This window comes from Streptosporangium fragile, from assembly GCF_039534445.1.
Lineage (GTDB): Bacteria > Actinomycetota > Actinomycetes > Streptosporangiales > Streptosporangiaceae > Streptosporangium > Streptosporangium fragile.
Window position 1 is genome coordinate 1 of record NZ_BAAAVI010000036.1, and the last position, 85,917, is coordinate 85,917.

Consider the following 85,917-nt stretch of genomic DNA (forward strand, 5'->3'; position numbering starts at 1 on the left):
GCGCAGAGTCCCCGGCGTCGAAGCGCGTCTTCGGCGGAGACGCCGGGGAGTCCACGGAACCGAGCGGCCGTGTGCGCCACCGGTGCGATCGCCGCACCGGTGGCGTTTCCATGCTCGCGTCGAACGGTGAGAAGCACGCCGGCCGGCGGGAAACACCGAGAATCAGCCGTCCGGCAAGACCGTGGTCGCGGTCAGTCGTGGTTGCCCGGCGGACAGAGCGGACTGCACAGCACATCGACCCAGACGTCGGCGACCGGCGCGGTGACCCGCTCGGCGACGTCGGCCGGGATCGCGCCGCCCATGACGTCGTCCCAGATCATGCGTACGGCGGCGGCCAGCGTGACAATGCGGGTGCCGCACCCCGCGCAGACGCGCACGTCGCCGTGCGTGTCCAGGATGGACAGCGGGCCGCTCACCGGGATCTCCACTCCGCGCAGACGAACCAGACGGTCTTGCCCTCCGGCGCGGGCTCGACGCCCCACCGGTCGGCATAGGCCGCGACGATCGCCAGCCCGCGCCCGCGCTCCTCGTCCGGACCGGCCGCGAGGAGAGTCGGCCACGCGGCGCCGCGGTCGGTCACCTCACCGCGTACGCTCCGCCCGCGCCGGGACAGCGAGAAGGTCACCGGCGACTTCGCGTGCACGACCGCGTTCGTCACCACCTCCGAGACGACCGTGGCCACATCGTCGGCCAGGGCGGGCAGGCCCCACGCGGCAAGGACCTCCCGCGCGAGCCGGCGCGCGGTGCCGACCGTCTCGGGGTCGGCGGGCAGTTCCCAGCACGCCTCCCAAGTGTCATCGCTTATGGGGGGCGGGGGGATGGGGTTAGGGTTCTTCATAGGTCAGGGAGCTCCGAGTTCCTGATCCAGTCCTCGGGCGGGTGGTTGCGTCACCCACCCGAGGACGCCGGGGGTTGTCACCGCTCGCCGACTACTCGTCTTCCTCGTCGAGCAGGTATGAGCACATTGATCAGTGGCATCCGCAGCGAAAGCGGAGACGTGATGCTTACCGTCGCCGCTCCCCCACTGGACAAACCGGCCTGGAACTTCCCAGCCTGACCGCCATATCGACTTTCAGTGCCATAACGCCCACTCTCCGTAGCCGGAGCGGCTAGCCTCATGATGCCTTCGATCACCCTTAAATGGCAATACCTAAAATTGGCAATACCCATAGATGTGTTATGTGCGAATTGCCCCGATAAACGAAAAGAGAGGAATTACAGGTGGCATATAGCCCCACGGTCAGGAGAAGGCGCCTGTCCAACGCTTTACGCCAGTTCCGCGAGACCGCAGGTCTCGACTCCAAAGAGGCCGCACGACGACTCGGATGGCAGCCCAGCAAAGTGACCCGGATCGAACGGGATGAGTGGCGGCGTCCGACCATCAACGACGTCATGGATCTGCTCGACGTCTATGGCGTGACGGACGAGACCAGGCGACAGGCCATCATCGCCCTGGCACGGGAGAGCCGTCGGCGTGGATGGTGGGAGGAAGAATTCAAGGACATCCTGGGTGGAGCACTCGTCGGCTTGGAATGGGAGGCCTCGGAGATCCAGACCTTCGAGGCGATGCTGATCCCCGGCCTGCTCCAGACCGCCGACTACGCCAGGGCGGTCTTCAAAGGCGGACGGGTGATGGAGAGGGGCGATATCGAACGCCTCACCGAGGCGCGCCTGGCCCGCCAGCGGATTCTGGATCGCGAGGACCCGCCCAGCTTCTGGGCCGTGATCGACGAGGCCGCGCTCCGCAAGCAGGTCGGAGGCCCCGCCGTGATGCGTGACCAACTCCACCACCTGTGCCGGATGGCTGAACGCCGAAACGTCGGCATTCAGGTGCTCCCGGATGCGGTCGGCGCACACACCTCGATGACCGGCGGATTCACGATCCTCGACTATCAGGCGCCCGAGGACCCGAGCATCATCCATGTGGAGGTCGGCGCGGCCGGTGATCTTTTTCTGGAGAAGCCGGGAGACGTGGCCCACTACCGGAAAAGCTACGGCTACCTCCGCGCGTCCGCACTGAGCGCGGATGCGTCGGTGACGTACATTGAAAACCTGGCCGAACACCTTAAATAAGGGCGGAAACTATGGAACCCATCCGATCCGGTCTTGTATGGCACAAATCCTCCCTCAGCTCGGCAGAAGGACAGAACTGTGTCGAGGTCGCGGCACTCCCCGGCGGCGGCCGGGCCGTACGGGATTCCAAGGACCCCGGCGGACCCGTCCTGACGTTCACCCCGGACGAATGGCACGCGTTCATCCGAAGCGTCAAGGATGGTGCGTTCGGCTGACGGCCTCACATCATGAGAGGGCGGCCCCGGCAGCCACCAAGCCAGGGCCCCACCTCTACGACCAGCCCGGCTGCCATCACTCCCCTCTCATCAAGCAACCGCCTGTACGGCGTGGGGTAGACAGAGCCAGAACCCTGGTACGCGCCGGACATCAGAATCCTTGGTCCAAGCGGTGGATACGGCTCGCCGCAGGATCCATCAAAATGATCGACGGATTGTGAGGCACCGATGGACCTGGCCGACGCCGAATGGCGCAAGAGCACACTCAGCCAGGGTGGCGGCAACAACTGCGTGGAAGTCGCCCGGAACCTTCCCGGCATCGTCGCGGTACGCGACTCGAAGGCTCCTGACGGGCCAAGTCTGATTTTCACCCGCATGGAGTGGTCCACCTTCGTCGAAGGTATAAAGAGTGGCGGGTTCGACCAGTAGAAAACTCACCGAGGGCGAAAATCATGGACCTTGCTCAGCCCAATCTCACCTGGCGGAAGAGTTCCTGTTCCGGCTCGGGTGACAACTGTGTCGAGGTCGCGGCGCTCCCCGGTGGTGGCCGGGCCGTACGGGACTCCAAGGACCTCGACGGGCCCGTCCTGACGTTCACCCCGGACGAATGGCACGCGTTCATCCGAAGCGTCAAGAACGGCGCGTTCGGCTGACCGACCCACGCGATACGGGCACCGCTGCGGCGAGCCGCTGCGCCAGGGCTTCCATCTCGGCGAGCAGCCCGGCCGGCGGTGAGCACAATCGACAGCGGCTTTGGCCCTGCTCACAGGTCAGGTCAACGCCGGTGAGTTAAGGAATCTGCGGGGGTGGGAGGCGTTCTCATTCGCATCGGGTGCTGTTTGACCTGGCACGAGTTGGCGCGATTCGGGATCCGTCATTCCGTTCTCGCGAGGAGAGAACGGCACCTACACCGGAGCCTTCACCATCCTCTCCTTCATCCATGAGACCGACCCCGATGTCGCCTTCGCCGATTCCGTCGCCGGCAGCATCTTCATGGACGACGCCCGCGACCCACTCTGTGCCAGGCTCAAGTGGGACATGCAGCAAGGAAGTTCCCAGTGTGGCATGAGTAGGGCGAGACCCGGAGCAGCTCCGCCAGGCCGCAGCCGGGGAGAATACCGAGCAGTAGCCGTCCACCGTGCCGAACGCCCTCACCCGTCTCAGGTGAGGGCGTTCATGTTTCGCGGCGTGGTGGGCGGGCCGTGCCAGGTCAGCCGAGGATTCGGCGTAGGCAGTTGCCCAGAATGACGACGGTGGCCTTCTGGGCATCGGTGAGATGACCCATATAGGCATGCTCGGCAACCTTGCGCGAGGAGTCCACGAGATCACTCTCCAGCCCGTGCAGGACCACCTCAGCCGCGCGTAGACGGAGAGCGTCTTGCGGGCGGGAGCTGCACCGCAGATCGTCGCGCAGCGCCCAGATGTGGCGGCGTGCCCGGATCCGTTGGCCGGCGGTGTCGGCGTCCTCGTTGGAGAGGACGGCCAGGGCCTCCTCCACCGAGGGATGACCCAACTCGGAGCCCTGGACGACTGACCGGACCAACAGGTAACGGATCCGGGGAATCGCCGTCAGGGATGGATCGCGCACGATCGCGCTGATCTCTGGGTCTTGCAGTATCGGGTGGTCACGGTACTGCTCGGGGACGATGTCGTCGGAGAGTGGGGATGCGACGAGCAGGCGGATGTGGCTAGTGTCCAAGAGCCACTCTTCGGTGAGACGCTCGCCCGTGATGCGCTCGGCAAGAACCAAGGCTGCGGCCTGGCGGGCCAGGCGGTCGTTATCTCCGGCCGCGACCATGATCGACGCCGCATCCGCGATAGGGAGGGCGGCAAGGTCCTCACCGGACTCGGCACCCAGGTTGTGGGCGATGACCGGCGCACCGGCTGCGGCGTAGGACAGCAGGTCGGCGTTAGGGCCGTTGAGCAGGACACTCACCGCCCTGCCTTCCGCCGCGAGCACTCGAAGGACCTCCGGCCTGGTCCCCTCGGCCCCGTTGGGCTCGACCACAAGGGTCCACCGGCCGACCTCGCCGGCAACCAGCACGGGCAGCACGCCGGGGATGTCGGCGTCGTATTGCTCGATCTGAGCGTCTTCGACGTTCATGGCCTCCCCCGAGTCGGGATCAGCGCCGAACGCCCGCACCACCGCGCCGAAGTCCGGCAGATCCGACCAGGTCAGGCAGGTGGAACCCTCGGCGAACCAGGCCGAAACGAGCTCACCGTAATGAGCGAAGTCATTCTGCAGCATGCGCCATTGTCCAGCAGAAGACGGAGCTGGCGGGCGATTGCAGAAAGCGCCCGCCAGCTACGCGTCAGCCTTTACCGGGAAGGCTGGCCGCTGTAGGTCTTCACATAGAAGGTGTCTCCGGGAAGGACCCGGTATCACTGCCAGAAAGTGTTCTGTGACGCTCCTCCTGCGGTGTTCGATTTCTCCGTGATCAGCTTGATCGAGGGCCCTGTCCGACGAAGGGCTGCTCACCCGGGGACTTCGCGCCGTGACCACCCACCACATGATCTTGCATTGGAATCGGCTCGGCCTTCCCTACCAAGCTCAGGCAAACATGGCGTTGGCCGCGAAAGAAGTCATATTCGGCGACTGACCGGTGCACCCCGCCCGCCTCCGCTCCTCCTCGTCAGACAACCGCCCATACGTCGCGGGGTGGGCGAATCTGGAACTCGGGATACGCGCCGAGCGTCAGACTCCTTCGTCTTTCCGAGTGGCGGGTACGGCGCGCGCTGCGGGGTGGCGGGGGCCGTGGCCCGGGGGCGGGGTGAGCGGCGAGACGTAGTTCTCACCGTCGACGAGCGGGGTGGCCAGGCTGACGCCGGCCGGGGCCATGCGGTCGTACTCGGCCAGGACGAGGTCCTTGGTGCGGTACGTGCCGTACTTGGTGATCTCGTTGTTCTTGAGGCCGCCCGAGTCGGACTGGAAGGTCTCCAGGATGTAGTCCACGTCGGGGCGGTCGATGCCGTAGAGGTGAAAGAAGTAGGCGTCCAGCTCGGCGCGGATCTGGGCGCGGCGGGCCTCATCCCACCGGAAGGGGGCACCGGAGTCGCCCAGGTCACGGGCGAGTCCGGCCATGTCGTAAGCGGTGTAGACGAGCTCCAGGACGCGGGGCGTGATGAAGGGAGTGTGCGGCCCCAGCATCAGGGGGGTGGGGACGGGAAGCTGCTTGAGGGTGATCCGCGTGAGGTGGATGCCGCCAACCTTCTGCCGCGCAACGTAGTCATAGACCAGAGAGCTCTGCGCCGCGATGAGAGCCGTGGCCAAGTCGGAGCCGACGAACGGCAGCATCAGGGGGAACGTGTAGCTGATCGCCGCGCGTGGTAGGAAACCGGCAATGGCCGTGCGCTCGTCGGTAGAGCGGCAGACGTCCCGGCATCCTGTGAGCCAGTCCTTGTACCAGCCAAGTTCCTCCAGACGCCGGGCGACACCCGGAACCTTCACCTCTTTTCTGTTGCGGACGGTTGGGATCAACCCATTCTCCGCGATCCAGTAGCGCGGATCGGCCACAGCCGCGGGATCCTGCTTCTCGGAGAGGGAAAGACGGCGGCGATCCTCGTTCCCCGTGCCGAAGTAGGAATTCCAGCGATGGTCGTAGAGATGGGCCATCTTGCCTTCGTAGACAGGGAGCATCCGCTCCTCGCCCCGAACGAAGACGTTCCCGTATAGGAGCCAACCGTCGGCGTCCAACTCCTCGCGGGTGCGGAACAAGTCGGAGTCATCGGTCATGTTGAAGTGGTTCTTGAAGACAACGCTCCAGTGGTTGCCCCCCTGCCGCTTCTCATTCCACAGCACCGGGATACGGCGATAGATAGCGGCGGTGAGGTCGGCGTCGCGTCGGCTGCGGAAAATGGGCAAGGTACCGGTGTTGGGGTTGATAAGTGCGATCTCTTCCGGACTGAGCGCGAAAACGCGGTCGGCGTCGTCGAGGTCAACGGTGTCTTCGAGGAAAAAGGCGAACTTCGCCGCCGGTTCGCGCAGGTCCCGGCCGGTCAGCGAGAGCAGGCAGAACTTGTAGCTGGAGTGCACGCCGACGAACAGCGGCTTGCGGTTCTCGAAGTCGTACAGGGAGGCGATGGCGCCGCGCCGGGTGAGGTCGCTGAAGAGGTGCTGTGCCCCCGCGCCTGTCGCGATGGCCGTCGGGATGATGCACCCGAAGCGGCCCCTGGGCGCGACGATGGCCGCGAAACGCTCGGCGAAGAGCTGGTCGGTCTGGAGTGAGTTGACGCCCTTGACCGTGAGCCCTTTGCCGCACAGGGGGAACACTCCCGAACCGCCCGCGAAGAGGAACGTCGACTTCACCTTGCGGCGTTCGGTCCAGTAGTGCTCGCCCGCCTTCGTGTTCTCCTTCGCCCACTCGGCGATCCGAGTCCGTCGCGCCAATCCGGAGATCGCGGCGATCGACGGCTCGACGACGCTGAAGTACTTCTTGTCCTCGAAGTCGACCTTGTCCCAGGGCGGGTTGCCCAGCACGCAGGAGAAGCCGCCCGCCCAGCCGGTGGCCGGGTCCACGTCCGCGCCGGTGTCGCCGTCCGGGACCACGAAGACGTCGGGGAAGGCCAGGTGCCAGTGGAAGAAGCGGTACTGGTCGCGGAGCCGCACGATCTCTTTGCGGGTCTCCTCCGAGGCGGCCGCGGCCCGCGGGTCCTGGAGGGCGCGGAAGACCTTCTCGGTGATCGCGGGCGGCGCGTCCTTGGTCTTGTGCCACATGAACGCCGCGCACCAGGCGTCGGCCACGGACACGGCGTGGGCGTACGCGGCGGAGGTCTCCCACGTGCGATAGTCGGCGGCCTGGTCGTGAACCTCCGCGAGCGTGTCGGACGGGGCGGCGGCGATGCGGCGCAGTTCGACGGCGAAGGCGGTGTTGGCCACCTTCGTCTCCGTGGCCACGTCGAACAGCGTTTCCTGTCCCCCGCGTTCCTTGTCGTTCTGGTTCTCCAGGAACTTCGCGAATCCGGTGTCGTCCCCCTCGACCGGCTTGAACGCCTTGTTCGGGATGCCGCCGCGCATCAGCGTGGGTGTCGCCCCGATCAGCGCGTTGCCGTGTTTGATGTGCGCGTCGAGGAACCCGAGCGGCTTGCCCGGCTCCAGGGCCTCCAGCCAGAGCGAGACCTTGGCCAGCTCGACGGCCATCGGGTTGAGGTCGACGCCGTACACGCAGCGGGCGATGACCTCGTGCAGGGCGTGGCGGACCGCGTCGAGGGTGGGTTCCGGGTTGCGTTCCCGTACGGCGGCGACGCGCTTGGCGATCCGGCGGGCGGCGGCGACGAGGAAGTGGCCGGAGCCGCAGGCCGGGTCGCAGACGGTGAGGGACAGCAGTTCGGCGACGATGCTCTCGGCCGGGTCGGGCTCGCCCGCGGCCGACGCCTTCCGCTCACCGCGCTCGACCGCGTCGTCGATGACCGGGTCGAGGGTGGAGTCGAGCAGGGTCTCGATGAGGGAGCTCGGCGTGTAGTACGAGCCGGTCTTCTTGCGGTCGTTGCCGAGGCGGTTGACCAGTTCGAAGGTGCTGTCGACGGCGCTGTGCTTGGGGACGAGTTCGAGGAGCGACTCGTAGATGGAGCCGAGCTCCTCCGAGCCCATGTTGCGGTAGTCCACCTGGCGCCAGCGGGCCGAGTTCACGTCGCGGACGCGGGAGAGGTGGCGTACGGCCTCCAGCAGGTAGGCGTTGGAGAGGGACAGGCCGCGCAGCGGGGCGTCGGCCCCGGTGTCGTCGAAGAGGCCGCCGAGGCCCGGCAGGCCCAGTTTCCGGTGGCCTTTCTCGTTGCCGAGCGCGTCGAGGACGATCCGCAGGGACTGGTAGAGGTCGGTGTGCGCGGTGCCCCGGCGGCGGTTCGCCTGGCGGCGTAATCGGGCGGAGGAGAAGTAGGTCGCGTACCTCCGGCGGGCCTCCTCGTCGGCGTGGGGGTGGTGTAACGCGTCCCGGTCCTCGGCGACGAAGAGGAAGATCAGCCGGTAGGCGAGGCGGAGCAGCGCGGCGTGGAAGGCGTCCACGTCCAGGTTCTTGCGGAGGTTCGCGTTGGCGGGGTGCTTGAGGAAGCCGGTGCCGAGCGTGGTGATGGCCTTCTGGACCCCGTCGCGGTGGTGGTCCAGCGCCCGGGTGCCGGAGTCGATCGCCTCGATGCGCCACTTCTCCAGCCAGCACGCCGACGGTGCCGCGTCCTCCGCCACGTCGAAGCGCGTGACGTGCAGCACCCGGTACAGCAGGACGAACTCGCTGAACAGCTCGCCGTCGAAGATGGCCTCCAGGTCGAACTCGACGTACGAGGCGGTGGCGAGCGCGCTGGAGTCACGTAACAGGCGCAGCCGGCGGCCGTTGGTGAGGACGCCCCACAGGTGGGCCTCGGCGCGGTTGAGGCACTCCTGGACGAGGGACTGCGGCGGGATCGTGCCCGCGCCACCGGGACGCCTGTCCAGGGCGGCGTTCCACGCGGCCAGGTGCACGGGGACGTGGTTCCAGCGGTGGCTGATCGGGAAGGTCTTGCCGCCGTCGTCGGAGGCGATGCCCGTCGCCCCGATCGCCGTCAGGCGGCCGAAGCCGAGCTCGGCGAAGAGGGGTTCGAGCCACTGTGTGATCGCGAGGCCGGTGGGGTCGGCCGGGGTCTCGGCCTCCGGGGCGGCGGGGAGCTTCTCCCGTAGTTCCTTCCAGACCGACTTGAGGTAGTCCCAGTGGCGCTCGGCGTCGTCGCGTACCGAACGCGAGCCGACGACGCGGTAGTCGGCGGGCAGTGAGCCCTTGACGTCCTTGCCCTCGGAGATGCGGACCAGCATGTCGGCGGGGAGGAGACCGCCGACGGTGTGGACGGCGGAGAAGACCTGGTTGCGGGTGACGGCGGACATCAGGCGGCTCCTCCGGCGGCGGGGGCCGCGGTGGAGGCGGCGGCGTCGGACACGGGCAGGTAGACGTAGACGCCGAGGACGTCGGCGGGTTTCTGCGTGACGACCTCCAGCCCGCGGACGATCTCGCCGGAGGCGCTGCGGACCCGGCGGTGGGAGTCGAGGAGTTCCAGGCGGAGCTGCTCGCCGTACTCCTCCAGGTGGGTGGCGACGGCGGGCAGCCCGCCGAGGACGCGGCCCATGGTGCGCTCGCCGAACGCGGGGTCGGTGTTCTCGTCGGCGGTGGCGTCGAGCAGCGTCAGGGCGTCCTCCGCGGGCAGCCACTCGGCGTTCGCGGGCGAGCCCCGGAAGGCGAGGAGGCGGGCGTCCTCGGCGACGAGCTGACGCTCACCCACCCGGGAGGGCAGGGTGAGGTGGAAGCGGTAGCGGACCAGGAGCAGCGTGGTGCGGGTGCCGACGGCCCTGGTGCGGACCACTCCGCAGCGGCGGGCCGGGCGGCGACGGGTAGCCCGGTCGCCGGGCTCCCCGCCGTCGGGTTGATTTTCGAGGGCGGCGTTGAGGACGTAACCGGCGAGCGCGCCGACCACCGGGTCGGTGCGGACCAGGGCGGCTTCCCCGCGCGCCACCGCCGCCGTCGTACGGAACGGGATCGGGCGGCCCGGGTCGACGGCGCCGCCTCCGGCGACGGGGGCGAGGCTGTCGCGGAGCCCGGCGGGGGTGCCGCTCACGTCCGCGGTGAAGTCTCCCGTGCCGCCCGTGTCGTCGCGCAGGACCCCGTCGAGGGCGGTCAGGGCGTGCCGGACGAAGTCCCGGATCTCCCCCGCCCGGCCCAGGGCGTCGCGGATCGCGGCGACCTCGCGGGCGACCTCCTCGGGGTGGATGGAGCGCTGGGCGAAGCGGGAGCGGGACGTCTTCTCGCGTTCCGCGGCGGAGTTCCACTCCGCCTCCAGCGCGGCGGCCTTCTCGTCGATCGCCCTGAGCTCCTCAAGGCCGAAGAGAGCGTCCTGCCCGCGGTGGACCTCCCGCTCACGGCGCCGGTTGCGCATCAGCAGCCATTCGACGATCGCGTCGGTCACCCCGGAGGAGGCCGCGTCGGGGACGGAGACGGAGATGCCCAGGTCCTTGCGGATCTGGCGGTGCTTCTCGATGAGGACTTCGAGGACCTTGCCGTCGATGCCGTTGTCCTCGCCGTACAGGGTGATGACCTTGACGATGTCCCTCTTCTGGCCGTATCGGTCGACGCGGCCCTCGCGCTGGTCGTGGCGGGTGGGGTTCCAGGCGAGGTCGTAGTGGACGACGGCGTCGAAGTGGTGCTGGAGGTTGACGCCCTCGGAGAGGCAGTCGGTGGCGACCAGGACGCGGCGGGCGGCGGGGTCGTCGCCCGCCTCGTCGGCGAGTTCCTCGATGCGCTGCAGGCGCTGCTGCGGGGAGAGGGTCCCGGTAACGGCGCGCACGACGGTCTTCCTGCCGAGCTTGCCGTCCAGGTGCTCGGCGACGTACTCGGCGGTCGGGATGTAGCGGCAGAAGACGATCGGGTGGTAGCCGTCGGCGAGCAGCGCCTTGAGGTGCTTGGTCAGCGCCGCCAGCTTCAGGTCCGCGGCCGTCCCCTCCAGCCGGGTCGCCCGGTCGGCCAGTTCCGCGAGCCGCGCGCCCGCCTCGCCGGTCTCCGCGCCGGGGGCGACGTCGAGGCCTTCCAGGGTGTCGCTGTCGGCGGAGTCGCTGGTCAGGGGGGCACCGAGCTTGTCGGCTTCCTCGGCGGTGGCGGCCGTCGCGGCGGCCGAGCGGGTGCGCAGTGTCTGGGCGGCGGCGCGCGGTGAGGAGACCAGGGAGCGCAGGAGCGCGATCGCCGACCACCAGGCGATCCGCGCCTCGCGCTTGCCCCGGTCACCGGCGGCGGTCACCCGCTCGCCCGCGTAGGCGATGGCGTCGTCGAGGAGGGCCCGGTAGGCCGGGGAGAGCCTGTAGGTCTCGTCCTTGAAATGCCGGTCCGAGGGAAACGTGGTCTCCTCGGCGAGGCCGTTGTCGGCCAGGCCGTCGTTCACGGTGAGGAACTGGCGCACGTCGGCCCGCTTGCGGTGCACGAAGTGCGCGGCGAGGAGCTTGCGGCCCTCCTCCGAGGCGAGGTCGACCTTCGTGAGCTCCGGCCTGACCAGGCCCAAAAGGTTGCGGAAGGCGCTCTCCTTGCCGCTGTGCGGGGTCGCCGTCACCAGGAGCAGGTGACGGCCGGGGTCGGCGGCGACGCGTTGGAGGAGCTCGTAGCGCAACTGGTTCTGCACGGAGCTGTTCTCGTCGGCGGCGACGCAGGTGTGGGCCTCGTCGACGATGACCAGGTCGGGGCAGTGCTTGACGAAGTCGTCGCGGTGACGGGTGGACTTGATGAAGTCCGTGGAGACCACGACGTGCGGGTGCCTGTCGAACAGGGACTGGCCCAGGTCGAGCCCGCGCTCCAGTTTGGAGACCGTGGAGGCCAGGACCAGCTCGGCGTCGATGCCGAACTTGGTGCGTAACTCCTCCTGCCACTGCTCGGCCAGCGCGGGCGAGCAGAGCACGGCGAGACCGCGCGCGCTCCCCTGGGCGAGGAGCTCGCTCGCGATCAGGCCGGCCTCGACGGTCTTGCCGATGCCGACGTCGTCGGAGATCAGCATCCGTACGGTCTTCTGACGCAACGCCATCATCAGCGGGACAAGCTGGTAGGCGCGGGGCTCGACGGCGATCCCGGCGAGTGAGCGGAAGGGGCCGGCGCCGGAGCGGAAGCCGATACGCAGCGCCGAGCGGAACAGGCCGGCGGCGCGGTGGTTGCCGAGGTCGGCGGGTGACGGGGGCGCGAACTCGGCGCTCCTGACCTCCTCGAAGGCCGGGAAGACGGCCGCGATGTCGTCGTCCGCGCCTCCCAGGGGGCGCAGGACGAGCATGTCGGAGGCGCTCTCGGGCAGTACGACCCAGTCGCGGCCGCGGACGGAGACCAGGGAACCGGTGGCGTGGGAAGTCGTCATCGGGGGGAGTGAGTCCTTGGGTAGTCGTCGGTGTGGTCTTCCGGATCAGATGCCCGCGCCGGACCCGAAGTAGCGCTTGAACTGCTCCGCGACGGTGGCCCAGTCACCGTCGTACGGGAAGCGGACCACGTCCCAGCCCTTGTCGAACAGCCGCTCCTCCGCCTCGGCGTCACGCTCGGCGACGGCGGCGTGGTCGTGGACGGGCCCGTCGACGAAGACCGCGACGTTGACGCCGGGCAGCCGGTAGACGTAGTCGGGCCGGGCGAGCGCCTCGGTGACGAAGGTCTGCGCCTCGTCGGGCAGGCGCAGGCCGCGCTCCTTGAGCCAGGCGATGAGCCTGCCCTCCAGTGCGGTGTCCGACTGCGCGGTCAGGCGCGCCAGCTGCTCCGAACGGGTCTCGCCCCGGCCGGTCGTCCGCGCCTGCGCGCCCGCGAAGCGCAGCAGCAGGTCACGCACCGAGTGACGGTCGATGGATCCGTGGTCGAGCTGGTTGCCGTAGGTGAGCAGGCACTCGTAGCAGCCCAGGGCGCAGGGCCGGTCGGGGTGCGGGCCGCCCAGGTCCGTGCCGTCGGTGTCGAAGTGGCAGATGGACAGGGCTTCGGCGGCGGCGCGGGCCAGCGCCCCGGGCTCGGACTGCATCAGGCGCAGGACACCGGCGCCGCCCTCGGCCGCCTCCGTGAACAGCATCCGGTCGCGGGGGCCGTCGTCCGGCGGGAGCAGCTCGCCGGTCAGCTCCGAGTCCTCCAGTTCGAAGGCGGCCTCGATGCCGCGTTCCAGCGCGTACATGAGCGAGAGCGCGACCGGCCTCGGCAGCGGCTCGTCCAGTTTCAGCACCAGGATGTTGCGGCGGTCCTCGACGTAGGGGATGACGCGCTTCTTGCGGCGTTTCTCGTTGCCGTCGGCGTCGATGACGGGCATCTCGCTGGAGTCGCCGGAGGCCTCACCGGCGTCGCGCTCAGTCATCCAGCGGCCGTCGGCGGGGTCGAGCCAGAAACCGTCCGGTTCGTCCGGCTTGGCGCGCACGCGGCCCATGTTGGTGATGCGGACGGTCGCCGAGTCGCCGTACGAGACGGTGGCGAGCCTGCCGCCGAGGTCGGAGACGAGGGCGTCCCGGCGGCCGGGGCGCAGCCCGTGGTCCTGGAAGCGGTAGGAGGTCACGAGCCGGAAGCCCGCCTTGCGGCGCTCCTCCTCGTCGGAGGAGATCCGCTCGCGGCGCTTGGTGTAGACGGTGTGCAGCTGGAGCAGCCCGTGCGTGGTCGCGCGCAGGGGCTCGTCGCACATCTGGCAGCGGTCGTCACGGTCACGGGTGTCGTGGTGGTAGCCGCAGCCGGTGCATCGCTGGGCGTCGGTGGTGACGACGTCACCTGTCGTGTCCGGCGGCAGCTGGATGCGCGTGACCTGGTAGCGGGCGCCCTCGTGGTAGATGAGGGCGCCGGGCCCGAACTCGCGGATCGCGAGGAACCGGGGACGCTGGAGGTAGTCTCCGTCGCCGAACCTGCGCCCGGTCGTGGGGATGTACGCGGCGAGCGGCAGCCGCGGGAAGGAGTACCCGGGCAGGAAACCCTCACTGGCCAGGTAGCGGTACGGGTTGAAGTCGGACAGCACCGACTTGCTGTCCACGCTCTCGTTCTTGAGGAGGTTGAGCTGGGTCTCGGCCTCCCGGCGGCGGCCGACGGCGATCTTGCGGTCGCGCTCGGAGAGCGTGTGGTCCAGGACCCGCCGGTTCTGCTCGGCCTGGTCGGCGAGGGCGGCCCGGAACAGCCCGCGCCAGCGGTCGAACGACCGGTCGAACACCTCGGGAGCGGCACGGACCTTCTCCTCGATCCACCCGTCGTGCCACCAGGTGGTCTCCGCGAAGTCGGCCAGCAACCCGCCGAAGACCTGGCGGGCGGCGGCCACGGCGCGGGCCTGGGCGCCGGGGTCGCGCGAGCCCGCGGCGATGTCGTCGAGCAGCGGGAGAGCGGGATCGGGGCGACGCGCGTCCTCGGCGTATCCGATGTCGATGACCCCGGGGATGGCGCGCCCCAGTTTGAGCCCGGTCTCGGCGAGCCAGACGGCCTGGACGTGGGAGCGGACGAGGTCCTCGTTGGCGAGGTCGAGACGCGGCGGTGCGACGGCTCCGGCGACCATGCGTTCGGAGCGGCGGAAGTAGTACTGGTCGTGACTGTTGCCGGTGGCGCAGTAGGTGGTGACGAGCGCGGGCTGCCCCGACCGGCCGGCGCGCCCGCTGCGCTGCGCGTAGTTGGCCGGGGTCGGCGGCACGTTGCGCATCATGACGGCGTTGAGCTCGGAGATGTCGACGCCCAACTCCATGGTCGGCGAGCAGTAGAGCAGCTTCAGGTCGGCGCTGCGGAAGGCGTCCTCACGTCTCTCCCGCTCCTCGGGAGCGACCTGGGCGGTGTGCTCGCGGGCGGCGAGGCCGCCGAGGGCGCCGGCCGCGCCCCGGTAGAGGTCGCGGAAGAAGGCGTTGACGCGGGGGCCGTCGCCGCTGGGGTAGGTGCGGGTCAGCGGGTCGTGCGTGCCGGTCTCGCCCGTTCCGGCACGCCAGATGAGGGCCGCGGCCGAGATGCGGTAACCGGTGACGGCCGGGCCCGCCGGGCGCCGGAAGCGGCCCGCGCGCTGCGGGGCCGCGGCGATCTCCTGTACCAGTCCCGCTTTGGCGAGCACCTCCAGAAGTTCCACGATGATCTGCTGGGCGTCGTCGACCGGCAGGTCCTTGCCGAAGTGCACGCGCCGCAGGTACTTGCCGAACTTGCCGCGCCCGGACAGGAACAGGCCGGAGCGGTCCAGGCCGGGCCTGGACCCCTGCGGGTAGGCGGTGCCGACTCTGGGGCGGTCGCTCGCGGAGAGCACCCAGGGGTCGACGAGGCGTTCCTCGCTGGCGCGCTGGAGGGTGTCGAAGTCCTCCCGGAAGTGCTGCACGTCGATGGCGAGGGCGCGGCGCAGCTCGTCCAGCAGCACCCGCATGATCTCCGCGCGCCGGCCGGGCTCGGCGGCACGCAGCTTCCGGTGGGTTCCGGACCAGCGGTCCTCCTTCGCGGCGAGCCACTCCAGGTCCTCATAATCGATCTTCAGCAGACCCGTCTGCTCCAGGTTGGGCATGGTGATGCGCCAGCCGCGTTCGAGGTCCAGGTAGAGGCGGAAGGCGATGACGTCCCGCAGGGTCTTGGCGGCGTTGCGCGCCAGCGAAGGAGGCAGGTCTTCGGTGCGCGCGTACTCGGCCGGTTCCAGACCCAGCGCGCCGGCGACGCGGGCGGCGAGTTCCTCGTGGCGGATGCCGTCCTCCCCCGCCTCGACGGCCGCCCGGTACAGGGCGCCGCGCAGCTGGGTGATCTGCACGAAGTCATTGAAATGACCGGCCTGCAGGGAGGCGTCCTGCCGGTTGTCGACGAAGGTGAGGAGCTTGCGGGCCTCCTTCTTGAGCGCCTCGGCGGGCGCCTCCTTGAGGGAGCGGACGATGGAGGCGGAGACGAGGGAAGTCGCCGAGGAGCGCCCCTCCTGGTCGAGTCGTGCCAGTTTGGCGAAGTCCTTGCCTCTGACCTGCTCGTAACTGACCCCGCAGTGCAGGCAGAACAGGAACGGCGAGGGGATGAAGGCGGCCCTCAGCTCACCCCGGCCCTCGACCCCGTACGGGTCGACGGTGACGGCACTGGGCAGCCGCACCCGGTAGGAGGTGCGGACGACCTCCTGTCCCCTGTCGTCGATCTCCAGCCACGACTCGGGCAGGCGGCGGTCGGCGATGGCCTCCTCGGGCGTGCGCGGCCAGGGCCGGTCGGAGTCGATGTACAGGTAGCCGTCCCCGGCTCGGCCGCCGGTGGCGGCGGTGTCCGGGCGTGGGCCGTAGACGGCTCTGCCGTCCTTCTCCGTGCGCCACACGGTCAGGTACTCCTGACCGCACTCCCGGCAGAAGGCCAGCGGGAGCAGGATCTTGCCGTCCGAACCGGGCTGGACGAGCTGGTAGTCGCGCGTCAGGTGGCGGGTCGGCTTGTCCTCAAGGGTGACGTAGACGGTGTCTCCCTTGGAGAGGAACTGGTGCAGCCGGAAGGCGAACAGGGGGCGCTCGGTGACCGGGTGCCTGGCCTCCGAACCGGCCTTGAGAGTGCGGCGGATCGCTTCCGCGCACACGTCCTCGGTCAGCCCGCTGTCCCGGGCGAGCTCGGCGGCCGCTTCCTCGATCTTGGCGGGTCGCTGCCGGACCAGGCGCCCCGCCTCGTCCGTGGCGAGACCGAAGCGCGTCTCGATCCAGCGGGCGAGGGGGTCCCGCACCAGGTCGGTGTAGGCGCGCGGCGCCCCCGGGGCCCGGAGCCGCGCGGCCGGCACCGTGTCGGGGGCCTCGCCGGTGGCACGCACGAGCGTCTCACCGATGACGTTCCCGGAGCTCACCTCGGCGCCGAAGAGGGTGGTGGCGACACGGGCGACGACCTCCCGCCGGTCCTCGGCGGTGCCCTCGCTGGACATGGTGGCGGAGGTGCCGACGCACTGCAGGTGCTCGGCCTGGCAGGCCTCGCGCACCCGGCGGATGAGCAGGGCCACGTCCGCGCCCTGACGGCCGCGGTAGGTGTGCAGCTCGTCGAAGACGAGGAACTCCAGCCCCTTCGCCATCCTGATGAGGGAGCGCCGGTCATCCGGACGCGTGAGCATCAGCTCCAGCATCACGTAGTTGGTGAGCAGGATGTCCGGCGGGTTGTCGCGGATCTCCTTGCGCCGTTCGTCATCCTCCTGACCGGTGTAGCGGGCGTAGGTGACCGGCTCGCGGCCGGGACCGTAGCCGTCCTGCAGATACTTCTTGAGCTCCTTGACCTGGCTGTTGGCCAGGGCGTTCATCGGATAGACGATGATCGCGCGGACCCGCTTGCGTGCCTTGGGGCCCTCCCGCTCGCGGTCCTTCAGCACCCTGTCGACGATCGGCACGATGTAGGAGAGGGACTTGCCCGAGCCGGTGCCGGTGGTGAGGACGTAGGAGGCACCGGACCGGGCGGTGTCGATCGCCTCACGCTGATGCCGGTGGAGCGTGAGCGGGCGGCCGTCGCACACCGTGCCGTCCTTGGTCTTGCCCGCCTGGAAGATGCGCGCGCACTCCGGGTGCAGCACCCCTTCGTTCGCGAGCTCCAGGACGGTGCCGCCCGAGGCGAAGAACGGGTTCAACGACAGCCAGGGGTCGGGCCACTGGGATTTGGCGTCCAGGTCGTTCTCGACGAAGGCCGCGATCCGGTCGTCGCGGATGATCGTGCCGCCCTCGGTGAACGAGCGGTAGTCCTCGATGAGCTTGCGGTGCACGCCGAAGACGTCCATACCGGATGCGGCCTGCCGAGGCCCCGGGGTGTTCACGGGGTCGGTGGATGGCTTGGGAGTGCGGCTCTCGGCACGCACGGTCGTGAGGTGGCGTACGGGATCGAAGCCGTCCCAGCCGGGGACGTGCCCCTCGCCTTCGGCGAACGGCAGGAGGGCCTCCCGGACGGCGACCGCGTCGGCGGGCCGGTCGGCCGGGTCCTTGGCGAGCAGCCGCTCGACGAGTCTCACCAGATCCTCGGGGACGTCCGAGCGGAGTAATCGTACGGGGGGCGCCGGTTCGGTGAGGTGCTTCTGCCCGAGCTCGTGCGCGGACTCACTGTGGAACGGTGGAACCCCGGTGAGGAGTTCGAACAGCATGCACCCGAGGGCGTACAGGTCGGCCGCCTGGGTCACCGCCGAGGCGAGGAACTGCTCGGGTGCCATGTAGCGGGCGGTGCCGACCGTGACACCCGTGCTCGTCACCTTGCCGTTCTCGATGTCGTCGGCGATCCTGCCCATGCCGAAATCGAGGACCTTGACCACGCCTCCACGCAGCAGCATCACGTTGGAGGGCTTGAGATCGCGGTGAACGACACCGGCGGTGTGCGCCGCAGACAGACCGTTCGCGATCTGCGCGCCCAGCGCCGCGACCCAGGCGATGGGCAGTTGCGGATGCTCGTTCACCAGGTCTCGCAGGGTTTCCCCGTCCAGAAACTCCATGGCGAGGTAGGGCAGGCCGGTGTCGTCCACACCGCCGTCGATGGTGCGGGGGAGGTTGGGATGGTCGAGCCTGCGCATGATGCGCACCTCGCGGTCGAACCGCTGGACCGCCTTGACGTCGGCATGCGAGGTGACGCTCGCACCGGAGCGGCTGCGCAGGATCAGCTTCACCGCGACCACGCGGTCCTTGGCGTCGTCGACCGCCCACAGATCCTCGGCGCGGTGAACCTCCCCCATGTTGCCCTTGCCGATGGCTCCCAGGAGACGGAACCGGTTCGCCACCCGGCCCAGGTTCACAGGCACTCCTCGTTCTCCCCACGGTCGGGGCTGGGAACGGACCCCAGCGGCAATCGACACACTCTCATGCCGTAGTTAGATAGATCACCACTATCTTCAGCAGAGTACACGTTCACCGGAAAATGGGACGCGCATTTCGCGTTGACATGGTTAACAGATATCCGCCGCTCCCCGCAGCCGGTCGCCCCCGGAACCGGAATGGATGAGCGGGCCCGCAGAGAGGGGAGGCGCTCGGGACGGCGACGGTGAAACCCTGCGGATGGGCGCATGCCTGTCAATCAGCGCCCCGGCAGGCTGGAGTTACGCCCGACGCGATGATTGTTATGAACCCGGAGCCATCCTCGGCGGGCCCTCACCGGGTCTCGCCGGGCGGGAACGAGCCCGGCGCGGGACGTCGGCCAGGTGGCCGGGCCGCCCTGCCGTCCCGACCTTCCCGATTGACGATCCACAGCCGGGGTCTGCCGCCCGCCCGCCCGCCGGCCTGCGTGATTCTCGGATCAGCCCCGCACATGCGCCTCACATGTTCTCGGCGCCGGCTCTGATGGCTTCGCGGATACGGAAGTAGGTGCCGCAGCGGCAGATGTTGCGGAGGCCGTCGAGGTCGGCGTCGGTGATTTCGCGGCCTTCGGCGGCGGCACGGCGGACCAGCGCCACGGCGGCCATGATCTGGCCGGGCTGGCAGTAGCCGCACTGGACGACGTCGTGGTCGAGCCATGCCTGCTGCATGGGGTGCAGGTCCTTGCCGACCTTGGCCGGAAGTCCTTCGATGGTGGTGACTTCGTCGGTCGGCTGGAGATCTTTGACGGGGATCGCGCAGGGGTTGACCGCTTTACCGTTGAGGTGGCTGGTGCACGCCTTGCAGACGTTGATGCCGCAGCCGTACTTCGGTCCGGTGATGCCGAGAACGTCGCGCAGCACCCACAGCAGGCGCACGTCGCCGGCGACGTTGACGGTGACCTGCTCGCCGTTGACGCGAAAAGTGTGCTCGGGCACTCAGTTCTCCTTGTTTCAACGGGCGTGGTTCAGGCCGTCGGTCGGGGATGGAGGAATGGGCGGAATAGTCGGTTTGGGAGTGAAGGAGAGCGTGCCGTGGTTGATCGGGAAGCTGGTGGGCATCGTTCCGGTCGCGCGGCCGTACGCGCAGGCGACCGCGGCCATCGACGCGGCGACGCCCAGTTCCCCGGCACCGCCGGGCTTCTCGGAGGCGCTGGGCATGACGATGATCTGGAGTTCGGGCGGGGTGTTCCACTGCCGGGTGTAGAAGTAGTTGTCCCAGCTCGCTTCCAGGAAGTATCCATCGCGCAGATGCAGACTGGAGGTCAGGGCCAGCGCGATGCCATCCATGATGCAGCCCATCATCTGCGCTTCCAGACCCCGCGGGTTGACGGCAAGGCCGACGTCCACGGCGAACACCACCTTGGTGACACGTGGTCCGGTCACACCGTCGCGGATGGGGCGGTTGACGGTTTCGGGCCGGCAGTCGATCTCCACCAGCGCGGCGCTGACGGACTTGTACTCGGCGTGGAACGCGATGCCCTGCGCGGTGTCGGCCGGCATCGGCCGCCCCCAGTTGCCGGCCTCGGCCACCTTCGCCAACACCGCCCGGGAGCGATCATCGCGGAGAAAGTCGTGCCGGAACCGGTAGGGGTCCTTGCCCATCCTCGCGGCGAGCCGGTCGACGATGAGCTCCCGGGCGCAGGTGACGTCGGGCGAGTAGACGTTGCGCATGCTGCCGGTGTTGAAGCCCTTGTCCGTTTCGCTGAGCAGCCGGCTGCTCACCCCGAAGTCGTAGGACATCGCCTGACTGAGCTGGAAGAACGTTTCGGAGAAGCCGATGTCGCCCACCGGGAGCCGCGCGGCCATGGCGGTGATGATCTCGCCGAGCCCGTGGCCGAGGTCCGTGGAGACGCTGGTGTGCCGCTGCTTGTAGCTCAGCACGGTGTCGCCGGCGTAGGCGACGCGTACCCGCGAGGTGGCCATCGAGTGGGTGCGGCCCTGGCGGGAGTCGTCGGCGCGGTGCCACATGAGCTTGACGGGTTTGCCGATCCGCTGGGACACCTCGGCGGCTTCCAGCGCGGCGTCGAAGAACAGCTTGCGCCCGAAGGAACCACCGCCTTCGGTGACGTGCACGGTGACCCTGCCGAGCGGCAGCCCGAGCTTGGCGGCGATGGTCTGCTTGGCGACGATCGGTGACTTCAGCGCCGACCAGATCTCGGCGCGGTCGGCCCGTACGTCGGCGATCGCGCAGTTGGGTTCCAGCGCGCTGTTGCTGCGGAAGTAGAAGGTGAACTTGCCTTCGACGGTCGGGGTCGGCGGCCTCAACCCGAGCGGCAGTTCCGCGGCTTCCAGCTCCCGGAGCACGGTCTCGTCGGATTTTCCCTCCGCGCTACCGGGTTTCCAGGAGACCCGCAGGGCGCGTACGGCGTCGATGCACTGGCCGAAGGTCTCGGCGCGCACCGCCACCCCGGTGGAGATCACCACGACGTCGGTGACGCCCGGCATGGTGCGGACCTCGGCGAGGTTGGCCACCGAGCCGACTTTGCCGTTGATGGTCGGCGGGCGGCACACCATCGTCGGCTTCGCGTCCGGGACGTCGAGGTCCATCGCGAACTTCTTGCGCCCGGTCACCGCCTCCAGCGCGTCGATCCGGTTGTGCGGTCTGCCGATGACGGTGAAGCTCTCACGCGACGTGAGCTCCACGGAGACCTGCCGGGTCCGCATGCTCGCGGCCTTCTCGGCGAGCGCGCCGATGTCGATGCCGCCGCCGGAGCGATCGGTGATCACCCCGGCCTTCAGCGTCAGGTCGGTGACCGCCGAGCCGAGTTCGGTCGCCGCGGCCGCCAACAACCGGAGCCGGGCGATGGCGGCGGCGACCCGGATCGGGATGTAGGTCGCGATGGTCGTGTTCGACCCGCCGGTGAGCTGGTTGAACAGCAGCTCCGGCCGGGCATCGGCCAGCGTGACCCGCACCCGTTCCAGCGGCACGGCCATCTCCTCGGCGATCAACATGGCCGTCGAGGTGGTGATGCCCTGCCCCACCTCGGCCCGCGGCAGCGCGAACGACACCGTGCCGTCCCGGTTGACCTCGACCGAGATCAGGCCCGAGGTCGGCAGCGCCGCCGCGGTCATCATGTCGTTGAGGTCGAGCAGTTCCGTGAGTTCCGGCGAAGGCAGCCGGGCATCGGCCGCCGGCGTCGGCCTGAGTTCGGCCGCGGCCACCAGGGTCGGAGCCGCCAGCACGTACCCGAGGAACCGGCGCCGCCCGATGGCCTCGGCCGGCCCGTCACCATTCGATCCCGTCATCATCCGGCTCAGCCGGGACGGTTGGTCGTGGGGATTTCGATCTTGGTCTCCTTGCCCTTGGTGAGATAGAACAGGATGTATTTCCGCGCGGCTTCGTCGAGGACCCAGGCAGCCTCGGGGACCAGCGGCAGCGGAACGAGGCCCTCGCGGAATCTCACCAATGCCGGCCAGGCGGTGGGGATCACCCGGTCCCACACCGGCTCGCGCTTGATGCCGTCCCAATCGGCCACCTCGTCGCCGACCAGGTACCGGGCGAGCGCGTTGCACAGGGGCCGGCTGATACTGCCGGGACTGGTCTGCTCGGCAAGCTGGCCCAGCAGGATGTCGGTCAGTTTCACACCCTCGGGTGTCGGTCCCATGTTCCGGGGCAGGACCTGGTCGGACTGGGCGTTGGCCGCGTCCCAGGTGGCGGGGATGTACTCGTCCCTGATGCCGAGCATGTGCGCGGTCACCTGCCACACGTGCAGGTACGCCTCCGACTCGGCGGCGCTGATCGGGACCTTCCACTCGAGCATCTTGCGCATGGCGTAGGTCGGCAGGGTGTGCCAGGTGACCAGCATGTCTTCCTGACTGATCGGGATGCCGCCGGTCCAGTGGGGAGATTTCTGCAGCAGGTGTCGTACCGCCGCGTGCACCAGCCGGGTCTTCACGGCCTCGACCACACACGAGCCGCCGGGCCGGTACGCGTTCAGGGCCCCGACGGCGAATCCCAGGATGCTTGTCTTGGCGACGCGATCTTCCATGTCCGCGCCGCCCTTGGAGTAGTAGACGGAGCGGGCCTCGTTGGGGATGGCGGTGGCCAGCATGCCGCCGCCCACGCCGTTGAGCAGATTGAGGTACAGCCCTCTGGACTTGTTGAACTCGGCCGCGGTGTTCAGCTTGCCGTGGTCCGCCCACGACGGCAGCCGACGTGCCTTCTCCATGAACGACCGCAGATCCTCCGGCAGCCCCTGGGGTAAGGGCTGATCATTACGGTTCCAGTCCCACAGCAGACGGTTGACCTCGGGCACGGCGCCGCGATCGAGCAGCGAGGCGACCAACGGGTCGGCCTCCTCGTCCCACACCCACCGCGGGTCGGCGCCGGCGCCGGAACCCGCGACCGAACCGCTCGACGCCCAGGTCCAGGCCATCAGGGAGCGCGCCTGGGCCGGGGGCGCCATCCCCAGTGCTCCGAGCGCGCCCAAAGCCCCGCCTGAGATCAACATCTTGCGCCTGCTCAACTCCGTCATGTCCTGAACTCCTCCCTGAGTCCTATAAGCCCGTAGCGGTGCCCCGGCCTGCGGAACGGCAGGCCGGAGCCGGAGTCTTTCCTCCACCCGCGGGGTCATCGGTCCGCCCCGGACAGTCCTGATCAGGACGGGCGGTTGGTATCCGGAATCTCGATGCTGATCGGCCGCGCTTCGGACAGGAAGAGCAGGGCTGCTTTGCGAAGGAACTCGTCGAAGAGCCAGTAGGCCTCCGGCGCCAGCGGGAATGGAAGCAGGCCTTCGCGGACGGCGATGAAGGGCCCCCAGGCCACTTTGAGGAGCGGGTCCCAGATCGGCTCCCTGGGGATCTTCAGCCATGTGGCGATCTGATCGCCGAGCAGGAAGCGCGTGAACGCGCCGAGTATGGGCTTGCTGAGGATACCGCCATCGACCGAGGAGCCGAGGTTGAGGAGGATGTCGGCCAGCTTGACGCCCTCGGTCGTCGGAGCCAGCACCGGGTCCAGGACCTGCTCGGCCTGGGTATTGGCCTCGGCCCACGACGCGGGGATGTACTCCTCCTTGACGCCGAGCATGTACGCGCCCAGTTGCCACGAGTGCAGGAAGGCCTCGGACTCGGCGGCGGGGATCGGCACCTTCCACGCGGTCAGCTTCTGCATGACGGTCGTGGGCAGGCTGTGCCAGGTGACCATCATGTCTCGCTGGCTGATCGGAATCTCTTCCTCGGCGACCTCCGACCAGTGCGGGGACTGCGGCAGCAGGTGTCGCACCGCCGCGTGCACCAGCCGGGTCTTGACGCAGGTCACGATCATTTCGCCATCGGGCTGATAGGCATTCCGCGACCCGATGTCGTACCCGAGTTTGGCCGTCTTGGAGATGCGGTCCTTCATGTCCGCGCCGCCCTGGGAGTAGTAGACCGCGAGCGCCTCCTTGGGGATGACCGTGCTCATCATGCCGCTGGCCAGCCCGTACAACACGCCGAGGTAGGGCCCCCGCTTCTTGTTGAACTCGACCGCGGTGGCCAGTTTGCGCCGGTCGGCCCACGATGGCAGTTGACGGGCTCGCTCCATGAAGTCCCGCAGGTCCGCCGGCAGCCCGGCCGGCAACGGCTGACCGTTCTTGGTCCAGGTCCGCAGCAGCTCGTTGACCCTGGGCACATCACCCCGGTCGAGCAGCGAGGCGACCAACGGGTCGGCCTCCGCGTCCCACACCCACCGCGGGTCGACGCCTGCCCCGGTGCCCACCACCGAGCCCTTGGCCGACCACGTCCACGGTACGTGCGCCCGCGCGGGTGCCGCGACGCCCAGCGCACCGAGTGCGCCCAACGCCCCGCCCGCTTTCAACACGTTGCGCCTGCTGAGTTCACCCATGCCTTCGCTCCTCCTTCTCGACGAGGCCGGGAGCACCTTCTGATACGATGAAACGCGTTATGGATCTGCGTATCATCAATAACAGCACACCGTGACGGTCATCACAAGGCCCATCGCGTGACTGTTGGCGACTGAGGCAGAATCAGTCATAGGAGGTGATCGTGGAACCTGCGCTGTCCGTTCTCATGGCGCCGTCGGGCTCGGAGTCGTTGCTGGAGCGCGCGTACATTGATGCCGTCGAACGGGTCGACGACATGGACGAGACCCGTGCGCGCATACTCGATGCGGCGTATGAGCAGTTCCGCCGGATGGGTATCCGTCGGTCCACCATGGAGGACGTGGCCCGACGGGCCGGGGTCTCGCGGATCACGGTCTACCGGCGGTTCGCCACGAAGGACGCGCTGGTCGAACACCTGGTACGTCGAGAGTTCCGCCGATACTTCGACCAGTTCCTCATCGACATAGAACACGCCGACACCGCCGCCGACCGGGTGGTTCTGGGCTTCGTGAGCTCCTTGCGGGCCATCCGGCGCAACCCGCTGATCGGCGGTCTGATCACCGCGGAACCGGACCTGCTCGTACCCTCCATGATCAACGACGGGGGCCGAACCCTCGCCACCGTGCGGCAGTTCGTCGCGGGCCAGCTCCGCCGCGAGCAACGCGCGGGCAACGTGTCGAGCGACCTGGACACCGACCTCGCGGCCGAACTGATGGTCCGGATCTCCGCCTCCTTCCTGGCGATCCCCAGTCACGTCATCGACCTCGACGACGACGAGCAACTGGCCGCGGTGGCCCGGCAGTTCCTCGTGCCCATGCTGGAACCGACCGGCTCCCCGGACTGACCGCCGAGAAGAGCGAATCGTGGAGCAGCGGCTGCTCGCGAAGGCCGCGGGCATCGTCAAGCTCACCCGGCCGACAAGCGCGCGTAAGAATTCAACGGCAACCTGACCGGTAGCGGCGTGTTGCGGTATGCCGCCGTTACCGTCGCGTCCTGTCGACGACGCGCGAATCCGGGTTCCGGCACGAACTCCGTGGTCCCGGCCCGGCATCGTCGAGTCGTCCGGCCACGGCCGGCAGGCACAACCGCAGGCGTTTGGGCTCGTAGCGGCGGGCCGGTCCGTTCGGGGCGAGCATCTGCATCCAGGCCAGGAGTTCACAGGCCGGCGCGACGAGTTCGCACCAGATCTGGTTCTGGGCTTCTGACAGTCTCAAGGAAACGCACCATCCTGCTCCGGGCGAAGCCACCGGATCCATGGCGCTGTCAGCAAGGGTGTAAGCACAGGGCTCCCGCCGGTGACCCGCGGGAGCCTCTGGCATGGAGCCATCCACGCAGAATTGACCCCTTACCCCCTTCATTACGAGTGAGGACACGACCGTCCAGGACCGTCCACAGCCGTCTTCCCGGCCCGGTCGGGCGGGCTCTACAGGGTTCCTCAGCCCATGCTCGTCCGGGGCCGTCCAGACCCGTTGTCAGCATCCGCGTTAGCAAGATCCGCGGCTCACGCCGTCTCGGCCTCCGGGCCGGTCACCGGTTTGCGAGGAGAATCTCCATCGCCTGAAGCACGTCCATGACGACGTGGTCCGCCTCGGGCTCTTCGCCGGACCACGTCCCCGGTCGATCCAGATGGTACGGAGGCCGGCGGCCCATCCCCCGCCGATGTCAGCAACGAGGTGGTCACCGACCGTCCATCCCCCATCGGCAAAAGCCATGCCGCATCGCTCGGCGGCGATCTCGAACAGGCCGATGTCGGGCTTGCGGATGCCTTCGAGCCCGGAGAGTGCATAAGCGTCAACGGCTTCGGCCAGTCCTGTCTGCTGGATCTTGCCGAGCTGGTTGTCCGCCGTCTCGTTAGCGCGGTGATCTTTTCGGTAGAGCCCTCTACGCTCCTCGGCTGTGAAAAGAGAAGGAACTCCTGCGGTGGAAACCACGCAGATGGATCTCCAAGTGCACTACAGCCAGGCATACCTCGTCGACGCTGATGACGAGTGTTATCCAGACGGCATGTTGGACGACTCTCCGACTCACCCTGTTGGAATCATCCGAGTGGAGAAGGGCAATGCCTTCCTGATCACCGGCCTTCACACGGGAACGGTGAGTTTCACGGTAGCTGTAGCCGATCAGGACCCAGGCGCCGACCTTGAGGGCTATGAGGACGTAGTAGAGATCAGCTTCGAGTCGCCATCAGGCCACGTCTCGCTGTATGAGTGGGGAGGTGGAGGCGTCCACGGAATTCCCCCGTTGTCCGTTGGCCCCGGGACCTACCGCTTCCGGTATCACGCATATGGAATGGACGCCGCCCGCGAAGCAGACACTTTTGATGTGGTGATTGATCGCTACCTTCTCCGAATTTGGCCAGCACCACACCGTGATCCCGTCGTACTCAAGTCCACCGGCTCATATTTCCAATATTGGCTGAGCGCCGGATGATCCGTTAAGGCCGGCGAGGAAGGAATCGGGCGACACTGTCAGCTTGGGAAGCGGTCACTGATCTTCGTGCGCCGACCTGCGGAATCATAGGTCCTGCCAGGGGCGGTGCGACTCCCCGCTGTTCCCCGTGATTCACCATGATCGCCCGCTGCATCTGGCACGAATCCGGCACGACGATCATGGGGTCAACCAGTACGGATGCACCTGAGATTCGGCCTCTCGGTCTCGTGCCCAGTGGCCCCGGCCCCCTCGGCCTGTGCACCCCTCCGCGCCCTCCGAGACGGTGGGCCGGGCTGACGAAGGAGGCCCGGACCTTCGATCGCCGTCAACCGGTTCGGTGATCAGCCACAGCGCGATCGCGACCTGTACGGGCGTGGTGGCCGACCCATGGCTAGGGCCAGATCAGGCCCTGGTCGGTCCAGATGACGCCCTTGTTGCGGCACAGGCAGAAGGGGTGGCCGATCGGATCGGTGTAGACCCGCCAGCCGTAGCCGTCGGGGCCGATGAAGTCCTGCTGCAGCGTCGCACCGAGGTCGAGGACGCGGCGCTGCTCGGACTCGATCTCGTCCACTTCGAAGTCGAGGTGGAACTGCTTGGGGTGCTCGCTGTCGGGCCACTGCGGAGCGCGGTAGTCGTCCACCCGGATGAAGGCCAGCTCGACCTCGCCGAACTTGATGCCGGCCCAGTCCTCGTGGCTGCCTTCCTTGATCGGACGGCCCGTCACCTCAGAGTAGAAGGCCGCCAGCTTCATCGTGTCCGGGCAGTCGATGATGAAATCGGTGAGTCGCAGCATCCCACGATCTTGTCACAAGATCTTTAATACAGGCCTTACCGTCAATCGGATCGACTTCCTCCGGAAAACCCTCACGGTAGATCGTCAGATCGTCCAAGGTGGGTTATTCGACACTCCGAAGACCAAAGCATCGGCCCCAACCATCCCGCTCCCGGAGACGGTCATCAATGCTCCGGCTCAGCACCTGGCCGATTATCCAGCCAAGGATCACGAAGTGACGTGGGTAGATGGCCGTAAGGAAGTGGTCCGGCTGGTCTTCACCTCGTCACGGGGAAACTCGCTACGGCGCAGCACCTTCAACCCCGCATGGCACCGTGCAGCAGGCACCTGTGATCTCCCTGACGGGGCAAGCTTCCATGCTCTTCGGCACACTTACGCCTCACTGCTGATCGCCCGGAACGCCTCCCCCAAGGTGGTCCAGGTCCGGGTGGGGCTTGCATCCATCGCAGAGACGATGGACACCTATGGTCACCTCTACCCCGAGTCGGAAGAGGTGACCCGAGCCGCGATCGATGACGCGCTCAGCGTTGACAAGGACGCATCCGTTGACAAATTGATGACACAAGAGCAGTCCGCTTGATCCACTAAGGACTGTTCGCGCAGGTAGATGCCATGTGGGGCGGACGAGTCGGCCTGTAGGCCGGGTTCTGTCCTTCGCGGGTGCGAAGGGGCGACCATCCATCTAGGACCGGCGTTGCCGCCGGTCTCAAGCGGTCTACCCGCGCGGCTCGGGCGGGCAGCCCTCGAACGCCGCGCGCGGGACGCTCCGGGGAGCGTCCCTTCTTGACCTTGCTCCGGGTGGGGTTTACCGAGCCGCCCACGTCACCGTGGGCGCTGGTGGTCTCTTACACCACCGTTTCACCCTTACCTCCCTTGCGGGAGGCGGTCTGTTCTCTGTGGCACTGTCCCGCGGGTCACCCCGGGTCGGCGTTACCGACCACCCTGCCCTGTGGAGCCCGGACCTTCCTCGGCGGGTCTCGAAGAGACCCGACGCGGCCGCCCGGCCGGCTCGTCCGCCGTGTCCCCCAGCTTAACGGCTCCCAAGTGGGATCCAACCGAGCGGCAAGTGCTCTGCCCTCAAATATGGATCAGAGGGACGGGGGACACGGTCCCGTACCTCCACGGACCGACCGCGAGCCTCCGCGCCGCCGACCGGCGGACGCGGGCGCCCGTAAGGGGGGCGGACACGCTTCTCGCGGACGGTTCCGTCATCGACGTCGGGCCGCCGGTTCAGCGCAGGTGCGAGGTGTCGTTGAACGCCTTCACCACCGCGGGGCCGTCGGCGTAGTACTCGATCAGGGACAGAGCTGACAGGTCGAGATGCATGCGGTACAGCGCGTCCAGGGGAGCGAGGAGCGCGAACCGGAGCAGCATCTTGATCGGCGTGACGTGGGAGACGATCAGCACCCGCTTCCCCTCGTAGCGCTCGAGCAGCAGATCCCTGGTCGCCTGGACCCGCCGCGCCGCCTCCCCGAAACTCTCCCCACCCGGCGGCGCGGCGGACGGGTCCGCCAGCCACGCGGCGAGCTCGTCCGGCCAGCGGCGCTGGATCTCGGTGAACGTGTGGCCTTCCCACTGGCCGAAGTCGGTCTCCCTGAGCCCTTCCTCGACGACCACCTCGAGACCGGTCCGGGCCGCGACGGCCTCGGCGGTGGCACGGGCGCGCTTGAGCGGCGAGCTGACGATCGCCTGGATGCCGTACGGGTCTCCCGCGAGCCGGGCGGCGGCGGCCTGGGCCTGGGCGACGCCGTTGGGCGTGAGCTCCGGATCGCCGAGCCCGGAGAACCTGCGCTCGACGGAGAGCGGGGTCTCGCCGTGCCGGAGCAGGTACAGCGAGGTCGCGACGGCGGTGGGCGCGCGCCAGCCGGTGCCGGTGCGGGTGGCGGTGGCGCTTGCCGACCGCCCGTGCGGCTCGGCGGTGTCGCTCCCGGGGCCGGTGCCGGCTCCCACCCCCGCGCCGGTCCCGATATCGGTCGTCCCGGGATCGGCCCCGGCCTCCGCGCCGGTGCCGAGGTCTCCGGGGTCGAAGAGGAGGAGGTCCTCCGCGGGAACCCCGCCGCCGGTGCGGGTCGCGGCCACGCCGCCGCCCTCCACGCCGGAGACACCCGGCGCGCGGGAGACACCCGGCGTGCCCGAAGGGCCAGGTGATCCGCCCGCGGCGCCGGCGAGGCGCCAGGGCAGGCCCTTGGCCGCGGCGTCCATGGCCTCGTTGGCCAGGCGGTCGGCGTCCTTGTTCAGCTCCCGGGGGATCCACTTCCAGGTGACGCGCAGGCGCCGGGCGAGCGCGGCGGCCTGGAGGGCCAGTGGACGCAGACCCTCATTCTTGATCTTCCAGCGGCCCGCCATCTGCTCGATGACCAGCTTGGAGTCCATCCGGACCTCGACCGCCGCGCCGTCGCCCGCGAGCGCGATGAGCGCGTCGAGACCCGCGATCAGCCCGCGGTACTCGGCGACGTTGTTGGTCTGGGTCCCGATGGCCTCGGCGGTCTCGACGAGGATCTGGCCGTCCGCCGCGTCCCTGACGACGGCGCCGTAGCCGGCGGGTCCGGGATTGCCCCGGGACCCGCCGTCGGCCTCGACGATGTAGGAGGTCACAGGCCGGACTCTGCGGTACGGACCAGGATCCGGCGGCACTCCTCGCAGCGGACGACCTCGTCGTGCGCGGTCGCCTTGATCCGGTTGATCTCCGCGATGGACAGGCTCGTGCGGCAGCCCAGGCAGCGGCTGCCCTGGAGCATCGCGGCGCCCACGCCGAACTGCTCCCTGAGCTTCTCGTAGAGGCCGAGCAGGTCGGCCGGGATCTCTCCGGCGACCTCGGCCCGCCTGACCTGGACCTCTCCCCGCTCCTTGTCGATCTCGGCGAAGGCGGCGTCCCTGACGTCCTCGGCGGCGCCGCGGGCGGCGGCGAGCTCGTCACGCTCGGCCGCGAGCCTGGTCACCTGCGCGTCGGCCGCCTCGCGCCGCTCCATGATCTCCAGCACGACCTCCTCCAGGTCGCTCTGACGGCGGTGCAGGGAGGCGATCTCGGACTGGAGGCTGGCCAGGTCCTTCGGCGAGGACACCTGGCCCGCGTCGAGGCGCTTCTGGTCGCGCTCGGCGCGGACCCGGACCGCGTCGACGTCACCCTCGGCCTTGGCCTGCTCACGGGCGAGGTCACCGGCCTCGGTCTCGGCGGCGATCACCTGGGTCGCGACACGGGCCAGGCGGGTGGAGAGATCGTCGATCTGGGCCAGTTCTGGCAGGGTGCGGCGGCGGTGGGCCAGCCGGTCGAGGGCGGAGTCGAGTTCGGCCAGGTCAAGCAGACGCTTCTGGGCCGCCGGGGCTGCTTTCACGTGAAATCCTCGCACTTTGCTGTTGTGTTCCAGGCGTCCGTGACCGTCTCGGATACGCGCGTCTCAACAGTAATCCCCCTGGCGGCCGACGCGGACGTCAGGCGCCGCGCCGCGTCGGCCAGCCAGGGCCACTCGGTGGCCCAGTGGGCCGCGTCGATCAGGGCGGGGCCGCCGGCCTCCACGAACTCGCTCGCCGGGTGGTGCCGCAGGTCCGCGGTGAGGAAGACGTCCACCCCGGCGGCGCGGGCCGCGCCGAGCAGGGAGTCGCCGGCTCCGCCGCTGACCGCGACCCGCCGGATCGGGCGGTCGGGGTCCCCGGCGACCCGCAGGCCGCCCGCGGTGGCGGGCAGCCCGTCCGCGGCCCGCCGGGCGAACTCGGCGAGGGGGACGGGTTCGGGCAGCGAGCCGATCCGGCCCAGGCCGCGCCGGGGATCGTCCGCGGCCGGCTGGAGCGGGACGAGCGGCCCGGTCAGGCCCACGGCGCGGGCGAGCGCGTCGGAGACGCCGGGGTCGGCGACGTCGGCGTTGGTGTGGGCGGTGAAGAGCCCCACGTCGTTCTTGATGAGCGTGTGGACCAGGCGGCCCTTGAAGGTGGTCGCCGCGACGCTCGTGGTGCCGCGCAGGTAGAGCGGGTGGTGGGTCACGATCAGGTCGGCGCCCCAGTCGAGGGCCTCGTCGGCGACGGCGGCCACGGGGTCGACCGCGAACAGGATCTTGCGTACCTCCGCGGAGGGGTCTCCGCAGACGAGCCCGACCGCGTCCCACGACTCCGCCCACCGGGGGTCGTAGAGGGATTCGAGCTCTTGGACGACGTCGGCAAGGGTTGGCACGTGCGCAGACTACCGGCCTATTCCCCGGTGCAGGCGAATCGCTTAATGTAAGTGAACACTGACCTGAAGAAGGGCCGCGCATGAGTCCGACTGTCGCGATCATCGGTGCCGGGTTCGGCGGGTTGTGCATGGCCATCCAGTTACAGAGGGCCGGCGTCGACTCGTACACGATCTTCGAGGCGGGGGCCGGTGTCGGCGGCACCTGGCGCGACAACACCTATCCCGGCGCGGGGTGCGACATCCCCTCACACCTGTACTCCTTCTCCTTCGAGAAGTACTCCAGCTGGACCCGCCGCTATCCGGGGCAGCAGGAGATCCTGCGCTACCTGGAGATGTGCGCCGACAAGTACGGCCTGCGGCCGAAGATCCGGCTGAACACCGCGGTCACCGGTGCCGCCTTCGACGAGGCGCTGGGCAGGTGGCGGGTCCGCACCGCCGCCGGGGAGGAGCTGTTCGACGTCGTGGTGTCGGCGGTGGGCCAGCTCAGCCGGCCACAGCTGCCCGACATTCCCGGGATGTCATCTTTCCTGGGTCCGGCCTTCCATTCCGCCCGCTGGGACCACTCCGCGGACCTGACCGGCCGGCGTGTGGCCGTGATCGGGAGCGGCTCGTCGGCGGCGCAGCTCATTCCCCGGGTGGCCGAGGCGGCCGGGCACCTGGACGTCTTCCAGCGCACCCCCAACTGGGTGATCCCCAAGCCGGACGCGACCTTCGGCCCCGCGCTGCGTACCGCCTTCCGCTACGTTCCGTTCCTGCAGCGCGGTTACCGCGAGTGGATCCACCGGTACGTCGAGGCCACCCTCTACCCGGCCCTCGCGGGCGGCTGGAGCGCCGAAGCGCTGCGCAGGCACGCCCTGGACCACCTGCGCGCGCAGGTGCCCGACCCGGCGCTGCGCGCCAAGCTGACCCCCTCCTATCCGATCGGCTGCAAGCGGGTCGTCATCGACAGCGAGTTCTACCCCGCGCTGACCCGGCCGGACGTGGACGTCGTCACCGACCGGATCACCCGGATCGTCCCCGGCGGGGTGGAGACCGCCGCCGGCCTCCGCGAGGCGGACGTGATCGTCTACGCGACCGGTTTCCAGACCTCCGACCCGCTGGCGCCGGTGGAGGTCACCGGGAGGGGAGGGCGGCGCCTGGCCGAGGCCTGGCGGGAGGGGGCCGAGGCGTACCTCGGCATCGCGGTGCCGGGCTTCCCGAACCTGTTCCTGCTGTACGGCCCCAACACCAACCTCGGCCACAACTCGATCATCTTCATGATCGAGTGTCAGGTGCGCTACGTCCTCGGCTGCCTGGCGCACATCGCGGCACGCGGGCCGATGGAGGTGCGGCCGGAGGCGATGGCCGCCTGGCGGCGCAACCTCGACCGGGCCATGGCGGACATGGTCTGGCAGGCGGGCTGCACGAGCTGGTACAAGAACGCGGCCGGTCGGGTGACCAACAACTGGCCGGCGACCGCGACCCTCTACCGCCGCATCACCCGGGCCCCGCGCCCGGCCGCCTTCCGCTTCGCACGCTGACCCGGCGCGAGGCAGGGCGACCCGGCACAAGGAACTCCAACCGGCGCGAGGCGAGCCAACCCGGCACAAGGCGCTCCGACCCGGAGCGAAGTCAGCGGCGGACGTACGGGCCCGGCAGCCGATACGGTCGTGCCGAACGAGAGCCGTCCGCGCAGAAGGGCCTTGCCGTGTCCGCCGATCTCCACCGCGACGCCGTGGTCGCCGATACCCACAACGACCTGCTGATGGCCGTCAGCGCCCGACCGCCCCGGCGATGGGCGTCGTTCTTCCGTGAGCGGTGGCTGCCCCAACTGCGTGAGGGCGGGGTGGACCTGCAGGTGCTGCCGGTCTTCATCGACGACCAGTACCGGCCGGAGGGCGCGCTCCGGCAGACCCTGCGCATGATCGAGTGCGCGCACACGCTGGCCGAGGGCAACGCCGACGCCGTCCGGCTGTGCCTGGACGGCGCGCAGATCGACCAGGCCCTCGCCGAGGGGAGGATCGCCTTGGTCCTGGCCCTGGAGAGCATGCCGGGGCTGGACGCCTCGGTGGAGCTGCTGCCCACGCTGCACCGGCTGGGGGTGCGGGTCGCCTCGATCGCCCACTGGGGCCGCACCCCGCTGGCCGACGGCAGCGGCGAGGACGCCACCGGCAGCAGGCTCACCGAGGCCGGGGTGGAGGCGGTCCGCGCGATGGAGCGGCTCGGCATGATCTTCGACATCTCCCACCTGGGCGCCTCCGGGGTGGCGCACGTGCTGGAGCTGGCGACCCGCCCGGTGATGGCGACCCACTCCTCGGCCCGTGCCCTGCGCGACCACCACCGCAACCTCACCGACGAGCAGATCCGGGGCGTCGCCGCGACCGGCGGCGTGGTGTGCGTCAACTTCGTGCCGGCCTTCCTGTCGGAGGACCCGGCCGAGCACACCGTGGACCGCCTCGTGGACCACATCGAGCACATTGTGAGCGTCGGCGGGATCGACCACGTGGGGCTGGGCCCGGACTTCATCCGCGAGGTCATGCACGACGTGACCCCGCCGTGCTGCGAGGACCGCTACAGCGGCGTCGACGTCTACGCCACCCTGCCAGGGCTGGCCGGGCCGAGCGGACTGCCGCTGGTCACCGAGGCCCTGCTCAAGCACGGTTTCGCCGACGACGAGATCGTGAAGATCATCGGCGGCAACGTGCACCGGCTGTTCCGCGCCGAGCTGGGCAGGCCCGCCGGGGCGGCCGTGGGCGAACCGGCCGGGGCCGCCGTGGACGCACCTGCCGGGGCGGCCGTGGGCGCACCCGTCGGGGCCGCCGTGGGCGGGTCCGCCGAGGTGGCCGCCGGGTAGACCCCGGCTCCGGCGCCGCGGTGACCCCGGGGACGGGGTTCGTGAGCGGGCTCCGGGCCCCGGGGTGATCGCCCCGGGGCCCGCCGCGAGACGGATCCCCGCACCGGACGACCATCACAGGACCCGCCGCGAGACGGATCCCCGCACCGGACGATCACCACAGGACCCGCCGCGAGACGGATCCCCGCACCGGGCGACGGCCGCTCAGCGGGCCAGGTACTCCTGCCGGACCCGGGAACGGGAGAGCTTCCCGGTGGGGGTGCGGGGCAGCTCGTCGCGGAACTCGACGACCCTGGGGTGCTTGAAGCGGGCCAGGCGCGGACCCAGGTGCTCCAGCAGTTCCTCCCGGGACGGCCGGGTGCCGGGCGAGGGCTGGACGAGCGCCACCACGGTGTGGCCCCATTCCTCGTCCGGCACCCCGATCACGGCGACGTCGGCCACCGCCGGGTGCTCCAGCAGCGCCGCCTCGATCTCGGCGGGGTAGATGTTGACCCCGCCGGAGACGATCAGGTCGGTGCGCCGGTCGCAGAGGAACAGGTAGCCGTCCTCGTCCAGGTAGCCGATGTCGCCGGGGGCGTACCACTCGCCGCGCATGCTGGCGGCGGTCTTGGCCGGGTCCTTGCGGTACTCGAAGCCGCCGAGGTTCGACGCGACGTAGATCATGCCGGGCTCGCCCGGGGGGAGCTCCTTGCCGTCCTCGTCGAGGATCCTCGCCTGGAAGGTCGGGGCCGGGCGGCCGACCGTGCCGGGGCGTTCCAGCCACTCGCCCGGTTTGACGGCGAAGGCGATGGTCGACTCCGTGGAGCCGTAGTACTCGTACAGGACCGGGCCCCACCAGTCCATGATCGCTTTTTTGACGGCCACCGGGCAGGCGGCGGCGGTGTGGATCACCTGCTGGAGCGACGAGACGTCGTACCGCCCGCGGACCTCCTCCGGCAGCCGCAGCAGCCGGTGGAACATGGTGGGGACCATCATGGCGTTGGTCACCCGGTACCTGTCGATCAGCTCCAGGACGGTCTCCGGCTCGAACTTCGACGCGATCACGAGGGTGTGCCCGAGGTGGAGGGCGAACATGGTGTGGGCGCACGGCGAGGAGTGGTACATCGGCGAGGTGACCAGGTGGACACCGTCACCGGGCCGCAGGTCGCAGACCTCCCCGAGGAACCAGGTGTAGAGCGGGACGGTCTCCTCCGGTGTGCTGTCGGACAGCGGCCGCTGCACGCCCTTGGGGAACCCGGTGGTACCGGAGGTGTACCACATGACGGCCCCGCTCGACCGGTCGTCCGGCGCGGTCTCCGGCTGCCCCTCGGCCAGTTCGGCCACGCCGCCGAGCGCGCCCTCGACGGCGTGGGACGGGTCGGCGACGACGAGCCCGGCGTCGCAGTCGGTCACGATGTAGTCGATCTCGGCGGCCGTCAGGTGCCAGTTGATCGGCACGTAGTACAGCCCGATCTGCCCGGTGGCCATCAGCATGACCACCGCGTCGACGCCGTTGGGCAGTACTCCCGCGACCACGTCGCCCCGGCCGAGACCGCGTTCCCGCAGGCCGTGCGAGACCCGGTTGACCGTGGCGAGCAGTTCGCCGTAGGTCGTGACGGTTCCGTCGGTGTCGACGACCGCGCGGCGGCCGGGGTCGGCCTCGGCGATCCGGTAGAAGCCCGGTAGCCCACTGATGTCGGCCATGCGATCCTCCTCTAGAGCTCCAGCAGGTCGGCGAGGCGGGCCCGGTGCACCCGGGGCGGGCCGAGGAGCACCTCATCGGTTTTGGCGCGTTTGTAGTAGAGATGGGCGTCGTGCTCCCAGGTGAAACCGATTCCACCGTGGAGCAGCAGGTGGTCGCGGGCCACCTCGAAGCAGGCCCGGCCGACGTAGGCCTGGGCGAGCGCGGCGGCGGCCGGTAGCTCCTCCGGCGCCTCGTCGGCGGCCCAGGCCGCGTGGCGGACGATCGACTCGGCCTGCTCCAGCTTGCAGTGCATGTCGGCGAGCTTGTGCTTGACGCCCTGGTAGGAGCCGATGAGGCGGCCGAAGGTCACCCTGATCTTGGCGTAGGCGACGATGGCGTCCAGGGAGGCCCGCAGCACGCCGAGTTGCTCGGCGGCCACCGCGACCGCGAACAGGTCTCTGGCCCGTGCCACGGCCGTCTCGGACGAGGCGATCTCCTCCCCCGAGCCCAGGTCCACCCGCGCCTGCCTGCGGGTGATGTCGAGGGTGGTCAGCGGGGTGCGGGCGCCGCCCCGGACGGCCAGGACCCGCGGGCCGTCGATCGCCAGGACCAGGTCGGCCTCGGCGCCGTTGAGGGCGCGGTCGCCGTCGAGCGCGACGGTGGCCACCGTTGTCCCGGCGGCGATGTCGGGCAGCAGTTCCTTCTCGCCCACCTCGGTCAGCAGGATCGTGGCGAGCGTGGTGGCCAGGAACGGCCCGGGGAGCAGCGCCGCGCCGGTCTCCTCCAGCACGACGGCGAGCTCGGCGTGGCCGGCGCCGGCGCCGCCGTGCTCCTGGGGGACGACGAGACCGGCGAGCCCGAGTTCGCCGTTGAGCCGCCGGTAGACCTCGGGGTCGTAGCCGGTCTCCGACTCGGCTGCCCGCCGGACCGCGGGCAGCGGTGAGACCGATGCGAGGAAGGAGCGGACCGCGTCGCGCAGCTCCTGCTGTTCCCGAGTGAGCACGAGTTTCATGGGGGTGCCCTTTCTCCGGGGCGTCATCCGTTCGCCCTCAGGTCCTTGAACGGCACGTTCTTGTCCGTGCGCGGTTCGGGCGGCAGATTCAGCACCCGGTCACCGACGATGTTGCGCATGATCTCGTTGGTGCCGCCGCCGAGCGCCATGGCGGGGGCGAGCGCGAGGGCTTCGGCCGGCCCTCCGCCGCCCTCCTCGTACGCGACCGCCTCCGGACCGGCCAGCGAGGTGGCCAGGTCGGCCTGGAACATGGTCAGCTCGGCCAGCAGCAGCTTGGCCGCGCTGCCCCGGGCGCCGGGGAAGATCCCCGCCTTGGTCTCCTGGGCGAGCCGCTGGTTGAACAGGGCGAGCGCGCGGGAGCGGATGTAGAGCTCGACGAGCTGGTCCCGGACCACGGGGTCGGCGGTGTCGACGCGGTGGCGCAGCGCCTCGAAGGCGACCGGGTTGTCCTTCTGGCCCCCCATGCCGACGCCGCTGGAGATGGACAGGCGTTCGTGCAGGAGGGTGGTGACGGCGCAGCTCCAGCCGTCGTTGACCCGGCCGATCAGGTTCTCGTCGGGGATGTGCACGTCGTCGAAGAAGATCTCGTTGAAGTGGGCGCGGCCGGTCATGTCCCGGAGCGGGCGGACGGTCACGCCGGGCGCGTGCATGTCGACGACGAACATCGACAGGCCCTTGTGCTTGGGCACGTCCACGTCGGTGCGGGCGAGCAGCAGACCCCAGTCGGCGTGCTGGGCGACCGAGGTCCAGACCTTCTGGCCGGTGACCGTCCAGCCGCCCTCGACGCGCGTCGCCCGGGTCTGCAGGGCGGCGACGTCGCTGCCCGCGCCGGGCTCGGAGAAGAGCTGGCACCAGATCTCCTCGCCGCGCAGCAGCGGCCGGAGGTGGCGGGTCTTCTGCTCGGGGCTGCCGAGGTCGACCAGGGTCGGGCCGCACATGCCCAGCCCGATGGAGAAGACGTAGGTCGGCAGCGTGTAGTGCCGGGCCTCCTCGGCGAAGGCCCGCTCCTCGGCCTGGGTCAGCCCCTGGCCGCCCCATTCCTTCGGCCAGGTGATGCCCGAATAGCCCGCGTCGTACATGCGTGCCATGAACGCCTTGGCGGCGGCGACGCCTCCGGTGTCCGGGGCGCCCTCAGCCGCGGCGACCGGGGCGTTGGTCTCCAGCCAGGCTCGGGCCCGCCGGCGGTATTCCTGAAGATCCATGTCGACTCCCATCAGTGCTCACTTACTCTAACCAGCGCACGATCAGGCGTACAGAGCAAAGCTCTACAGGGGAAGGTGAAGCGATCTTTGCTGCCGCTTGGCCATGAATGACCAGGAAAAGGCAATTAATCCGCCTGGGGTGATCGTCCGTGCCGGGGGAGTGAAGTGTTCAGGCGGAACGCGTGGCCGGTGAGACTTCGGCTGACGCTGGTCGCGGTGGCGACTGCCGTCGCGTCCGGCATCGCGCTCAGCACGGTGGCGACCGCCGCCCTGTACGGCCTGGCGGACCGTTTCACGACGGAGGAGGCGGCGAGTTCCACACTGGAGATCGTCCACACCGCGCAGGGGCGGCTGCCTCCCGTCCTCCCGGCGGGCAGGACCGACGGCATCCAGGTGCTGGACACGCGCGGGCAGATCATCGCGGCGACCCCGAACCTGCGCGGTGCCCCGCGGATCGCCAACTTCGTCCCCTCGGGGACCGCCGTCAGGGAGGATCGCAGGCTCTGCGACGTCCCCCGGTTCCCCGGCAGGTGCATGGAGATCATCGCCTTCCGGATCTCCGAGCCGGGAGGCGACCGGGTCGTCTACGCCGCCGACGAACCGGTCCCCTGGTACGTGCACCCGGGCCTGTTCGCCTTCATCGTCGGCGCCTCCCTGATCACCGTGGTGCTCTCGGGAATCGGCGCCCACCGGACGGTGACCGAGGCGCTCGAACCGGTGAAGGAGATCAGGGGGAAGCTGGAGGAGATCACCGCGACCGACCTGGGCCGCCGGGTGCCGGTGCCGGACGCCCGGGACGAGATCAGGCAACTGGCCGAGACGATCAACCAGACGCTTGACCGGCTGGAGGCGGCGGCGGAGCAGCAGCGCAGGTTCGCCTCCGACGCCTCGCACGACCTGCGCAGCCCGCTGACGGCGATGCGCGCCCAGGTGGAGGAGGCGCTGCACTACCCCGAGGACGTCGACTGGAAGCCGAAGGCTCACGAGATGCTCACCAGCCTGGACCGGCTCCAGGCGATCGTCGCGGACCTGCTGATGCTCGCCAGGCTCGACTCCGGGGTACCCGCCGCCAGGGAGCGCATCGACCTCGGCGCGATGATCGGCGAGGAGCTGGACCGCCGCAGGCGCGGGGTGGAGGTGATCAGGGAGCTCAAGCCCGGGGTGACGGTGACCGGCGACCGGCTCCGGCTGGCGCGGTTGCTGACGAACCTGATGGACAACGCCGAGCGGCACGCCGTCTCGCAGATCAGGGTGAGAGTGGGCGAGGAGGACGGCACGGCCGTGCTGGAGGTGCTCGACGACGGCGCCGGGATCGCGCCGGAGCACCGGGAGGTGATCTTCCAGCGGTTCACCCGGCTGGACGCCGCGCGCAACCGTGACGCCGGGGGGACCGGGCTGGGACTGCCGATCGCCAGGGAGGTCGCCGAGACCCACGGCGGCACCCTGAAGGTCGAGGACAGCCCACGCGGCGCGCGATTCGTCTTGCGCCTCCCCCGCACCGACTAACGCGACCTTTACCCGCTAATGTTCTTTTGTGGCACGGGGATTTGGGCGATTACGTCGCGAAGATCTACTCCGGACCGCCTGTGACGTCATCGCGGCCCAGGGATTCGGGCACACCCGTACCGCGGACATCGCCCAGGCCGCCGGGGTCAGCCAGGCGCTGCTCTTCTACCACTTCGAGACCAAGGAGAAGCTGTTCGCCGAGGCGTTCTCCTACGCCGCGCGGCTCGACCTGGAGGCACTCGCCAGGGTGGAGGGGGCGGACGGCTCCCCGCTCGACCGATTACAGGCCCTGCTCAGGCTCTACTCCCCCGCCGGCAAGTCCAAGTCGTGGGCCCTGTGGATCGACGCCTGGGCGGAGTCGATGCGCAACGCCGAACTGGAGGAGACGTCGCGCAGGATCGGCCTGCGATGGCGGCAGGCGCTGCGCGCGGTCATCGACGACGGCGTCGGGACGGGACTGTTCGCCTGCGACGACCCCGACGGCGCCACCTGGCGGATCATCTCTCTCCTCGACGGGCTGTCCACCCAGATGACCGTGCACCGGCGGATGCTGAGCCGGGCGCGCATGGCCGAACTGGTCCGCGCGGCTACCGCGAGGGAGCTGGGCCTCTCCCCCACCGACCTGGTCTGAACGCCTCCCGGGGCAGCACGACCAGGAGCACGGCCAGGGCGGTCAGCCCCCCGCCCAGGAAGACGCCCGCGGTGAGCGGCTCGCCGTGGACGACGACGGCCAGGGCGGTCACCCAGAGCGGCTGGGTCGACAGGATCACCGCGGCGGGCACCGGCGGGACGTGGACCTGGCCGTAGGAGCGGGCCAGGAAGCCCAGGGCGCAGGCCACGATCGACAGGTGACCGAGAACCGCCCAGTCGACCGGCGTCTCGGGCAGCGTGAGACCGTCCGGCACGGCGAGCAGCCCGGTCATGACCGCGATGGTGCCGAGCTGGATCACGGTGACCGCGTAGGCGTCCCGCCGCGCCCCGGCGGACGCGCCGAGCACCAGGGTGTGGACCGCGTACAACACCGCCGACAGCAGGGTGACGGCCAGCGCGGACAGGGAGACGGCGCCCCCCGTCCCCCGCGACAGGGCGAAGACCGCCATCGCGAACAGCGCCAGCGCCGCCGCGGCCCAGACCCGGCCGGAGACCCTGGTGCCGAGCAGGGCCAGCCCGAGAACGGGCGTGATCACCACGTACGAGCCGACCGCGAACCCCGACACCGACGAGGGCAGGTCGTGCAGGGCCACCGCCTGCGCGGTCTGGCCGACGCCGAACAGCAGGCCCAGCACCAGGCCGGCCCGCCAGGTGTCCTCGGTCAGCCCGCGCAGGCAGCGGGGGCGGAGCGCCAGCAGGACGAGCGCGGCGACGCCGTACCTCTCGGCCAGGAGATCGGCCACCGGCATGCGGGCGATCAGGTCCTTCATCAGCGGGAACGCCGACCCCCACGCGGCGCTGACGAACAACAGGAGCACAGCTCCCAGGAGGGGACGGGGCGCTACCAGTGCCATCTTAAAAGGATTTCATCACGTGGAGCGATTGAGACGTCACGGAGCGAACGGGGGGTGGATCGCATACAACGCTGAGTGAAGGACGTCACACCGGCGCGAGGGACCTCATACCTCCACGGACCTTTCCGGCTTATTGGATTCTTCGTACAATTAGCGGGCAGGCCATCCGAGGGAGTGCAGCGATGACACCCGCTCCAGAGACCACCGCAGCCAGAGAGAGCGACCTGCAGGTCGCCGAGAGAAGTGCCTACGAGGCGGTCATCGAGCGCCTCTCCAAGGCGTCCGTCGACAAGCACTGGGAGCCCTACGTCGACATCCCGTGGGACGATCCCGAGTTCCTCGTCCGCCAGGACGACCCGCGCTGGGAACTGCCCGGCGTCGACAAGCTGGGCGGCCATCCGTGGTACCTGGCCCGGCCGCCCGAGGTCCGCGCCCGGATCGGGCTGTGGCGGGTGGCGACCGCCATGAAGATCGGACTGCAGTTCGAGAACCTGCTCAAACGCGGCCTGCTGAACTACGCCTACCGGCTGCCGAACGGCTCACCCGAGTTCCGCTACGTCTACCACGAGACCATCGAAGAGGGACATCACGGGATGATGTTCCAGGAGTTCGTCAACCGCACGAAGCTCCCGATCAGTGGGATGCCCGGCCCGCTGAGCCTGCTCGCGCAGGTCACCCCGTGGATTCCGCTGATCTCGACCGAGTTGTTCTTCATCTTCGTGCTCGGCGGCGAGGACCCGATCGACCACGTGCAGCGCAAGGCGCTCAGGTCAGGTCAGATCCGGCACCCGCTGGAGGAGACCATCATGCGGATCCACATCGCGGAGGAGGCCAGGCACATCTCCTTCGCCCGGCACTACCTCCGCCGCCGGGTACCGCGGATGCCCCGCCACCGCCGCTTCGTCCTGGGCCTGGTCGCACCGGTCGTCCTGGGCATCATGGCGCGGATCATGCTGGCGCCCCCGGGCCCGATGATCAGGGCGTTCGGCATCCCCGGCGACGTGGTCCGGGAGGTGTACACCGACAACCCCGAGGCGGCCGCGGAGATCCGCGACTCGGTCGGCAAGACCCGCGAGCTCTGCGCCGAGCTCGGCATGACGAACCGCCTGCAGCGCGGGGTCTGGAAGGCGATGGGGATCTGGGCACCGCCGGAGCCGAGACCCCCGGCCCGTCCGGGCTCCGCGAAGGGGGCCACGGCGGCTGCCGGGAAAGATCCCACGACGGATCGCGGGAAGGGGGTCGCGGCAGACTCCGGGAGGGACGCCGCGACGGACCCCGGGAAGGGAGCCGCAGTGGCCCCCGGGAGGGACGCCGCGACGGCTCCCGCGACGGACGGGGAGGCGGGGGCGTGAGGACGGCGATCGTGACGGGCGGCGCGTCCGGCATCGGCCGGGCCGTCTCCCGCGAGCTCAGCCGGCGCGGCGCGCACGTCGTGGTCGCGGACCTGGACGGCGCCGGAGCCGAGCGGACGGCCAAGGAGTTCGGCTGCTCGGCCGCGACGCTGGACGTCACCCACGCGGAGGCCGTGCGGGAACTGGTCGAGCGGGTCGCCGCCGAGCGGGGGCGGCTCGACGCCGTCTTCAACAACGCGGGCATCGCGGTCGGCGGCACCGCCGACGAGCTCACCCTCGACCACTGGAACCGCACGATCGACGTGAACCTGCGCGGGGTGGTCCACGGGGTCCACGCGGCTTACCCGATCATGAAACGGCAGGGTTCCGGGCACATCGTGAACACCGCGTCCCTGGCGGGGCTGGTCCCCGCGCCCCTGATGGCGCCCTACACCGCGACCAAGCACGCGGTGGTGGGGCTCTCGCTCGCGCTGCGCGCCGAGGCCGCCGCGTACGGCGTGAAGGTGAGCGTGGTCTGCCCGGGTTTCACCGACACCCCGCTGCTGGACCACGCCAACCCCGGTCTGCCGCAGACCGCCGTGGGCAGCGGCGCCCGTGAGTCGGCGACCAGGACGATGGGCCGCCTCTACTCGGTCGACGCCCTGGCCGACGACATCCTGCGGGGCCTGGCCCGCAACCGGGCCCTCATCGTCGCCCCGGCCTCGGGCCGTCTGGCCTGGCGGGGCGCCCGTCTCTCGCCGGCGGCGGCGGTCCGGGTGGCCTCCCTCGCCGTCCGCCGCCTGCGCGGCCGGTGAGCGACATCGCACACGCGTGAGACGCGGCTCCGGACAGCCGGAAGCCCCGCACCCGGGCGGCCGGACCCGGAGTGCGAGGCTCCCTGCTTCTTTCCTTTGTTCTTCCCCTGTGCGGGGGTGGGTTCCACCGGTCACTTGCTTCTGGAACCGCGCCCCGCCCACCGGCCGATCAACCGTTGCCGATGTTGACGTTGCCGCCGGTGACCTTGCTTCTCTTGACGTCACCGTTGACGTTGACACTGTTGTCGATGGTGCTGTCCTTGATGACGATCTTCTTCTTGGTCTTGGCGCCGTGATGTCTCCAGCCGTGGTCCCAGTGGTCCCAGTGGGCGACCCCCGTCAACGAGGCCGAGAATGACTGGACGGACGCGGCGGCCACGTCGCTCATGGTGCCGGCACTGGCCGACTGGGCCGACATCGCCGCGGGGGCGAGAGCGGAGGCGGCGATCGCGGTGCCGGCGAGGACCTTCTTGAAAGTGATCATTTGAAGTACTCCATGTCATGTCTGGTGTGTAGTACCTGGCGTATGGCGCCTGACGTGTGGTGCCTGAATCCATGTGTAGGCGATAGCGGTTGAAAATCCCCTTCGTTCCACTTACAGGGACTTTCAGATCAAATAACCCATATGCCGGGATTGCCGTGGCAGCCGATGAAAGGCAGAGGTTCCCGGCCACGCGCATTGACGCGGGAAAACACGCTTGACAGTGGTCGACGATCACGTCGGAGGGCTCCGCGGAGCCCTCCGCCCGGCGACGGCCCCCAAGAGTCTGCGACCGGCCGGGGGCAAGGGCGGTGAGGCCCCGCGCCGATTGACGACGCGCCCGCGTGTCTCCGCATGTTCACGCGTCCCCGGCTCTGCCCGCGACGCCGCACGCCGGCATCCGGACAGCCGAAAGCCCTGCACCCGGGCCATCAGGCCCGGAGTGCGAGGCTTCTGCTTCTCCCCGGTACGGAGCGGACTCCGATGGCGACCGGCCCGGGACCACGTCCCGCCCACCGGCCGATCAACGATTGCCGATGCCGGCCCTTCCGCCGCCGACCCGGCTGTTCTTGGCGTTGCGAACGTTGACGCTGTTGTCGATGGTGCTGTTCTTGATGATGATCACCTTGTTGACCACCTTCTTGAACACCTTGCCGCCCCTCTTCACGGGGACTTTCTTCCCGCAGGGAGGCGTCGTCAAGGACGCGGAGGGCGCCTGGACGGAAGCGACAGGCACGTCACTCAGGGTGGCGGCACCGGCGGACTGGGCCGACATCGCCGCGGGAGCGAGAGCGGAGACCGCGATCGCGATGGTGACGAGAGCGTTCTTGAAAGTGATCATCAGAGGTGACTCCGTTTTCGCCTGGGTGGCACTGCCGAGTGGTCACCAACCGGCAGTGCCGCACGCCCACCGACCGGTGCTGTTATGTGCTCATTTGTAGACCAAAATGGTTGTAAGTCGCTTTCGTGCCACTTACAGGATGAATGACGATGATTCTTGTCGATTAAACGGTTTGCCGTTTGAATACCGGAAACCGGGACAGTTCGGGGAAAATGCGGCGGCGATCGGCGTCCGCCGGCTCCCGGCGAGACGCCGTGGGCCCCGGGGCTTCGCCGGCGCACGCACCCCCGGGTGAACGGGCGCCGGCCGCGGGGCGGGTGGACGGATGGGACGTCCCCGACCCGGTCACTCGGTGTGGAACTCGTCCAGGCGGACGGTGCGGCGGAGGAGGCGGCGGGCGGCCGCAGCCACCAGCAGAGCCGTCAGTGCACCGATCAGCACCGTGAGGGCCGCGCGGGTCATCGTCCAGCCGATCGCTCCCGGCCGTTCCCCGTAGAGGTCCACGGCGCCGAGGACGGCGATGCCCGTCCCGGCGAGGGCGGCGACCAGGCACACCGGGAGTGCCGCGATGAGCGCCTGGCGGGTGAGGACACGGCCCAGGGCGGGCGCGGGCACGCCCGAGGCGGTCAGTGCCGCGAACGACCGCCGGTGGTCCAGCAGCTGCTCCACCTGGTGCGCGACGAGGGCGGCGGACGAGGTGGCCAGCGCGACCACCAGGGCGAGGTCCACGAGGAGGTAGGTCGTCAGCAGAGAGGCGGTTCCGGGGACGTCCGCCGAGAAGACGATCGCCTGCTGGGCGCCTACGACGGAGCTGAAGAACACGGTCAGCCCGATCACCGACAACGCGCGGGCCCAGCTCCGGGGGTCGGCCTCCATCAGCCGGGCCGCGAGCAGAGTCTCCGCCGCCCGCGTGCGCCGCCCGACCCACCGCGCGGCCGCTCTGATCAGCCCGGCGGTGGCGAGGACCAGGCCGAACAGCAGGAGCACCGCGCCGGCCACCACGGCCAGCGCCCCGCCGTACTTCCCGCCCAGCGGGAAACCGCCCTTGCCGCCGTACCCGGCGACGAACGTCCCCACCCCCGCGACGACCAGCACCAGGTCGAGCACCCTCGGCCCGGCCGGCCCCACCCCCCGGGTCACGCCCAGCGGGGAGATCACCACATGCCGGCCCGGACTCAGCCCGGAGAGCGCGCCGCCGAGCGTCACCGCGGCGAGAACCGCCGGCAACGCGACGAAGGAGACCAGAGGCAACGCCCCGTCCAGCACCCACGACAGCGCCAGATTGACCGCCAGGTACAGCGTGACCCCGGTCAACCCGCCCAGCGACGCCCGCCGCGCGCCCTCGTACGCCCCGAGCAGACGCACGTGGCGCGGCGTGGCCCCGGCCAGCCGGAGGGCGGCCAGCCGCCGTTCCCTGGCGGCGCCGGTCAGGCGGCTCATCTGGTAGACGAAGGCCGCCACCGGGACGATCAGCAGGGCCAGGCCCAGCGCGGTGACGTCGTTCCCGTCCCCGGAGAGGATGGCTCCGAGGCGGTCTCCCTCCGCCTGGAGCAGGTTCACCGCCGCGCAGAGCAGGAAGGTCGCGAGCGCCGCCCCCGCGACCATGAGACGCCCCCGTACCCGCTCGTGCCGCGATTCTCCCCTGGCGAGCATGCGTATCACGGCGATCACGCGGTCACCTCCGCCGCGACCGCGCCGTCGCGCAACATGATCTCCCGGTCGGCGTACGCGGCCACCCGGTTGTCGTGCGTGACGATCACCAGGGTGGTGCCGTCGGCGCGCGCCATGCCGACGAGCTCGTCCATCACCCGCTCGCCCGCCAGCGAGTCGAGCGCGCCGGTCGGCTCGTCGGCGAAGACCACGCGAGGGCCGGCGACCAGCGCGCGGGCCACGGCGATCCGCTGCGACTGGCCGCCGGACAGCTCGCCGGGCCGCTGGTCGGCGCAGTCGGCCACGTCCAGCCGTTCCAGCCAGGAGCGGGCGGCGCGCAGGGACTCCCGGCGGCCGTGCCGGTCGAACAGCAACGGCAGCGCCACGTTCTCCGCCGCGGTCAGCTCGGGGACAAGCTGACCGAACTGGAAGACGACGCCGAAGCTCCGCCTGCGCAGGTCCGTGCGCTCGGTCTCGCCCAGCGTGTCGATCCGCTCGCCGCCGAAAAGGACCTCGCCCGAATCCGGGCGGATGATCCCGGCCAGGCAGTGCAGCAGGGTGGACTTGCCCGAGCCGCTCGGCCCTGTGATCGCGACGATCTCACCTGCGCCGATCTTCAGGGACACACCGTCCAGGGCGACGGTGCGGGCGAACGTCTTGCGCAACGTGTGCGCCTCAAGCATCGGGATTCTCTTTCAGGTCTGCCAGTCGTTGCATGGCCGTCTCGATCCAGCGCAGGTCGGCGTCGAGGTGCTGGAGCGCGTAGTCCGCGGCCAGCGCCTGGGCGGGGGAGCCCGCCGCCCGCTCCGACGTGAGCTCGCGCATCCGCGCCAGATGCGCGGCCCGTTGCCGGAGCAGGTAGCGGTCGGCGGCGCCGTTGGTCGCGGTCGCCACCACCACGCGGGACAGGAGCGCGCTGGACACGTGCGGCGCGGGCGCCTCGACCTCGTCCAGCCACCGGGTGAGCTCGGCGAGCCCCTTCTCGGTGATGGCGTAGACCGTGCGTTCCGGACCGCCCTCCTGCACCGTCTCCGCCACCTCGGCGAACCCGTCGCGCTGCAGGCGCTGCAACGTCGCGTACACCTGACCGTAGGCGATCGGCTTGGCGCCGGGCAGGCGCCGATCGTGCTCACGTTTGAGCTCGTATCCGTGCTTGGGCCGCTCCACCAGCAGCCCGAGCATCACATGTCCGATCGACACGGGCACCACTATAGCCCCCATCTATACACTGAGAGAGTAGTGAGCGCCCGGTTCGGCCCGGGCATACACACCGCGACGGCTCGGCGGCGCCGGGGATGAGCGGCGGCACGGCCGTTGACGCGGAGACGACAACCGGCCCGGCCGAAGCCGCCGGGAACCGTTCCGGCTCCCGGCGACCGCATGGCCTACCCGCCCCGTCCGATCTCGGCGGATTCGCCGGCGAGGGTGATCACCGGCGGATCGCCTCGGATGTGCCGGGCTTCGAGAATCGCTGCAGACCTATGCGGGAAGGTTCACATCAGACATGGGTGACCAGGAGGACCACGCCCGCCTCCCCGCCACAGTCGACGAAAACGGGGCCGACGCCGTTGCCGACCTTGGCGGAGAGGGTGGCCTTCGCCTTGAAGGCCTTCGGGTTGTCGTCGATGATGCGGATGTTCTCCAGGAACTGCGTGCCGTTGATCCCGCCGATCACGGCCTTGAGCCCCTTCCCTCCGCCGCAGTGACCGGTGATCGTCAGCTCTTCGCCCCGCTTGGCGGTGGGGTTCGGGCTGACCTGAACGACCGCCCTGGCGCCCTTGGGCGGCTTCGGCGCAGCCGCCACGGCCTCGGCCTTGCCGGTCGCACCGGCCCTCTCACCGGCGAAGGCGCTGCCGGCGTTCAGAGCGAGCACCCCGGCCGTCAGGCTCACTCCCAGGATCGCAGCCGTCACTTTCCTGTTCATGGTTTTCCTCTCGAAGGTTCTTCCAGTCCAGGCCGGGCCGCTCCACCGGCAGCCCGAGCCCGCGTGTCGGTCGACACGGCCAGAACTATACATTCGGTTTATACATCGAGTGAGTAGTTGGGCCGGCCCACCCGGCCTCGCACAGGCGCCGCGGCAACCCGGCGACGCCACCCGCCCCCCAAGGCGCGACCCTCAGGGCGCGACTCTCGGGGCGCCGGCCGATCCGGCGGACAGCAGATCACGCGGCCGTTCATCAGGGCGCGAACTGTCGGCCGGCGAAGTCGCCCGCCGCGGCACGGCACGGCACGGCAGGAAGGTGACACCGTATTTCCGGAGCACATTTCGGAACTGCGTCTCCGGATGGCGCTTCCGGACCGCACTCCCGGATGGAACGCCATGCTTCCGGACGACTCGACGCGCTTTTCACATGGCCCGGGTCGGCCGACCGGTGACTCGACACACTCTCGGCGGCCTGACACGCTTCAGGCGAATCAACCCCGAACAGCAAGAAACCCCGCACCGGGCGACCGTGCCGCGGTACGGGGTTCCTGCGTTCTTCCTCTGTGCGGAGCGGGTTCCGGTGATGATCAGCCCCTGAACCCGTCTCCCCTGTTCACCGTCCCGCCGACTGCTGAAGCGACGGGAGTTCCCGGAAGCGGAAGCCTAGTTGTTGTTGTTATTGTTGTTGTTGTTGTTCCCGCCGCCGTTGTTGTTATTGTTGTTGTTGTTGTTCCCGCCGCCGTTGTTGTTGTTATTGTTGTTGTTGTTGTTCCCGCCGCCGTTGTTGTTGTTGTTATTGTTGTTGTTGTTCCCGCCGCCGTTGTTGTTGTTGTTATTGTTGTTGTTGTTCCCGCCGCCATTGTTGTTGTTATTGTTGTTGTTGTTCCCGCCACCGTTGTTATTGTTGTTGTTGTTATTGTTGTTGGCCTTGCGGCATCCACGCTTGTGGCACATGACGGACATCGAGGACGCGTCAGCGGTCAGGACCGTGGCGCCGGTGGTGCTGACACTGGCGCCGGCGGGCTGAGCCAGCATCGCCGCGGGTGCGAAGGTGGAGGCGACGATGGCGGCGGCGGCGAGGGTGCTCTTGAGAGTGATCATTAGAGGTAGCTCCATATCGTGGTCTGTTCCGTGGTGCTTGAGACCTTTGTAGGCGAACCCCCTTGCAAGCCCCCTTCGTCCCAGTAACAGCCGCTTTCAGACCACATGACCGATATGCCGGAATCGCCGTGCCGGTCGATGAAAGTCGGGGCTCCGACAGCACCCCGGATGACCTGCGAAAAGTTTCTTGACAGCGCTTGACGGCGCTTGACGGGGGTGCCGACCGGCGTCAGAGAGCCTTCAGCGCCCCCTCCCGACAGCGCCGGCACCCGCGAAAGGCCGGGAGGGAAGCGCGACGGCGCCTTCACCACCCGTACGGCGGTCTCCCTCGGCCTCGCCCACGACCACCGCTTCGTCAACGGCCGCGAGTCGGCGGAGTCCCGGCCGCGCCCGGGAACTCTCCGGAAAGGCCAGGGAACGGCGGGTGACCCGCCGGCAAAGGACCGCGGGCGCGATTCCGGAGCACGGGAGGGTGGTGGGACCATGTCAGGGTCATGAGGAACCCAACGGAAGGCCACGATCGGTGAGGCGGCTACTCACGGTCCTGCTGCTGGCGTGCGCGGCGCTGCTCGGCGCGGTCGCACCGGCGCAGGCTCACAACGTGCTGATCGGCAGCGACCCCAAGGACGGCGCCGAGCTGGCCACCGGACCGCAGAGGATCACCCTCACCTTCGACCAGCCCGTCCGGCAGGGCTTCACGCAGATCAGCGTGACCGGCCCGGACGGCACACGGTGGGAGGACGGGAAGACGACCGTCGACAAGGCGGAGGTCAGCGTCGGCGTCAAACCCCTCGGCCCCGCCGGGAAGTACGTCGTGGGGTACCGGATCCTCTCCTCCGACGGCCACCCGGTCTCCAACAAGATCACCTTCACCCTGACCGCCCCGGGGCCCGCCGCCGCGGGGCAGACGTCCGCCACTCCCGCCCCGACGGCGTCCGCCGCCCCGGCACCGGCCGCCTCCGCCGCCGCGCCGCAACAGCCCGACCTGGGCGCCCAGGCCGCCGAGGCCGCGCAGAACGGCGGGGCCGGGATGGCCGTGCTGTGGATCGCGGGCTCCATCGTCCTGCTGGGCGGGGCCACCGTCGTGGCGATGCGCCGCACGAGGGAGCAGGGCCGTACGGAAGGGCAGGGGAGCACGGGATGACCGTCACCGTCGAGCGGGCTCCCGAGGCCGGCACCGCCAGGAAACTGGTGGCCGGCGGATTCGTGTCGGGAGCAGTGCTGGCCGTGCTGGCCGCGACGGCCTTCGCCGCCCAGGAGGCGGTGCCGGGGATCACGGTCCCCGGGCCGCTGGTGGAGTACGGCCTGCCGGTGCTGCGGGTGCTGCTGGACCTGGCGACGGTGGCGGTGGTGGGGCTGAGCCTGCTGCCGAAGCTGCTCGGGTTCGACGACCCGGAACGGACCGAGCCGGTGATGCGCCGGGCGCGGCCGATGGCCGTGACGTTCGCCTGGGCGTGGGCCGTGCTGGCGCTGGTCGTGATCGTGTTCCAGACCGCGGAGCTGAATCCCGGCGCGATCCCGACCCCGGGCATGATCGCCGAATACGTCAACGAGGTCGGCGCGGGCCAGGGGATGCTCTTCACCGCCGCCTGCGCGCTGTCCTACGCGGGGATCGGGCTGCTGGCCGTGCGGTTCGGCGAGAAGGTCCCGGCCGAGCTGCGGATCGTGATCGCCTTCTTCGGGCTGCTGCCGATCCCGGTGACCGGCCACGCGGTCAACTCGGTCTGGCACGACCCCATCATGATCTCGATGGAGCTGCACGTGATGGGATCGGCGGCGTGGACCGGCGGCCTGCTCATGATCATGCTGCTGGTCGTCCCCGACCGGGAGTTGCTGGCCCGGGTGCTGCCGCAGTTCTCCCGGCTGGCGACCCTGGCGCTGATCCTGGTGAGCGTCTCGGGCCTGGTGAACGGCCTGGCGACGATGGCGCTGACGCCGGGCGTGGAGCTGCCCGGAGCGCTTCTGAGCAGCGAGTACGGCGTGTTCGTGGTCGCCAAGACGGTGTGCGTGGCGCTGCTGATCCCGTTCGCCGCCCACATCCGCTTCCGCCTGCTGCCGCTCATCGCGGAGCGGCGGGCGACGGCGGTCGCGGCGTGGGCGGCGGCGGAGATCACCGTGATGGGGCTGGCCTACGGGGTGGCGGTGGCGCTGACCACGGCGTCGCTGTCCTGAAACCGGAGGCGGTAGCGGCCGAGCGACCACTCGGCCGCCAGCCACAGGGCGGCGATCCCGGCCCACCCGACCAGCATGGTCGTGGGGGGCACCAGCGGCGGTGACATGAACATCGCGTTCTGGAAACGGAGCGCCTGGTCGAGCAGGAGGGTGGCGCCGAGCGAGCCGACGAGCGCCCTGACCACCGGGTTCCTGAGGAGGAACGCCAGGTCGACGGCGAGCGCCCCGGCGAGCAGGAAGACCGGCACCGCGGAACGCGGGAAGTCGGCGACCGCGAGGAGCGGCCAGATCAGCGTGCGGTAGGCGACGTAGACGCCGATCACGACGGTGGCGGAGAACATCCGGCCGATCATCGCGCGGGCGCAGACGGCGACCAGCATGGCGGCCATCGCGGCGTAGAGCGGGTAGAGCTGGTCGGGCACGGGCAGCGCGAAGTGCAGCGCCACGGCTCTGTCGGTCACCGGCAGGCCGATCTGGTCGGCCGCGAACTGGATCAGGATCGGCTCGGCCTCCGGGTTCCCGCGGTCCCAGGCGGCGATGCCGTAGACGCCGTACTCCTGGTGCTGGGCCGGGAACCAGACGTTCTCGAAGAGGAAGACGAAGAGCCCGCCGAGGACCAGCGTGCGCATCCGCCCGGGAGGGGCGCCCAGGAACCAGCCGCGGATCACCCCGCAGATCATGAAGAGCGTGCCGATGTAGAGCAGCATGTGGGAGGGGCTCCACGAGGTGATGTCGAGCCCGTTGACCCGGTGGTTGATCAGGTCCAGCGGCACGGCGACCAGGAAGACGCCCGTGCCCCACGTGATGAGGCGCTGCGCCGCCTTGTCGACCCCGTAGCCGGTGTAGACGTGAACGATGGTGAGCGCGAGGACGATGGCCGTGCCGACGCTGTTGAGCAGGTGCGGCGGGGCGAGGTCGTCACGGAGCCACTTGAAGTGCCAGGAGACGTCCCAGGACGCCCCGAGCACCTTGAAGGAGAAGGCCACCAGCCAGCCCAGGTAGAGAACTCTGAACAGATCTTCGGGGGTCTCCCGGCCGGCCTTGCCCCGCGTCCAATACGGCAGAGCCCACTCGATCGCGGAAGTGGCTCTTCTTCGGAGGCTCGCTACTGGATTCACGCATCGAAATGATGCCTGCCCTTTACCTTGGTCCGCAATCGGGGACATCCCTGATGAACGGAAGGGCCCACCCCCTCCGGCCTGGGTGATCATCTCCGTGCCGACCTGAGAGCCGTCTCAGGAGTGTCCCGGCTTCGCTCAGTAAGCTCTCGGCATGAAACGTGCGGGGAGGCGGACCACCTGGGTCGCGGTGGTGGCCGTGCTGGTGGTCGGCGTCGCGGCCTGGCTGGTCTGGCCGTCGGCGCCGGAGATACGGGTCCAGGACCAGATGATCACGGTGGTCGACGGGCCGAAGGACGACCAGCGGGTCACGCTGGATGCGAGCTTCTTCCCACCCGCCGGAGGCGGCAGGGCACCGGCGGTGCTGCTCGCACACGGCTTCGGCGGCAGCAAGCAGAGCGTCCGGGCCGAGGCCGTGCGGCTGGCCCAGGCGGGGTACGCCGTGCTGACCTGGTCGGCGCGGGGCTTCGGCCGCTCCACCGGGCAGATCGCGCTGAACTCGCCCGACTACGAGGTCAAGGACGTCCGCCAGCTGATCGACTGGGTGGCCGGGCGTCCCGAGGTCCGGCTCGACGCGGCCGGCGACCCGCGGGTGGGCATGGCGGGCGGTTCCTACGGCGGGGCCATCTCGCTGATGTCCGCCGCCCACGACCCGCGGATCGACGCGATCGTCCCGCAGATCACCTGGCACGACCTGGCCGACGCGCTGTTCCCCAACGCCACCGGGCAGGGGCCGGAGAGCGGGGTGTTCAAGCGCATGTGGGCCGGGCTGTTCTTCAGCCGGGGCGGCCCCACGCCGGACGCGGCCGCGCTCGCCGGGCTGGGCGCGCAGAACGGTCAGGACAGGCAGGACGGGGAGGACGGGGAGCGCCAGGCGCGGCAGCCGGCCAGGCCGCTGACCGCCGAGGAGATCCGCTGCGGCCGGTTCCTGCCGGAGATCTGCGACATGTACCAGCAGGTCGCCGAGAGCGGCCGGGCGACCGCGAGCGCGGTGGAGACGCTGCGCAGGTCCAGCCCGATCTCGGTGCCCGGAAAGATCAAGGTCCCGACGCTGCTGCTCCAGGGCCAGCGCGACTCGCTGTTCCCGCTGAGCCACGCGGACGCCAACGCGCGGGCCGTCGCCGCCACCGGCGCCCCGGTCGAGGTCGCCTGGTTCGACGGCGGCCACGACGGCGGCAACGGGGAGGTCGACTGGCTGTACGGGAAGACCCTCGGCTGGTTCGACCGCTACCTGAAGGAAGACAGCGGCGCGGCTCGGGCGGGCGGCGCCTTCACCGTCACCCGCGACGGCGGACGCGACCCCGGCACCCGCCGCCCGGTGCAGCTGCACGCCACCGCCGCCGCCTACGCGGGACTGTCGGGCAGTGCCCAGACCTCCGTGCCGCTCAGCGGGCCCGACCAGCAGGTGGCCAACCCGCCCGGCGGCTCCCCCGCCTCGATCTCCGCGGTGCCCGGCTTCGGCGGGATCGGCGGCGGCAGCGGCCTGAACCTCTCGGTCGACATGGCCGGTCAGAGCGCCGCCTTCGACTCCGCTCCGCTGACGGCCCCGCTTCAGATCACCGGGAGCTCCACGGTGAAGGTGCGGGTGAGCGTGAACACGGCGGCCGACGGCGCGACGGGCGAGGACACCTCCACCGAGAACGCGCCCGGTGGGGACGCCTCCGGCGCCGCGAGCGAGGTGACGCTGTTCGCCAAGCTGTACGACGTCGCCGGTGGCACCCAGGCGCCGATCCTCCCCGAAGGGCTCGTCGCCCCCGTCAGGATCACCGTCCCCGAGGGCGGCTCCGGCGAGGCCATGGTGACCCTGCCCGCCATCGACCACCGCTTCGACGTCGGCCATCGGCTGCGGGTCGCGTTCACCACCACCGACCTCGGTTACAGCACCCCCGCCGCCCCGGCCGTCTACACGGTCGGCCTGGCCTCGCCCGCCGTGACCGTCCCCACCTACGCCACCCTGCGCACCCCCTCCACCGGCCCCGCGTGGTGGATCTGGGCGCTACCGCTGGCCTCGATCGCCGTGGCGGTCGCGCTCGGGCTGGCCGGGCGGCGCCGCCCCGCCGGCGAGCACGACCCGGCGCTGGAGTCGGTGCCGCTGCGGATCGACGGGCTGACCAAGGCGTACCGCAACGGCGAACTGGCGGTGGACGGCCTGTCGTTCACCGTCGAGCACGGCCAGGTGCTGGGGCTGCTCGGTCCCAACGGGGCGGGCAAGACCACCACCCTGCGCATGCTGATGGGCCTGATCCACCCCGACGGAGGCGAGATCAGGATCTTCGGTCACCGGGTCGTGCCCGGCGCCCCGGTGCTGTCCAGGCTCGGCTCGTTCGTCGAGGGCCCGGGATTCCTGCCGCATCTCAACGGCCGCGACAACCTGGAGCTGTACTGGAAGGCCACCGGCCGGCCGGCCGAGGACGCCCACTTCGACGAGGCCCTGGAGATCGCCGGTCTCGGCGGTGCCCTGGACCGTGCCGTCCGCACCTACTCGCAGGGCATGCGCCAGCGCCTGGCCATCGCCCAGGCGATGCTCGGCCTGCCCGATCTGCTGGTCCTCGACGAGCCCACCAACGGTCTCGACCCGCCGCAGATCCGTGAGATGCGCGAGGTCCTGATCCGCTACGCCGCGCGGGGCCGGACCGTCATCGTCTCCAGCCACCTGCTCGCGGAGGTGGAGCAGACCTGCAGCCACGTGGTGGTCATGCGGCGCGGGCGCCTGGTCACGGCCGGCACGGTCAGCGAGCTGCTGGCGGGCCGCACCTCCGCGGACGGCTCGGGCACCCGGCTGGAGGACGTCTTCCTGGACCTGATCGGAGACAAAGCATGAGCGACGCCAACGGTTCCCGTACGGCCGCACTCCCCGGCGGCGTGGCGGGCGGCTCGCCGAACGGGTCCGGCCCCGCCGCGGGGACCGGTCCGTCGGCGGGCGGCCCCGGCTCGGGTACCCCCGGCGGGAACGGGGCGGCACGCGGGTACGCGCCGGGTCGGACGCTCCCGCTCGGCGTGGAGATCGTCCGCCAGTTCAAGCGGCGTCGCACCCTGGTGATGTTCGGCCTGCTGCTCGCGCTGCCGTGGGTCCTGGTGATCGCGTTCAAGCTCGGCGCGGGCTCGAACCAGCCCGCCACCAGCCTGCGCATCTCCGACCTCGCGACCGAGGGCGCGCTGAACTTCGCGGCGTTCGCGCTGTCGGTTTCGGCGAGTTTCCTGCTGGTCGTCGCGGTGGCGCTGTTCTGCGGCGACACCGTGGCCAGCGAGGCGAGCTGGTCGTCGCTGCGCTACCTGCTGGCCGCGCCGGTCCCGCGTGACCGGCTGCTCCGGCAGAAGCTCGTCGTCGCGATGGGCTACTCGGCGGCGGCGGTGATCTGCCTGCCGCTGATGGCGCTGGTGGCCGGGACCCTCGCCTTCGGCTGGAACGACGTCCGCGTCCCGGGGACCGGTGAGATCATCCCCGCGCTCGACGTGCTGCCCCGGTTCGCCGTCGTGATCGGTTACGCGCTGGTCAGCCAGTTCGTGGTCGCCGCGCTGGCCTTCCTGCTCTCCGTCAGCACCGACTCCCCGCTCGGCGCGGTCGGCGGCGCGGTCGGCCTGGTGATCGTCAGCAACATCCTCCAGGCGGTCGAGGCGCTCGGCTCGCTGCGGGAGTTCCTCCCCACGTTCTGGAACACCGCCTGGCTGGACGCGCTCGCGCCGCAGCCCCAGTACGACGGCATGCTCAAGGGCGTGGCCGTCTCGGTCACCTACTCGGCGATCCTGATCGCCTTCGCCTTCCGCCGCTTCCGCCGCAAGGACGTGGTCTCCTAGCGAGCCGGCCCGCATTCGGACGGGGAACCGAGGAGCGGGGCGATGGCGCCGGGCGTCCGGAGGTGAGCCGCCCGGCGGTGCGTCCCGGAACGTGCGGGCCCGCGCCCGGCCCGGGGCGCGGCGGACGGCGCCGGACATGACGGTGGCGTCACGAGCCGGCGCCCGGCCCCGGACCGGGTGCGGACCTGCGAAAACTCACCAGTGGGGCGGGCGCTCCTCCAGCAGGCGGGCGTCGTCGTCGGTCTCGCGCCAGTCTCCCCAGCCGAGGTCGGTGTCGTCGGCGGTCTGGTCGGGCAGGATCGGCGGGCCGTCGTCCGTGAGGTCGACGGGGCGCAGGTCGTCGGGCTCATGAACTGTCACGGGACCATGCTAGCCACCGGTGCGTCGCGTCATTTCCTCCTCGGCGGAAAGCCTGCCCCCGGGGTGGGAAGACCGTCCCCGCGCATCGTGAGGTCGGGGACAGCCGGAGACTCAGGCGATACGATGCGGAGGCAGGTGTCAGCTACCCCCGTGAGGCGCCATGACAACGCCAGCAGGATGGCGGCGAGACGGCAATCTCCCCAACGAGCTCACCAGCTTCGTCGGACGCACCCGGTTGCTCACGACACTTCGGCAGCGGCTGCAGGAGCACCGCCTGGTCACGGTGACCGGCATCGGGGGCGTCGGCAAGTCGCGCACCGCCCTGCGGATCGCGCATCTGATGCGCGGTGAGTTCAAGGACGGCGTCTGGTTCGCCGACCTGGCCCGCCTGCAGGATTCGGGGATGGTCCGCCACACGATCACCTCGGCGCTCGGGATCGCCGACCAGTCCCCCCGCTCGGCGGACGAGACGCTGGTCGAGTGGCTGGGCGACCGCGAGATCCTGCTGATCATCGACACGTGCGAGCACCTGGTCGACGCCTGCGCCGTCCTCTTCGAAGACCTGCTGGGCAAGGCCGGGGGTCTGACGATCCTGGCGACCAGCCGCCAGTCGCTCAACGCCCGGGGCGAGCACACGGTCACCATCCCGCCGCTGACCGTCCCGGGCGACTCCCCGGGGGAGGACGTCTTCACCAACGAGGCGGTGCAGCTCTTCGTCGCGCGGGCGAGCGCCGTGGTGCCCAACTTCATGCTGGACGAGCACAACGTCGGCCCGGTCTCCGAGCTGTGCCGCCGCCTCGACGGCATCCCGCTGGCCATCGAGCTGGCCGCGGTCCGGATGCGCGCGCTCTCGGTGGAGCAGATCCTCGGCCTGCTGGCCGACCGGTTCAGCCTGCTCGCCGGTGCCAGCCGCACGGCCCTGCCCCGGCACCAGACGCTGCGGGCCGCGATCGGCTGGAGCCACGAGCTGTGCGAGCCGGCCGAGCGGCTGCTCTGGGCCAGGCTCTCGGTCTTCGCCGGAGACTTCGAGCTCGACGCCGCCCGCTACGTCTGCTCCGGTGACAACCTGCCCAGCGCCGACGTCATGGATCTGGTCTCCAGCCTCGTGGAGAAGTCCATCCTGCTGAGCGACGGCACGCCCTCCGGGCACCGCTACCGGCTGATCGACACCCTGCGGCAGTACGGCGAGGAGTGGCTGAGCAAGCTGGGCGAGACCGAGCGGGTCCGGGAGAAGCACCGCGACTACTACCTGCAGCTGGCCAAGCGGAGCGAGGACGCCTGGTCGGGCGCCCGCCAGGTCTACTGGTACGTCCGCATGCGCCACGAGCACGACAACATCCGCGTCGCCCTCGACTACTGCCTGCGCACCCCCGGTGAGGTGCAGGCGGGGCTGAGGCTGCTGTCGTCCCTGTGGTTCATGTGGGTGGCCTACGGTCTGGCCCGCGAGGGCAGGCTCTACCTGGAGAAGACGCTGGAGCTGGCGTCCCAGCCCAGCCCCGAGCGGTGCAAGGCGCTGTGGGTGCTCTCCTACATCCACAGCGCGCAGGGAGACATCAACGGGGCCATCGAGGCGGCCGAGAAGTGCAGCTCGGACGCGGTCAGGGTGGGCGACTCCGGGGCGGTCATCCTCGCCACCAAGATGCTCGGCACGGCCGCGTTCCTCCAGAACGACCTGCAGAAGGCCAGCGCGCTGCTGGGCGTGGCGATCGAGTTCCACAAGAGCGGGCGGGAGCTCAACCCGGGCCTGCTGCCCTCGATCGTCGAGCTGTCCATGGTCCTGCTCATCCAGAACGACCCGGCCGAGGCCGAGGTGCTGCTGCGCGACTGCATCGCGGTCTGCACCCAGCGCGGCGAGCTGTGGCTGCGCTCGTACGCGATGTACGCGCTCGCCAGCGTCCACCAGGCGATGGGCCGCACCGCCGAGGCCATGTCGAACGCCCGTGAGTCGCTCCGGATCAAGCGTTACTTCCACGACGTGCTCGGCATCGGCCTGGCGATCGAGGTGGTCGCCAAGCAGGCGCTGGAGGCGGGGCAGCCGGTGCTCGCGGCCCGGCTGATGGGCGGCGGCCAGGCCAACTGGCGGACCTTCGGCATGCCGCAGATGAACTCGCCGTTCTTCAACACCGAGCACGACCGGTGCATCAAGGAGTGCCGGCGCGTCCTGGGCGACGAGGCCCACGAGAAGGCCTTCGCGCAGGGCAGGAAGCTCAACCTGGACGAGCTGATCGAGTTGGCGCTGGGGGATCACGAGGACGACCCGGCCGTCCGGTGGTGAACCTCGCGGGACGCGACCGCGGTCACGCCGTGCCGGTCGTGACGCTCCGGAGCCTCCGGGGGTGCTCTTCACCCGGCGTCCCCGGCTCGTCGCCGGGCGACGACGGGACACGCGGCGAGAGGCGGCGAGTTCGGCCCGCCGCCTTCGCGTCCCGGAGAGTCCTCACGCGTGGCGGCCCGCGCCTCCGGGGTGAACGCCGGAGCGCCGGCCGACGTCCCAGTAGCGGGAGCTGGTCAGCGAGTAGTCGACGCTCCCGCTGATCCAGAACTCCAGGCCGCGCAGGTAGGCGGCCACCGCCTCGGAGCCGAGCGCCTCCAGGGCCGGACGGATCTCGACCATGTCGCCGATCGCCCGGTTGCGCATCTCACCGATCCTGTCCATGGCCTCCTGCCGGGAGTGACCGCGGTGCCGGACCAGCACGCTCACCAGGTTGTTGCGGGAGTTGCCCTCCCCGCTCTCCTTGGCGTACGAGATCAGGTCGTTGTCCCAGACGACGACGTCGTTGGCGCTCTCGGTGACCGCCCGCACCGCGGGGTGGCGCCACTCGGCGGGCGTGAGGGGCAGCCCGGTGGCGACGTCGATGAGGGCGAAGACGGTGAGCATGGCGCCGGTGCGCCGCCGCATGAAGATGTAGTCGTCCAGCGGCGGCACCACCTCGTCGTCGCGGTTGGCCGCCTCCCACACCTGGGCGAAGAGGTAGTCCTTGGTGACGGCGCGCCAGCGGTCGAGCTGGTCGCCGTCGCCGTACGCGGCGATCCTGCCCTTGATGTCCAGCAGCGACATGGCGAAGACGTCGTCCACCTTCTGCCCGAACTCCAGGTCGTCGAGGGCCGCGATGAGCTGGGGCAGCGCCCGGGCGATCTCGGCGGCGCGCCGGTCGGACTCGCAGAAGGCGTCGTCGAAGGCGAACAGCCACACGCACCAGTCGGTCACCAGGCGGAGCGTGTGGTACTCGGCATAGGGATACGTCCTGGCTCCCAGCCAGCCGTACTTCGCCTTGCGGTAGCGCTCGACCGTCTCGGCGTCCTGTGGGATCCCCGACTGGATCAGCCAGTCCAGTGTCTCCGTGTCGACCCTTTCGACGTGGGGATTCACCTCACTCGGGAACGGACAGGACAGCGGAGGGATGCGCAGCGGTAGCCCCGGCCTACGGGTAGTAGTAGTTCCCACTCCCCAAGAATGACCCACAGGGAAGGGTTTTCCTATAGTTGGGTAAAGACCTTAATGTGCGATTTCCGGCTTAATGCCCGAACAATTTCAGGTATTCGTCCTGACCGAACATCCGGGCCGTCTCGGTCGCCGAGGGATTCCCCTGGTCGGGGTCGGCACCGGCCGAGAGGAGCGCCCGGACGACCTCGGGCTCCTTCTTGAAGACCGCGCCCGCCAGCGGCGTCTGACCGCGGTCGTTGGCCCGGCCGGGGTCGGCGCCCAGCGCGGCCAGCATCCGGACCGTCTCGGCATGGCCGTGGTAGGCGGCGAGCATCAGCAGCGTGTCGCCCCTGTCGTTGCTGAGGTTCACCGGTACCCCGGCCTCGACGTAGGCGCGGAGCTGCTCCGTCTCTCCGGACCTGGCCAGGTCGAACAGGCGGGTTGCGAACTCCTCGAGCTCAGGGTCAGGCTGCATGTGACCCATTCTGCCCCGGTAGGGTGCCTGTGATCGCCGAGGGTAGGCGGAATTCAGCGAACACCCCACGGGTTGAGCTGAAGAGACGACCGACGAAAGGCTGGAACACGGTGTTCGACCCGACGGATCTCTACCGGCTCAGCGGAGACGTCCCTGAGCTGACCGATCCGGTGCTGCTCTACCACTTCGACGGGTTCGTGGACGCGGGCGGGGCCGGGCGGCTCGCCATCGCCCACCTGCTCGACGAGCTGGAGCACCGGGTCGTCGCGACCTTCGACGTGGACCGCTTGCTCGACTACCGGTCCCGGCGCCCCATCATGACCTTCGACACCGACCGCTGGGTGGCCGTGGAGAGCCCCCGGCTCGACCTGCGTCTCGTCCACGACACCATGGGCACCCCGTTCCTGGTGCTGAGCGGCCCCGAGCCGGACCGCGAGTGGGAGCTGTTCGCCGCGGCCGTCGGCACGCTGGTCACCCGGCTCGGCGTCGGCAAGCTGGTGACCACGCACGGCATCCCGATGGCCGTGCCGCACACCCGCCCGCTGGGCGTCACCGGGCACGCCTCCCGTCCCGAGCTCATCACCGGCCAGACCAGCGCCTTCGGCAAGGTCCAGGTGCCGGGCAGCGCGGCCTCGCTGATCGAGTTCCGGCTCGGCGCCGAGGGCCACGACGCCCTCGGCTACGCCGTGCACGTCCCCCACTACCTCGCCCAGGCCGAATACCCGGCCGCCGCGGTGACCGCGTTGGAGGCCGTCACCAAGGGCACCGGCCTGGTCTTCCCGCTCGACGGCCTGCGCGACGCCGCCGAGAAGACCGATGCCGAGATCGCCGAGCAGATCGAGGCCTCCCAGGAGCTGTCCACCGCCATCGCCGGCCTGGAGCAGCAGTACGACGCGTTCGCCGCCGGGTCCGAGCGCGAGAACCTCATGGCCGAGTCCTCGGAGATGCCCACCGGCGACGAGCTGGCCGCGCAGTTCGAGGCGTTCCTCGCCGAGCGCGACGAGCGGCGCGGTGACTGACCTGCGCGTCGGCCTGGTCGGGTACGGCGTGGCCGGGGCGTTCTTCCACGCCCCGCTGATCGCGACGACCCCCGGGCTGCGGCTGTCCGCGGTGGTCACCGGCGACCCCGGACGGGCCGCCGAGGTGAACGGAAAGTACGGCGCGCGGGCGGTCGGCCGTGCCGACGAGCTGCTCGACTCCAGCGACCTGATCGTGGTCGCCTCCCCCAACCGCACGCATGTGCCGCTGGCCGAGGCCGCGCTGAAGGCGGGCCTGCCCGTCGTGGTGGACAAGCCGCTGGCCGCGACCGCCGAGGAGGCCCGCGGCCTGGTGCGCCTGGCGCGCGAGCGCGGGCTGATGCTGACCGTCTTCCAGAACCGGCGCTGGGACGGCGACTTCCTGACCGTCCGGCGGCTGGTCTCCGCCGGGGAACTCGGCGAGGTCACCCGCCTGGAGTCGCGCTTCGAGCGCTGGCGGCCCGTGCCCAAGGGCGGCTGGCGTGAGGTGGGCGGCGCCGACGAGGTCGCCGGCCTGCTCTACGATCTCGGCAGTCACCTGGTCGACCAGGCGCTGCGCCTGCTCGGCCCGGCCGTGGACGTCTACGCGGAGTCCGACGTGCGCCGTCCCGGCGTGAACGCCGACGACGACACGTTCATCGCGCTCTCCCACGCGGGCGGGGCCCGCTCGCACCTGTGGGTCAGCGCGGTCACGCCCCGGCTCGGCCCCCGCTTCCGGGTGCTCGGCTCGCGGGCGGGTTACGTCAAGCACGGCCTGGACGTGCAGGAGGAGCAGCTCCGCGCCGGTCTGACTCCCGAATCACCCGGTTTCGGCGAGGAGCCGCCGGAGCGGTGGGGCACGCTCGGCGCCGGCGACGACCGGCGCGTCGTTCCCACGGAGCGGGGCTCCTACGCCCGTTTCTATCGCGAGGTGGCGGCCTGCCTCCTCGATGGCGCCCCGCCGCCGGTCGATCCGGAGCAGGCCGTCGAGGCCCTCGCCGTGCTGGAGGCCGCCCGGCGGTCGGTCGCCGAGCGCCGGGTCGTCACCCTGTAGTCCCCGTCGTTCTCCGCAATCCCCTGCACCCGTCGTTCTCCGCAGTCCCCTGCACCCGTCGTTCTCCGCGGGCCCGGACCGGCCCGCGGAGACGGGCTCAGTCGCGCAGGCGGGAACGGAGCGCCCGGGAGTCGGCCTCGGTCCAGCCGTGTGAGGCGAGCCAGGCCAGCGGGCCGCCGAAGCGGTCGTCGAGGACGTGCAGGAACTGCCGGATGTACTCGGGCCGCGGGCGGTGGTCGTCGGCCGGCCGGGAGTCGAGGTCGTCGCGGTAGGTGTCGCTGGCGCGCAGCCGTGCCAGGATGCCCTCCAGGCGGTCGCCGGTGGCGACGTAGTCGGCGACGATGGCCTCGCGGGTGGCTCCGGCGATCTCCAGGGCCAGGGCGCTGACGACGCCGGTGCGGTCCTTGCCCGCCGCGCAGTGGACGATGGCCGCGCCGTCGTCGCGGGCCAGGGTGCGCAGGGCCGCCAGCACCGAGTCGGGGCGGTCGCGCAGGTAACCGTAGTAGAAGCCGGTCACCCGGAGTTCTTCGAGGTCCTCCTCCACCCGCTCGGTCCAGGGCAGCACCTTGTCGCCGTCGATGGTGTCGGCTTCCACGTCCGTGTACCTGCCGCCCTCGGCGAACAACGTGAGGTGGTGGATGTTCACCTCGGGCACGGCGGTGAGCGGCCCCGGCCCTTCCAGACGCACCTCGGGCCCGGAGCGCAGGTCGACGACGTGACGGAGCTTGAGCTCACCGACGAGCAACTCGACGTCGCGTTCCGTCAGCCCCTGCAGGTTGTCGGACCGGTAGACCCGGCCGAAGCGCGTGGTCCCTCCGTCGACCGTGGCGAGCCCGCCGAGATCGCGCACATTGACGGCGCCTTCAAGATCAATCCAACGCGTGAAATCGTTCATCGCCCCCAAGCCTATACGCCGGTTTATGCACGTGCAGTTAACACGCGGGGCCGTTATCCATAACTACCGATGTCCACGCATCTAGTCCGAAAATAGGTCATACATCCCTTTTATGGGGAACAGTGGAAGGACCCGCCTGTGCCGCGTCACGAGGAGGCCGTGTGGATCCAAGGAGACGTCACCCGCACCTGCTGATCGACCCGTCGCTGCCCGACTCGGTCTCCGCCGTCTTACGCGCCAGCCCCCAGGCCCTGCGCGCGGCCCGGCTCGGCGAGATGCCCAAGCCCAGAGCCCTCGACCCGGTCAAGCTGTTCTCGATGACCGCGCTCCTGCTGTTCGTCGCGGCGCTCACCAGCGCGGGCGGGGTGATCATCGCTGTGCTGCTGGTCCTCCTGATCAGCGGGTTGCACCGGTTGGCCGCCGACCCGGACGGCAGGCGGGAGCGGCGCCGGATCCGGGTGGCCATGGAGCACAGCGACAGGTTCATCCTCCCCGAGGACCTCGACCCCGAGTGCGGCGCGCTGCTGCGCCGCGCTCAGGACGCGACCGAGGCGGTGCTCGGCTCCGCGATCAACCAGGCTCACCTGCTCGACACGATCGACAACGCGGTGACGCTCCCCCTGCAGACGTGGCAGATCGCCCGCAAGCTGGTCCGGCTCTCGGACATGAAGGCCGAGCACCGCCGGATCGTGCCGGACCGGCCGCCCCGGGAGGTGGCCGACGCCTTCACCCCGTACACCAGGGCGCTGGAGGCCGCCGAGCTCTCGCTGACCAGGCGGATCGAGGCACTGGAGGAGTACGCCAGGCAGGTGCGCAAGGCCGACGGCGTCTACCGCGCCTACGGGCAGCTGCAGACGCTGGCGGAGCGGACGCCGCAGTACGAGGCGCTGGTGGCCGAGACCGCCGAGGACGCGCTGACCGTACCGGACCTCACCCACCTGAGCGACCAGGCCCAGCAGGTCGGGAAGCTGTTCCGGCAGAGCGTCGACGAGGCCCGGAGCGCCGCCCGTCACCTGCTGACCGCCGCAGACTCCTGACCGCCGCCGGTTCTTGACCGGTCCCGCGCGGTCCGGCCCCGGTGCGCGGTTCGGCGGTTCGAGGGTGCGGCCCGTCCCCGCCTAGTCACCGAGGCCGCGCCGGATCTCCTCCGCCTGCCGGAGCGCGGCGGCCGCGGCCCGCTCGTCGCCCGCCGTCCGGTACGCCTCCCCCAGGTGTTCCAGACTCCTGGCCATCCACCAGCGGTCGCCCAGGTCCTCGAAGGCGTGCACCGCCCGCCGAAGCGACTCCTGCGCCTCACGGGCGCGGCCCAGCCGCCCGTACGCGCGCCCGGCCGACAGCTCGCTCCTGGCCACGCCCCACGCGTCGCCGAGCGCGGTCAGGATCTCCGTGGCCATGTGCACGTGGGCGAGCTCGCGAATCCCGTTCGCCGGGTTGCCGACCTCCCCGGCCGCGCGCAGGCACCTGGCCTCCTCCCAGAGCTCGCCGCGGGTCCGGAACAGCTCCGCGGCCCGGTCCAGGCTGAAGCCGGCGCGCGTGAAGACCTCCACCGCGGCGCGGGTGTGGTCCTTCTCGTGAAGCTCCCTGGCGGTCGCGCCGAGCACCTCGCCGTAGGCGCGCAGCGTCTGCGCCTCGGAGTAGCGGTTGCGGTCGCGCTTGAACACCTCAAGCGACTCCTCCAGCAGTTCCCGGGCCTCCTCGGGTCTGCCCTCGGCCAGCCGGAGCTCGGCGAGGTTCCGCTGGGTCCGCGCCGTCCACCAGCGGTCGTCCTCGGCTTTGAAGGCGGCGACGGCGTCGATCAGGTAGCTCACCCCGCGGTCGAGTTCGCCGTCGCTGGAGAGCGTCATGCCGATCGTGCGCATCGCCCGCGCCGCCCACCAGGACTCGCCGAGGTCGGTGAAGACCTCCAGCGCCCGCTCGGCGTCCGCCCTGGCGGACCGGTGACTGCCCTGCCCGCCCACGACCGCCGCGCGGTCCAGCAGCGCGATGCCCAGGGCCCGCCGGTCACCGGTGTGCTCCGCGGCCTCGCACAGGATCTCGGCGACCACCCGCCAGTCGGACCAGTACGCGCGCAACGAGTGGCACAGCGAGCAGAAGGCCCGGCCGAGCCGCCAGGCGAGTTCCCACGTCTCCAGGCCCGTGGCCTGGTTGATCAGAGCGACCAGGGTCAGCCGCTCGGTGTTCAGCCAGTCCGCCGCCGAGACCTGGGCCCGCGACGCGGCGGACGGGTTGGCCGCCCTGGTCCGGCGGCCCCAGTCCTGCGGCCAGCGGGCCACGGCGGCGGCCTCGGCGCGGCGGCGGTAGCCGGACAGGACCCGCTCGACCGCCGCCCGCCGGCGGCCGGCGTCATCGGACAGGGCCAGTTCGCGGGCGAAGATCCGCACCAGGTCGTGCAGCCGGTAGCGCATCGTCTCCGACCGGTCGGCCCCCGGGTGCTCGGCGGACTCGGCGCTCACCGACGCCCAGCTGCCCGAGTACTCGGCGAGCTGGGCGTCGATGAGCGCCTCCAGCTGGTCCACGCCCTCCGGCTCGGAGGTGGCGAGCAGTTCCCCGGCCACCCAGCCGGGCACGTCGGGCGCGCCGATCAGGCTGAGCATGCGCAGCAGGCGGCGCTGGAGACCGGTGCAGTCGTCGTAGCTCAGCTGGAGCGAGGCCCGCACGCTCTTGTCGAGCCTGCCGGCGATCTGCAGGTGGTCGAGGCGGCGGCGCTCGTCGCGCAGCCGGTCGGCCAGCGCGCGCAGGGTCCAGTTCCCGCGAGTGGCCAGGCGCCCGCCGCAGATGCCGATCGCCAGCGGCAGGTGGTCGCACATCCGGACGATCTCCCGCGCCGACTCCAGGTCGGCGGCGACCCGGTCGTCCCCGGCCAGTCGCGCCAGCAGCTCCACACCCTGCGCCTCGCTGAAGACCGACAGCTGCTTGTCGTAGGTGTTGAGCAGGAAGAGCGGCTGGCGAGAGGTGACCATGACCGCGCACCCGGGCTCGGCCGGGATGAGGTCCTTGACCTGGTCGCCGTCGCGGGCGTTGTCGAGGCAGATCAGGATGCGCCTGCCCTTGGTCCAGGTCAGCCAGAGCTCGCGCAGCTCGGCCAGGCCGCCGGGGTCGGTGGTCAGGCGCACCCCGAGCGCCCGCAGGAAGCCGGTGAGCACCTCCTCGGGCCCGACCGGCGCCTCCACCCCTCCGCGCAGGTCGGCGTAGAGGCGGCCGTCGGGGAAGCTGCCGGCGATCTCGTGCGCGAACCGGGCGATGAGCATGGACTTGCCGACCCCGCCCCTGCCGTACACCGAGACGACCAGCGGCGAGGCGCCGTTCGCGCGGTCCCGGGAGCGGCGCCGCTCGGCGAACACCGCACGCAGCTCGGCCAGCGACTCGGTGCGCCCGGTGAAGTGCGGGGAGACAGGGGGTGTCTGGTCGGGCGGGCGCCAGACGGCGCCCCCGCTCCGGGGCTGCTTCTCCTCGGCCCGCGTGCCGGTGGTCGCCCAGGTGAGCAGCCCCACCAGGAGACCGGCGGCGGCGGTCACCCCGACCTTGGCCTCGGTCGGCAGCTCCCACACGTCCAGCGAGGCGGCCAGGATGCTCGCCACCGCCGCGGCGATCCCGGCCGCGGCGGGCGCCGCCAGGGGGATGCGGCGCCTCGGTAATCGGGAGTCATGCCGATCAGGCACGTTCGACGGCCCGGCCATCCACACCTCTCGGAGAAGAGCACGGCACGTCCGCGGCCCCCGGCCCAGCCGACGCGTTCTCTCAAGATTCATTCAACCAGACGCCGGGCCGCCGGCCGCGCCCTCCGAAAATGCCAACCGATCGTAAACGCACTTTTCATGAAACGTTCTCCTTACCGCCCCGATCACCGGACGCATACGGCGTGGATGCCGGCGATCCTCGGCGCGGGAGGGAACGCGGCGGGGTGCGGCGCGCCGGCCGCACCCCGCCGTGGGCCACGGGGGACGCCCGGCGCCCTTACAGGCCGACCACGTGGCAGGTGGCCGTGGCCTTCTTGGCCGGGTCGCTCTCGGAGATGGCGGTCAGGGTGACCTTGGCGAGGCGACTGCCGCCCGGGGCGCGCCGGGCGTCGACGGTCACCCGGGTGTGCTCGCCGGACCCGGCGGTCGCGAGCTCGTTGGGCAGCGACGCCGTCCAGCCGCGGCCTTCGACCGTGGCCGAGAGCCGGTAGACGTCACCGCCGAGGTAGGCGCTCACGTCCTCCGGGTGCTCTCCCTGGGCCGCGCCGGCCCTGCCGGTGTTGAACAGCGGGAAGCGGCAGGTCGACACGCCCTTGCCCGCCGGGACCCCGGCCGCGGGGAGTACCTTCACGCCGCGCCGGTGCGGGCCGGCGCCGTCCAGCGAGCGGACCGCCACCGTGTAGGACAGCACGCCCCGGCGGTCGCGTTCGAGGTCGAGGACGTAGAAGTGGAGCCGGTTGGCCTCGTCCACGTACTCGAACTCCGAACCCGAGCCGGTGCCCGCGTGGAACAGGGCGTCCGACAGCTGCCGGTAGTCGCCGACCGTGATGGGCACGGCGGTGCCGTCCGGCAGCACGTAGTCGGTCATGCCGATGTCCTGCGGGTTGGCGTCGATCACCCACTCGAAGGGCGCCCGGTCCTCGTTCTTGGTCTTGGCCAGCAGCACGCCGGAGTCGGGGGTGAAGGAGTCGGCACCCATCCTGTCGACGACCTCGACCGTGTAGTTCTCGTAGCCGCCGCCGTCGCAGAGCGGGTCGGTCCGCACGTCGCAGGCCGGGCTGCGGTCGCCGTCGCCGAAGGCGATGTTGATCCCGGACAGGCCGTCCGGTCCGGGCTGGACCACCCGGGCGGTCACCCTGGCCACGACGAGCCCCGAGTCGGCCAGCGCCTCGCGGGAGAGCCGCAGCACGTTGCGCTCGTCGACCATCTCAAGCTTGATCTTGTTGCGGAGCATGTGCTGGGCGCCCATGGACCCGCCCGCCGTGGGCGGGATCAGCCAGCGGCTGTGCGGGCCGCCGGGGCCGTTGAAGCTGCCGCGGCTGAGCATCTCCCAGATGCCGGTGTACGCCCGGCGTGGCGGCACCCCGAACGGGTTGTTGTAGTTGTCGCCGATGCCGAGGATGTGGCTGAGCTCGTGGGCGTAGACGCCCTGCCCGGAGCTCTCGGCCTGGGTGGACGACCCTCCCCCGGCGTTGGGCCAGATGGAGGAGGCCGAGGCCCAGGAGGTCCACTCCACGTAGCGGGTCCTGGCCCAGTTGGGCAGGTTCGGGTCCGGCGGGCCGAAGTCGTCGGTCACCGCTTCCTTGGTGGGGAACTTGATCGGCCCGAACTCCTGCCAGGTGGCCGACTCGTCCTGGCCCGCGCTCAGGTAGAAGACGAAGTCGAACCCCGCAGGGACCTGCTCGCCGACGTCGGCGACCCAGGCGGACCTCGCGTCGGTCCTCAGGTTCTTGGTGCAGGTGTCACCGGCCGGACAGGCGGTGCCTCCCTGGAACTCCATGGCGTACTCGTGTGACTTGCCCGGCATCTGGTACGGGCCGAAAGCGGTCAGCTCGACGCCGTAACGGCCGCCGGAGTCCTCCATCCAGTACTCGTGGATGGTGTGGCCCCGGTTGAGCTCGTTCGGGGTGTTGAGGAAGTCCTTGTAGAACCGGGCGACCTGGTCACGGGGGATGTCGTGCGCCTCGGCGCTGGGGTTGCGGAAGACGGTCGAGCCCTTGGGCTGGGTGACCACGAACGGCTGGTTCGGGTAGTCGGCCAGGACGAGCGCGCCACGGAAGGTCCGCTTGGACCCCTTGACGGTGGGGTCGGCCCAGTTGGTGCCGGGCGGCTTCGTGTAGTCGGCCCACGTCATGTGGTCCGGGTTCTTCCAGTTCTGCGGGTCTATGGGGGCGGGGCCGTCGGGTGCGGCGCGCCGCGCCTCCGCGGAGGCGTCCTGCTGCCAGGGCTGGGTCTGCGGCCAGTGTTCCAGGCGCCAGGGGTGCTCGGGGTCCGGGGCGGGGTCGGCCGAGGCGGGGAGGGCGGCGAGGCCGACGGGGATCAGCACCACCGCTGCGAACAAGACTTTCAGTAACCTTTGGGGGCAAGTCACAGTAAACGACGCTATAGATCACTTTTGGGTAGATCAACAGACTTCCGTCAGGAAGTTGATCTGTCACTGACAAGAGATGCATTTGAGATAAGACGGCAAATCCCTTTAATCTCTCTCAAAGGGACGAACCCATAGGAGTGCCTATGTCCACGCGTGCCGGTCGGCTTGTCGGCACGCGCGCCCGGGGGGCGCTCTCCGTCCACGCCGCGCCGCTGGTCCTGCCCGTCGACAGCCCGCCCATCGAGGACGGCGCCGTCGTCGTCCGGGGCGACCGGGTGCTCAGGGTGGGCCCGCGCCGCGCGATCGAGGCGGCCCACGGCCACGTCGTCGCGACCGAGTGGCCGGGCATGATCGTGCCCGGCCTCGTCGACGCGCATCTCCGCCTCGACCACTCCGCCGCCCCGCCGTTCTCCCACGGCGTCACCGCGGTGGGCGGCGTGGCCGACGACCTGGACACCGCGTCCACGCTCGGCCGGACCGGCCTGGGCGGCGTGACCTACCTGGAGACCTGCTGCGAGAGCGAGAGCCGCTGGGAGGAGGAGGGGCGCGACCGGCTGATCACCGCGATCCGCGAGGTCGACCACCCCGGGGTCATCGGCATCGCCGCGCACTCCCCCGACCCCGTCGTCATGGAGGACCTGGCCGTCCTGTCCAGGACGTTCGGGCTCCGGCTCCACACGGAGCCGGGCCGCCACCCCGTCGGGTTCCTGGACGAGGTGGGCGCGCTCGGCCCCGGCTGCCACATCGCCGTCTCCGGCCCGCTCGACGAGGCCGACCGCAAGCTCCTGCGGATCCGCGGCACGGTGATCGCGATCTCGTCGCCGTTCGCCGCCGAGGGGCTTCTGGACGGCGAGAACGTCGTCGCCGTCGGCACCCGCGCGGGCGGCGACCCGCTGGCGGTCGCCCGCGCGCTCGCCCGCGACCCGGGGCTCGACCGGCTCCTGGTCGAGGCCGTGACGCTGGGCGGCGCACGGGCCCTGGGCATGGCCGACGGCCCCGGCCGCCTGGGCACCCTGGGCCCCGGCAGCCGCGCCGACTTCGCCGTCTTCGCCGTGGCGGCCGACGGGCCGACCGCCTACAGCGCCCTGCTCCGCGAGGGCCCGGGACGGTGCGTGGCCACGATCGTCGGCGGCCGTCCCCGATGGCGCCTCGGCGACGCCCAGGGCACCGAGGCCAGACGCCCCGCCTGACGGGCCGTTCGACGGGCCGCGGCAGTGCCCGGCGGGCCCGGAACCGTTCACCCGGCCGCACCCGCCGGCCGCCCACCGGGCCGCACCCGCCGGCACCGGCCGGCCGGGCTCCCGGTCAGGCCGGCGACCGGGGAGGCGACGCAGGCTGGGCGTCCACCAGGTCCAGCAGCTCCCTGAGCTGGTCCTGCTGCCCCGTGGTGAGCACGGAGAACAACTCCTCGGCCACCTGCCGGCGGGCCTCGCGCACCCGCGCGTAACGCTCCAGGCCCTCGGGGGTCACCACCAGCAGGGTGGAACGGCGGTTGGCCGGGTCGACCTCACGGCGGACCAGACCGGCCTCCTCCAGCGCGTCGACCACCGGGGTCACCGAGCGCGGCACGATCCTCAGCCGCTCGGCGAGCTGCACCATCCTGAGCGGCGGATCGGCGTCGACGATCACCCTGAGCGCCCGCGCCTGGCCGGGGCTGAGGCCGAGCGGGCCGAGCCTTTCCGCGTACCCGCGCCGCAGTCGATGGCCGACACCGTGCACCAGTTCGGCCAGTTCCTTCTCCACAGCGCCGAACCTATCCCAGTACCCCGCGGAATGAATGTGAGTTAACCTCTGTTTGAGAGAACATCAGAAAGGAGTTCCATGACGGAACCAACCGGAAGCGCCATACGGCACGAAACACCTCGTATGACCGACGAACCCCGCGCGCCCCTGCGACGCGTCGTCGCCCTGTTCCGCCCCTACCGGGGCCGGCTGGCCGCCGTGGGCGGCCTCATCGCGCTGTCCTCCCTCATCTCGCTGGCCTCGCCCTTCATGCTCCGCGAGGTCCTCGACGACGCCATCCCCAACGGCCGGACCGGCCTGCTGACGCTGCTGGCGCTCGGCATGGTCGCCATCGCCGTCACCACGAGCGTGCTCGACGTCCTCCAGACGATGATCTCCACCGGGGTCGGCCAGCGCGTCATGCACGACCTGCGCACCGCCGTCTACGGCCACCTGCAACGCATGTCCCTGGCGTTCTTCACCCGCACCCGGACCGGCGAGGTGCAGTCGCGCATCGCCGGCGACATCGGCGGCATGCAGCAGGTGGTCACCTCCACCGCGGCGTCGATCGTCTCGAACCTGACGACCGTGGTGGCGACCGTCGTCGCGATGCTGGTGCTCGACTGGCGGCTGACGATCGTGTCGCTGCTGCTGCTCCCCCTCTTCGTCGGGATCAGCCGCAAGGTCGGCCGGGAACGGCGGAGGATCACCTCCGAGCGGCAGCGGAAACTGGCCGCCATGTCGTCGATGGTCCAGGAGTCGCTCTCGATCAGCGGCATCCTGCTGGGCCGGACGATGGGCCGCGGCCCCGAGCTCGCCCGGCGGTTCGCCGCGGCCTCGGACGAGCTGGCCGACCTGGAGGTGCGCTCCAGCATGGCCGGGCGCTGGCGGCAGTCGACCATCCAGATCATCATGGCGGCCATGCCCGCGGTGGTCTACTGGGCCACCGGGCTGACCTCCGTCGTCTCCATCGGCACCGTCGTCGCCTTCACCACGTTGCAGACGGCCCTGTTCCGTCCCACCGTGTCACTGCTGCGGCTCGGCGTCGACGTGCAGAGCTCCCTGGCCCTGTTCGCCAGGATCTTCGAGTACCTGGACCTGCCCGTGGACATCCACCCCGGCACCCGCGCGCTGCCGGAGGTGCGGGGCGAGATCCGCTTCGAGCACGTCCACTTCTCCTACGGCGACGCGCCGACCCTGTCGGACGTCGACCTGACCGTCCCGGCCGGAACGACCCTGGCCGTGGTCGGCGAGACCGGCTCGGGCAAGACCACGCTGAGCTACCTGCTCCCCCGCCTGTACGACGTGACCGGCGGCAGGATCACCATCGACGGCGTGGACGTGCGCGAGCTGACCTTCGAGACCCTGGCCGAGACGGTCGGCGTGGTCTCGCAGGAGACCTACCTGTTCCACGCGTCGATCGCCGAGAACCTGCGCTTCGCCCGGCCCTCCGCCACCGACGAGGAGATCGTCGAGGCCGCCCGGGCCGCCCGGATCCACGACCACATCGCGTCGCTGCCCGACGGGTACGACACCGTGGTCGGCGAGCGCGGCTATCGCTTCTCGGGCGGCGAGAAGCAGCGCCTCGCCATCGCCAGGACGCTGCTGCGCAACCCTCCCGTGCTGGTCCTCGACGAGGCGACCAGCGCCCTCGACACCCACACCGAGCGCGCCGTCCAGGAAGCACTGGACACCCTGGCACGCGGCCGGACCACCATCACGATCGCCCACCGCCTCTCGACGATCCGCGACGCCGACCAGATCGTGGTCCTCGACCGCGGCCGCGTCGCCGAACGCGGCACCCACGACCGGCTCCTCGCGGCCGGCGGCCGCTACGCCGCCCTCGTCAGCCGCGACCGCGCCCTCACCCCCGCCGCCTGATCCGGGCGCGGATCGACCCGGCAGACCGGCGACGCACGGTCCGCCACCCGCGCGGATCGACCCGGCAGACCGGTGACGCGCGGTTCACCCGGATACCGTGGCGGGATGAGCGACACCTACCTCGAACCCGCCGAGTGGCACGCCACCCTGCCCAGCGTGTTCACCTCGGCCTGCCTGCTGATCACCGACACCGAGGACCGGGTCCTGCTGGTGAAGCCCAACTACCGGCCGGGCTGGAACTTCCCCGGCGGGATCATCGAGGCCGGCGAGGCGCCGCACGACTGCGCCGCACGGGAGGCGATGGAGGAACTCGGCGTGCCCGTCGAGGCGGGCGGACTGCTCGTGGTCCACTGGTCGCCCCCGCGCCGGGACCTCCCCCGCTCGATGATCAACTTCATGTTCGACGGTGGCGTCCTGGACGACCCGGCCCGTATCCGGCTGCAGGAGGAAGAACTCGACGACGCGGCGTTCCTTCCCTGGGACACCGCCGTCACCCTCCTGCCGTCGCACATCGCGGCGCGCCTGCCCGCCGCGCGCCGGGCCCGCCAGGAGCGACGCCCCGTCTACCTGCCGTCCGGTCTCCCGGCCGCGGCCGGCTGAGGGCCCCGGCCCGTCGTCACGAACGGTCACGGCATGTGATTCGGGCGACAGATCTCCGGGTGGGCGACCGGCCGGATCATAAATTCCGGCACGAATTCCAGGAAACGCCTTGATCACAAAGCGGAGGCAATGTTCGATATCTGAGGTTCGTTCCTGTCACAGTGGCCGCACCTGCTGTGCCGACCATGGGTGGTGGGGATGGAATTTCACGTTCTCGGCTCGGTGGCCGCCTACGACGGCGGGGTTCCCGTCAAGCTCGGAGGTCTGCGACAACGCGCGGTACTGGCCCGGCTACTGATCTCCCGGGGGACGGTCGTCCCCACCGACATGCTGGTCGAGGATCTGTACGGTGGCGCCCCGCCGCCGAGCGCGGTGGCGACGGTCCAGGCGTACATCTGCAACCTGCGCCGGGCCGTCGAGCCGAGACGCCCCCCGCGCACCCCTCCCCGGCTGCTCATCGGACGGTCACCCGGTTATCTGCTCGCCGCCACCGACGTCGACTCGACCCGGTTCACCGAGCTCATCACCCGAGCGGAGTCCCGGCCCGCCGACAAGGCGTTCGCGGATCTGGACACGGCGTTACGGCTCTGGCGCGGGCTGCCCTACGGTGAGTTCGCCGAGGAGCTGTGGACGTCCTCCGAGGTCAACCGCCTCTGCGAGCTACGTCTCGTCGCCGTCGAACAGCGCGCCCAGGCGCAACTGAGCCTCGGCCGCCCGCACGCCGTGATCTCCGAACTGGAGGCCGAGGCGACCGCGTACCCGCTGCGCGAGCGGCTGTGGCACCTGCTGGCGCTGGCCCTCTACCGCACCGGACGGCAGGCCGACGCGCTGGGCGCGCTGCGCCGGGCCAGAAACCTGTTCGCCGACCAGCTGGGCCTGGACCCCGGCCCCGAACTGCGAACACTGGAGGAGGCCATCCTCCGGCAGGCCGAGTCGCTCATGTTCACACCGCTCGTTCCCGCGGCGCCCGTCTCCATCGCCGCCTCCCACCGGTGGCGGATCCCGTACGGCCGGGAGCAACAGTTCCGGGGGCTGGAGGAATCACTGAGGCGAAGTGGCCTGACCACCGTGGCGGTGGACGGTGAGCCGGGCATCGGCAAGACGTCGTTGCTCGAGGCGTTCCGGGATCACTGCGCGCAGTCCGGCCGTCTGGTGCTCTGGGGTCGATGCCCCGAGGCCGAGGGCGTCCCGCCGCTGTGGCCGTGGCTCCAGGTCCTGCGGGCGCTCACCGCGGTCTGCCCTCCACCGGCCCCCTGGGCCATGGCCGGGCTCCTGAACGACGAGACCCCGGCGGGGACTCCCGATGCGGCGCGGCTCCACCGGCACCAGGCCGTCGTGGACTGGCTGACGGCCGTCGCGCGGACCCGGCCCGTGGTCGTCGTCCTGGACGACCTGCACTGGGCCGACGCCGAATCGCTCAGGCTGCTCAGCGACGTGGTCACGCTCCTCGGAAATACGGAGGGCACCGCCCCCATCACGCTCGTCATCGCGTTCCGCGACGGTGTGGACCGCACTCTCCTCGACGACGTGCTCGGTCACCTCGCCCGTCACGATCTGCTCCGCCTCCGCCTCACCGGCCTCGAATCCGATGCCATACAGGCCATCGCCAAGGACATGGGCGTCGAGCTGGACGAGCGCACCGCCCGCCAGTTGACCGAGCGCACCGGCGGCAACCCCCTGTTCGTCCGGGAGACGGTCCGGATGCTCGCCCAGGGGGGCACGCTGGACGCGATACCGGGCGCGGTCGCGGATCTGGTCCGGCGGCGAGTGGCCGCGCTTGGTCCGCAGGTCGGTGACGCGCTCATGGTCGCCGCGGTGATCGGCAGGACCTTCGACCCCGACCTCGTCGCCCAGGCATGCCGGGCAGAGATGACAGAGGTGTACGAATCGCTGGATCGCGCCACGCGCGCCGGGCTGCTGGTCCCCCGCGCCAGCCCCATGGCCTTCGTCCACGACCTCGTGAGGGAGACCTTCCTGTACGACATCCCCCCGCTGCGCAAGGCGACGATCCACCGGGAGGTGATGACCGCCCTCGCCACCCGCCCGGGGGTCGACGTGAGCGTCATCGCCCACCACGCGGTCGAGGCCGGTCCGGCGGCGTACGGCGAGGCGGCGCACTGGGCCCGCGCCGCGGCCGAGCAGGCGTCCCTCCGTCTGGCCTACGAGGAGGCGGCCCTGTGGTGGGGCCGGGCGGTGGAGGCCCACGGTGCCTGTTCCGGTGACCCGCTCGACCACGTCGAACTCCTGTTGTGCCAGGTTCGCGCGCTGCTGGAGGCCGGGGAAACGGTCGCGGCCAGGCAGGCGCGGGATCAGGCCATACGCGCCGCCGACCGCGTCGCCGAGCGGGGCGGCCCCACGCTGGTCGCCCGCGCGTTGACCGCGCTGGACACCCCGTCGGCCTGGAACCTGCGCAACCCCTACGAGGAGGTGGATCCGGGTCTGGTGCACCGGTTCGAGGTGGCCCTGGACTCCCTGCCCCCGGGCGACAGCGCCGAGCGCGCGCGGCTGCTGGGCAGGCTGGCGCAGGAACTGCACGACGGGACCGACGACCTCCGCTGCGACTCCCTGTCGGCCGAGGCCGTCGAGATGGCCCGGCGGCTGGGTGATCCGCATCTGCTGATGGAGATGCTCAACGCGCGGCAGTTGTCGCGGCCGCAGGCGATCCACACCCACGAACTGCTGGACATCACCACCGAACTGCTCGACCTGGCATTGCGCACGCGGACGTCCGGCTTCGAACTGCTCGCCCAGATGATGCTCGCCCACCACCGGCTGCAGGTGTCCGACGTGGCCGGCGCGGACGCGGCCGCCGCCCGCTGCGACGCCATGCTGGAGCGGATTCCCCTGCCCTGGCCGTACTTCCAGCACACCATGTGGCGCGCCGGCCGGTTGACCCTGGCAGGCCGGTTCGACGACGCCGAGGCGCTGTACGACGAGGCCGAGCAGCAGGCTCGGAAGCTGGGCATGTGGTACGCGGGCGCCGTGGTGACCACCGGTCGCGTCTTCCTGCACTACCAGCGCGGCTCCATGGCGGATGCCGGGCCGCTGATCGACTCGATCGCCGGCATCCACCGCACCATGGACCACGACGCCCGGATCCTGCAGCTGTGCGCGCAGGGACGGACCCGGGACGCCCGGCTCCTGGCCGAGGGCGGCTGGCCCGTCCCGCCGCGCGACTGGGCCTGGTTGACCATGACCTGCCTGCAGGGAGCGGCCCAGGCGGCGCTCGGCGACGTACCGGCCTGCCGGGCGAGCTACGCGGCGCTGCTGCCGCACAGCGGCAAGATCTCGGTGGGCTCCGGGATAGCCTTCGCGGGTCCGGTGGACTGGTTCCTGGCGCTGCTCGCCTCCGCCATCGGTGATCATGACACCGCCGTCTGTCACCTCTCGACGCTGACATGGCAGGTGAGCGAGAACGGGTTCGCGTCGTGGCGGGATCGGGCGATGGCGGCGGCCTGGTTCATGTCCCCGACGTCCCCGGCATGGTGGCGTACGCCCCTCCGGAGGATCGAGCACGTGGACTGAACGACCGCGGGACTGCTCCGGCGACCGGGCCGGGCCCGCCGCCGCGCCGGACGACGGTCCCGGACTTCGCGACAAATTCCGGGATGTGGTTGATCGCCAAGCGAAAACGATGTTCGATATGTGAAGTTCGTTCCTGTCACAGTGGCCCGCACCTGCTGTGCCGACCATGGGTGGTAGGGATGGAATTTCGGGTTCTCGGTTCGGTGGGCGCCTACGACGGTGGAACCCCTGTCGGACTCGGCGGTCCGCGCCAGCGCGCGGTCCTGGCGCGGTTGCTGGCCGCGCACGGAGCGGTCGTCTCCGTCGAAACGCTGATCGAAGACCTGTACGGCGACACCCCGCCGCCGAGCGCGGTGGGCACACTCCAGGCGTACGTGTCCAACCTGCGCCGGGCCATCGAGCCCAGACGGCCTCCGCGCACCCCTCCCCGGCTGCTCATCGGACGGCCACCCGGCTACCTGCTCGCCACCACCGACGTGGACGCGACCCGGTTCGCCGATCTCGTCGCCCGAGCGGAGTCCCGGCCGCCCGAGGAGGCGTTCGCCGACCTGAACGCGGCACTGCGGCTGTGGCACGGGCTCCCCTACGGTGAGTTCGCCGGGGAGCTGTGGGCGTCCTCGGAGGTCAGCCGCCTCTGCGAGCTGCGCCTCGTCGCGATCGAACGGCGCGCCCAGGCGCAGCTGGACCTCGGCCGCCCGCACGCCGTGATCGCCGAACTGGAGGCCGAGTCGGTCACGCACCCGTTACGTGAACGGCTGTGGTGCCTGCTGGCGCTGGCCCTCTACCGCACCGGGCGGCAGGCCGACGCGCTGGCCCTGCTGCGCAGGGCCCGGAACATGTTGGCCGAACAGCTGGGCCTGGACCCCGGCCCCGAGTTGCGGGCGCTGGAGGACGCCATCCTCCGGCAGGAGGAATCGCTCATGCTCGCGCCGCCCGTTCCCGCGTCCCCCGTCCCCGTCACCGCCCCACCCCGGCGGAGCCTCCCGCACGGCCGGGAACGGCAGCTCGAGGAGCTGAGGATGTCGCTGCGGCGAGACGGCCTGACCGCCGTCGCGGTGAGCGGGGAGCCCGGCATCGGCAAGACCTGGCTGCTTGAGACGTTCCGCGAACACTGCGCGGGCTCCGGTCACCTGGTGCTCTGGGACCGCTGCCCCGAAGCCGAGGGTGTCCCGCCGCTGTGGCCGTGGCTCCGGATCCTGCGGGCGCTCACCCGGGTCTGCCCTCCGCCGGATCCCCGGGCCCTGGCCGGGCTCCTGGATGACGAGACACCCGCCGGAACCACCGAGGTGGCGCGGCTCCGCCGCCACCAGGCCATCGCGGACTGGCTGACGGCCGCCGCGCGGATCCAGCCCGTGGTGATCATTCTGGACGACCTGCACTGGGCCGACGCGGCATCGCTCAGGCTGCTCGGTGACGTGGTCACTCTCATCGGAGACTCGGCGGAGGCCACCCGCGTCACGCTGGTCACCGCGTTCCGCGACGGCGTCGACTGCCTATCCCTCGACGACGTGCTGGGCCGTCTCGCCCGTTACGACCTGTCCCACCTCCGCCTCACCGGCCTTGCGCCCGACACCGTACAGATCATCTCCAAGGAGATGGGTGTCGAGATGGACGGGCGCACCGCCCGCCGGGTGACCCGGCGTACCGGCGGCAACCCCCTGTTCGTCCGGGAGACGGTCCGGATGCTCGCGCAGGGAGGCACGCTGAACACGGTGCCGAGTACGGTCGCGGATCTGATCCGGCGCCGGCTGGCCGCGCTCGGCACGCGGGCCGGCGACGCGCTCATGGTCGCCGCGGTGATCGGCAGGGAGTTCGACCCCGACGTCGTCTCCCGGGTGTGCCGAGCGGAGATGTGCGACTCGCTGGACCGCGCCACGCGCGCCGGGCTGCTGGTCCCCCGTGCCAGGTCCATGGCCTTCGCCCACGATCTGGTGAGGGAGACCCTCCTGTACGACATCCCCCCGCTGCGCCGGGCGAAGGTCCACCGGGAGGTGATGGCCGTCCTCGCCACCCGCCCGGGGGTGGACGTGAGCGTCATCGCCCACCACGCGGTCGAGGCCGGTCCGACGGCGTACGACGAGGCGGCCCGCTGGGCCCGCATCGCGGCCGAGCAGGCGTCCCTCCGCCTGGCCTACGAGGAGGCGGCCCTGTGGTGGAGCCGGGCGGTGGAGGCCCACGGTGCCTGCTCCGGTGATCTGGTCGACCACGTCGAACTCCTGTTGCAACAGGTTCGCGCGCTGCTGGAGGCCGGAGACGCGCCCGCGGCCAGGCAGGCGCGGGTTCAGGCCATACGCGCCGCCGACCGCGTCGCCGGGCGGGGCGGTCCCACGCTGGTCGCCCGCGCGCTGGCCGCGCTGGACACCCCGTCCGTCTGGACGCTGCGCAATCCCTATGAGGAGGTGGAGCTGCGCCTGGTGCACCGGTTCGAGGTCGCGCTGGACTCCCTGCCCCCGGGTGACAGCCCCGAGCGCGCGCTGTTGCTGGGCGGGCTGGCGCAGGAGCTGTACGACGGGACCGACAATCCGCGCTGCGACTCCCTGTCGGCCGAGGCCGTCGAGACGGCCCGGCGGCTGGGTGATCCGCATCTGCTGATGCAGACGCTCAGCGCGCGGCAGCTGTCGCTGCCCCAGGCCGTCCACGTCCGGGAGCTTCTGGAGATCGCCACCGAGTTGCTCGACCTGGCGTCGCGCACCCGGTCGCCAGGCTTCGAGCTGCTGGCGCAGATGCTGTTCACCCACCACCGGCTGGAGCTGTCCGACGTGGCGGGCGCGGACGAGGCCGCCGCCCGCTGCGACGTCATGCTGGAGCGGTTCCCCCTGCCCTGGCAGGCCTTCCAGCACACCATGTGGCGCGCCGGCCGGTTGACCCTGGCGGGCCGGTTCGACGAGGCCGAGGACCTGTACGACGAGGCCGAGCAGCGGGCCCGGGGGATCGGCATGTGGTACGCGGGCGCCGTGGTGACCACCGGTCGCATTCTCCTGCACTACCAGCGCGGTTCCATGGCCGACACCGGGCCGCTGATCGACTCGATCGCCGGCATCCACCGCACCATGGACCACGACGCCCGGATCCTGCAGCTGTGCGCGCAGGGGCGCACCGGAGACGCCTGGAAGCTGGTCGAGAACGGCTGGCCGTCCCCGCCGCGCGACTGGTCCTGGTTGACCATGACCTGCCTGCAGGGAGCGGCCCAGGCGGCGCTCGGCGACGTACCGGCCTGCCAGGTGAGTTATTCGGCTCTACTGCCGCACAGCGGCAGGATCTCGGTGGGCTCCGCGATAGCCCCCATAGGTCCGGTGGACTGGTTCCTGGCGCTGCTCGCCTCCGCCCTCGGCGATCACGGCGCCGCCACCCGGCACCTCGTGGCGCTGGTGCGCCAGGCGAGCCGGGCCGGACTTCCGGCCTGGCGGGAACGGGCGATGACCGCGGCCGGGTTCATATCCCCGACATGGTGGAGCACCCCCCTGCGGGAGCCGCAGCACACGTACTGAACGGCCACGGCCCCGCATCGCTCTCCCCACCGGCCAGGCGACCACCCTAAGAACAGGGTTATCAACTAAATAACCAAAAAAGGGATTTTATGGGGACATTAATGGCCCAGTATGAAACGGCGCTGGAGGCGGACCGGCGCCGGCTCATCGACGACCCGGCGGTGGCACAGGTGCTCCTGCCCACCTGCGACGAGCGACCCTTCGCCCGGTGGATGCTGCGCCACAACGCCTACAGCACCCACATGACGCACGAGGCCGAGCGCTGGGTCTCCGGTGCGGGCGAGCGGTACGGCACGCCCGCACCGGACGAGCCAGACAAGGCGGATGAGCCGGGCAGGGCGCTCAGGGCACCTTCCCGGAAGAAGCCCGGATACGACCGGATGATCGCCAACGCCCGCGCCGTGGCGGCCTGGTGGTCCGAGCGTTTCGGTGAAACCCTCGACATCGACGCCCTGCTGACCACGGCGCCACCGGCCAGCGTGGAGTTCTACGCCAGGCTCCGTGAGAATGTGATCTCCGGCCCCGCGCCGTCCGCCCAGCTGGCGATCTGGTACGAGATCGAGCGGCTCTCGGTCACGGTCGGCCCCGCCCTGCTCGCGAACTGCCGGCGGGTCTTCGGGACGAACGCGGCCTGCTACGACTTCCTGGCCGAACGCGTCAGACTCGGCGCCGACTGCACGGCCCTCAAGCGGCGACAACTCGACGCCGCCCTGACGAGGTCCCCGTCCGCGCTGGACACGATGATCAAGACGGGGAAGACCGCTCTCGCGGCCTACGCCTCGCTCATGACCGAGTGCTGGGAGCTGGCCCAGGCGGACCTGCGGACCGGCGAGGCCGGCACGTGAGACCTCCGGGCACGGAGATCACCGCTCGCGGAGGCGTCGAGGGCGGCTGAGGCGGGCGGCGGTCGGTACGGCGACGGCGGACGGATCCGTGACCGGTGACCGGCTCTCTCCCGGCTCGGCGCCGTCGCCGTGCCAGTGGCCGACCAGGTCGGCGTACAGGGGCGAGCGGGCCAGCAGCTCCCGGTGCGTCCCGGTGAGCGCGCTCGTGCCGTCCATCAGCAGGACACGCTGAGCCCTGAGCGCGGAGCTGATGCGGTGCGCGATCACGATGAGGGTGCCCTCGCGGGCGGCGAACGCCGTCTCGGCCCGGTGCTCGGCGACCGGGTCGAGATGGCAGGTGGCCTCGTCCAGGACGACGACACGCGCGGGCGAGGCGTAGACCCGGGCCAGAGCGATGAGCTGCCTCTCTCCGGCCGAGAGCGCGGAGGGCTCCCCGATCACGGCGTCGAGCCCGCCGAGCCGCTCGACGAGCGGGCGGGCGCCCACGGCGTGCGCGGCGTCGAGCAACCGGACGTCGCCGGCGTCGGGGCAGAGGTAGGCGAGGTTCTCCCTCACCGTGCCGGCGAACACGTACGCTTCCTGCGGCACCAGCGCCATCGTCCGCCGCAGATGATGTCTCGACACCGCGTGGAGCGGGAGATCACCCAGCCATACCCCGCCATCTGTGGGACGCCGGAGGCCGGCCAGCAGCATGGACAGGGTGGATTTGCCGATGCCGCTGGGGCCGATCACGGCCAGGTGCTCGCCTTCGCCGACGGTGAGATCCAGATCATGAACGACCGGGGTGGCCTGCGGCGCGTAGGCGAAGCCCAGGCCCCGGACGCGCAACCGGTGACCGGCCGGGACGGCGACCGGGTGGGTCACGGGGGCGGCACCGGCCGGAAGCGGGCGGGCGGTCACGGCAGGCGGCCCGGGTGCGGGCGCGGACGGCGGGGTGATCGTCTCCGCGAGCCTGCGCAGGGTGACGGCGAGGGCGACGCCCCAGCCTCCGGTGACGCCGACGAGCGCGCGCAGGGCCGGATCGAGACCGGTGACCAGGTAGGTCGCCACCCCGACGACCTCCCCGGCGCTCAGGTGGCCGTCGCGCACCAGCGACGGGGCGGCGACCAGCAGGCCGACCAGGGGAAAGTGCGCACCGAGCAGGACGACCAGCCGCCGCCCGGCACCGGCCCAGGCCAGCGCCCGCATGGCCGCCGCCTGGGCCGCCACCGCGGCCCGCACCGTGGCGTGGGCCTGCCGGTCCGCCCCGCAGGCGGCGATGTCGCGCAGTCCCGCCAGGACCGGGGCGGTCCGGGAGGTCAGCGTCTCCTCGGCGAGGATGAGCGCGCGCTGACGCACCACGAGCACGCGCAGCAGCCGGACGAACACCAGCACCGCCACCGTCAGGGGCACCGCGGCCAGGGCCGCCGCCACCGGCGACAGCGCCAGCAGCCCGGACAGCGCGGCGATCAGGGAAACGCCCAGGGCGCGGGTGCTGCGCAGCAGCGCCGACACCAGGTTGCGCACGGTCTCCACCTGCGCGGTGAGGCGGGTGACGGCGGCGGTGTCGGGCGGTTCGGAGTCGTCGGCGGCGCGGGTGACGACGGCGGTGACGACGGCCGTCACCAGATCGTCGCGGAGCGGCTCGACCACCGCGGCCAGGTGGGGGAACATCGCCCGCGTGGCCACAGCCTGAACGAACATGCTGAGACCCAGCAGGCCGAGCCAGGCGAGACCGACGCCGGGCCGCCCGGTGAGGAAACCCCGGTCCAGGGCCGTGGCGACGAGCAGCCCGGACAGCAGCCCGGGCAGCCCTTCGACCAGGGACCAGACGGCGGCCACGGCCAGGGCCCTGCGGCGGGGACGCAGCAGTCCCAGCAGCAGGCGCCCCCCGTCCCCGGCCGGGGAGCGGTCGCGTGCGCGCGACAACTCCGCCATGACGGCGCAGGAGAGCCCGGCCCCCGGTCCAGGCCGCGGGCGGGTCAGGAACCGGCGGGGCATGGCTCCTCCTCGGAGGATGTCCGGGCGGAGGACCCGGTCTCGGCGGCGAACAGGGCCCGGTAGTCCGGATCGCGCCAGAGCTCCCGATGGGTGCCGCGGGCGCGGATCCGCCCACCGTCGAGCCAGACCACCAGATCGGCGCGGGCGGCGGTGGCCGCGCGGTGGGCGACGAGCAACCGGGTGCGCCCGCGCATGCCCTCCGTCAGGGCGAGCGTCACCCGGGCCTCGGTGGCGGTGTCGAGACTGGAGGTGGCGTCGTCCAGCACGGTCAGCCTGGCCCGCCGCACCAGGGCGCGCGCCAGGCCCAGCCGCTGGATCTCACCGCCCGACAGCGGAGCGGCGCCAGGCGGGGTGCCGTACCCCTCGGGCAGGCGTCGTACGACGTCGTCGACGTGCGCGGCGCGCGCGGCCTCCCGCACGGCGGCGTGCCCGGTGCCGGGAAGACCGTAGGCGATGGCCGCGGCCAGGTCGTCGCCCAGCAGCACCGGACGTTCGAAGGCGTAGGCGACGGCGCCGCGCAGCGCACGGGGGTCGAGCTCCCGCAGGGGCAGGCCGTCGAGCAGCACCTGACCGCGGTCGGGGTCGATCAGGCGTCCGGCCAGCAACGCCAGCGTGCTCTTGCCCACGCCCGAGCGGCCGACGACGGCGGCCAGCACACCGGCGGGGATCTCCAGGTCGACGTCGTCCAGCAGCGGGGCGTCGTCTCCCGCCACGGTGACGCCGCGGAACGACAGCGCGCCGGGGCCGTCGGGCAGCGGGCGGGTACCCGGGGCCGGGGCGGGCAGGGCGAGCACGTCCCCGACACGCCGGGCCGCGGAGCGGGCGTGCGCGACGTCCAGAAGCATGTCGATCTGCTCGAAGAAGGCCAGCGCCAGCGCGGTGTAACCGGCCACGGCCACGAGCTGTCCGGGCTCCAGGCGGCCGTCCGCCACCCCGAGCCCGGCCACGGCGAGCACGCCCACCTCGACGAGGGGCAGCAGCAGGGTGATCTGCCACACGCTGCGGGCCTGCGCCCGCCACAGGGCGTGCCCGGCGGCGGAGAGCTCCGGCAGCGGGGCGAGCACCCGGGCGATCTCCCGGTCGGTGGTGCCCGAGGCCCGCACGGTGCGGATCCCGGCCAGGGTGTCGGTCAGGCGCGCGGCCAGACGGCCCTGGGCGTCCTGGTAGCGGTCGTACAGATCCGACACCCGGCTGACGAACAGACGTACGACGACGGCCGCGACGGGCACTCCGGCCAGGAACGCCGCCCCTGCCCGCCAGTCGATGACGAACAGCGCGGCGAGACCCCCGACGGAGGTGAGGATGCCGGTCATGGCGTGCAGCAGCGCCAACGGTATGTGCCCCACCGTGGCGGTGTTGCTCACCAGGCGGTTGGCCAGCTCTCCGGCCGGCAGCCGACGGGCCCGGGCGACGTCCAGCGAGAGCAGCCGGGCGATGAACCGCAGGCGCAGGCTCTCGGTGGCGGAGGCGGTGGAAGTCGCACCGGCCACCGCCGAGACGACCTCGGCCGCCGCGGCCAGGACCAGGACGAGGACCAGGGCCGCGACCGTGCCGTACGCGTGCTCGCCCGCCAGTACCGCGTCCAGGACGGCGGCCAGAGCCGCCGGTAGCGCCAGCGCGGTGGTGGCCGCGATGACCGTGCCCGCGGCCGTCACGGCCAGCGGCGCCCACACACCGCGCACCACGGAGCGGAGAAGACGGTCACCGTGTTCGTGTCTCGCTGGTTCGCCCGGCGGGTCCGCCGCGGGATCCGACATCGTTTCCTTCCGGAGGAGTGGACAGGTGCCACGGCGGCCGACGACCGCCCGGGGGAACCCGCCTACGGAGCGGGAAGCCTCACCGCGGAGGGCGCCCCCGGCGGTTCCGCACGGCCCCGGCCCGGGAAAGCCCGGCCGGGACGCCGCCGAACGGGTCGTGGTCGGCGCCGGGGAAGCGGGGAAGAGCACGGCGCCCCTTCCGGCGATGACCGGCCGGCCGGGGTGGAAGGCGGGGTGTGCCCTCCCCG

The 85,917-nt window shown here is 70.7% G+C and carries 63 protein-coding genes, 1 other RNA gene and 1 pseudogene; 27 read left to right on the forward strand and 38 right to left on the reverse strand.

Annotation, left to right across the window (positions count from 1 at the left end):
* Nucleotides 1-191: 191 nt before the first annotated feature.
* Nucleotides 192-416: a hypothetical protein gene (locus tag ABD841_RS23130; RefSeq protein WP_344975489.1), complete on the reverse strand. Its 225-nt coding sequence runs from the start codon at nt 414-416 to the stop codon at nt 192-194.
* Nucleotides 413-838, reverse strand: a complete 426-nt coding sequence (locus ABD841_RS23135; RefSeq protein ID WP_344975492.1) for an ATP-binding protein — start codon at nt 836-838, stop codon at nt 413-415. Before ABD841_RS23135 ends, ABD841_RS23130 begins: the two co-directional genes overlap by 4 nt.
* Before the next feature lie 383 nt (nt 839-1,221).
* Here ABD841_RS23135 and ABD841_RS23140 point away from each other — a divergent pair, with 383 nt between their 5' ends.
* The 4 genes from ABD841_RS23140 (at nt 1,222) to ABD841_RS23155 (ending at nt 2,941) form a co-directional block, all read left to right on the forward strand.
* Nucleotides 1,222-2,073 (forward strand): helix-turn-helix domain-containing protein, encoded by an 852-nt coding sequence (locus tag ABD841_RS23140; protein WP_344975495.1) that lies wholly within the window; start codon nt 1,222-1,224, stop codon nt 2,071-2,073.
* An 11-nt stretch (nt 2,074-2,084) separates the two neighbouring features.
* Nucleotides 2,085-2,288, forward strand: a complete 204-nt coding sequence (locus ABD841_RS23145) for a DUF397 domain-containing protein (protein WP_344975498.1) — start codon at nt 2,085-2,087, stop codon at nt 2,286-2,288.
* Between the two features lie 228 nt (nt 2,289-2,516).
* Entirely contained in the window at nt 2,517-2,717 is a 201-nt protein-coding gene (locus ABD841_RS23150) for a DUF397 domain-containing protein (protein WP_344975501.1), read from the forward strand.
* Nucleotides 2,718-2,740: 23 nt separating this feature from the next.
* Nucleotides 2,741-2,941, forward strand: coding sequence for a DUF397 domain-containing protein (locus ABD841_RS23155; RefSeq protein WP_344975504.1), 201 nt, complete (start codon nt 2,741-2,743; stop codon nt 2,939-2,941).
* A 557-nt stretch (nt 2,942-3,498) separates the two neighbouring features.
* On the opposite strand, the gene ABD841_RS23160 is transcribed toward ABD841_RS23155, so the two are convergent.
* The 8 genes from ABD841_RS23160 to ABD841_RS23195 form a co-directional block, all read right to left on the reverse strand.
* Nucleotides 3,499-4,536 (reverse strand): DUF6461 domain-containing protein, encoded by a 1,038-nt coding sequence (locus tag ABD841_RS23160; protein WP_344975507.1) that lies wholly within the window; start codon nt 4,534-4,536, stop codon nt 3,499-3,501.
* Nucleotides 4,537-4,983: 447 nt separating this feature from the next.
* Nucleotides 4,984-9,132, reverse strand: coding sequence for an Eco57I restriction-modification methylase domain-containing protein (locus ABD841_RS23165; protein WP_344975510.1), 4,149 nt, complete (start codon nt 9,130-9,132; stop codon nt 4,984-4,986).
* Nucleotides 9,132-12,122 (reverse strand): DEAD/DEAH box helicase, encoded by a 2,991-nt coding sequence (locus tag ABD841_RS23170; protein ID WP_344975513.1) that lies wholly within the window; start codon nt 12,120-12,122, stop codon nt 9,132-9,134. Before ABD841_RS23170 ends, ABD841_RS23165 begins: the two co-directional genes overlap by 1 nt.
* Before the next feature lie 45 nt (nt 12,123-12,167).
* Nucleotides 12,168-18,416, reverse strand: coding sequence for a protein kinase domain-containing protein (locus tag ABD841_RS23175; RefSeq protein WP_344975517.1), 6,249 nt, complete (start codon nt 18,414-18,416; stop codon nt 12,168-12,170).
* Nucleotides 18,417-18,926: 510 nt separating this feature from the next.
* Nucleotides 18,927-19,403: a (2Fe-2S)-binding protein gene (locus ABD841_RS23180; protein ID WP_344975521.1), complete on the reverse strand. Its 477-nt coding sequence runs from the start codon at nt 19,401-19,403 to the stop codon at nt 18,927-18,929.
* Between the two features lie 15 nt (nt 19,404-19,418).
* Nucleotides 19,419-21,713, reverse strand: coding sequence for a molybdopterin cofactor-binding domain-containing protein (locus ABD841_RS23185; RefSeq protein WP_344975524.1), 2,295 nt, complete (start codon nt 21,711-21,713; stop codon nt 19,419-19,421).
* An 8-nt stretch (nt 21,714-21,721) separates the two neighbouring features.
* On the reverse strand, nt 21,722-22,942 hold the full coding sequence (locus tag ABD841_RS23190; RefSeq protein ID WP_344975526.1) for an oxygenase MpaB family protein: 1,221 nt from the start codon (nt 22,940-22,942) through the stop codon (nt 21,722-21,724).
* Between the two features lie 122 nt (nt 22,943-23,064).
* Nucleotides 23,065-24,288 carry an oxygenase MpaB family protein gene (locus ABD841_RS23195; RefSeq protein ID WP_344975529.1) on the reverse strand — a complete coding sequence of 408 codons (1,224 nt, stop codon included), beginning with the start codon at nt 24,286-24,288 and terminating at the stop codon, nt 23,065-23,067.
* Nucleotides 24,289-24,473: 185 nt separating this feature from the next.
* Here ABD841_RS23195 and ABD841_RS23200 point away from each other — a divergent pair, with 185 nt between their 5' ends.
* A complete protein-coding gene (locus ABD841_RS23200) occupies nt 24,474-25,130 on the forward strand; it encodes a TetR/AcrR family transcriptional regulator (RefSeq protein ID WP_344975669.1) in 657 nt (218 codons plus the stop codon).
* Nucleotides 25,131-25,341: 211 nt separating this feature from the next.
* Here ABD841_RS23200 and ABD841_RS40905 read toward each other — a convergent pair.
* Both ABD841_RS40905 and ABD841_RS23210 read right to left on the reverse strand, forming a co-directional pair.
* A pseudogene (locus tag ABD841_RS40905) lies at nt 25,342-25,482 on the reverse strand (IS1380 family transposase); the annotation flags it as partial.
* A gap of 288 nt (nt 25,483-25,770) precedes the next feature.
* Nucleotides 25,771-25,998: an HAD hydrolase-like protein gene (locus ABD841_RS23210; RefSeq protein ID WP_344975672.1), complete on the reverse strand. Its 228-nt coding sequence runs from the start codon at nt 25,996-25,998 to the stop codon at nt 25,771-25,773.
* Between the two features lie 208 nt (nt 25,999-26,206).
* Between ABD841_RS23210 and ABD841_RS23215 the strand changes: the two genes are divergently transcribed.
* Nucleotides 26,207-26,716: a hypothetical protein gene (locus ABD841_RS23215; protein ID WP_344975532.1), complete on the forward strand. Its 510-nt coding sequence runs from the start codon at nt 26,207-26,209 to the stop codon at nt 26,714-26,716.
* Between the two features lie 391 nt (nt 26,717-27,107).
* Here ABD841_RS23215 and ABD841_RS23220 read toward each other — a convergent pair whose 3' ends face one another.
* On the reverse strand, nt 27,108-27,509 hold the full coding sequence (locus tag ABD841_RS23220) for a VOC family protein (protein ID WP_344975535.1): 402 nt from the start codon (nt 27,507-27,509) through the stop codon (nt 27,108-27,110).
* Between ABD841_RS23220 and ABD841_RS23225 the strand changes: the two genes are divergently transcribed.
* On the forward strand, nt 27,496-28,089 hold the full coding sequence (locus tag ABD841_RS23225; protein ID WP_344975538.1) for a site-specific integrase: 594 nt from the start codon (nt 27,496-27,498) through the stop codon (nt 28,087-28,089). The two genes, ABD841_RS23220 and ABD841_RS23225, sit on opposite strands and share 14 nt — an antisense overlap.
* A 40-nt stretch (nt 28,090-28,129) precedes the next feature.
* On the opposite strand, the gene rnpB is transcribed toward ABD841_RS23225, so the two are convergent.
* The 4 genes from rnpB to ABD841_RS23245 all read right to left on the reverse strand — a co-directional run bounded on the left by rnpB (nt 28,130) and on the right by ABD841_RS23245 (nt 31,671).
* Nucleotides 28,130-28,521, reverse strand: an RNA gene (rnpB, locus tag ABD841_RS23230) — RNase P RNA component class A.
* Nucleotides 28,522-28,739: 218 nt separating this feature from the next.
* The gene (locus tag ABD841_RS23235) at nt 28,740-30,104 is read right to left on the reverse strand and encodes a bifunctional RNase H/acid phosphatase (RefSeq protein WP_344975541.1); all 1,365 of its coding nucleotides are present in this window, start codon (nt 30,102-30,104) and stop codon (nt 28,740-28,742) included.
* Nucleotides 30,101-30,841: a zinc ribbon domain-containing protein gene (locus ABD841_RS23240; RefSeq protein WP_344975543.1), complete on the reverse strand. Its 741-nt coding sequence runs from the start codon at nt 30,839-30,841 to the stop codon at nt 30,101-30,103. The genes ABD841_RS23235 and ABD841_RS23240 overlap by 4 nt, the downstream gene beginning before the upstream one ends.
* The gene (locus ABD841_RS23245) at nt 30,838-31,671 is read right to left on the reverse strand and encodes a Nif3-like dinuclear metal center hexameric protein (protein WP_344975546.1); all 834 of its coding nucleotides are present in this window, start codon (nt 31,669-31,671) and stop codon (nt 30,838-30,840) included. The genes ABD841_RS23240 and ABD841_RS23245 overlap by 4 nt, the downstream gene beginning before the upstream one ends.
* Nucleotides 31,672-31,751: 80 nt before the next feature.
* On the opposite strand from ABD841_RS23245, the gene ABD841_RS23250 reads away from it, so the two are divergent.
* Together ABD841_RS23250 and ABD841_RS23255 are read left to right on the forward strand one after the other, a co-directional pair.
* Nucleotides 31,752-33,191, forward strand: coding sequence for a flavin-containing monooxygenase (locus tag ABD841_RS23250; RefSeq protein ID WP_344975549.1), 1,440 nt, complete (start codon nt 31,752-31,754; stop codon nt 33,189-33,191).
* Nucleotides 33,192-33,358: 167 nt separating this feature from the next.
* Nucleotides 33,359-34,504, forward strand: coding sequence for a dipeptidase (locus tag ABD841_RS23255; protein WP_344975552.1), 1,146 nt, complete (start codon nt 33,359-33,361; stop codon nt 34,502-34,504).
* Between the two features lie 204 nt (nt 34,505-34,708).
* Here ABD841_RS23255 and ABD841_RS23260 read toward each other — a convergent pair whose 3' ends face one another.
* Genes ABD841_RS23260 through ABD841_RS23270 form a run of 3 tightly spaced genes read right to left on the reverse strand, consistent with a single transcriptional unit; the run spans nt 34,709 to nt 38,381 of the window.
* Nucleotides 34,709-36,187 carry an AMP-binding protein gene (locus ABD841_RS23260; protein ID WP_344975555.1) on the reverse strand — a complete coding sequence of 493 codons (1,479 nt, stop codon included), beginning with the start codon at nt 36,185-36,187 and terminating at the stop codon, nt 34,709-34,711.
* An 11-nt stretch (nt 36,188-36,198) separates the two neighbouring features.
* A complete protein-coding gene (locus tag ABD841_RS23265) occupies nt 36,199-37,179 on the reverse strand; it encodes an acyl-CoA dehydrogenase family protein (protein ID WP_344975558.1) in 981 nt (326 codons plus the stop codon).
* A gap of 23 nt (nt 37,180-37,202) precedes the next feature.
* Nucleotides 37,203-38,381 (reverse strand): acyl-CoA dehydrogenase family protein, encoded by a 1,179-nt coding sequence (locus ABD841_RS23270; protein ID WP_344975561.1) that lies wholly within the window; start codon nt 38,379-38,381, stop codon nt 37,203-37,205.
* 189 nt (nt 38,382-38,570) lie between these two features.
* Here ABD841_RS23270 and ABD841_RS23275 point away from each other — a divergent pair, with 189 nt between their 5' ends.
* Together ABD841_RS23275 and ABD841_RS23280 are read left to right on the forward strand one after the other, a co-directional pair.
* Complete coding sequence (locus ABD841_RS23275) at nt 38,571-39,887, forward strand: sensor histidine kinase (RefSeq protein ID WP_344975564.1); 1,317 nt, start codon at nt 38,571-38,573, stop codon at nt 39,885-39,887.
* Between the two features lie 28 nt (nt 39,888-39,915).
* A complete protein-coding gene (locus ABD841_RS23280; RefSeq protein ID WP_344975567.1) occupies nt 39,916-40,518 on the forward strand; it encodes a TetR/AcrR family transcriptional regulator in 603 nt (200 codons plus the stop codon).
* Here ABD841_RS23280 and ABD841_RS23285 read toward each other — a convergent pair.
* Nucleotides 40,475-41,392: a DMT family transporter gene (locus ABD841_RS23285; RefSeq protein ID WP_344975570.1), complete on the reverse strand. Its 918-nt coding sequence runs from the start codon at nt 41,390-41,392 to the stop codon at nt 40,475-40,477. The genes ABD841_RS23280 and ABD841_RS23285 overlap by 44 nt on opposite strands.
* Before the next feature lie 182 nt (nt 41,393-41,574).
* Here ABD841_RS23285 and ABD841_RS23290 point away from each other — a divergent pair, with 182 nt between their 5' ends.
* Both ABD841_RS23290 and ABD841_RS23295 read left to right on the forward strand, forming a co-directional pair.
* Entirely contained in the window at nt 41,575-42,744 is a 1,170-nt protein-coding gene (locus ABD841_RS23290) for an AurF N-oxygenase family protein (RefSeq protein ID WP_344975573.1), read from the forward strand.
* Nucleotides 42,741-43,538 carry an SDR family NAD(P)-dependent oxidoreductase gene (locus ABD841_RS23295; RefSeq protein ID WP_344975576.1) on the forward strand — a complete coding sequence of 266 codons (798 nt, stop codon included), beginning with the start codon at nt 42,741-42,743 and terminating at the stop codon, nt 43,536-43,538. The genes ABD841_RS23290 and ABD841_RS23295 overlap by 4 nt, the downstream gene beginning before the upstream one ends.
* 169 nt (nt 43,539-43,707) lie before the next feature.
* On the opposite strand, the gene ABD841_RS23300 is transcribed toward ABD841_RS23295, so the two are convergent.
* The 7 genes from ABD841_RS23300 to ABD841_RS23330 form a co-directional block, all read right to left on the reverse strand.
* Nucleotides 43,708-44,022, reverse strand: coding sequence for a hypothetical protein (locus ABD841_RS23300; protein WP_344975579.1), 315 nt, complete (start codon nt 44,020-44,022; stop codon nt 43,708-43,710).
* A 520-nt stretch (nt 44,023-44,542) separates the two neighbouring features.
* Nucleotides 44,543-44,860 carry a hypothetical protein gene (locus tag ABD841_RS23305; protein ID WP_344975582.1) on the reverse strand — a complete coding sequence of 106 codons (318 nt, stop codon included), beginning with the start codon at nt 44,858-44,860 and terminating at the stop codon, nt 44,543-44,545.
* A 345-nt stretch (nt 44,861-45,205) separates the two neighbouring features.
* Nucleotides 45,206-46,531, reverse strand: coding sequence for a cell division FtsX domain-containing protein (locus ABD841_RS23310; protein ID WP_344975585.1), 1,326 nt, complete (start codon nt 46,529-46,531; stop codon nt 45,206-45,208).
* Entirely contained in the window at nt 46,528-47,193 is a 666-nt protein-coding gene (locus ABD841_RS23315) for an ABC transporter ATP-binding protein (RefSeq protein ID WP_344975588.1), read from the reverse strand. The genes ABD841_RS23310 and ABD841_RS23315 overlap by 4 nt, the downstream gene beginning before the upstream one ends.
* Nucleotides 47,186-47,710 carry a PadR family transcriptional regulator gene (locus ABD841_RS23320; protein ID WP_344975591.1) on the reverse strand — a complete coding sequence of 175 codons (525 nt, stop codon included), beginning with the start codon at nt 47,708-47,710 and terminating at the stop codon, nt 47,186-47,188. Before ABD841_RS23320 ends, ABD841_RS23315 begins: the two co-directional genes overlap by 8 nt.
* 298 nt (nt 47,711-48,008) lie before the next feature.
* Nucleotides 48,009-48,434, reverse strand: coding sequence for a hypothetical protein (locus ABD841_RS23325; protein ID WP_344975594.1), 426 nt, complete (start codon nt 48,432-48,434; stop codon nt 48,009-48,011).
* 663 nt (nt 48,435-49,097) lie between these two features.
* On the reverse strand, nt 49,098-49,535 hold the full coding sequence (locus ABD841_RS23330; protein WP_344975597.1) for a hypothetical protein: 438 nt from the start codon (nt 49,533-49,535) through the stop codon (nt 49,098-49,100).
* 523 nt (nt 49,536-50,058) lie between these two features.
* Here ABD841_RS23330 and ABD841_RS23335 point away from each other — a divergent pair.
* Nucleotides 50,059-50,679 carry a copper resistance CopC family protein gene (locus ABD841_RS23335; protein WP_344975599.1) on the forward strand — a complete coding sequence of 207 codons (621 nt, stop codon included), beginning with the start codon at nt 50,059-50,061 and terminating at the stop codon, nt 50,677-50,679.
* Nucleotides 50,676-51,707, forward strand: coding sequence for a copper resistance D family protein (locus tag ABD841_RS23340; protein WP_344975602.1), 1,032 nt, complete (start codon nt 50,676-50,678; stop codon nt 51,705-51,707). The genes ABD841_RS23335 and ABD841_RS23340 overlap by 4 nt, the downstream gene beginning before the upstream one ends.
* Here ABD841_RS23340 and ABD841_RS23345 read toward each other — a convergent pair.
* Nucleotides 51,665-52,825, reverse strand: a complete 1,161-nt coding sequence (locus ABD841_RS23345; protein WP_344975605.1) for a hypothetical protein — start codon at nt 52,823-52,825, stop codon at nt 51,665-51,667. The two genes, ABD841_RS23340 and ABD841_RS23345, sit on opposite strands and share 43 nt — an antisense overlap.
* A gap of 154 nt (nt 52,826-52,979) precedes the next feature.
* On the opposite strand from ABD841_RS23345, the gene ABD841_RS23350 reads away from it, so the two are divergent.
* Together ABD841_RS23350 and ABD841_RS23355 are read left to right on the forward strand one after the other, a co-directional pair.
* The gene (locus ABD841_RS23350; protein WP_344975608.1) at nt 52,980-55,646 is read left to right on the forward strand and encodes a CocE/NonD family hydrolase; all 2,667 of its coding nucleotides are present in this window, start codon (nt 52,980-52,982) and stop codon (nt 55,644-55,646) included.
* Entirely contained in the window at nt 55,643-56,620 is a 978-nt protein-coding gene (locus tag ABD841_RS23355; protein ID WP_344975611.1) for an ABC transporter permease, read from the forward strand. The genes ABD841_RS23350 and ABD841_RS23355 overlap by 4 nt, the downstream gene beginning before the upstream one ends.
* A gap of 195 nt (nt 56,621-56,815) precedes the next feature.
* Here ABD841_RS23355 and ABD841_RS23360 read toward each other — a convergent pair whose 3' ends face one another.
* Complete coding sequence (locus tag ABD841_RS23360) at nt 56,816-56,980, reverse strand: hypothetical protein (RefSeq protein ID WP_344975614.1); 165 nt, start codon at nt 56,978-56,980, stop codon at nt 56,816-56,818.
* 160 nt (nt 56,981-57,140) lie between these two features.
* Here ABD841_RS23360 and ABD841_RS23365 point away from each other — a divergent pair, with 160 nt between their 5' ends.
* Nucleotides 57,141-59,255, forward strand: coding sequence for an ATP-binding protein (locus tag ABD841_RS23365; RefSeq protein ID WP_344975615.1), 2,115 nt, complete (start codon nt 57,141-57,143; stop codon nt 59,253-59,255).
* Between the two features lie 162 nt (nt 59,256-59,417).
* Here the strand turns inward: ABD841_RS23365 and ABD841_RS23370 are convergent, their stop codons facing one another.
* Nucleotides 59,418-60,350: a 4-epi-cubebol synthase gene (locus tag ABD841_RS23370; protein WP_344975618.1), complete on the reverse strand. Its 933-nt coding sequence runs from the start codon at nt 60,348-60,350 to the stop codon at nt 59,418-59,420.
* A gap of 145 nt (nt 60,351-60,495) precedes the next feature.
* Entirely contained in the window at nt 60,496-60,888 is a 393-nt protein-coding gene (locus ABD841_RS23375; protein ID WP_344975621.1) for an ankyrin repeat domain-containing protein, read from the reverse strand.
* Between the two features lie 101 nt (nt 60,889-60,989).
* On the opposite strand from ABD841_RS23375, the gene ABD841_RS23380 reads away from it, so the two are divergent.
* Both ABD841_RS23380 and ABD841_RS23385 read left to right on the forward strand, forming a co-directional pair.
* Complete coding sequence (locus ABD841_RS23380) at nt 60,990-61,898, forward strand: proteasome assembly chaperone family protein (RefSeq protein ID WP_344975624.1); 909 nt, start codon at nt 60,990-60,992, stop codon at nt 61,896-61,898.
* Entirely contained in the window at nt 61,891-62,928 is a 1,038-nt protein-coding gene (locus ABD841_RS23385; protein WP_344975627.1) for a Gfo/Idh/MocA family oxidoreductase, read from the forward strand. Before ABD841_RS23380 ends, ABD841_RS23385 begins: the two co-directional genes overlap by 8 nt.
* A 97-nt stretch (nt 62,929-63,025) precedes the next feature.
* Here the strand turns inward: ABD841_RS23385 and ABD841_RS23390 are convergent, their stop codons facing one another.
* Nucleotides 63,026-63,823, reverse strand: a complete 798-nt coding sequence (locus tag ABD841_RS23390; protein ID WP_344975631.1) for a tyrosine-protein phosphatase — start codon at nt 63,821-63,823, stop codon at nt 63,026-63,028.
* 161 nt (nt 63,824-63,984) lie between these two features.
* Between ABD841_RS23390 and ABD841_RS23395 the strand changes: the two genes are divergently transcribed.
* Nucleotides 63,985-64,860, forward strand: a complete 876-nt coding sequence (locus ABD841_RS23395; RefSeq protein WP_344975634.1) for a hypothetical protein — start codon at nt 63,985-63,987, stop codon at nt 64,858-64,860.
* 81 nt (nt 64,861-64,941) lie between these two features.
* Here the strand turns inward: ABD841_RS23395 and ABD841_RS23400 are convergent, their stop codons facing one another.
* Nucleotides 64,942-67,482 carry a tetratricopeptide repeat protein gene (locus tag ABD841_RS23400; protein ID WP_344975637.1) on the reverse strand — a complete coding sequence of 847 codons (2,541 nt, stop codon included), beginning with the start codon at nt 67,480-67,482 and terminating at the stop codon, nt 64,942-64,944.
* A gap of 295 nt (nt 67,483-67,777) precedes the next feature.
* Nucleotides 67,778-69,841 (reverse strand): M6 family metalloprotease domain-containing protein, encoded by a 2,064-nt coding sequence (locus ABD841_RS23405; RefSeq protein WP_344975640.1) that lies wholly within the window; start codon nt 69,839-69,841, stop codon nt 67,778-67,780.
* A gap of 173 nt (nt 69,842-70,014) precedes the next feature.
* On the opposite strand from ABD841_RS23405, the gene ABD841_RS23410 reads away from it, so the two are divergent.
* A complete protein-coding gene (locus ABD841_RS23410; protein ID WP_344975643.1) occupies nt 70,015-71,061 on the forward strand; it encodes an amidohydrolase family protein in 1,047 nt (348 codons plus the stop codon).
* Between the two features lie 115 nt (nt 71,062-71,176).
* Here ABD841_RS23410 and ABD841_RS23415 read toward each other — a convergent pair whose 3' ends face one another.
* A complete protein-coding gene (locus ABD841_RS23415) occupies nt 71,177-71,614 on the reverse strand; it encodes a MarR family winged helix-turn-helix transcriptional regulator (protein ID WP_344975646.1) in 438 nt (145 codons plus the stop codon).
* Nucleotides 71,615-71,737: 123 nt separating this feature from the next.
* On the opposite strand from ABD841_RS23415, the gene ABD841_RS23420 reads away from it, so the two are divergent.
* The 5 genes from ABD841_RS23420 (at nt 71,738) to ABD841_RS23440 (ending at nt 81,932) form a co-directional block, all read left to right on the forward strand.
* Complete coding sequence (locus ABD841_RS23420; protein ID WP_344975649.1) at nt 71,738-73,474, forward strand: ABC transporter ATP-binding protein; 1,737 nt, start codon at nt 71,738-71,740, stop codon at nt 73,472-73,474.
* A 105-nt stretch (nt 73,475-73,579) separates the two neighbouring features.
* On the forward strand, nt 73,580-74,074 hold the full coding sequence (locus tag ABD841_RS23425; protein WP_344975652.1) for an NUDIX domain-containing protein: 495 nt from the start codon (nt 73,580-73,582) through the stop codon (nt 74,072-74,074).
* 198 nt (nt 74,075-74,272) lie between these two features.
* Nucleotides 74,273-77,599 carry an ATP-binding protein gene (locus tag ABD841_RS23430; RefSeq protein WP_344975655.1) on the forward strand — a complete coding sequence of 1,109 codons (3,327 nt, stop codon included), beginning with the start codon at nt 74,273-74,275 and terminating at the stop codon, nt 77,597-77,599.
* Nucleotides 77,600-77,778: 179 nt separating this feature from the next.
* Nucleotides 77,779-81,087, forward strand: coding sequence for an ATP-binding protein (locus ABD841_RS23435; RefSeq protein ID WP_344975657.1), 3,309 nt, complete (start codon nt 77,779-77,781; stop codon nt 81,085-81,087).
* 101 nt (nt 81,088-81,188) lie between these two features.
* Nucleotides 81,189-81,932 (forward strand): hypothetical protein, encoded by a 744-nt coding sequence (locus tag ABD841_RS23440; RefSeq protein ID WP_344975660.1) that lies wholly within the window; start codon nt 81,189-81,191, stop codon nt 81,930-81,932.
* A gap of 18 nt (nt 81,933-81,950) precedes the next feature.
* On the opposite strand, the gene ABD841_RS23445 is transcribed toward ABD841_RS23440, so the two are convergent.
* A complete protein-coding gene (locus ABD841_RS23445; RefSeq protein ID WP_344975663.1) occupies nt 81,951-83,912 on the reverse strand; it encodes an ATP-binding cassette domain-containing protein in 1,962 nt (653 codons plus the stop codon).
* Nucleotides 83,894-85,597 (reverse strand): ABC transporter ATP-binding protein, encoded by a 1,704-nt coding sequence (locus ABD841_RS23450; RefSeq protein WP_344975666.1) that lies wholly within the window; start codon nt 85,595-85,597, stop codon nt 83,894-83,896. Before ABD841_RS23450 ends, ABD841_RS23445 begins: the two co-directional genes overlap by 19 nt.
* Nucleotides 85,598-85,917 lie beyond the last annotated feature (320 nt).

Excerpts from the sequence above, each read along its gene's own strand:
- ABD841_RS23365 (WP_344975615.1), top strand. The coding sequence starts at position 57,141 with ATGACAACGCCAGCAGGATGGCGGCGAGACGGCAATCTCCCCAACGAG.
- ABD841_RS23135 (WP_344975492.1), bottom strand. The coding sequence starts at position 838 with ATGAAGAACCCTAACCCCATCCCCCCGCCCCCCATAAGCGATGACACT.
- ABD841_RS23250 (WP_344975549.1), top strand. The coding sequence starts at position 31,752 with ATGAGTCCGACTGTCGCGATCATCGGTGCCGGGTTCGGCGGGTTGTGC.
- ABD841_RS23150 (WP_344975501.1), top strand. The coding sequence starts at position 2,517 with ATGGACCTGGCCGACGCCGAATGGCGCAAGAGCACACTCAGCCAGGGT.
- ABD841_RS23375 (WP_344975621.1), bottom strand. The coding sequence starts at position 60,888 with ATGGGTCACATGCAGCCTGACCCTGAGCTCGAGGAGTTCGCAACCCGC.
- ABD841_RS23160 (WP_344975507.1), bottom strand. The coding sequence starts at position 4,536 with ATGCTGCAGAATGACTTCGCTCATTACGGTGAGCTCGTTTCGGCCTGG.
- ABD841_RS23190 (WP_344975526.1), bottom strand. The coding sequence starts at position 22,942 with ATGACGGAGTTGAGCAGGCGCAAGATGTTGATCTCAGGCGGGGCTTTG.
- ABD841_RS23220 (WP_344975535.1), bottom strand. The coding sequence starts at position 27,509 with ATGCTGCGACTCACCGATTTCATCATCGACTGCCCGGACACGATGAAG.
- ABD841_RS23285 (WP_344975570.1), bottom strand. The coding sequence starts at position 41,392 with ATGGCACTGGTAGCGCCCCGTCCCCTCCTGGGAGCTGTGCTCCTGTTG.
- ABD841_RS23305 (WP_344975582.1), bottom strand. The coding sequence starts at position 44,860 with ATGATCACTTTCAAGAACGCTCTCGTCACCATCGCGATCGCGGTCTCC.
- ABD841_RS23330 (WP_344975597.1), bottom strand. The coding sequence starts at position 49,535 with ATGATCACTCTCAAGAGCACCCTCGCCGCCGCCGCCATCGTCGCCTCC.
- ABD841_RS23155 (WP_344975504.1), top strand. The coding sequence starts at position 2,741 with ATGGACCTTGCTCAGCCCAATCTCACCTGGCGGAAGAGTTCCTGTTCC.
- ABD841_RS23420 (WP_344975649.1), top strand. The coding sequence starts at position 71,738 with ATGACCGACGAACCCCGCGCGCCCCTGCGACGCGTCGTCGCCCTGTTC.
- ABD841_RS23430 (WP_344975655.1), top strand. The coding sequence starts at position 74,273 with ATGGAATTTCACGTTCTCGGCTCGGTGGCCGCCTACGACGGCGGGGTT.
- ABD841_RS23325 (WP_344975594.1), bottom strand. The coding sequence starts at position 48,434 with ATGAACAGGAAAGTGACGGCTGCGATCCTGGGAGTGAGCCTGACGGCC.
- ABD841_RS23440 (WP_344975660.1), top strand. The coding sequence starts at position 81,189 with ATGGCCCAGTATGAAACGGCGCTGGAGGCGGACCGGCGCCGGCTCATC.
- ABD841_RS23260 (WP_344975555.1), bottom strand. The coding sequence starts at position 36,187 with ATGGCCGACATCAGTGGGCTACCGGGCTTCTACCGGATCGCCGAGGCC.
- ABD841_RS23300 (WP_344975579.1), bottom strand. The coding sequence starts at position 44,022 with ATGATCACTTTCAAGAAGGTCCTCGCCGGCACCGCGATCGCCGCCTCC.
- ABD841_RS23355 (WP_344975611.1), top strand. The coding sequence starts at position 55,643 with ATGAGCGACGCCAACGGTTCCCGTACGGCCGCACTCCCCGGCGGCGTG.
- ABD841_RS23170 (WP_344975513.1), bottom strand. The coding sequence starts at position 12,122 with ATGACGACTTCCCACGCCACCGGTTCCCTGGTCTCCGTCCGCGGCCGC.
- ABD841_RS23265 (WP_344975558.1), bottom strand. The coding sequence starts at position 37,179 with ATGAAACTCGTGCTCACTCGGGAACAGCAGGAGCTGCGCGACGCGGTC.
- ABD841_RS23435 (WP_344975657.1), top strand. The coding sequence starts at position 77,779 with ATGGAATTTCGGGTTCTCGGTTCGGTGGGCGCCTACGACGGTGGAACC.
- ABD841_RS23340 (WP_344975602.1), top strand. The coding sequence starts at position 50,676 with ATGACCGTCACCGTCGAGCGGGCTCCCGAGGCCGGCACCGCCAGGAAA.
- ABD841_RS23200 (WP_344975669.1), top strand. The coding sequence starts at position 24,474 with ATGGCGCCGTCGGGCTCGGAGTCGTTGCTGGAGCGCGCGTACATTGAT.
- ABD841_RS23410 (WP_344975643.1), top strand. The coding sequence starts at position 70,015 with ATGTCCACGCGTGCCGGTCGGCTTGTCGGCACGCGCGCCCGGGGGGCG.
- ABD841_RS23445 (WP_344975663.1), bottom strand. The coding sequence starts at position 83,912 with ATGCCCCGCCGGTTCCTGACCCGCCCGCGGCCTGGACCGGGGGCCGGG.
- ABD841_RS23350 (WP_344975608.1), top strand. The coding sequence starts at position 52,980 with ATGAAACGTGCGGGGAGGCGGACCACCTGGGTCGCGGTGGTGGCCGTG.
- ABD841_RS23315 (WP_344975588.1), bottom strand. The coding sequence starts at position 47,193 with ATGCTTGAGGCGCACACGTTGCGCAAGACGTTCGCCCGCACCGTCGCC.
- ABD841_RS23425 (WP_344975652.1), top strand. The coding sequence starts at position 73,580 with ATGAGCGACACCTACCTCGAACCCGCCGAGTGGCACGCCACCCTGCCC.
- ABD841_RS23195 (WP_344975529.1), bottom strand. The coding sequence starts at position 24,288 with ATGGGTGAACTCAGCAGGCGCAACGTGTTGAAAGCGGGCGGGGCGTTG.
- ABD841_RS23210 (WP_344975672.1), bottom strand. The coding sequence starts at position 25,998 with ATGGCTTTTGCCGATGGGGGATGGACGGTCGGTGACCACCTCGTTGCT.
- ABD841_RS23270 (WP_344975561.1), bottom strand. The coding sequence starts at position 38,381 with ATGGATCTTCAGGAATACCGCCGGCGGGCCCGAGCCTGGCTGGAGACC.
- ABD841_RS23290 (WP_344975573.1), top strand. The coding sequence starts at position 41,575 with ATGACACCCGCTCCAGAGACCACCGCAGCCAGAGAGAGCGACCTGCAG.
- ABD841_RS23185 (WP_344975524.1), bottom strand. The coding sequence starts at position 21,713 with ATGACGGGATCGAATGGTGACGGGCCGGCCGAGGCCATCGGGCGGCGC.
- ABD841_RS23390 (WP_344975631.1), bottom strand. The coding sequence starts at position 63,823 with ATGAACGATTTCACGCGTTGGATTGATCTTGAAGGCGCCGTCAATGTG.
- ABD841_RS23165 (WP_344975510.1), bottom strand. The coding sequence starts at position 9,132 with ATGTCCGCCGTCACCCGCAACCAGGTCTTCTCCGCCGTCCACACCGTC.
- ABD841_RS23145 (WP_344975498.1), top strand. The coding sequence starts at position 2,085 with ATGGAACCCATCCGATCCGGTCTTGTATGGCACAAATCCTCCCTCAGC.